The organism is Variovorax flavidus, from assembly GCF_030317145.1.
GTDB lineage: Bacteria > Pseudomonadota > Gammaproteobacteria > Burkholderiales > Burkholderiaceae_C > Variovorax > Variovorax flavidus.
On sequence record NZ_JASZYE010000002.1, the window covers coordinates 169,671 to 281,305 of the forward strand.

Annotated in this window: 107 protein-coding genes and 1 pseudogene (2 of these 108 cut by a window edge); 47 read left to right on the plus strand and 61 right to left on the minus strand. The window is 67.3% G+C overall.

Features of this window, described 5'->3' with window-relative positions; genetic code table 11:
- Both uvrA and atpE read left to right on the plus strand, forming a co-directional pair.
- Positions 1-2,264, plus strand: partial view of an excinuclease ABC subunit UvrA gene (gene uvrA / locus QTH90_RS11430; RefSeq protein WP_286664670.1) — the 3' portion only. The gene continues 790 nt to the left of window position 1, outside the view; only the last 2,264 of its 3,054 coding nucleotides appear in the window; its start codon lies beyond the left edge, outside the window; the stop codon is at positions 2,262-2,264.
- Positions 2,265-2,402: 138 nt separating this feature from the next.
- Positions 2,403-2,648: a F0F1 ATP synthase subunit C gene (gene atpE / locus QTH90_RS11435; protein ID WP_286568941.1), complete on the plus strand. Its 246-nt coding sequence runs from the start codon at positions 2,403-2,405 to the stop codon at positions 2,646-2,648.
- A gap of 12 nt (positions 2,649-2,660) precedes the next feature.
- Here atpE and QTH90_RS11440 read toward each other — a convergent pair whose 3' ends face one another.
- The 8 genes from QTH90_RS11440 to gtdA form a co-directional block, all read right to left on the minus strand.
- On the minus strand, positions 2,661-3,773 hold the full coding sequence (locus QTH90_RS11440; RefSeq protein WP_286664671.1) for an NADH:flavin oxidoreductase/NADH oxidase: 1,113 nt from the start codon (positions 3,771-3,773) through the stop codon (positions 2,661-2,663).
- A gap of 30 nt (positions 3,774-3,803) precedes the next feature.
- Positions 3,804-4,721 (minus strand): acyl-CoA thioesterase, encoded by a 918-nt coding sequence (locus tag QTH90_RS11445; protein WP_286664672.1) that lies wholly within the window; start codon positions 4,719-4,721, stop codon positions 3,804-3,806.
- A gap of 93 nt (positions 4,722-4,814) precedes the next feature.
- Positions 4,815-6,161: an FAD-dependent oxidoreductase gene (locus tag QTH90_RS11450; protein WP_286664673.1), complete on the minus strand. Its 1,347-nt coding sequence runs from the start codon at positions 6,159-6,161 to the stop codon at positions 4,815-4,817.
- A gap of 123 nt (positions 6,162-6,284) precedes the next feature.
- Positions 6,285-7,262, minus strand: coding sequence for a Bug family tripartite tricarboxylate transporter substrate binding protein (locus tag QTH90_RS11455; RefSeq protein WP_286664674.1), 978 nt, complete (start codon positions 7,260-7,262; stop codon positions 6,285-6,287).
- Positions 7,263-7,334: 72 nt separating this feature from the next.
- The gene (locus QTH90_RS11460) at positions 7,335-8,318 is read right to left on the minus strand and encodes a Bug family tripartite tricarboxylate transporter substrate binding protein (protein WP_286664675.1); all 984 of its coding nucleotides are present in this window, start codon (positions 8,316-8,318) and stop codon (positions 7,335-7,337) included.
- A gap of 40 nt (positions 8,319-8,358) precedes the next feature.
- Positions 8,359-9,579: a 3-hydroxybenzoate 6-monooxygenase gene (locus tag QTH90_RS11465; protein WP_286664676.1), complete on the minus strand. Its 1,221-nt coding sequence runs from the start codon at positions 9,577-9,579 to the stop codon at positions 8,359-8,361.
- Between the two features lie 22 nt (positions 9,580-9,601).
- Positions 9,602-10,306 (minus strand): fumarylacetoacetate hydrolase family protein, encoded by a 705-nt coding sequence (locus QTH90_RS11470; RefSeq protein WP_286664677.1) that lies wholly within the window; start codon positions 10,304-10,306, stop codon positions 9,602-9,604.
- A 74-nt stretch (positions 10,307-10,380) separates the two neighbouring features.
- The gene (gene gtdA / locus QTH90_RS11475; protein WP_286664678.1) at positions 10,381-11,451 is read right to left on the minus strand and encodes a gentisate 1,2-dioxygenase; all 1,071 of its coding nucleotides are present in this window, start codon (positions 11,449-11,451) and stop codon (positions 10,381-10,383) included.
- Positions 11,452-11,586: 135 nt separating this feature from the next.
- On the opposite strand from gtdA, the gene QTH90_RS11480 reads away from it, so the two are divergent.
- Complete coding sequence (locus tag QTH90_RS11480; RefSeq protein ID WP_286664679.1) at positions 11,587-12,501, plus strand: LysR family transcriptional regulator; 915 nt, start codon at positions 11,587-11,589, stop codon at positions 12,499-12,501.
- Between the two features lie 43 nt (positions 12,502-12,544).
- Positions 12,545-12,991 (plus strand): acyl-CoA thioesterase, encoded by a 447-nt coding sequence (locus QTH90_RS11485; RefSeq protein WP_286600135.1) that lies wholly within the window; start codon positions 12,545-12,547, stop codon positions 12,989-12,991.
- A 20-nt stretch (positions 12,992-13,011) separates the two neighbouring features.
- Here the strand turns inward: QTH90_RS11485 and QTH90_RS11490 are convergent, their stop codons facing one another.
- Positions 13,012-15,054 (minus strand): S9 family peptidase, encoded by a 2,043-nt coding sequence (locus tag QTH90_RS11490; RefSeq protein WP_286664680.1) that lies wholly within the window; start codon positions 15,052-15,054, stop codon positions 13,012-13,014.
- 92 nt (positions 15,055-15,146) lie between these two features.
- Between QTH90_RS11490 and QTH90_RS11495 the strand changes: the two genes are divergently transcribed.
- Entirely contained in the window at positions 15,147-15,803 is a 657-nt protein-coding gene (locus QTH90_RS11495) for a response regulator (protein ID WP_286665403.1), read from the plus strand.
- 5 nt (positions 15,804-15,808) lie between these two features.
- A complete protein-coding gene (locus QTH90_RS11500) occupies positions 15,809-16,894 on the plus strand; it encodes a GNAT family N-acetyltransferase (protein ID WP_286665404.1) in 1,086 nt (361 codons plus the stop codon).
- On the opposite strand, the gene fahA is transcribed toward QTH90_RS11500, so the two are convergent.
- From fahA to QTH90_RS11525, 5 genes are read right to left on the minus strand one after another with little or no spacing between them, the layout of a single operon-like run.
- On the minus strand, positions 16,866-18,149 hold the full coding sequence (gene fahA / locus QTH90_RS11505; RefSeq protein ID WP_286664681.1) for a fumarylacetoacetase: 1,284 nt from the start codon (positions 18,147-18,149) through the stop codon (positions 16,866-16,868). The genes QTH90_RS11500 and fahA overlap by 29 nt on opposite strands.
- Positions 18,146-19,447, minus strand: a complete 1,302-nt coding sequence (hmgA, locus tag QTH90_RS11510; protein WP_286664682.1) for a homogentisate 1,2-dioxygenase — start codon at positions 19,445-19,447, stop codon at positions 18,146-18,148. Before hmgA ends, fahA begins: the two co-directional genes overlap by 4 nt.
- 20 nt (positions 19,448-19,467) lie before the next feature.
- Positions 19,468-19,659, minus strand: coding sequence for a DUF2783 domain-containing protein (locus QTH90_RS11515; protein WP_286664683.1), 192 nt, complete (start codon positions 19,657-19,659; stop codon positions 19,468-19,470).
- Between the two features lie 4 nt (positions 19,660-19,663).
- Positions 19,664-21,349: an FAD-dependent oxidoreductase gene (locus QTH90_RS11520; RefSeq protein ID WP_286664684.1), complete on the minus strand. Its 1,686-nt coding sequence runs from the start codon at positions 21,347-21,349 to the stop codon at positions 19,664-19,666.
- A 21-nt stretch (positions 21,350-21,370) separates the two neighbouring features.
- The gene (locus QTH90_RS11525; protein WP_286664685.1) at positions 21,371-22,330 is read right to left on the minus strand and encodes an MBL fold metallo-hydrolase; all 960 of its coding nucleotides are present in this window, start codon (positions 22,328-22,330) and stop codon (positions 21,371-21,373) included.
- Positions 22,331-22,449: 119 nt separating this feature from the next.
- Here QTH90_RS11525 and QTH90_RS11530 point away from each other — a divergent pair, with 119 nt between their 5' ends.
- The 4 genes from QTH90_RS11530 to QTH90_RS11545 all read left to right on the plus strand — a co-directional run bounded on the left by QTH90_RS11530 (position 22,450) and on the right by QTH90_RS11545 (position 26,676).
- A complete protein-coding gene (locus QTH90_RS11530; protein ID WP_286664686.1) occupies positions 22,450-23,280 on the plus strand; it encodes an IclR family transcriptional regulator in 831 nt (276 codons plus the stop codon).
- 80 nt (positions 23,281-23,360) lie between these two features.
- Positions 23,361-23,933 (plus strand): DUF3304 domain-containing protein, encoded by a 573-nt coding sequence (locus QTH90_RS11535; protein WP_286664687.1) that lies wholly within the window; start codon positions 23,361-23,363, stop codon positions 23,931-23,933.
- Positions 23,934-24,102: 169 nt separating this feature from the next.
- On the plus strand, positions 24,103-24,714 hold the full coding sequence (locus tag QTH90_RS11540) for a DUF3304 domain-containing protein (RefSeq protein ID WP_286664688.1): 612 nt from the start codon (positions 24,103-24,105) through the stop codon (positions 24,712-24,714).
- A 9-nt stretch (positions 24,715-24,723) separates the two neighbouring features.
- A complete protein-coding gene (locus QTH90_RS11545; protein WP_286664689.1) occupies positions 24,724-26,676 on the plus strand; it encodes a T6SS phospholipase effector Tle1-like catalytic domain-containing protein in 1,953 nt (650 codons plus the stop codon).
- Between the two features lie 24 nt (positions 26,677-26,700).
- Here QTH90_RS11545 and QTH90_RS11550 read toward each other — a convergent pair whose 3' ends face one another.
- The 9 genes from QTH90_RS11550 to QTH90_RS11590 form a co-directional block, all read right to left on the minus strand.
- Positions 26,701-27,186: a GFA family protein gene (locus QTH90_RS11550; RefSeq protein ID WP_286664690.1), complete on the minus strand. Its 486-nt coding sequence runs from the start codon at positions 27,184-27,186 to the stop codon at positions 26,701-26,703.
- A gap of 13 nt (positions 27,187-27,199) precedes the next feature.
- The gene (locus QTH90_RS11555; RefSeq protein WP_286664691.1) at positions 27,200-27,847 is read right to left on the minus strand and encodes a LysE family translocator; all 648 of its coding nucleotides are present in this window, start codon (positions 27,845-27,847) and stop codon (positions 27,200-27,202) included.
- Positions 27,848-27,897: 50 nt separating this feature from the next.
- Positions 27,898-29,376, minus strand: a complete 1,479-nt coding sequence (locus QTH90_RS11560) for a DUF1501 domain-containing protein (protein WP_286664692.1) — start codon at positions 29,374-29,376, stop codon at positions 27,898-27,900.
- An 11-nt stretch (positions 29,377-29,387) separates the two neighbouring features.
- Positions 29,388-31,217 carry a DUF1800 domain-containing protein gene (locus QTH90_RS11565; RefSeq protein WP_286664693.1) on the minus strand — a complete coding sequence of 610 codons (1,830 nt, stop codon included), beginning with the start codon at positions 31,215-31,217 and terminating at the stop codon, positions 29,388-29,390.
- A 176-nt stretch (positions 31,218-31,393) separates the two neighbouring features.
- Positions 31,394-32,218, minus strand: coding sequence for an orotidine-5'-phosphate decarboxylase (pyrF, locus tag QTH90_RS11570; protein ID WP_286664694.1), 825 nt, complete (start codon positions 32,216-32,218; stop codon positions 31,394-31,396).
- Positions 32,219-32,264: 46 nt separating this feature from the next.
- Complete coding sequence (locus tag QTH90_RS11575) at positions 32,265-33,053, minus strand: uracil-DNA glycosylase family protein (RefSeq protein WP_286664695.1); 789 nt, start codon at positions 33,051-33,053, stop codon at positions 32,265-32,267.
- Positions 33,054-33,195: 142 nt separating this feature from the next.
- Complete coding sequence (locus QTH90_RS11580) at positions 33,196-33,777, minus strand: GNAT family N-acetyltransferase (protein WP_286664696.1); 582 nt, start codon at positions 33,775-33,777, stop codon at positions 33,196-33,198.
- Positions 33,774-34,463, minus strand: coding sequence for a tRNA (adenosine(37)-N6)-threonylcarbamoyltransferase complex dimerization subunit type 1 TsaB (gene tsaB, locus QTH90_RS11585; protein ID WP_286664697.1), 690 nt, complete (start codon positions 34,461-34,463; stop codon positions 33,774-33,776). The genes QTH90_RS11580 and tsaB overlap by 4 nt, the downstream gene beginning before the upstream one ends.
- Positions 34,456-35,472: a DMT family transporter gene (locus QTH90_RS11590; protein WP_286664698.1), complete on the minus strand. Its 1,017-nt coding sequence runs from the start codon at positions 35,470-35,472 to the stop codon at positions 34,456-34,458. Before QTH90_RS11590 ends, tsaB begins: the two co-directional genes overlap by 8 nt.
- A gap of 134 nt (positions 35,473-35,606) precedes the next feature.
- Between QTH90_RS11590 and dacB the strand changes: the two genes are divergently transcribed.
- Both dacB and QTH90_RS11600 read left to right on the plus strand, forming a co-directional pair.
- On the plus strand, positions 35,607-37,037 hold the full coding sequence (gene dacB, locus QTH90_RS11595; RefSeq protein WP_286664699.1) for a D-alanyl-D-alanine carboxypeptidase/D-alanyl-D-alanine endopeptidase: 1,431 nt from the start codon (positions 35,607-35,609) through the stop codon (positions 37,035-37,037).
- Between the two features lie 108 nt (positions 37,038-37,145).
- Positions 37,146-38,696, plus strand: coding sequence for an alpha/beta hydrolase family protein (locus tag QTH90_RS11600; RefSeq protein ID WP_286664700.1), 1,551 nt, complete (start codon positions 37,146-37,148; stop codon positions 38,694-38,696).
- A gap of 16 nt (positions 38,697-38,712) precedes the next feature.
- Here QTH90_RS11600 and QTH90_RS11605 read toward each other — a convergent pair whose 3' ends face one another.
- From QTH90_RS11605 to purE, 3 genes are read right to left on the minus strand one after another with little or no spacing between them, the layout of a single operon-like run.
- Positions 38,713-39,714: an L-threonylcarbamoyladenylate synthase gene (locus QTH90_RS11605; protein WP_286664701.1), complete on the minus strand. Its 1,002-nt coding sequence runs from the start codon at positions 39,712-39,714 to the stop codon at positions 38,713-38,715.
- Positions 39,715-39,719: 5 nt separating this feature from the next.
- Positions 39,720-40,886, minus strand: a complete 1,167-nt coding sequence (locus QTH90_RS11610) for a 5-(carboxyamino)imidazole ribonucleotide synthase (protein ID WP_286664702.1) — start codon at positions 40,884-40,886, stop codon at positions 39,720-39,722.
- Positions 40,883-41,425 (minus strand): 5-(carboxyamino)imidazole ribonucleotide mutase, encoded by a 543-nt coding sequence (purE, locus tag QTH90_RS11615; RefSeq protein WP_286664703.1) that lies wholly within the window; start codon positions 41,423-41,425, stop codon positions 40,883-40,885. The genes QTH90_RS11610 and purE overlap by 4 nt, the downstream gene beginning before the upstream one ends.
- A 36-nt stretch (positions 41,426-41,461) precedes the next feature.
- On the opposite strand from purE, the gene QTH90_RS11620 reads away from it, so the two are divergent.
- Both QTH90_RS11620 and QTH90_RS11625 read left to right on the plus strand, forming a co-directional pair.
- Positions 41,462-42,382: a tetratricopeptide repeat protein gene (locus tag QTH90_RS11620; protein WP_286664704.1), complete on the plus strand. Its 921-nt coding sequence runs from the start codon at positions 41,462-41,464 to the stop codon at positions 42,380-42,382.
- Positions 42,383-42,439: 57 nt separating this feature from the next.
- The gene (locus tag QTH90_RS11625; RefSeq protein WP_286664705.1) at positions 42,440-42,901 is read left to right on the plus strand and encodes an META domain-containing protein; all 462 of its coding nucleotides are present in this window, start codon (positions 42,440-42,442) and stop codon (positions 42,899-42,901) included.
- 9 nt (positions 42,902-42,910) lie between these two features.
- Here QTH90_RS11625 and QTH90_RS11630 read toward each other — a convergent pair whose 3' ends face one another.
- The 7 genes from QTH90_RS11630 to QTH90_RS11660 form a co-directional block, all read right to left on the minus strand.
- Complete coding sequence (locus QTH90_RS11630) at positions 42,911-43,561, minus strand: Crp/Fnr family transcriptional regulator (protein ID WP_286664706.1); 651 nt, start codon at positions 43,559-43,561, stop codon at positions 42,911-42,913.
- Positions 43,562-43,610: 49 nt separating this feature from the next.
- The gene (locus tag QTH90_RS11635) at positions 43,611-44,276 is read right to left on the minus strand and encodes a helix-turn-helix transcriptional regulator (protein WP_286664707.1); all 666 of its coding nucleotides are present in this window, start codon (positions 44,274-44,276) and stop codon (positions 43,611-43,613) included.
- A 115-nt stretch (positions 44,277-44,391) separates the two neighbouring features.
- On the minus strand, positions 44,392-45,297 hold the full coding sequence (locus QTH90_RS11640; RefSeq protein WP_286664708.1) for a phosphoribosylaminoimidazolesuccinocarboxamide synthase: 906 nt from the start codon (positions 45,295-45,297) through the stop codon (positions 44,392-44,394).
- 102 nt (positions 45,298-45,399) lie between these two features.
- Positions 45,400-46,464, minus strand: a complete 1,065-nt coding sequence (fba, locus tag QTH90_RS11645) for a class II fructose-bisphosphate aldolase (protein WP_286664709.1) — start codon at positions 46,462-46,464, stop codon at positions 45,400-45,402.
- Positions 46,465-46,664: 200 nt separating this feature from the next.
- Entirely contained in the window at positions 46,665-48,113 is a 1,449-nt protein-coding gene (gene pyk / locus QTH90_RS11650) for a pyruvate kinase (protein WP_286664710.1), read from the minus strand.
- Positions 48,114-48,287: 174 nt separating this feature from the next.
- On the minus strand, positions 48,288-49,478 hold the full coding sequence (locus tag QTH90_RS11655) for a phosphoglycerate kinase (RefSeq protein WP_286664711.1): 1,191 nt from the start codon (positions 49,476-49,478) through the stop codon (positions 48,288-48,290).
- 85 nt (positions 49,479-49,563) lie between these two features.
- Positions 49,564-50,472 (minus strand): LysR family transcriptional regulator, encoded by a 909-nt coding sequence (locus QTH90_RS11660; protein WP_286664712.1) that lies wholly within the window; start codon positions 50,470-50,472, stop codon positions 49,564-49,566.
- 81 nt (positions 50,473-50,553) lie between these two features.
- Between QTH90_RS11660 and QTH90_RS11665 the strand changes: the two genes are divergently transcribed.
- The 6 genes from QTH90_RS11665 (at position 50,554) to QTH90_RS11690 (ending at position 56,211) form a co-directional block, all read left to right on the plus strand.
- Positions 50,554-51,120 carry a VOC family protein gene (locus QTH90_RS11665; RefSeq protein WP_286664713.1) on the plus strand — a complete coding sequence of 189 codons (567 nt, stop codon included), beginning with the start codon at positions 50,554-50,556 and terminating at the stop codon, positions 51,118-51,120.
- Positions 51,113-52,234, plus strand: coding sequence for an alpha/beta fold hydrolase (locus tag QTH90_RS11670; RefSeq protein WP_286664714.1), 1,122 nt, complete (start codon positions 51,113-51,115; stop codon positions 52,232-52,234). Before QTH90_RS11665 ends, QTH90_RS11670 begins: the two co-directional genes overlap by 8 nt.
- A 17-nt stretch (positions 52,235-52,251) precedes the next feature.
- Complete coding sequence (locus QTH90_RS11675; RefSeq protein WP_286664715.1) at positions 52,252-53,892, plus strand: FAD-dependent oxidoreductase; 1,641 nt, start codon at positions 52,252-52,254, stop codon at positions 53,890-53,892.
- 17 nt (positions 53,893-53,909) lie between these two features.
- Positions 53,910-54,128: a DUF2783 domain-containing protein gene (locus tag QTH90_RS11680; RefSeq protein ID WP_286664716.1), complete on the plus strand. Its 219-nt coding sequence runs from the start codon at positions 53,910-53,912 to the stop codon at positions 54,126-54,128.
- The gene (locus tag QTH90_RS11685; RefSeq protein WP_286664717.1) at positions 54,125-55,084 is read left to right on the plus strand and encodes an MBL fold metallo-hydrolase; all 960 of its coding nucleotides are present in this window, start codon (positions 54,125-54,127) and stop codon (positions 55,082-55,084) included. The genes QTH90_RS11680 and QTH90_RS11685 overlap by 4 nt, the downstream gene beginning before the upstream one ends.
- A 155-nt stretch (positions 55,085-55,239) precedes the next feature.
- Positions 55,240-56,211, plus strand: coding sequence for a Bug family tripartite tricarboxylate transporter substrate binding protein (locus QTH90_RS11690; protein ID WP_286664718.1), 972 nt, complete (start codon positions 55,240-55,242; stop codon positions 56,209-56,211).
- Here the strand turns inward: QTH90_RS11690 and QTH90_RS11695 are convergent, their stop codons facing one another.
- The 5 genes from QTH90_RS11695 to def are packed head-to-tail and all read right to left on the minus strand — an operon-like array spanning position 56,212 to position 59,281.
- Complete coding sequence (locus QTH90_RS11695) at positions 56,212-56,556, minus strand: AzlD domain-containing protein (RefSeq protein ID WP_286568880.1); 345 nt, start codon at positions 56,554-56,556, stop codon at positions 56,212-56,214.
- The gene (locus QTH90_RS11700; RefSeq protein WP_286664719.1) at positions 56,553-57,293 is read right to left on the minus strand and encodes an AzlC family ABC transporter permease; all 741 of its coding nucleotides are present in this window, start codon (positions 57,291-57,293) and stop codon (positions 56,553-56,555) included. The genes QTH90_RS11695 and QTH90_RS11700 overlap by 4 nt, the downstream gene beginning before the upstream one ends.
- Positions 57,293-58,243 (minus strand): methionyl-tRNA formyltransferase, encoded by a 951-nt coding sequence (gene fmt / locus QTH90_RS11705; RefSeq protein ID WP_286664720.1) that lies wholly within the window; start codon positions 58,241-58,243, stop codon positions 57,293-57,295. Before fmt ends, QTH90_RS11700 begins: the two co-directional genes overlap by 1 nt.
- Positions 58,244-58,250: 7 nt before the next feature.
- Positions 58,251-58,748, minus strand: coding sequence for a hypothetical protein (locus tag QTH90_RS11710; protein ID WP_286664721.1), 498 nt, complete (start codon positions 58,746-58,748; stop codon positions 58,251-58,253).
- Positions 58,748-59,281, minus strand: coding sequence for a peptide deformylase (gene def, locus QTH90_RS11715; RefSeq protein ID WP_286664722.1), 534 nt, complete (start codon positions 59,279-59,281; stop codon positions 58,748-58,750). The genes QTH90_RS11710 and def overlap by 1 nt, the downstream gene beginning before the upstream one ends.
- 162 nt (positions 59,282-59,443) lie before the next feature.
- On the opposite strand from def, the gene QTH90_RS11720 reads away from it, so the two are divergent.
- From QTH90_RS11720 to QTH90_RS11730, 3 genes are all read left to right on the plus strand, one after another.
- Positions 59,444-60,655, plus strand: a complete 1,212-nt coding sequence (locus QTH90_RS11720) for a LysM peptidoglycan-binding domain-containing protein (RefSeq protein WP_286664723.1) — start codon at positions 59,444-59,446, stop codon at positions 60,653-60,655.
- A 15-nt stretch (positions 60,656-60,670) separates the two neighbouring features.
- Positions 60,671-61,810 (plus strand): DNA-processing protein DprA, encoded by a 1,140-nt coding sequence (dprA, locus tag QTH90_RS11725; RefSeq protein ID WP_286664724.1) that lies wholly within the window; start codon positions 60,671-60,673, stop codon positions 61,808-61,810.
- Between the two features lie 76 nt (positions 61,811-61,886).
- Positions 61,887-62,402, plus strand: a complete 516-nt coding sequence (locus QTH90_RS11730; protein WP_286664725.1) for a Smg family protein — start codon at positions 61,887-61,889, stop codon at positions 62,400-62,402.
- Positions 62,403-62,525: 123 nt separating this feature from the next.
- On the opposite strand, the gene QTH90_RS11735 is transcribed toward QTH90_RS11730, so the two are convergent.
- From QTH90_RS11735 to QTH90_RS11755, 5 genes are all read right to left on the minus strand, one after another.
- Complete coding sequence (locus QTH90_RS11735) at positions 62,526-64,940, minus strand: DUF1631 family protein (RefSeq protein ID WP_286664726.1); 2,415 nt, start codon at positions 64,938-64,940, stop codon at positions 62,526-62,528.
- 215 nt (positions 64,941-65,155) lie between these two features.
- Positions 65,156-66,109, minus strand: coding sequence for a protein translocase subunit SecF (gene secF, locus QTH90_RS11740; protein WP_286664727.1), 954 nt, complete (start codon positions 66,107-66,109; stop codon positions 65,156-65,158).
- Between the two features lie 12 nt (positions 66,110-66,121).
- Entirely contained in the window at positions 66,122-68,002 is a 1,881-nt protein-coding gene (gene secD, locus QTH90_RS11745; RefSeq protein ID WP_286664728.1) for a protein translocase subunit SecD, read from the minus strand.
- A gap of 271 nt (positions 68,003-68,273) precedes the next feature.
- Complete coding sequence (gene yajC, locus QTH90_RS11750; RefSeq protein WP_286664729.1) at positions 68,274-68,606, minus strand: preprotein translocase subunit YajC; 333 nt, start codon at positions 68,604-68,606, stop codon at positions 68,274-68,276.
- A 319-nt stretch (positions 68,607-68,925) separates the two neighbouring features.
- Positions 68,926-72,543, minus strand: a complete 3,618-nt coding sequence (locus tag QTH90_RS11755) for an indolepyruvate ferredoxin oxidoreductase family protein (protein WP_286664730.1) — start codon at positions 72,541-72,543, stop codon at positions 68,926-68,928.
- 173 nt (positions 72,544-72,716) lie between these two features.
- Between QTH90_RS11755 and QTH90_RS11760 the strand changes: the two genes are divergently transcribed.
- On the plus strand, positions 72,717-73,211 hold the full coding sequence (locus QTH90_RS11760) for an Lrp/AsnC family transcriptional regulator (RefSeq protein ID WP_286664731.1): 495 nt from the start codon (positions 72,717-72,719) through the stop codon (positions 73,209-73,211).
- A gap of 6 nt (positions 73,212-73,217) precedes the next feature.
- Positions 73,218-74,843: an MFS transporter gene (locus QTH90_RS11765; protein ID WP_286664732.1), complete on the plus strand. Its 1,626-nt coding sequence runs from the start codon at positions 73,218-73,220 to the stop codon at positions 74,841-74,843.
- A 6-nt stretch (positions 74,844-74,849) separates the two neighbouring features.
- Here the strand turns inward: QTH90_RS11765 and QTH90_RS11770 are convergent, their stop codons facing one another.
- From QTH90_RS11770 to QTH90_RS11805, 8 genes are all read right to left on the minus strand, one after another.
- A complete protein-coding gene (locus tag QTH90_RS11770; RefSeq protein ID WP_286568863.1) occupies positions 74,850-75,164 on the minus strand; it encodes a cytochrome C oxidase subunit IV family protein in 315 nt (104 codons plus the stop codon).
- Positions 75,165-75,172: 8 nt separating this feature from the next.
- On the minus strand, positions 75,173-75,871 hold the full coding sequence (locus QTH90_RS11775) for a heme-copper oxidase subunit III family protein (RefSeq protein WP_286664733.1): 699 nt from the start codon (positions 75,869-75,871) through the stop codon (positions 75,173-75,175).
- A gap of 10 nt (positions 75,872-75,881) precedes the next feature.
- Positions 75,882-76,502: a cytochrome c oxidase subunit 3 family protein gene (locus tag QTH90_RS11780; protein ID WP_286664734.1), complete on the minus strand. Its 621-nt coding sequence runs from the start codon at positions 76,500-76,502 to the stop codon at positions 75,882-75,884.
- Positions 76,499-78,268, minus strand: a complete 1,770-nt coding sequence (locus QTH90_RS11785; protein WP_286665405.1) for a cytochrome c oxidase subunit I — start codon at positions 78,266-78,268, stop codon at positions 76,499-76,501. Before QTH90_RS11785 ends, QTH90_RS11780 begins: the two co-directional genes overlap by 4 nt.
- Positions 78,269-78,294: 26 nt before the next feature.
- Positions 78,295-79,458 carry a cytochrome c oxidase subunit II gene (locus tag QTH90_RS11790; protein WP_286664735.1) on the minus strand — a complete coding sequence of 388 codons (1,164 nt, stop codon included), beginning with the start codon at positions 79,456-79,458 and terminating at the stop codon, positions 78,295-78,297.
- A gap of 58 nt (positions 79,459-79,516) precedes the next feature.
- Entirely contained in the window at positions 79,517-80,032 is a 516-nt protein-coding gene (locus QTH90_RS11795; RefSeq protein ID WP_286664736.1) for a DUF1269 domain-containing protein, read from the minus strand.
- Between the two features lie 96 nt (positions 80,033-80,128).
- Positions 80,129-81,406, minus strand: a complete 1,278-nt coding sequence (locus QTH90_RS11800; RefSeq protein ID WP_286664737.1) for an NAD(P)/FAD-dependent oxidoreductase — start codon at positions 81,404-81,406, stop codon at positions 80,129-80,131.
- Positions 81,354-81,773 (minus strand): VOC family protein, encoded by a 420-nt coding sequence (locus QTH90_RS11805; RefSeq protein WP_286664738.1) that lies wholly within the window; start codon positions 81,771-81,773, stop codon positions 81,354-81,356. The genes QTH90_RS11800 and QTH90_RS11805 overlap by 53 nt, the downstream gene beginning before the upstream one ends.
- Before the next feature lie 271 nt (positions 81,774-82,044).
- Here QTH90_RS11805 and QTH90_RS11810 point away from each other — a divergent pair, with 271 nt between their 5' ends.
- The 7 genes from QTH90_RS11810 to QTH90_RS11840 are packed head-to-tail and all read left to right on the plus strand — an operon-like array spanning position 82,045 to position 88,673.
- The gene (locus QTH90_RS11810) at positions 82,045-82,866 is read left to right on the plus strand and encodes a creatininase family protein (RefSeq protein ID WP_286664739.1); all 822 of its coding nucleotides are present in this window, start codon (positions 82,045-82,047) and stop codon (positions 82,864-82,866) included.
- A gap of 23 nt (positions 82,867-82,889) precedes the next feature.
- Complete coding sequence (locus QTH90_RS11815) at positions 82,890-83,690, plus strand: ABC transporter ATP-binding protein (RefSeq protein WP_286664740.1); 801 nt, start codon at positions 82,890-82,892, stop codon at positions 83,688-83,690.
- Positions 83,668-84,549 (plus strand): ABC transporter permease, encoded by an 882-nt coding sequence (locus QTH90_RS11820; protein ID WP_286664741.1) that lies wholly within the window; start codon positions 83,668-83,670, stop codon positions 84,547-84,549. The genes QTH90_RS11815 and QTH90_RS11820 overlap by 23 nt, the downstream gene beginning before the upstream one ends.
- On the plus strand, positions 84,546-85,943 hold the full coding sequence (locus tag QTH90_RS11825; RefSeq protein ID WP_286664742.1) for an FAD-binding oxidoreductase: 1,398 nt from the start codon (positions 84,546-84,548) through the stop codon (positions 85,941-85,943). The genes QTH90_RS11820 and QTH90_RS11825 overlap by 4 nt, the downstream gene beginning before the upstream one ends.
- A 37-nt stretch (positions 85,944-85,980) precedes the next feature.
- A complete protein-coding gene (locus tag QTH90_RS11830) occupies positions 85,981-86,997 on the plus strand; it encodes an ABC transporter substrate-binding protein (protein WP_286664743.1) in 1,017 nt (338 codons plus the stop codon).
- Positions 86,998-87,010: 13 nt separating this feature from the next.
- A complete protein-coding gene (locus tag QTH90_RS11835) occupies positions 87,011-87,970 on the plus strand; it encodes a PDR/VanB family oxidoreductase (RefSeq protein WP_286664744.1) in 960 nt (319 codons plus the stop codon).
- A 37-nt stretch (positions 87,971-88,007) separates the two neighbouring features.
- Positions 88,008-88,673 (plus strand): TetR family transcriptional regulator C-terminal domain-containing protein, encoded by a 666-nt coding sequence (locus QTH90_RS11840; protein WP_286664745.1) that lies wholly within the window; start codon positions 88,008-88,010, stop codon positions 88,671-88,673.
- Between the two features lie 743 nt (positions 88,674-89,416).
- Here the strand turns inward: QTH90_RS11840 and QTH90_RS11845 are convergent.
- Positions 89,417-89,626 (minus strand): annotated as a pseudogene (locus QTH90_RS11845) (RidA family protein); the annotation flags it as partial.
- On the opposite strand from QTH90_RS11845, the gene QTH90_RS11850 reads away from it, so the two are divergent.
- From QTH90_RS11850 to QTH90_RS11865, 4 genes are all read left to right on the plus strand, one after another.
- Positions 89,618-89,851, plus strand: coding sequence for a hypothetical protein (locus tag QTH90_RS11850; protein ID WP_286665422.1), 234 nt, complete (start codon positions 89,618-89,620; stop codon positions 89,849-89,851). The pseudogene QTH90_RS11845 and the gene QTH90_RS11850 sit on opposite strands and share 9 nt — an antisense overlap.
- 109 nt (positions 89,852-89,960) lie before the next feature.
- A complete protein-coding gene (locus QTH90_RS11855) occupies positions 89,961-90,506 on the plus strand; it encodes a PAAR domain-containing protein (protein ID WP_286664746.1) in 546 nt (181 codons plus the stop codon).
- A complete protein-coding gene (locus tag QTH90_RS11860; RefSeq protein ID WP_286664747.1) occupies positions 90,506-91,192 on the plus strand; it encodes a hypothetical protein in 687 nt (228 codons plus the stop codon). Before QTH90_RS11855 ends, QTH90_RS11860 begins: the two co-directional genes overlap by 1 nt.
- Entirely contained in the window at positions 91,189-91,512 is a 324-nt protein-coding gene (locus QTH90_RS11865; RefSeq protein WP_286664748.1) for a hypothetical protein, read from the plus strand. Before QTH90_RS11860 ends, QTH90_RS11865 begins: the two co-directional genes overlap by 4 nt.
- Before the next feature lie 51 nt (positions 91,513-91,563).
- Here QTH90_RS11865 and QTH90_RS11870 read toward each other — a convergent pair whose 3' ends face one another.
- From QTH90_RS11870 to mdeB, 7 genes are all read right to left on the minus strand, one after another.
- Positions 91,564-92,022 (minus strand): RidA family protein, encoded by a 459-nt coding sequence (locus QTH90_RS11870; RefSeq protein WP_286664749.1) that lies wholly within the window; start codon positions 92,020-92,022, stop codon positions 91,564-91,566.
- Positions 92,019-93,209: an amidohydrolase family protein gene (locus QTH90_RS11875; protein WP_286664750.1), complete on the minus strand. Its 1,191-nt coding sequence runs from the start codon at positions 93,207-93,209 to the stop codon at positions 92,019-92,021. The genes QTH90_RS11870 and QTH90_RS11875 overlap by 4 nt, the downstream gene beginning before the upstream one ends.
- Positions 93,206-94,030: a 2-oxo-tetronate isomerase gene (otnI, locus tag QTH90_RS11880; RefSeq protein ID WP_286664751.1), complete on the minus strand. Its 825-nt coding sequence runs from the start codon at positions 94,028-94,030 to the stop codon at positions 93,206-93,208. Before otnI ends, QTH90_RS11875 begins: the two co-directional genes overlap by 4 nt.
- Before the next feature lie 141 nt (positions 94,031-94,171).
- Positions 94,172-94,846 (minus strand): class II aldolase/adducin family protein, encoded by a 675-nt coding sequence (locus tag QTH90_RS11885; RefSeq protein WP_286664752.1) that lies wholly within the window; start codon positions 94,844-94,846, stop codon positions 94,172-94,174.
- A gap of 85 nt (positions 94,847-94,931) precedes the next feature.
- Positions 94,932-96,197, minus strand: a complete 1,266-nt coding sequence (otnK, locus tag QTH90_RS11890) for a 3-oxo-tetronate kinase (protein ID WP_286664753.1) — start codon at positions 96,195-96,197, stop codon at positions 94,932-94,934.
- Entirely contained in the window at positions 96,194-97,096 is a 903-nt protein-coding gene (gene ltnD, locus QTH90_RS11895; protein WP_286664754.1) for an L-threonate dehydrogenase, read from the minus strand. Before ltnD ends, otnK begins: the two co-directional genes overlap by 4 nt.
- Before the next feature lie 174 nt (positions 97,097-97,270).
- Positions 97,271-99,928, minus strand: coding sequence for an alpha-ketoglutarate dehydrogenase (gene mdeB, locus QTH90_RS11900; RefSeq protein ID WP_286664755.1), 2,658 nt, complete (start codon positions 99,926-99,928; stop codon positions 97,271-97,273).
- Between the two features lie 106 nt (positions 99,929-100,034).
- On the opposite strand from mdeB, the gene QTH90_RS11905 reads away from it, so the two are divergent.
- The 3 genes from QTH90_RS11905 to QTH90_RS11915 all read left to right on the plus strand — a co-directional run bounded on the left by QTH90_RS11905 (position 100,035) and on the right by QTH90_RS11915 (position 103,655).
- Positions 100,035-100,499, plus strand: coding sequence for an Lrp/AsnC family transcriptional regulator (locus tag QTH90_RS11905; protein ID WP_286664756.1), 465 nt, complete (start codon positions 100,035-100,037; stop codon positions 100,497-100,499).
- A 761-nt stretch (positions 100,500-101,260) separates the two neighbouring features.
- Positions 101,261-101,725, plus strand: a complete 465-nt coding sequence (locus tag QTH90_RS11910) for a hypothetical protein (protein WP_286664757.1) — start codon at positions 101,261-101,263, stop codon at positions 101,723-101,725.
- A gap of 247 nt (positions 101,726-101,972) precedes the next feature.
- On the plus strand, positions 101,973-103,655 hold the full coding sequence (locus QTH90_RS11915) for an arylsulfatase (protein ID WP_286664758.1): 1,683 nt from the start codon (positions 101,973-101,975) through the stop codon (positions 103,653-103,655).
- 45 nt (positions 103,656-103,700) lie between these two features.
- On the opposite strand, the gene QTH90_RS11920 is transcribed toward QTH90_RS11915, so the two are convergent.
- A complete protein-coding gene (locus QTH90_RS11920; RefSeq protein WP_286664759.1) occupies positions 103,701-104,519 on the minus strand; it encodes a M15 family metallopeptidase in 819 nt (272 codons plus the stop codon).
- Between the two features lie 146 nt (positions 104,520-104,665).
- Between QTH90_RS11920 and QTH90_RS11925 the strand changes: the two genes are divergently transcribed.
- The 4 genes from QTH90_RS11925 to QTH90_RS11940 all read left to right on the plus strand — a co-directional run bounded on the left by QTH90_RS11925 (position 104,666) and on the right by QTH90_RS11940 (position 108,324).
- Positions 104,666-105,766: a hypothetical protein gene (locus QTH90_RS11925; protein WP_286664760.1), complete on the plus strand. Its 1,101-nt coding sequence runs from the start codon at positions 104,666-104,668 to the stop codon at positions 105,764-105,766.
- 42 nt (positions 105,767-105,808) lie between these two features.
- A complete protein-coding gene (locus tag QTH90_RS11930; RefSeq protein ID WP_286664761.1) occupies positions 105,809-106,774 on the plus strand; it encodes a glycoside hydrolase family 108 protein in 966 nt (321 codons plus the stop codon).
- A gap of 129 nt (positions 106,775-106,903) precedes the next feature.
- On the plus strand, positions 106,904-107,866 hold the full coding sequence (locus QTH90_RS11935; protein ID WP_286664762.1) for a hypothetical protein: 963 nt from the start codon (positions 106,904-106,906) through the stop codon (positions 107,864-107,866).
- Between the two features lie 41 nt (positions 107,867-107,907).
- The gene (locus tag QTH90_RS11940) at positions 107,908-108,324 is read left to right on the plus strand and encodes an MAPEG family protein (protein ID WP_286664763.1); all 417 of its coding nucleotides are present in this window, start codon (positions 107,908-107,910) and stop codon (positions 108,322-108,324) included.
- Here the strand turns inward: QTH90_RS11940 and QTH90_RS11945 are convergent.
- A complete protein-coding gene (locus QTH90_RS11945) occupies positions 108,281-109,294 on the minus strand; it encodes an AraC family transcriptional regulator (RefSeq protein ID WP_286664764.1) in 1,014 nt (337 codons plus the stop codon). The genes QTH90_RS11940 and QTH90_RS11945 overlap by 44 nt on opposite strands.
- Before the next feature lie 205 nt (positions 109,295-109,499).
- Here QTH90_RS11945 and QTH90_RS11950 point away from each other — a divergent pair, with 205 nt between their 5' ends.
- The 4 genes from QTH90_RS11950 to QTH90_RS11965 all read left to right on the plus strand — a co-directional run.
- The gene (locus QTH90_RS11950) at positions 109,500-110,036 is read left to right on the plus strand and encodes a hypothetical protein (RefSeq protein ID WP_286664765.1); all 537 of its coding nucleotides are present in this window, start codon (positions 109,500-109,502) and stop codon (positions 110,034-110,036) included.
- Between the two features lie 181 nt (positions 110,037-110,217).
- Positions 110,218-110,826, plus strand: coding sequence for a hypothetical protein (locus QTH90_RS11955; RefSeq protein ID WP_286664766.1), 609 nt, complete (start codon positions 110,218-110,220; stop codon positions 110,824-110,826).
- 59 nt (positions 110,827-110,885) lie between these two features.
- Positions 110,886-111,587: a hypothetical protein gene (locus QTH90_RS11960; protein WP_286664767.1), complete on the plus strand. Its 702-nt coding sequence runs from the start codon at positions 110,886-110,888 to the stop codon at positions 111,585-111,587.
- A 3-nt stretch (positions 111,588-111,590) separates the two neighbouring features.
- A protein-coding gene (locus QTH90_RS11965; protein ID WP_286664768.1) for a hypothetical protein crosses the window boundary here: on the plus strand, positions 111,591-111,635 show its beginning. 1,218 nt of this gene lie beyond the right edge of the window; the window shows 45 of its 1,263 coding nt (coding positions 1-45); the start codon lies at positions 111,591-111,593; its stop codon lies beyond the right edge, outside the window.

A 111,635-nucleotide genomic window follows, 5' to 3' on the forward strand; every position in this document is an offset into this window, starting at 1 on the left:
CGCCGAAACCGGCGCGCGAGCACCTCTTCAATGCCAAGTTCGCCTGCCCGATCTGCCACTACTCGCTGGCCGAGCTGGAGCCCAGGCTGTTCTCCTTCAACTCGCCCGTGGGCGCATGCCCGAGCTGCGACGGCCTCGGCCACCGCGAGTTCTTCGACCCGGCGCGCGTGGTCGCGTTTCCGTCGCTGAGCCTCGCGAGTGGTGCGGTCAAGGGCTGGGACCGGCGCAACGGCTACTACTTCAGCATGCTGGAGAGCGTGGCGAAGCACTACAAGTTCGACATCGACAAGCCCTTCGAGGAGCTGCCCGCCTCCGTCCAGCAGACCGTGCTGCACGGCTCGGCGTCGGAAGAGATCAAGTTCACCTACGTGATGGACAGCGGCCAGCAGGCGGGCAAGAAGCTGACGCGCAAGCATCCCTTCGAGGGGATCATCCCGAACATGGCGCGGCGCTATCGCGAGACCGACTCGGCGATGGTGCGCGAGGACCTCTCGCGCTTTCGCAACATGCAGCCCTGCCCCGACTGCGAAGGCTCGCGCCTGCGCCGCGAGGCGCGCAACGTGTTCCTGGTCGACGACACCGGACCCGAGCCGCAGCGCATCGCGATCTACGAGATCAGCCGCGCCACGCTGCGCGAGAGCTTCGCCTACTTCCAGAAGCTGCACCTGCGTGGCGCCAAAGCCGAGATCGCCGACAAGGTGGTGCGCGAGATCGGCCTGCGGCTCAAGTTCCTGAACGACGTCGGCCTCAACTACCTGAGCCTGGACCGCAGCGCCGAGACCCTGTCCGGCGGCGAGGCGCAGCGCATTCGCCTCGCCTCGCAGATCGGGTCCGGCCTCACGGGTGTGATGTACGTGCTCGACGAGCCCAGCATCGGCCTGCACCAGCGCGACAACGACCGCCTCATCGGCACGCTCAAGCATCTGCGCGACATCGGCAACAGTGTGATCGTGGTCGAGCACGACGAGGACATGATCCACGCGGCCGACCACGTGATCGACATGGGCCCCGGCGCCGGCGTGCACGGCGGGCGCGTGATGGCGCAGGGCACCTACGAGCAGGTCGCTGCCAGCCCTGAGTCGCTGACGGGCCAATACCTCTCGGGCACCAAGAAGATCGCGGTGCCTCAACGCCGCACGCCATGGCTGCCGGTGGTCGCCAAGCCGGCGTTCAACGAGGGCAAGAAGCCGTCGCGCTTTCCACAAAGCCCCGCGGCGGAGCGGCGTGCCGCGCGCGAAGCTGCACACCTGGCGTCGCAAACGGACCTGCAGGAAATCCGCGTGATCGGCGCGTCGGGCAACAACCTCAAGAACGTGGACGTGGCCTTCCCGGTCGGCTTGCTGACCTGCGTGACCGGCGTCTCGGGATCGGGCAAGTCCACGCTGGTCAACGACACGCTCTACGCCGCGGTGGCGCGCACGCTCTATCGCGCGCACGAAGAGCCCGCCGCACACGAGGCGATCGAAGGCATCGAGTACTTCGACAAGGTCATCAACGTCGACCAGTCGCCAATCGGCCGCACGCCGCGCAGCAACCCCGCGACCTACACCGGCCTCTTCACCCCGATCCGCGAGCTGATGGCCGAGACCAACACGGCCCGCGAGCGCGGCTACGGACCGGGGCGCTTCAGCTTCAACGTCGCGGGCGGGCGCTGCGAGGCCTGCCAGGGCGACGGCGTCGTGAAGGTCGAGATGCACTTCCTGCCCGACGTGTACGTCCCCTGCGAGGTGTGCCACGGCCAGCGCTACAACCGCGAGACGCTGGAGGTGCAATACAAGGGCCGCAACATCGCGCAGATCCTCGACATGACGGTGGAGACCGCGCACGACTTCCTCAAGGCCGTGCCGACCATCGAGCGCAAGCTGCGCACCCTGCTCGACGTCGGCCTCAGCTACATCAAGCTGGGCCAGGCCGCGACCACGCTGTCGGGCGGCGAGGCGCAGCGGGTGAAGCTCGCGCTCGAACTCAGCAAGCGCGACACCGGACGCACGCTCTACATCCTCGACGAGCCGACCACCGGCCTGCACTTCGCGGACATCGAGCTGCTGTTGAAGGTGCTGCACCAGCTGCGAGACGCGGGCAACACCATCGTGGTGATCGAGCACAACCTCGACGTGATCAAGACCGCCGACTGGCTGATCGACATGGGGCCGGAAGGCGGCGCCGGCGGCGGCACGGTGGTGGGCGTCGGCACGCCCGAGGACATCGCGGCAAACGAGGCGAGCCACACCGGGCGCTACCTGAAGCGGCTGCTGCCGGGCTGAGACGGCGGCGCCGCTGCCCGGCCATGACCTGCGAGGTCATCGACGCCGCGCAGGTGCTCGACGACATTGGATGCAAGCCGGAGCCAGGGCGGCGCCGGCAGCCACCAGGCCGAACTTCCCAGGCCACGAAAGAGCACCATGACCTCAGGTTTCGACATCCTCCCCCTCGCCGTCGCGCTTCTCATCGGCATCGCCGCCGTGGGCTCCTGCATCGGCATCGGCATCGTCGGGTCGAAGCTTCTCGAAGGCACGGCACGGCAGCCGGAACTCAAGGACACGCTGCAGACGCTGTTCTTCCTGATCGCGGGCGTGACCGACGGCGCCTTCATCATCGCGACCGGCATCGGCCTGTGGTTTGCCACGGCCAACCCTTTCCGGGGTTGACGCGCGACGCGTTCAGCGCTGCCCGATGCGGGCGTCGCCGAACAGCGCCTTCAGTTCGCGAGGCTGGGAGCGCCAGTATTGCTGCGGCGCCTCGACCTGCGCGCCCAGTTCGGCAGCAGCCCGCCAGGGCCAGTGCGGCTCGAACAGGATGGCGCGGGCCAATGCAACCAGATCGGCCTGGCCGGCCGCGACGATAGCCTCGGCCTGTGCCGGCTCGGTGACGAGCCCCACGGCGATGGTCGGCAGGCCCACCGCCGCCTTGATCCGCTCGGCCAGCGGCACCTGGTAGCCCGGCGACAAGGGAATCTTCTGCAGCGGCGACACGCCGCCCGACGACACGTGAACGAAGCTGCAGCCACGCTGCGAGAGCGCCTTGCCGAACGCGATGCTCTGCTCCGCGTCCCATCCGCCGTCGACCCAGTCGGTGGCCGAGATGCGCACGCCGACGGGCATGCCCGCCGGCACGGCCGCGCGCACGGCGTCGAACACTTCCAGCGGAAAGCGCATGCGGTTCTCGGGCGAGCCGCCATAGGCGTCGTCGCGCTGGTTCGAGATCGGCGAGAGAAACTGATGCAGCAGGTAGCCGTGCGCCGCGTGCAGTTCGATCGCGTCGAGGCCGAGCGCGTCCGCCCGCTGCGCCGCGCGAACGAAGGCGGCCTTGACGCGCGACAGGCCTTCGGCATCGAGGGCGACGGGCGGCGGCTCCCCAGGCGCGTGCGGGAGGGCGGATGGGGCCTCTGTCTGCCACGCACCTTCCTCCGGCGAGAGGCACTGGCCACCTTCCCACGGTGCATGGCTCGAAGCCTTGCGACCGGCATGCGCGAGCTGGATCGCCACCGGGATGCGCGAATAGCGGCGGATGGCCGCCAGCACTCGCGCGAGCGCCGCCTCGTTGTCGTCGGAGTAGAGGCCGAGGTCGCCAGGGGTGATGCGTCCGGTCTCCTCGACGGCCGTCGCCTCGATGATGAGCAACCCGGCGCCGGAAAGCGCAAGCTGCCCCAGATGGATCATGTGCCAGTCGCCGGCGTTGCCGTTCTCGGCGGAGTACTGGCACATCGGCGCGATGACGATGCGGTTGCGAAGCTGCAGCGGGCCGAGGGCGTAGGGCGAGAACAGGACACTCATGGTGGCAGCCGGAAGGGATGGAGCCGTCCCTTATATCGGCGCCGCGCCCCCGGTGCTGGACGAGGGGCTTCCCTCGCGCAGGATGCGCAACATGCCTTCCTGTGCCGTTGAGGCCACGAGCCGGCCGTCGCGCGTGAAGATGCTGCCGCGGCACAGCCCGCGGGCGCCGCTCGCGCTCGGCGAGTCGAGGCTGTAGAGCAGCCAGTCATCCATGCGGAAATCGCGGTGGAACCACATCGCGTGGTCGAGGCTGGCGGGGCGCACCTTGCCGCTCATGAAGCTCAGGCCGTGCGGGAGCATCGCGGCACGCAGCAGGCCGTGGTCCGACGCGTAGGCCAGCAGCGCGCGGTGCACGTTGGGGTCGTCCGGCAGCGGCGCGATGGCGCGCATCCAGATCGCGCTCTCGGAGGGGCGCGGTTCCGGCGTCAGCAGATCGTCGGGGTCGACGCGGCGGTACTCGATGCCGTGCGGCACCAGGCCCTTGACGCGCCAGCGCTCGGGCAGGCGGTCGCCGAGGGAGATGCGCTGGTCCAGTTCGCTCGGCAGGCCGTCAGGGCCGGCCGCTTCGGGCATCGGCAGCTGATGGTCGATGCCGTCGTCCACCGTCTGGAACGATGCCGACATCTCGAAGATGATGCGCTCGCCCTGCCGCGCCACGACGTGCCGTGTGGTGAAGCTGCGGCCGTCGCGCACGCGGTCCACCGCGTATTCGATGGGCGCGTGCTCGCCGGGCAGCAGGAAGTAGGCGTGCATCGAGTGCGCCGGGCGGTCCGTGGCGACAGTCTGGCTGGCCGCCATCAGGGCCTGCCCCAGCACCTGCCCGCCGAACACGGCCGGCGTGCCGATGTCCTCGCTCTGGGCCAGGAAGCGGTCATTGCCCAGCGGTTCAAGGCGCATCAGTTCGACGAGTTCGTCGACGAGGCGGGCGGCGGTGGCGGAATCAGTCATCGGGGGAAAAACGGTCGCAGGCAGCTGGGAGAGCCTGCAACGATAGCAAAGAGACAGCCGCGGCGCTGTCCCGCGGCTGTCACCCGGCCGAAATCAGCGGTCGAGGTCGGCGCCGTCGGCAGCCAGCTTCCGCTGGAGCGTCGGCACGTCGACCGCGGCAAAGCTGCCGCTGCCCAGCGTCGCCGCGGCGGTGCCTGCGGCCTGCCCCATCACGAAGCAGCCACCGCTCGCCCGCGCCGCGGACTGGCCCTCATGCGTCATCGACGCGCAGCGGCCGGCCACCAGCAGGTTGTCGACGCCGCGCGGCACCAGCATGCGCCAGGGCAGCTGGTTGTAGGTGCGCTGGTCGTCGCGCGGGAAAGCCCATTCGATCTTGCCCGCCGCATGCATCTCCATCGGCCAGGCATTGATCCCGATGCTGTCGTCGAAACGGGCGGACGAAAGAATGTCCTCGCCCGTCAGCGCATAGAGGCCTTCGATGCGCCGCGTCTCGCGGATGCCGACCTGCGGCGCGATCTCGACGATCGCCGATTGCTCGAAGCCCGGCACCTCCGCCTTGAGAAAGCGGAAGTACTCGCCGATCTGCCGGCGGCCCTCGATCTCGCCGTCGCTGAGCTGGCGCGCGTCGACGCCGTTCATCGCGCCGCCCTCGGCATTGCGGATCTGCGTGACGTTGGCGCGCCATTCGCGCGGATCGATCTGCGGCCGCAGGATCGCGCCCTCGCGCGGGAAGCGGTAGGCCTCCGGATCGCGCTCACGCGCCTTCGCCATCAGGTCGTTGATGGCCTTGAACTCGCCCACCGCCGCCAGCGCGCGCGGCGCATCGACATGGCCGACGCGGAACATGGTCGACGGAAACAGCCCGCTGCCGTGCCCGTCGCCGACCGCGAAAGGCACGCCCGCAAAGGCCGCGACATCGGCATCGCCGCTGCCGTCGATGAAGGCGTTCGCGCGGATCGCCTGGCGGCCCGACTTCGTCTCCACCACCAGCGCCGCGATGCGGCTGCCATCCATGACGACGGCTGCAGCAAACGCGTGGAACAGCAGGTCCACGCCCGCATCGAGCAGCAACTGGTCGGCCGCGCACTTGTAGACCGAGGTGTCGTAGGAACGCACACGGATGCGCCCTTGCATGCCGTCCTGCGGCTTGTTCAGCCCGCCCAGCGCGTCGATGCGCGCAAGCAGGTCGTCCGCGACGCCATGCACGAGTTGCGTCATCTCGCCATTGCGCTTGCCGTACAGGCCGGCAAAGTTGGTGACACCACCGGCCGTACCCATGCCGCCGAGAAAGCCGTAGCGCTCCACCAGCAGCGTGCGCGCGCCATGGCGCGCCGCGCTCACGCTGGCCGCGATGCCTGCAGGCCCGCCACCAACCACGACGACGTCGTACTCGCCAAAGACCGGCAGATCACGCGCCGGTTCACGAAGGATCGAATTCATATCAACGGTTCCAAGGAACCCTGCCCTTCGGAAAACACCGCGGAACCGGCTCAGCCGGGCCGCCGGTGTTGCCCCCGGCAGGGGGGAGGCGGCTACACGAAGTGAGCAAGCCTGGGGGGCGAGCTACTGCAGTTTGATGCCGTTCGTGGAAATGATCTTGCTCATGATCGCCGACTCTTCCTTGACGCGCGCACGCATCCCGTCCGGCGAAGTCCCCACCGCCTGCCAGCCTTGCTCGAACAGCTTCTGGCGCACTTCCGGCGACTTCATGATGACTGCGAGTTCCTTCGAGATGCGGTCCTGCGCGGTCTTCGAGAGGTTCGCGGGGCCGAGCAGCGCCGTCCACACCTCGAGGCTGAAATCGCGCACACCGGCATCCGACAGCGGCGCGACGTCCGGCGCCAGCGTGCTGCGGCCGCTCGTGAGGCCGACGGCCTTGACCTTGCCTGCCTTGATCTGCGGCAGCGCCACGCCCGGCGGAATGAGCGCCATCTGGATCTGGTTGCCGATCAGGTCGGTCATCACCTGCGGATTGCCCTGGTAGGGCACGTGCTCGGCCTTCAGGCCCGGCACGCGGCTCTTGAGCAGTTCCATGCCCAGGTGGCCGACCGAGCCGACGCCCACGGAGCCGTAGCTCCACTTGTCGCCGCCCTTGCGCGCGGCGTCGAAGAAGGCCGCGCCGGTGGGCAAGCTGCTTTGCGACACCAGCACCAGCGGCGCCGTGGCGATCAGCGACAGGTAGGTGAAGTCCTTCGCCGGGTCGTAGGGCAGCTTGGGGTACAGCATCTTCGACGAGGTCAGGTTGCCGTTGATGACGATCCCGATGGTGTGATCGTCCGTCGCCTTGGCCACCTGATCGGCCGCGATGTTGCCGGACGCGCCCGGCTTGTTGTCGACCACCACCGGCTGGCCGAGGGCCTTGGCCAACGGCTCGGCGATGGTGCGCGCGGCGATGTCGGGCGTCGACCCGCCGGGGAAGCCGACGATGAGCCGCACGGGCTTGGTGGGCCATGCGGCGCCTTGCGCCGAAGCGGCGAGTGGCAACGAGCCCGCGGCCAATCCGCAGGCGGCAATCAGGAGAGCTCTCTTGGAGGCGTGCATAAAAAAGTAATACAGGAAAAGGCAGATAAGGAAACGAAGGATAAGCCCCGCCTGTAACAAGACGTCAAAGGATCAATCCAGACTGATGTTGCCCCGGCGCACCAGCTCGCCATAAATCTTCGACTTGGCCTCGGCATTGCGCTCGATCTCTTCCGGCGACCACGCCAGCGGCTCGAACGCGAAGGTGTCGAAGCGCGCACGGATCTCGGGATCGGCGATGACCTTGGCGACGTCGGCATTGATCCGCGCCTTGATGGCGGGCGACACGCCCTTGGGCGTGAGCAGCGACACGAAGGAGTTGACTTCCAGGCTGGCCGGGCCGCCCGCCTCGGCCATGGTGGGCACGTCCGGCATCTGCGGAATGCGCTTGGGCGCCGCGATGGCGATGTAGCGCAGCTTGCCTGCCTTGTAGATGCCCTGGCTCGACGGAATGCTCGCGAAGCTCCATTGCACCTCGCCCGAACCGACGTTGGCGAACAGCTGCGACACCTCGCGATAGGGCACGTGCTGCATGTGCGTGCCGGTCAGCGCTTCGAGCTGCTGCCCGCCGAGATGGCCCGGGCTGCCGACGCCCCACGAGCCGTAGCTGACCTGGCCCGCCTTCTCCTTCGCCGAGGCGATGAGGTCCGTCATGTTCTTCCACTTCGAGTCCGTCGGCACCGCGACGAAGAAGGGCGTGCGGAAGAGCGACGCCACCGGATCGAAGTGCTGCAAGGTCACGAAGTTCCGCGACTTGTAGAGATGCGGCAGGGCCGCGATGTGCTCGCTGTCGAGCTGCAGCAGCGTGTAGCCATCGGGCGCCGCGCGGCGCACCTGCTCGATGGCGATGAAGCCGCCGCCGCCCGGCTTGTTGTCCACCAGCACGCGCTGATTCCACAGCCGGCCCAGCTTGTCCGAAACCAGGCGCAGCACCGCGTCGGGCCCGCTGCCGGCGGCGAAGGGCGTGACGATGGTGACGGGCTTGCTCGGGAAGTCGGCGGCCGGCGATTGCGCGGAGGCGGTCGCGGCCAGGAGTGCCGCGGCGGTGCCGGCAATCAGCGAAAGGATGGATTTCATGAAGGGCTTGTCTCCAGTGGTTGGATGGGGATGCGAAGTATCAGGCGGTTGGCGGGCGCGCGTCGGCCAGGCACTGCTCGGGGTTCCACGCATAAAGCCACTCGACCGCGTCGTAGAAACGCTCCGGCGAGCGACCGGTCCAGAGGCTGTTGCGGACCAGCCGCTCGACCCCCTTCGCGTGATAGAGGCGGCCCATCTCGCGCACCGACAGCACGACCCGCGCCGTCCGTGGAATGCGGGCCGCGGCATACAGCTGGAAGGCGGCCGGCAGGTCGAAATCGCAGGCCTCGACAGCCTTGCCCAGCGTCACCGCATCCTCCAGCGCCATGCAGGCGCCTTGCGCGAGGTACTGCATCATCGGATGGGCCGCGTCGCCCAGCAGCGTGGCGGGGCCTGCGCTCCAGTTCGCCACCGGGTCGCGGTCGGCGGTGCTCCAGCGGCGCCACGAGGTCGGCCGGTCCAGCAACTGGCGTGGCCGTGCGTGCACGCCCTCGAAGTACGACAGCACCTCCTTCTTGCTGCCGTCGCTCACGCCCCACTCTTCGCGGTCGCGGCTGTGGAAGGTCACGACCAGGTTGTATTGCTCGCCGTGGCGCAGCGGGTAGTGCACGAGGTGGCAGTTGGGGCCGGCCCAGACCACGGGCGCATTCCAGCGCAGGTCCTCCGGCATGTCGGCGGCCGGCACCACGGCGCGGTACACCACGTGGCCCGACACGCGCGGCGCGTCGCCGATCAGCTTCGAGCGGACCACCGACTTGACGCCGTCGCAGCCGACGATGGCATCCGCGCTGAAGCGCCGGCCATCGCGCGTGACGGCGGTCACGCCGCGCGCACCGATATCCAGCGCTTCCACCTGCGCCGAGGTGTGGAAGCGGATCAGCGGATGATCCTTGACCGCCTCGTGGATCGCGCCGTGCAGGTCGGCGCGATGGCTCACCGCATAGGGATTGCGAAAGCGCGCGCGGAAGGCCTCGCCGACGGGCACCGAAGCGACCTCGCTGCAATCGACGGCGTCCATCATCACGAGCCGGTCGGTGAAGACAGACCCGCGCCGCACCGCCTCGCCGACGCCCAGCGCATCCAGCGCCGCGAAGGCATTGGGCCCGAGCTGCAGGCCGGCGCCGATCTCGCCGATGGCGGCGCTCTGCTCCAGTAGGTCGACCGAGATGCCGAGCCGTGCGAGCGCCAGCGCGGCGGCCATGCCGCCGATGCCGCCGCCCACCAGCAGCACGGTGGGTTTTGCGTTGGATGTCGTGCTCATGGTCTTGCCTCCAGGGGAGCTGTCAGTCGACGCGTACGGAAATCGACTCCAGCCCGTCGATGCGCACGCTCATCGTCTGGCCGCTTTTCACCGCGCCGACGCCTTCGGGCGTGCCGGTGAAGATCAGGTCGCCGGGCTGCAGCGCGAACAACGTCGACAGGTTGGCGATGACTTCGCTCACCGACCAGATCAGGTTGCGGATGTTGCTCTTCTGGCGGACTTCGCCGTCGACTTCGAGCACGATCTCGCCATCCTGCATCTCGCCCATCGCCGAGCGCGGACGCACCACGCCGACCGGCGCGGAGAAGTCGAAGGCCTTGCCGATCTCCCACGGACGGCCTTGCTCGCGCATCTTCATCTGCAGGTCGCGGCGGGTCATGTCGAGGCCGACCGCATAGCCGTAGATGTGACTCGCGGCGTCATCGACCGCGATGTCGCGGCCGCCCTTGCCGATCAAGACGACCAGTTCGGCCTCGTAGTGGTAGTTGGCGGTCTGCCCCGGGTAGGGAATGCTCGCGGCCTTGCCCGCAGGCACCGGCACGATCGAGGCGTCGTCGTTCGGCTTGCAGAAGAAGAAGGGCGGCTCGCGGTCGGGATCGAAGCCCATCTCGCGGGCATGTGCCGCATAGTTGCGGCCCACGCAGTAGACGCGGCGAACGGGGAACAGGTCGGCCGAGCCGGCCACGGGCAGGCCGACGACGGCCGGAGGGGAAACGACGAAAGACATGAGGACTCCTGCCGCGGCATGCGGCACATTGATCAAGAAAAACAGGAGGGCGGCCCGCCAGCGGCGGCGACCGTTCAACCCTCGTTGAGAAAGGCTTCGCGCAGCACGCCCATGGCCTGTTGCACCGGGCGGTCCGAGAAACTGAACAGCACCGTCTCTTCGCTCGCCGACAGGCGCAGCGGCGCCCACGACGGGACCACGAAGGTGTCGCGCGGCCCGAAGGCAAAGCGCTTTCCGGCGATCTCCGCGACGCCACGGCCTTCGACCACGCTGTAGATGGCGCCATCGGTCGCACGGTGCGTCTTGCCGGCGAAGCCTGCGGGGAGCAGTTGCAGGTGGGTGCCGATGGTCGGCATCGGCGAGCCGCCCGTCAGCGGGTTGATGTAGCGCAGCTTGTGGCCGAGCCAGGCGTCGGGCGCTTCCTGCTTCTGCAACTGGGTGAGCGCCTCGCGGCTGCGCGCATAGGGGTAGTTGAAGATCGGCGAGGTCGGCGTGCTGTGGTCGTGCCGCACGGGCACCATGTTGTGGCCAAAGCGCGCCAGGCTGTGGCCTTCGGGCCGCGCAACGTGCTGGACCTTCGCGTCGTCGTTCTCGGCGAAGCCGGCATCGAAGAAGCGCAGCATCGGGATGTCGAGGCCATCGAGCCACACCACCGGCTCGCTCACGCCCTCGATGCCCTCGTTGCCATGGTCATGCCAGGCCCAGGACGGCGTGATGATGAAGTCGCCAGGGTACATGGTGGTGCGCTCGCCTGCCACCGTGGTGTAGGCGCCCTTGCCGTCGACGATGAAGCGCAGCGCGGACTGCACGTGGCGGTGCGAGGGCGCGACTTCGCCCGGCATGATGAGCTGCAGCCCGGCGTAGAGCGACTGCGTGATCGACGAGCGGCCCGGGATGGCCGGGTTCTCCAGCACCAGCACGCGGCGCACGGCCTCCTCGGCGGTGATGAGCTCGGCCGACTCCATCAGCAGCGGACGGATCTCGTCGTAGCGCCACAGCGCCGGCACGCAGGGCGTCTGGGGCTCGCGCGGCACCAGGGCGTGGAGCGATTCCCACAGCGGGGTGAGATTCAGCGGGCGAATGCGCTCGTAGTAGGCGCGGCGTTCGGCGGCGTCGGTGCGCGCGGCTTGCGGGGCGGTGCTCATGGGGCTTGTCTCCTGGCGGTGGGCCGCCGATGAGACAGATTGTTGGACGACCCCACTATTTGTTCAAGACCTGCATCCAATACCTGGAATATCGTTTTTCGATAATGGGGTCTGCCGCATTCCCGGGAAGTCTCCATGTCCAAGCTCGATCTCGAATGGCTCGCCGTGTTCGACGAGGTCTACAAGACCGCCAGCGTCTCCAAGGCGGCCGACCGCCTCGGCATGGCGCAGGCGGCGGCCAGCACCATGCTGAACAAGCTGCGCGCGCATTTCGACGACCGGCTGTTCGCCCGCACCGCGCAGGGCATGCAGCCCACGCCCTACGCCCAGCGTCTGGTCGTCCACGTGCGCGAGGTGCTCCTGCAACTCGACCAGGCGCGCGGCAGCCGCGGCGGCTTCGATCCGGGCGAGGCGCGGCGCAACTTCCGCATCTGCATGACCGACATCAGCGAGGTGGTGCTGCTGCCGGGCCTGCTCGACCACCTGCGGCGCGTGGCGCCGGGCGTGCACATCGAGACCGAGATCATCTCGACCGACAGCGGCCGCCGGCTGGAAGACGGCGAGGTCGACCTGGCGGTGGGCTTCATGCCGCAGCTCGACGCGGGCTTCTACCAGCAGACACTCTTCATGCAGAACTTCGTCTGCCTGGTGGCACAGAACCATCCCCGCATCGGCGCCCGGCTCACGCGCAAGCGCTTCGAGGCCGAGGCGCATGCGGTGATCTCGTCCTCGGGCACCGGCCACGCCATCGTCGACAAGACGATCACGCGGCTGGGGATCGAGCGCGACGTGGTGGCTCGGCTGTCGAGCTTCCTGAGCGTGGCGCGCATCGTGGCGCAGACCGAGCTGATCGTGATCGTGCCGCGCATCCTCGGCGAGGTGCTGGCGACGCAGGAGCCGGTCCGGCTGCTGGATACGCCCTTCACGCTGCCGCCCTACGCCGTCAAGCAGCATTGGCACGAGCGCTTCCATGCGGACGCGGGCAATGCCTGGCTGCGGCGCACCGTGGCGCAACTCTTTGGGCCAAAGAGCGCCGCGGCGCTCGCATAATCGGCAAGGGCGCCCTCCGATCAACTCCACGCCCAGGCACCTCATGTCCTCTATCACCTTGCGCTTTCTTGCCGAACCCAGCACCGTCAATTTCGGGGGCAAGGTCCACGGCGGCACCGTCATGAAGTGGATCGACGAAGCCGGCTACGCCTGCGCGACCAGCTGGTCCAAGCGCTACTGCGTGACGGTCTTCATCGGCAGCATCCGCTTCCACCGCCCGATCATGATCGGCGACCTCGTCGAGGTCGAGGCCCGGCTCGCCTACACCGGCAACAGCAGCATGAACATCTCCGTCGAGGTGCGCAGCGGCGACATGAAGGGTGGCGAGATGCAGAAGACCACCGAATGCCTGGTCGTCTTCGTCTCGGTCGATTCGCACGGGCGCTCGCTGCCGGTCGATGCCTTCACGCCCGGCACGCCGGGGGAAATGGCGCTGGCCGAAAGGGCGCGCCAGCACCTGGAAGCCTCGCGGGCGGCAGCAGGAACTTAGCGGCGCGTGCTCCGCCGCCCTCACCGCGGCATCAACTGATAGAAATCAAAGCCGTTGCTGCGCCCGCCCAGGCAGCTCGCCAGCGTGTCTTCCACCTCCCGCCACAGCGCGAGCCGGTTGCGCCACTTGCGCACGTTGTGGCCTTCGTCCGCGAAAGTCATGTACTGCACCGGCCGGCCGAGCCGCCGCAGTTCGGCCACCACGTCGTCGGAATCCTGGCGCAGCACGCGAATGTCGTTGCTGCCGTGGATCACCAGCAGCGGCGCCGTGATGCGGTCGATCTGCGAGATCGGCGAGTTGGCGAGCATCTCCGCCCGCTCGGCGGGGTTGCCGACATCGCCGTAGGTCATCGCGAAGAAGTGCCGGTTGCGCCAGAACGGCGGCCAGTTCTCGATCACGCGCGGCCAGTTGGCGACGCCCACCACATCGATGCCGCAGCGGTAGTCGTGCCGCTTCTGGATCAGCTGCGCCAGCACCGAGAAGCCGCCGAAGCTGACGCCGAAGACTGCCATGCGCTTCGGGTCGGCAATGCCCTGGTCGACGGCCCATTGCGCGGCCTCGGCGATGTCGCCCTGCATGCGCCCGTTGTATTCGTGCGCGCCGGCCAGCATGAAGGCGCGGCCGTAGCCGGCCGAGCCGCGGTAGTTGACGTGCAGCACCGCATAGCCGCGATTGGCGAGCATCTGCGTGTTGGTGAAGCCGGCGGCCTGCCAGCGGTCGCGTCCCCAGGGCCCGCCATGGATGTCGATGACCAGCGGCGCCGGGCCTTTCACCCCGCGCGGTCGCACCACGTAGCCGTGCACCGTGAGGCCGTCCGACGCCTTGAAGGCGAACGGCTCCACCGGCGAGAACAGCCCGGGGTCGGGCCTGCGCGGCGGGGTCAGGCGGGTGAGCTGCTGCGTGTCGCGGTCGAGCAGCATCTCCACCGCTTCGTCCCCGGTCACGGCGCGCAGCACCATTTGCCGTGAATCCTCGGCCACGCTCGACGGCCGCGTGAGCACGGGCTCGCTGTCGAGCCAGCCGCGGCTGCGCGCGGTCCGAACCGCCTGGGCCACCTCGGCGCCGAGCGCGGCATCGAGGTAGATGAAGCGCGGCATCCCGGGCTCCATGGCATAGGCGTAGGGCGCGCCCTGCATCGGCGGGTACTGGGCGTTGTCGAGATCGACCTCGCCGTCCTCGGCCAGCACGCGCTCGCTGCCGCTGGCCAGGTCGACTTCCACCAGCACGGCCTTGTCGCGGCCGATGTTGGTCATGGCCCAGACCTTGCCGTTGGCCAGATCGATGCGCTGCGGCCAGAAGAGGTCGAAAGCCTTCACGGTCCGCAGCACGCGCCAGCTGCCGTCGGCATTCTTCAGCTCGATCGCGACGTCGGAACCGTCGGCGTTGCCGAGCTGGCGGGTGCGGCCGGCGAGCTGGCGGTCGGTGCCGATCAGCCAGGCGAGCACATGGCCCTCGCCCTCGCTGCGCGCAACCTCGCGCACGGTGCGCGTCGCGGCGTCGCCCTCGAACAGACCCATGCTCGCGCGGTCGCGGCGATTGGCGGTGAAGAAGAAGCGCGCGCTGCCCGCCGCACCACGCGCCACGTAGGTCGAGCGCACGCCGGGCCAGGGCGTCACGGCCCAGGGACGGGCGTCCGGCTGTTCGCTGTCGACCACGAAGATCTGCGTGTTCTCGTCGCCGGAGAAGTCCTTGACGTAGGCGACATGGCGGCTGTCGGCCAGCCATGAATACGTGGGGCCTGACCGTGCGAGGGTGCCGGTCGCAAAGGTCCTGACGCCGGCGCCGCCGGTCGAGGCAGCGTCGGCCGCGGGGCGCACCGCCAGCCCGATGTCGGTGCCCACGACCTGCACCCAGAGCAGCTTCCTCGCATCGGGCGACAGCGCATGGCCGTCGACGTAGTCCACGTTCGCGACGAAGCGCCGCAGCGGCACCAGGGGCGGCAGTTCGCCCTGCTGCTGCGCCGCGGCGAGCGCCAGATCGGTGGGGGCAGTGCCGCAGGCGCCGAGCGCCAACACTGCCGACAAGGCCATCCCCACGGCCATCCAACGCGATGCCAAGCCCATGACTGTCTCCCTCTCCAAGTCGGTGTTGTTCCGGAAATTGTGGGGGAGGCAACCTTGGGCAAAGCCAAAGGTTGGCCATGCACAATCGCCGCGTGCACATCCTGCTGATCGAAGACGACCTCGACCTGGGCCGCGCCTTGCAGGCCGCGCTGAAGGTCGACGGCCTCAGCAGCGAGTGGCGCCGGCGGGCCGCCGACGCGCCGCGCGAACTCGACGGCAGCGTCTTCGATTGCGTGCTGCTCGATCTCTCCTTGCCCGACGGCAGCGGGTTCGACCTGCTCAGGCGTTGGCGGCGCGAGGGCTCGCTGCTGCCAGTGATCGTGATCACCGCACGCTCCGCGGTCGAGGACCGTCTGGCCGGGCTCGATGGCGGTGCGGACGATTTCGTCATCAAGCCCTTTGCCACGGTGGAGCTGATCTCGCGCATCCGCGCCGTGCTGCGCCGCTCGGCGCGGCAGGCCAGCGAAGTCTGGAGCCTTGGCGCGCTGGCGATCGAGCCTCGCCGGCATCGCGCCTCGCTGCACGGCGTGCCGCTGGACCTGTCGCCGCGCGAATTCCGGCTGCTCCTGGAGCTGGCGCGCGAGCCGGGCTCGGTGGTCGCCAAGGGCGTTCTCGCGAAGAAGCTCGAACCGCTCGGCGAGCCGCTGGACTTTGCGGCGATCGAGGTCCACGTGTCGAACCTGCGCCGCAAGATCGGCGGCGAGCGGGTGCACACGGTGCGCGGCGTGGGCTACATGCTCGCGTCGTGAACGAGATGCCGCACCAGCCGATCGACATCGTCCCCTTCGACCCCCATCACGCGACGGCGGCGCAATGGGCGGCGTATCACGCATACCGGAGGATCCGCGCCGAGGAGGACATCCCGGGCGAGCCGATCCTGGCCGATGCCGATTTCGAGCACCACCTGCGCCGACGCCGTCCGATGGACGAATCGCGCAGGGTGATCGCACTGCATGACGACCGGGTGGTCGGCAACCTGCTGCTCGACTTCCGCCGCGAAGGGACGCCCGACTACGAAAGCTTCGCGCCCTTCGTCGGCGCAGGTGGCGGCGTGATGCAGCCGTACCGCCGGCAGGGTATCGCCACTGCCTTGCTCGGCGCGTTGCTGGCCTTCATGCAGGCGCATGGCAAGCGCACGGCGACACTCGGCGCCGCCGGCCCTGATGCCCACGCATTCCTGCAGGCGCTGGGCGCCACGGAGAAACACAGCGCGGTCGAGAATCGCCTCCCGTTCGACGGGCTGGACTGGAACGCTCTCGACCGCTGGCAGGCCGACGCGACTTCAGGGCCGGGCGCGCACCTGCGCTGGGAGATCCATGCCGGGCGCGTGCCGCTCGACCGCCTCGCGAGCCTGATGGCGCCGTTCACCGTTCTGATCGGCGACATCCCGTTGGGTGCGCTCGACCTTCCGGCCATTCGCTACGAACTCCCGGCACACGTGAGCTGGTACGAGGAAATGGATCGCAGCGGCGGAGAGCATCTGGTGGTGATGCTGCTCGACGGCGATGAAGTGGCGGCCGTCTGCAATGCCCATTGGGAGCAGCGCTTTCCGGACCGCGTGTTCCAGGCCCTCACCGCCGTGGCGCGCCCCTGGCGTGGCAAGGGGCTCGCCAAGGGCGTGAAGGCGGCGATGCTGAAGCTGGTGCGCCAGCGTCATCCGGAGGTCCGGATGATCGTCACGCACAACGCCGAAGCGAACGCGCCGATCCTGTCGATCAACCGACGGCTCGGCTTCGCGATCCATCGCCAGACCGTCAGCTACCAGATCGACCGCGAGAGCCTGCGAAGGAGGCTCGACGAGCCGGGCCGGATCAGGCTGCCGCCAGCACCGTTCCGCTGACTTCCCCGAGGCCGATGCGCACGGCGCCCGCACGCTCGCAGTAGCCGCGCAGGCTCAGGGTGTCGCCGTCTTCCAGGAAGGTGCGGCGCTCGCCGTTGGGCAGCGTGATCGCGTGCTTGCCGCCCAGCGTCAATTCGAGCAACGAACCCGCTTCGTCAGGCTTCGGGCCCGACAGCGTGCCGGAGCCGAGCAGGTCGCCCGGCTGCAGGTTGCAGCCGTTCACCGTGTGGTGCGCGACCAGCTGCGCGGCAGTCCAGTAGGCGGCCTGCGTGGTGTTGCCGCGCGTGAGGCGCACGGCGCCCTCGCCGGCTTCGCGCATCTTCGCGGTCTGCAGCCACACCTCCAGCGTGATGTCGAGCGCGCCGGCCTCGCGGTTGGCGGGCGAGTCGAGGTAGGGCAAGGGCTGGGGGTCGCCCGCCGGCCGCTCGAACTTCGCGCGGAAGGGCGCGAGTGCTTCCATCGTCACGATCCAGGGCGACAGCGTGGTCGTGAAGCTCTTCGAGAGAAAGGGGCCGAGCGGCTGGTATTCCCAGGCCTGCAGGTCGCGCGCGGACCAGTCGTTGAGCAGCGTCACGCCGAACAGGTGCTGCTCGGCATTGCCGATGGCGATCGGCTCACCGAGCGCATTGCCCTGGCCGACGACGAAGCCCAGCTCCAGCTCGTAGTCGAGCCGCTTCGAGGGACCGAAGGTCGGCGCCTCCGCCGCATCGGAACCCGGCGTCTTGGTCTGGCCCTGCGGGCGCTTGAAGCGCTGGCCGCTCACGCCGATCGACGACGCGCGGCCGTGGTAGCCGATGGGCACCCACTTGTAGTTCGGCATCAGCGGCTGGTCCGGGCGGAACAGCTTGCCGACGGTGGTGGCGTGGTGGATGCCCGTGTAGAAGTCGGTGTAGTCGCCGATGCGGCAGGGCACGGTCAGCTCGACGGCCGACTGCGCGAGCAGGGCCTTGCTCCAGGCGGCCTGCTTCGGGCTGCCTTCGCGCAGGCCCTCGGAGATGGCGGTGCGCAGCGCCTGCCGCTCGGCCGCGCCATGCGCCAGCAGCACGTTCATGTCGTCGGTGTCGACGACGCCCGCCGCCTTCAGGTCGAGCACCTGGTCGCCGATCGCGACGCCGATGCGGAAGCCTTCGCTGCCGCCGGCAGGCCGGAAGCGCCCGAAAGGCAGGTTCTGGATCGGGAAGTCGCAGCCGGCTTCGTTGGCCGAGGCCACCCAGCTGCGGAGCTTCGCGTCGTGCGTTGCGTTCAATGTGTTCATGGCTTGTACTTGTCTTGAAGGCCGGCCCAGCAGTCGGCGTAGTTCTGGTCGAGCGCGGGGCTTTGCATCGCGAACTCGGTGGGGATGAAGCGGTAGCGGCTCTCGAACATGAAAGCCAGCGTGTTGTCGAGCTTCTGCGGCTTCAGGTCGCTGTGGCTCGCCTTCTCGAAGGCTTCCTCGTCGGGGCCGTGCGGCACCATGCAGTTGTGCAGGCTGGCGCCGCCCGGCTTGAAGCCGCCGGGCTTCGCGTCGTACTCGCCGTAGACCAGGCCCATGAACTCGCTCATGAGGTTGCGGTGGTACCACGGCGGACGGAAGGTGTCCTCCATCACCAGCCAGCGCGGCGGGAAGATCACGAAGTCGCAGTTGGCCGTGCCGGGCGTGTCGCTCGGCGAGGTGAGCACGGTGAAGATCGACGGGTCCGGATGGTCGAAGCTGATCGAGCCGATGGTCATGAAGTGCGCCGTGTCGTACTTCACCGGCGCGAGGTTGCCGTGCCACGCAACGACGTTGAAGGGCGATTGCTTCGTCGGCGCCGACCAGAAGCGGCCACCCGATTTCTTGATGAGTTCGTAGCCGACGCTCGCGTCCTCGAAGGCCGCGACCGGCGCCTGGAAATCGCGCGCATTCGCGAGGCCGTTCGAGCCGATCGGGCCCAGCTCCGGCAGACGGAACTGCGCGCCGTAGTTCTCACAGAGGTAGCCACGCGACAGGCCGTCGGGCAACGCCACCTTGAAGACGACGCCACGCGGCACCAGCGCGATCTCGCCGGGCTTGACGTCGAGCACGCCCATCTCGGTGGTGATGACCAGCCGGCCCTGCTGCGGGACGAACAGCATCTCGCCATCGGCGTTGACGACGGCGCGGCGCTCCATCGAGCGGCTCGCAACATAGACGTGCGCAGCCAGGCCCGTCTGCGCCTCGGCGTCGCCATTGGCGGCCAGCGTGTGGACACCGTCGATGAAATCGACGTCCGCGTTCTCCAGCGGAATCGGCGCCCAGCGCAGCGGCTCGGGCGGCAGCGCGATCTCGCGGTTGGCGCCGGTGGTCCACTGCGCCTGCGCGTAGGGCTTGTAGCGGCCGGAGACCACCGAGGGCTGGCGACGGTACATCCAGGTGCGGCGGTTCTCGTGGCGCGGCGCCGTGAAGGCCGTGCCGGAGATCAGCTCCGGATACAGGTCGAAAGGCGCGCGCTGCGGGCTGTTGCGGCCCTGCGGCAGGGCGCCGGGAACGGCCTCCGTGGCGTACTCGTTGCCGAATCCGCTCTGGTAGCGGAGATCGGCGGATGCTTGGGTCATGGTGTCCTCTCTCTTGAAATTCAGCGGGATGGCGCGGCGGCCTCGAAGGCCTGGCGCAGCACGGCGGTCGAGCCGATGTGGTTGGCCAGCACGAGCACGAGGCGCGCATTGAAGGCGTGGCTCTCCTCGGTCGACAAGCCCTGGTGCGCTTCGATCAGCGCCTCGTAGAAGTCATCGGGCGCATCGATATTCGGGGTGGTGATCAGTTCCATCGCTCTATGCCTTTGCGAGCGCACGGTCGCGCGCGGTGCGCACGGCCTCGGGGGTGGGGTTCCGCCAGCGCGCGCACACGTGCTGGTCGGGGCGCAGCAGGTAGACGGTGCCGGGCCGGGCGTCGTAGCGCTGCGCTGCCAGCTCGCCCTCGCCGGTGGCGGCGACGCGCACGATGTGCAGCGGCGCGTCGGCTTGCGCCAGCGCCTGGAGGCTGCGCTCCGCGGCCTCGCCTTCACCGAAGACCACGGCGGTGAAGCGCGTGGGCGTTTCGGAGGACGACTCGGGGCACAACTCGCGCAGCAGCCAGCCGGTGCCGCCACGGGCGCACACGACGGGCGCATCGGCGGCCGGGGCGCCGGGCACCATCGGGCCCGCGAAGGCGTCGACGTCGGCCGTGTTCAGCGGCGAGCCGTGCAGCGTGCTCGGCACCGACAGGCGCCCGCTGTTCACCAGCGCACGCGCGAAGGCATGGCGCTTGGACAGCTCCAGCACCGCATCGCGGAACAGGCGGCTCACATCGCTCTTGGGCGTGATGAAGTCGGTGGCGCGGGTCGAGTTGCGGATGTTCTCGTCGGCCGCGTACTCGCGTTCGCTGGCATAGCTGTCGAGCAGCGCGTCCGGCGCTTCGCGCTGGACCACGGCGGCGAGCTTCCACGCGAGGTTGTCGGCGTCCTGCACGCCGGAGTTCGCACCGCGCGCGCCGAAGGGCGACACGCCGTGCGCCGAGTCGCCCGCGAACAGCACGCGCCCGTGGCGGAAATGCTCCATGCGCTGGCAGGCAAAGGTGTAGACGCTGGCCCAGCCGATCTGGAACTGCACCTTCTCCTGGCCGATGCTGTCGAGCAGCGCGCGCACGCGCGGGATGATGTTCTCGTGCTTGCGCTCTTCCACCGGATCGGCGTCCCAGCCGAGCTGGAAGTCGACGCGCCACATGCCGTCGGCCTGCTTGTGCAGCAGCGCGCTTTGCCTGGGATGGAAAGGCGGGTCGAACCAGAAGCGGCGCTCGGTGGGCAGGTCGGCGTCCATCGTCACGTCGGCGATCAGGAAGCGATCGCGGAACACGCGGCCCTTGGCCTCCTGGCCGAGCAGTTGCCGCATGTTGGAGCGCGAGCCGTCGCAGGCCGCCACGTACTCGCCGGCGAGCTGGTAATTGCCTTCCGGCGTCTCGATGGTGAGCAGCGCGTGGTCCGCGGCCTGCTCGACGCCGACCACCTTGTTGTTCCAGCGCAGGTCGATCAGCGGCAGTTCCGCCGCGCGCTGCGAGAGGTAGCCCTCGACGTAGTACTGCTGCAGGTTGATGAAGGCGGGCCGTTCGTGCCCGGTCTCGGGCAGCAGGTCGAAGCGATAGACCTGCTCGTCCCGGAAGAACACCTTGCCGACGTGCCAGGACACGCCCTTCGCGACCATGCGGTCGGCGCAGCCGAGGCGGTCGAACACCTCCAGCGTGCGCTTGGAGAAGCAGATGGCGCGCGAGCCGGTCGAGAGCGTGCAGTCGTTGTCGAGCAGCACGACGGGGATCTGCCGCTGCGCGAGGTCGATGGCGAGCGCGAGGCCCACGGGGCCCGCGCCGACCACCACGACCGGGTGGCGAACCGGCGATGCGGCGTCCTGGTCCGCGTGGCGGCGGTAGTCGAAGCGCAGCGACTGGTAGTCGATTGGCGCAGCAGTGCCTGATGCGAGTGCGTCCACGGTGCTCGTCTCCAGCCAGGGCTAGCCTTCGAGGGCCTTCCACATCTCGATGTCGCGCTGTGCCGTCCAGATGCGCGGGTCGGCATGGCCCGAGGCTTCGTCGTACGCGCGGCTCACGTCGAAAGGCATGCAGTGGTCGAAGATGACCCACTGGCTGTACTTGGGCTTGAGCCTGGCGTAGGTGTCCTTGTAGACCGCGTTCAGGTCGCGGCCCGCCTTCACGCCTTCCTGCACGCTGCTGTAGACGTCGGCGATGAAGCTGCGCGTGCCGGCCAGGCCCTTGGCGACTTCCTCGGGCGTCGTCAGCGCGGCGCCGCGGCCGGGCACCAGCGCCTTGGGCTGCAGGGCGGCGATGTTGTCCAGCGTTTGCGGCCAGTCCTGGAAGTAGGCGTCGCCGGCATAGGGCGTGGCGTCGAACTCGACCAGGTCGCCCGAGAGCAGCGTGCGCTCCTGCGGCAGCCAGACGACGGTGTCGCCCTTGGTGTGGCCGCGGCCGAGTTGGATCAGCTGCACTTCGAGCTTGCCGAGCCACAGCGTCATCTTGCCGCTGAAGGTCATGGTGGGCCAGGTGAGCCCCGGCGGCACGGTCTCGACGTTCTGGAACAGCCGCGGGAAGCGGCCGATCTCGCTCGCCTTGTCCTGCTCGCCGCGCTCGACGATGAGGTCGCGCGTGTCCTGGCTGGCAATGATGTGCTCCGGCTTGTAGCCAGCGGCGCCCAGCACGCGCACCGCGTGGTAGTGCGTCAGCACCACGTACTTGATGGGCTTGTCGGTCACCTCGCGGATGCGGCGCACCACGTCGGCCGCCATGGCGGGCGTGGCCTGGGTGTCGGCCACCAGCACGCAGTCGTCGCCAATCACGATGCCCGTGTTGGGGTCGCCCTCGGCCGTGTAGGCCCAGGCGTGCTCGGAAATCTGGCTGAAGGTGATCTTCTTTTCTTCCAGGTCGGCCTGGCTGGCGAACTTCTTGGTCTCTGACATCGTGGGTCTCCTTGATTTGTCTAAGGTGAACGAATTCGCATGGAACGAATGGACGGAGTGTAATTCGCGGATTGGATAATGTCTAATGTCTTCTGCATGAACGAACGACGGGCAAGGCCATGAGCACTGACAGCGACCGCGCGCAACGCGGCATCCAGAGCATCGAAGTCGGCGGGCAGCTGCTGCGCGCCCTGGTGCACCACGGCCGGCCGATGGCCCTGAAGGACCTGGCGCGCGAGGCCGAGATGTCCCCCGCCAAGGCGCATCCCTACATGGTCAGCTTCGGCCGCCTCGGGCTGATCGAGCAGGACCGCACCAGCGGCCACTATCTGCTTGGACCGCTTGCCTTGCAACTGGGTTTGATCAGCCTGCAGCAGGCCAATCCGGTGCACGTCGCGACGCCGCTGATCGCGGAACTGGCGCAGCAGATCGGCCAGACGGTGGCCATCGCCGTCTGGGGCGACCGGGGCGCGACCATCGTGCGCATCGCCGAATCGCCGGCGCCGCTGCACGTGAACATGCGGCACGGCACGGTGTTCTCGCTGACCAATACGGCATCCGGGCGGCTCTTCGGCGCCTATCTGGATGCTTCGGTGGTCAGGCAGTTGCTGGAAGAGGAGCGGCAGCGCGAGCAGAAGGGTGCCGCCGCCCTGGCGCCGCAGCGCGGCATGCCGCCGGTGCGGCCGCTACCGGGCTGGAAGGATTTCGAGGCGCAATTGCACGAGGTGCGTGCGCACGGGCTGAGCCGCTCTGAAGGCGAGATCCTGCCGGGCGTGAGCGCGATGTCGGCACCGGCGTTCGATCACACGGGCGCCATCGTGCTGGCCATCACCGCGATCGGGCCGGCCGCGATCTTCGACACGCAATGGGACGGCGAGATTGCGCGCGCGCTCAAGGCTTGCGCGGGTCAGGTGTCGCAGCGGCTGGGGGCCGTGCCTTCAGGGCCTTGAGGTGTCGCCGCGGCCATCCGCGTCGGCTGCCGAACTCGCTCGTGGCGCGTACACACAATAAATACTCAAAAAGGGAGCTCATGAAAAACTCATCATTCCGGCCATTCACTTTGGCCGTCGTTAAACGCTTGCTCTGGGGCTTGCTTCTTGGCTGCCTGCTCGCAAGCTGCGCGGCGCCCGGCGATTTCGGGGACTTCAGCTCCACCAGCAAGTCCGGCGTCAAGAAATCCGGGGTCGCCATCGTCGGCGTCAATCATTCGCAGACTGACATCGCCTACTTCGGACTCGCCACCGGCGGTGGGGGTGGATACGTAGACAAGCGCTGGCCAAGTTCCGGTACGAGTTGTTGCGCGGTCATTCCCGACATCTGGACTCCGGGCCTAGATGTTCGGGTCGATTGGCAGCCAAGCCTTCAGGAAGAGCGCTCGAAGCGCATTGCCATCGAGCGCTACGAAAAGATCGGCACCGTCTACGTCCATTTCTTCGACAACGACGAAATAAAGATCGTGGTCGCCAATGTCGGCGCGGAACATCCCGATCATCCGATTACATGGATTCCGCTGCCCTGCGAACGAAGCTTCAAACCTTCTGACGATGGGCGCCTGCTCTACGAACCCGGCGTCAATTGCCCTCCAAGGGCAACCCGGCAGTGAGAGGTACGTTGGCCTCGGGACAGCCGCGCATGACGCGGGGTTTTCGGCCGTACCGACACCTTCAGAGGACGGGAGGACATCAGCGGAAATAGCGATTCACAACTCCAGAGAGTGAAAGCGCGCGACAAGCCGCGCCCACTCGACATAGCGGCGCACAGCGTTTCGTCGCGTGCTCGCGCTGACAACAAATATTCAAAAAGGGAAGCTCATGAAAAACTCACCATTCCGGCCATTCACCATGGCCGTCGTACGACGCCTGCTCTGGACCTTGCTCCTTGGCTGCCTGCTCGCAAGCTGCGCGGCGCCCGGCGATTTCGGGGACTTCAGTTCCACCAGCAAGTCCGGCGTCAAGAAATCCGGGGTCGCCATCGTCGGCGTCAATCATTCGCAGACTGACATCGCCTACTTCGGGCTCGCCACCGGCGGTGGCGGTGGATACGTGGACAAGCGCTGGCCAAGTTCCGGTACGAGTTGTTGCGCAGTCATTCCCGACATCTGGACCCCAGGCCTGGATGTCCGGGTCGATTGGAAGCCAAGCCTTCAGGAAGAGCGCTCGAAGCGCGTTCCCATCGAGCGCTACGAAAAGATCGGCACCGTCTACGTCCATTTCTTCGACAACAACGAAATAAGGATCGTCGTCGCCAATGTGGGGGCAATCAATGCGGAGCATCCAATTCCATGGGTTCCGCTGCCCTGTGAGGGCACGTTCAGGGCCGGGGACGATGGCCGCGAGATCTTTCAACCCGGGGTCAATTGCCCCCAAAGGGCAACCCGGCAGTGAGAGGTGGACATGAAGAACTCACCGCTCAAAGCCCCCTATCCAGTTGCCGAATTCATGGAGCTTTCGATCGAAGAGACGCTGAGTTGCGCGCTCACGACGAACGCAGACTTCTTCGATGAAGGCGACACGTCCTCACCGGCACCTTGCGACACCACGTTGCGGGTCACCCTGTTCTTTGATGGCACCAACAACAACGAGCGGAGAGACCGCCCACACCGAAGTCACAGCAACATCGTCAAGCTGTTCGACGTGCACAAGGACGATAAGGCCCTGGAAGGCGTCTTCAAGATCTACGTCCCCGGCGTAGGCACCCGCTTCCCCGAGATCGGCGAACTGCGCGAGGAGCCCATGGGCAAGGCCGCCGGCAAGGGCGGTCAGGCGCGCATCCTGTTCGGATTGCTGCAGGTGTACAACGCCGTCCACCGCGCGGTCTACGGTGACGACCGACCCATGCTCGACGGCGACGCGATCAAGGCGCTGCTGCTGCGCTACGTCCGCGAGGTGACCTACGGTGAGAGGGTGGACGGCAGCGCGCCTCCGCTCGTCTCGCGAGCGGAGTGGTTCGACGCGCTGGGCCGCGAGTTGCGCGACAAGCTGCACAAGGCGATACGCTGGAAGCGCCAGCCCAGGATCCGCCAGCTCGTCATCTCGGTGTTCGGCTTCAGCCGCGGTGCGGTGCAGGCGCGGGCCTTTTGCCACTGGTTCGCCGATGCGGCCGCCGGGGGTTACTTCGCAGGCATTCCGGCCGCCATCCGGTTCGTCGGCCTGTTCGACTCGGTGGCCTCGGTGGGGCTGGCCGACTCGGCCCGACTGACCACGCCGCTGTGGTTCGCAGACGGGCATTTCGACTGGGCCGCCGAAGTGCGCAAGCCGCTGCCCTCGATGGTGGGGAAGGTCGTGCACTACGTGGCGGGCCACGAGCAGCGGATGAACTTCCCCTTGACGCTGGTGCGCGGCGGCGAGGAACTGGAAGAAGTGATCTTCCCCGGCGTGCACAGCGATGTCGGCGGAGGCTATGGTCCCGGTGCGCAGGGCCGCAGCCCGCAGCCGGCCGATCTGCTGTCGCAGATTCCGCTGCTGCACATGTACAAGGCAGCCCTTCTCGCTGGCGTGCCGATGCAGGCTTTCTCCGAGATCCAGAAGAGGCCTGAAATCGCCGCCAACTTTCAGGTCAGCCAACGACTCGCCGAGGCCTGGGACAGCTACATGCGCCTCGTCGGCTTCAATGCCGACGGCCAGCACGTCGCGGAAGGAGACTACGGCGCGCTCGTGCGCCTGCACATGGGGCCCTACTACCGTCTGCGCGGCTTGCAACTCAGGCTCAGGTCCTTCGAGCAGGAAGCGGCCTTCCAGGCCGCCAGCGCCCAGGAGCAGGAAGACCTGTCCAGCTACAACCAACTGCTGCTCGGCGACGTGCGAATGGCGGTCTTGCGCAGAAAGCAAGACGCGAGCGGCAAGCCCTCGGGGTGGGACCCGACGTTTGGCGAGGTGGGCAACCAGTTTCCGAAGTTGCTGCTGCGCGGATGGCTGCCGCTGTCGGAATGGGAGCAGTGGGCCCTGAAGTGTGCGGACGAACCGCGCTTCGAGGCAAACCAGGGCGAGTTGCTGGCCGCCTATGTCCACGATTCGCTCGCAGGGTTCTACCTGGCCTACCCCACCACCTGCGCCGACAAAGCAGCGCTGATAAGGCAGGTGCAGGCCAAGCAGGCAGAGGGAAAGGCGCTCAATCCCGTGGAAGCGCGCATTGCGGCTGCAATGGCGCGCGAACCGGAGTTGGCGCAGGAGGTTCGCGAGGGCAGCGACACGGAGGATCTTCCCCCTGCTTCCCGCAACCGCCTGGATGCAGTGTTTCCGGTGCTGAGCGACGCCGATGCACGCTACTTGCGCCAGACCGCGATCCTCACCCAGACGGCAACCGCGCGAGAAGGGGGAGGTTATCTGCGGGCCCGCAAGGTGTTTTGAGCCTTCGGGCGGCGCTTCGCTGTGTCAACTGCGATGTGAGTCGCGTCCGCGCAGCGCCTTGAGCCGCTCGATGCTCTCGGCCGGCCAGTACTCCGACCGGCTGTAGTACTCCTCTACCGCCGGCATGCCCGGCGGTATTACCACCCACGGCTGCTTCGACGCGGTGAAGATGTGGATGTCAGGCGGCAACGCGTCGGGCGCGTCCAGCGTGCCGACGCGGACGAACTTCACCGCTTCGCCGGCACCTGCGTAGTGGCTCCAGAGCGCGACATGGCACCGCGGGCAGCGCGCGATCTTCTGGCCCTTGCCGCTCAGCGACGGCGTATCGACCAGGTCGACCTCGCCTTGCAGCAGCTCCACCCGGTCGCTCTCGATCATTGCGTTGAGCGCGAACGAAGTGCCGCTTTCGCGCTGGCACCAGCGGCAGTGGCAGCAATTCACGAAGAGCGGCTTCGTCGCCATGCGGTAGCGCACGGCGCGGCAGGTGCATCCTCCTTCGATCGGGAACATCGCAGGTCTCCTTTCAGACGCGATGGGCGGACGCCAGGAGTCGAAGCCCCAATGACACCATCACGGCACCGGCCACCCGGTCGGCCCACGCCTTGTATCGGAGGTAGGTCTGCTGCGGCCCCCTGGAGGACAGGGCCAGCGCCACCAGCACGTACCAACTGGTTTCGAGCACGAGGACCACTGCCACGATGCCCAGGCCGAAGGCCAGGGACGGCGAAGCCGGCATGAAGGCCGCGAACACGCTGGCGTAGACGATGGCCGTCTTGGGATTGCTCAGCTGCGTGGCGAGGCCGAGGAGGAACGAGCGGCCCGCCACGCGATGCCCGCCGCGCTCGCCGCCCTCCCCGGACGGCGACGCCATCGACAGCGGCTGGCGCGCGCCCAGCCAGATCCGCACGCCGAGGTAGGCCAGGTAAAGGCCCCCCGCGATCTTGAGGACGATGAAGAGCGTGGGGACAGCCAGCAGCAGCGCCTGCAAGCCGGCCAGCGCCGCGAGCGCGAAGCAGGCGCCGCCCACCCCCATGCCGAAGGCGGCAGCCACGCCTTCCGTGCGCGACAGCGACACCGCCGTGCGCGCGACCATCACGAAGCTCGGGCCGGGACTCACCACGCCGACGGCCAGCGCGCCGGCGATGCCCAGCAGAGGGAGCAACTGGTTCAACTTTCTCTCCTTGCCCCTGGATCGGGGGCTCGGAGATTACTCCACCCGGCTCAGGCCATGAAGCCGACGTTTTTCGGGTAGTCGATGCCGTTGGCGTTGCCGCCGAAGTTCTTCAGGTTCGGCAGGATGCCCGGCAGGTCGGCATCGGGCACGCCGAACCACCTGGCGAGCGTCGCGCCGTACTGGTCGACCGAGGTCGTCGGGATCAGGCGGCCCTGCCCCACGTGGCCCTCGTAGCCGGGGAGCTTGGCGTCGTTGTTGATGCTGACGACCTGCGGCGTGCCGTAGAACTGCTTGCCGTTGACGGCGCCGCCGACGACGAAGTGGTGGCTGCCCCAGCCATGGTCGGAGCCATCGCCGTTGCTGGCCAGCGTGCGGCCGAAATCCGACGCCGTGAAAGCGGTGACCTTGTCGGCAATGCCGAGCGCGGCCGTCTGACGATAGAAGGCGGTCATCGCGTCGCTCAACTGCTGCATCAGCCCGGGCTGGTTGGCGATCAGGTTGTCGTGCAGGTCGAAGCCGCCCATCGACACGAAGAACACCTGCCGCTTGACGCCCAGCGCGGTGCGGCCATGGATGAGCCGGGCCACCATCTTCAGCTGGCGAGAGAGGCCCGTGTTCAGCGCGCCGAAGGAATCGACCGGGAGCGCGCCCGAGAGCGCGCCGGTGACGGTCGTCTCGGCTTCCACCGCACGCTTGGTGACGCGGTTGTATTCGTTCTCCAACACATGGCTGCGTGCTTCCTGCACCAGCTGCGCCATCGCGGACCGGACGGAGGCCGACACGTACCCGCCCGTGCCCTTGACGCTGTTGATGCCGACGGCGCCGTTGGTGCTGACCTGGTACTGCAGCGCCTGGTCGCCCGAGAGGAACACGGCGTTGCCCGCGACGGACATGCAGGTGAAGAGCGAGTTGGCGTTCGCGCCCTGCGACAGCGCCAGGTCGCCAAGGTTGCCGCCCCAGCCCACCGTCGAGCCTTCCGGCGATGACGACTGCCAGGTCGACTGCTGGTCGTTGTGCGAGAACAGCTTGGGCGGCTGCGGGTAGAGCTTCTTGTTGCTGTTGTTGTACTGCGCCCGATTGAGCGGCACCACCAGCGGGCCGACGTTGAGCTGCACCGCGGCCTTGCCGTCGACGTTGAAGAGGTTCGCCAGCTGGGTCATCGACGGGTGCAAGGCGTACTGGCGCCCGTCCGCCAGAGGCGTGGTGGGCGTCAACAGCGTCTTCGCCACGTCCATGTCGTTCTTGGCGATGGCGATGCCGCCCGAGGCCTGCGGGATGCGGATGGCGCTGTAGGCGTTGTAGCTCGGGTCGTCATAGGTGATGACGGTGTTGGCGTAGTCGTTGCCGCCGAACAGGAAGACGCAGACCAGCGCCTTGTAGTCGTCGCCGGGCGCGGCCTGCGCGGCTGCTTCGCCCATCGCGGCCAGGTTGAGCGCGAAGGGCAAGGCGGTGCCGGCCATGGCCAGCTGGCCGGAACGGCGCAGGAAGGCGCGGCGGCTATGGGCTGCAGGATCGATCAGATGCATCGCGCGTTCCCTTATTTCTGGATGAGGTAGGAGGGCGAGGCCATCACCATCAGCACCGCGGCGTACACGCGGTTGAGCTTGGCGGCGTCGGTGCTGGTCGCGTTCACGGCGGGCGTGTTGAGCGCGCTGGCGATCACCGCCTGCGTCGCGGCCGACAGCTGGTTGCCGGCGAGCAGCAGGTTCAGGCGCCGCACCAGCGCCGCGGGGTCCAGCACCAGCGCGAATTCGCTCGCATAGGTCGCGTTCACGTCCTTGGTGTTCCTCGGCAGCGCACCCTGCATGTAGTTGAGGTAGCCGCCGACGCTGGTTTCGTTGACCACCTGGAATTCGGGCGCGACCATCTTCGCGCTGGCGATCGCCGTCGAAGGCGGCACGTAGCCGGGGCGGAAGAAGTTGAAGACCGAGGGCGAACGCAGCGGGCTCTGGCCGAGCTGGCTGTTCGGCTGGGAGAGGTCGCCGATCTTCCAGTTGCCGGTGGTCGACACGGCGCCGAAGGTGCGCGCCCATTGCACGAAGCGCAGCATGGGCTCGCGCAGGCGGCCGAAGGCCGGGTCGCTCAAGCCGGCCGGGCTGCGCGCCTCGTTGTCCAGCACCACGGCAGCGAAGACGCTCTTCATGTCGCCGCGCACGCCGGAACCGTTGTCCGAGAAGACGTCGGACACGCGCTTGACGTAGGCCGCGCTCGGGTTGCTGGTCACCAGGCGCTGGATCAGCTGCTTCCCGATGAAGGGGCCGACGTTCGGATGGTTGAACAGCGTGTCGAGCGCGATCTTCAGCGCGGCCTTGCCCTCGGTGCCCGCCGGCACCGTGGCGCCGAGGAACCTCGCTTCGAGCGTCGAATGCCGCGAAGCCGTGAGCGCCATCGGGCGCGTGGTCCACAGGTTGCTCTCGGAGGTGGACCCATCGGGCCGGATGAAGCCGCCCGCCGTGCCGGCCTTTTCGTCGGTGCGGAGGTCGACGTCGTAGCCGGTGAAGACGCGTGCCAGGTTGGTCACGTCGTCGAGGGTGTAGGTGTCGAGCGGCGTGCCATCGGCGCCGGTCTTGACGGTGCCGTCGGCATTGAGCTGGTAAAGCCCGATGGACATGAGCTGCATGACCTCGCGCGCGTAGTTCTCGTCCGGCTGCCGGCCCTGGGCGTTTTCCTTCTGGTTGCCCTTGGTGTTGAGGTAGTAGCCCATCGCGGGGTTGAGCGTCACGTCCTCCAGCAGCTTGCGGAAGTTGCCGGTGACGCCCGCGACCAGCGTGTCCCAGTACTGGGCCATCACGTAGTTGGACCAGTTGGCGCCGATGTCGTTGGACGACACCACGAAGATCTCGGTCAACGCCAGCGCCATGCGCTTGCGGAAGCCGTCCGGCGCGGTCATGAGCTGGTTCCAGATCATGTCGTCGGTGTTGACGGCGTTGTAGGGCTTGCTCGCGATCCAGTCCCAGCCGGTCTGCGTGGCGGGGCGGTCCACCTGCTCGCCCAGCCAGGCCAGGTAGCCCTTGCTGCGCACGGCGGCGATCTCCGCGTCGGAGGCGGAGAACTGCGATTGCAGGAGAAAGCGCGCGGCCTCGTCGTCGGTCCTGGCTTCGGGATAGACGTAGGTCTGCGCGGTCGGCGTGCTGGCGAGCGCGGTCAGCGAACCGGCTTGGCCGGCGGTGCCCGGCGCGGCGAACCCGCCACCTCCGCCGCTGCCTCCACCGCCTCCACACGCCGCGAGGGCGGCGGCCGCGGCCAGTGCGGCCGCGAGCGGGATCGGGTTGTGCGGCTCGGCCGCGGGGGCGGGCATGGACGTCTGCTCCACGCGCACCAACTCATCGGTCGCCTCGGCGCGACCGGTCGCGATGTCTTCCACCATGGACTCCTCACTCCTCGGCGCTCCGGCGCCGTACCTTTCAGGCAAGTGCCGTGCCCGGCCGTTGCCAGGGCCAAAGCGCTTCAGGAGGGGGTCAACGAGACACTATTTGTTAAGAAGTGTGACTTTTTTCGTCACACAACCACGCGCCGGTGTGGCAGGCGGCGCGGAATGTCGCCTCAGGATTTGGCGGCTTCGAGCCCGTCGCGGGTCCGGGTCGCCTCGCGCCGGGCGGCTTCGGCAAAGTCGTCGCCGGAGGAGGCATAGCAGATGGCACGGGAGGAGTTGACGACGATCGGCGCATCCTGGCGCCAGCCTGCGCGCACGGTGGCGACGGCATCGCCGCCTTGCGCACCCACCCCGGGGATCAGCAGCGGCACCGTGGGCGCCAGCGCCCTGACCCGCTCGATCTCGGCCGGATAGGTGGCCCCGACCACCAGCCCCAGCTGGCCGTTCAGGTTCCACGGACCCTGCGCGAGCCGTGCCACGTGTTCATAGAGGAAGGGCTCTCCTTCCACGCCCGCAAGGCGCTGGCCCTGCAGGTCGGCGCCGCCCGGATTGCTGGTGCGGCACAACAGGAAGGCGCCCTTGCCCTCGTGGCGCAGATAGGGCTCGACCGAATCGAAGCCCATGAAGGGCGACAGGGTGACGGCATCGGCGCCGTAGCGCTCGAAAGCCTCGCGGGCGTACTGCTCGGCCGTCGAGCCGATGTCGCCGCGCTTGGCATCGAGGATCGTGGGCACATGCGGCGCGTTGCGGCGCATGTGCTCCATGAGCTGCTCCAGCTGCCCTTCGGCCCGGTGGGCGGCGAAGTAGGCGATCTGCGGCTTGAAGGCGATCGCGAGATCGGCCGTGGCATCGACGATGCGGGCGCAGAAGTCGTAGATCTTGCTGGCGTCGCCCTTCAGGTGGGCGGGGAATTTCGTCGGTTCGGGGTCGAGGCCGACGCACAGCAGCGAGCCGTTTTGGCGCTCGGCGGCGCGCAGCTTGTCCAGGAAGGTCATGGGACGGAATTTTAGGCGCGCGGGCTCCGGCTGCCCGGCGCGGGCCTCAGCCGGCGCGTGCGAGCTGTTCGGCGGCCAGGCAGAGGTCGGCCCAGGCGCGGCCCTTGTCGGCCGGGTTGCGCAGCAGGTAGGCCGGGTGGTAGGTCGCGACGACGGGCGGCGCGTCCTGCACGCCGGGCAATATCGCCACCGGCAATGCGCGACCACGCAGCTTGCCGAGCGGATCGCCGCTTTGCAGCAGGCTCTGCGCCGCGAGCGGCCCCATGGCGAGCACGAGCCTTGGCGCCAGCGCGGCAGCGTGCTCCGCGAAGACATCGGCGATGGGGCGCGGGCTCTCCGGCTGGCCCGAGGCCACGCCCCGGTGGGTGCGCATCAGGTGGACGGGCGTCTCGCCGTCGTGCAGTTGCAGGGCGCGCAGCATGTTGTCGAACAGCCGTCCCGCATCGCCGGCAAAGGGCTCGCCGTGGCGACCGTCGAGTTCGGGCGGCATGTCCGCGACGATGAGCCAGCCGCCCTGGGGTGCGGCCGCGTCGCCGTAGAGAAGCCGTGGCGCATCGACGAGGATGGAAGCGCCGTGGGTCGCAGGGACCGGCGCGCGGGGCGCCATGGCAGGTGCGGCCGCTGGCTCCACCGCCCGTGCGCGAACAGGCGCAGCGGGCGCGCGTTGCTCCACGGACGCTTCGTCCACAACGGCATCGCCGGCTGCGGGCGCCACCGCCGCGGCGACAGCCGGCGCTTCGACCTGCTCCCCCTTCGGCCACCAGAAGAGCTTGATGCCCATCTCGTCCAGCATCGCGCGCTGCCGCGCATCAAGAGTCACCCCACCCGTAGTCATTTCAAAGAATCCCTGAATCCGAGGCCGGCAAAGCCAGGCCCGTTCGTGAAACACCGCGGAACCGGCTCCGCCGGGCCGCCGGTGTTGCCCCCTGCAAGGGGGTGGGCGAAGCGACACGAAGTGCGCGAAGCCTGGGGGTGCCTCACTTCAAGCCTCCCCAGGCGCTGGTCGATTCGTGCAGGCGAAGGCTCATGACCACCGCATCTTCACGGCGACCGTCGTGCGCGGGGTAGTAGCCCTTGCGCATGCCGACGCGGCGAAAGCCATTGCGCTCGTAGACCGCGAGCGCGCGCGCATTGCTCGCGCGCACTTCGAGCCACAGCCATTGCGCGTTCTGCCCGCGCGACCAGCCGGCCAGCGCCTCCAGCATCAGCGGCGCCCAACCCTGCCTGTGAAAGGCCGGCGCCACCGTGATGTTGAGCAGGTGCACTTCATCCACGCCCTTCATGGCGACGAAATAGCCGATCAGCGTTTCTTCTTCGGCACGGCCCACCGCCCGGCTCCACAAGGCACGCACGCCGCTCGGGGGCGGCGCAGACTGGCCGTCGGTCGCAGGCGCCACGAGGCACTGGCAGTGGTAGCCGGCGAGCAGGGAATCGGTGAAATTGGCCTGCGTCCAGGGGTGCGTGAATGCCGCCTGCTCGATGGCGCAGACGGCGGGGATGCGCTCGGCCGTCATCGGCTCGAGGCGGGCTTCACGCGGCTGTTGCAGGACGGCGCTCATGGTGAGTGGGTGGCCGCCGCCTTGATGGCGGCGCGCTCTTCGGTTGTCTGCGCCACTTTATCGCGAACATAGAGCGGCCACGCGTCGGCCGGCGCGACGGTGCGGCCGGCGGCCAGCAGCGCGGGTGCCAGGCGCAGCATGGCCGCCGCGGTGGGCAGCACCTCGTGCCGCGCCGCCGCGCGCGGGAGGCGCTCGCCGTACGCCGCGAAGGCATTGCCCGCGAGCGCCCAGCCGGCGGGCACGGCGACGCTTTCAGGCGCCAGCAGCTCCGCTTCGCTGGCGGTGACTTCGAGGCCGAGGTCGTAGCACGCCGTGTAGACCTGCTCCATCCGCGCATCGAGCACTGCAACCACCCGCTCGACACCGTGGCGATGGCGCGCTTCCTCGGCGACGGCATGGAGGGTGTCGATCGGCAGGAGCCGCACGCCGGCGCCGAAGCCCAGGCCCTGCGCAACCGAGCAGGCCGTGCGCAATCCGGTGAAGGATCCGGGCCCGCGCCCGAAGGCGATCGCGTCGAGTTCGCGGAGCGTCAGGCCGGCTTCGGCGAGCAGTTGCTGGATCAGCGGGATCAGCGTCGACGACGATTGCGCGCCGCCGACGCCGCTGTGTTCGAGCAGCGTGTCGCCGTGCCGGACGGCGATCGACAGCGCCTCGGTGCTGGTGTCGAAGGCGAGCAGCCTAGGCATCGATGCCTCCCCTCGCCGCGGCGGGCACCACGGGGGCGTTCGACTTCACGACCGCCGCGCGGCTGCGCTGCACGCCGAACAGGATGCCCGCGGTGACCAGCAGCAGGCCTGCGATGAGGTTCCAGTGGAGCGGCTCGTCCAGGAAGATCACCGCGCCGAGCGCCGAGAGCCCCGGCACCAGGGCCGTGATCATGGTGGAACGCACGGGGCCGAAATACTGAATCATCCGCGTGAAGGCGATGCCCGAGATGACGACCGAGCCCACGCCCTGGAACAGCATCTGGAAGGCGATTTCGCCGACAGGTGCGGTGTCGAGCCGGCTCGCTACCGCGCCGAACGCCGCCAGCAGCGCGTAGACCGGCACATAGGTCATGAACGCGAACACGGTGATGGCAATGGTTGCGCGCACGGCTTCGAGCCCGTGCTTGCGCACCACCACGCTGTAGCAGGCCCAGCAGAAGGCCGCGCCCATGAAGAGCAGGTCGCCCTTCCAGATGGCGCCGCCTTCCAGCGCATGCAGCAGGCTGGCGCCGCCGACGAAGAGATCGCCGACGACGATGAAGGCCAAGCCCAGGGCGCGCCCGGGCGTGATGCGGTCGCGCAGCACGATGGCCGCCAACACCGCTGTCCACAGCGGGAGGCTGCCGGGCATGAGCACGGAGGCGTGGGTGGCCGGCGCGAAGACGAAGCCGGTGTAGGCCAGCAGCGCGTAGGCCAGACCGCCGAAGATTCCGGCGATGGCAGTGAGGCGCAGCGGGAGCGGCGACAGGCCGAAGAACGAGCTTTGCGCGGCCGGATCGCTCGCGCGGGAGCGCATCACCAGCCAGGCGCCCCAGGGCATCAGCACCAGGCTGGCGCCGCAGATGCGGGCGAATGTGATGTCGAAGGGGCTGAGCGACCGGCCGGCGGAGGCTCGCGCGATCACGATGAAGGCGGTCCAGACCAGAACGGTGACGATGGCTGCGCCGATGCCGATGGTGCGGGGAGAAAAACGGGGAGCAACGGGCATCGGTGGATTATCAGCTCCCCCCCAGGCTTGCCCACTTCGTGTGGCCGCCTACCCCCTACCGGGGGCAACACCAGCGGCCCGGCGAAGCCGGTTCCGCGGTGTTTCTGGTGTGGGCGGGCGGGATAATCGTTGGGATGTCTTGCTTGTCTCTTGTCTTGCGGCGCTTCGGTCGCGTGCTTCCGGTTGTTTTTGCGCTTTCGCTGGTGCCGTTTCACGTCGGGGCGCAAGCGCTTCCCGGTGAAGTCGATGCTGCGCTGGTCCGCGCCAAGGTGCCGCGCGACGCGGTGACGATGCTGGTGGTCGATGCGGAGGGCATCCGTCCGCCCCGGCTTGCATGGCGCACCCAGACGCAGGTCAATCCGGCGTCGATCATGAAGCTGGTCACCACCTATGCCGCGCTCGACCTGCTGGGGCCGGCCTTCACGTGGACCACGCCGGTGTACGTCGACGGGCCCGTGCGCAACGGCGTGCTCGAAGGCAACCTCTATATAAGAGGGCAGGGCGACCCGAAGCTCGTGCTCGAACGGCTGTGGCTGCTGTTGCGCCGCGTGCAGGGACTGGGCATCCAGAGCATCAACGGCGACATCGTGCTGGACCGCAGCGCATTCGAAGTCGCGGACACCGATCCGTCCGCCTTCGACGGCGAGGGCCTGCGCCCCTACAACGCCGCGCCGGACGCGCTGCTGATCAATTTCAAGTCGGTCGTCATGACCTTCGTGCCCAACCGTGCGACGCAGACGGCGCAGGTGAGCTTCGAGCCCGCGCTGGCCGGCGTGACCTCGCAAGCCACGGTGCCGCTCTCGGCCGGCGAGTGCGGCGACTGGCGCACCACGCTGGCGGCCGACTTCGCTGATCCGGCACGCCTTGGCTTCACGGGCAGCTTCCCGGCCGCGTGCGGCGAGAAGGTCTGGCCCGTGGCCTATGCGGACCCTCGCAGCTATGCGGCGCGCGCGGTCGGCGGGCTCTGGATCGAGATGGGCGGCCGCATCAGGGGCGTGGTGCGCGACGGCCGCGTGCCTGCGGAACTCAAGCCTGCTTTCGAGTTGCCCTCGCCGCCACTGGCCGAGGTGATCCGCGACATCAACAAGTACAGCAACAACGTGATGGCGCAGCAGCTCTTTCTTACGCTGGGCCTGCAGCAGAAGAAGCGCGGCACGCTCGACGGTGCGCGCTCGACCATGCGCCAGTGGTGGAACGATCGCATCGGCACCGGCGAAGGACAGCCGGTGTTCGACAACGGTTCAGGCCTCTCGCGCGAGGAGCGCATCAGCGCCGCCGCGCTCGCGAAGATGCTGCAGGTGGCCTGGCGCTCGCCGGTGATGCCCGAGCTGGTGTCCTCGCTGCCGGCTTCGGGCGTCGACGGCACGCTGCGCAAGCGCGGCCTGCGCTCGGGCGGCTCGGCCCACCTCAAGACCGGCACCCTGCGCGATGCCGCGGGCGTGGCAGGCTTCGTCCATGCCGCGAGCGGGCGGCGCTATGTGGTCATCGCCATCGCGAATCACGGCAACGCCGTGGCGGCGCGGCCGGCCTTCGACGCGCTGGTCGACTGGGCGGCGCAGGACTGACCGGCAGCTGACCGCCACGCCATGTAGGCGAACTCCGCTTGCGCGGCTTGTCGCCCCTGCCCAGAATCAGGCGCAAAACCGATTCCGGCCATTGCAGGAGACAAGCCCATGACCCGTTTGCCCGCCGCCCTCGCCCTGACGGGCATCGCGCTCATCCTCTCCGGCTGCGGAGGCGGCGACAACGGCTTCGCGTTCCAGGTGCCGTCCGTGGTGGATTCGGGGCGCGGCTCGGTCGTGACCTTTCCGCCCGAGCGGACGAAGCAGCTGTCGCTCAACGATTTCACGTCGCTGCTCGCATCGACGCCCCAGGGCGCGCAGATCCAGCAGGTGACCGGGGCCGCCAAGTGCGGTGTCGACATCCGCTATCTGGAGTACCGCACCGTCGGCGGCCAGGGGGAGGAAACCAACGCCACGGCCGCCATCATGGTGCCCACGGGCAGCGACCCCGTCTGCAACGGGCAGCGCCCGACCGTGCTGTACGCCCATGGCACCACGCCGGCGCGCGACTACAACCTCGCCAGGTGGACCGAGGCCAACCAGCCCGCCGGCGGCGAAGGCATGATCGTCGCGGCCATGTTCGCCGCCCAGGGCTACATCGTGGTCGCGCCCAACTACGCGGGCTACGACAAGTCGACGCTGCCCTATCACCCCTATCTCAACGGCGACCAGCAGGGCAAGGACATGGTCGACGCGCTGACGGCAGCGCGCAAGACCTTCTCGGTGATCAGCGCATCCGACTCGGGCACGCTGCTGATCACCGGCTATTCGCAGGGCGGCTACGTGGCCATGGCGGCGCATCGCGAGATGCAGGCGACCGGCAAGACGGTGACCGCCGCCGCGCCGCTGTCCGCGCCTTCGGCCATCAGCCTGCTGACGGACTACAGCTTCAGCGGCTGGCCGGCGCTGGGCTCCACGCTCTTCACGCCCCTGCTCTCGACCAGCTGGCAGAAGCAGTTCGGCAACGTCTACACGTCCACCAGCGACATCTATGAAGCGCAGTTCGCACCGGGCATCGACACCCTGCTGCCGAGCCTGACGCCGATCAACACCCTGTACCAGACCGGCAAGCTGCCGCCGCTCGCGCTTTATCCGGCCAACGCCGTGCCGGGGCCGGTCAGTCCCGCGCTGTCGATCTTCTATGGGCCCAACAACCTGGTCCGGCAAAGCTACCTGACACAGGCGGCCAACGACATCCAGGCCAATCCCTGCGCCGGCAACGCCCTGCCGGCGACGGCCGCATCACTGGGCACCACGACGCCGCTCAACTGCCAGCCGCTGCTCGGTTTCCGGAAGGCCGCAGTCGCCAACGACCTGCGCAACTGGCTGCCGACCCGGCCCGTGATGATGTGCGGGGGCGCCAACGACCCGACCGTGAACTTCCTGAGCACGCGCGCTACCGCAGGCTATTTCCGCGGCCGCGGCATGCCGGCCGCGGCATTGACGGTGGTGGACCTCGAGGACGCCGCCACGACCGATGCCTTCTCGTCCGCGCGGGCCGGGTTTGCCGCCGCCAAGGCCAACCTTGCCGCCAGCACGCCCGGCACGCCTGCGGACCAGGCGCAGGCGGTCACGCTGGCGTATCACGGCACGCTGGTGATGCCGTTCTGCCTGGCATCGGCCCGCGGCTTCTTCCAGGGCGTGCTCGCTTCGGGACTCTGAAGCCGGACTGCGGGCTTCAGGCCGCGGCTGCGCGCTGCAGGCGGTCCCGGACGCCTTCCCATTCGGGCTCCGGAGGCGGGGTCTCGACCCAGATCAGCTTGACGCCTTCGGCGTCGAAGGCGCGCAGCACCGCGAAAAGCTGCTGCGCGGTCGCTGCCGCATCGTCCGGCATGCGACGCTGCAGCACGCGCTGCGACCGGCTCTTGAGTGCGGTACGAGACCACACGGCGATGTGCGCGGCATTCGCGCCGAGCACGTCGAGCCCCGTCTGCAGCGCCTTGGCATCCATCAGTCGCACCTTGGCGCTGGGTGCGTAGTGCGCTTCGAGCGTTCCGGAGGCACGCGGATCGGGCGCGGCGAGGTCTTCCTTGTCGCGCAGTGCTTCGCCGCAGGCCGACTCGATCTGCGCGCGCGTGATGGCGCCGGGGCGCAGCAGCACGGGGGCGCCGCGGCTGCAATCCACGATGGTTGATTCGATGCCGACCTCGCAGGGGCCGCCGTCGATCACGAGCAGCTCGTCGCCGAACTCCTCGTGCACGTGCAGCGCGGTCGTCGGGCTCACACGCCCGAAGCGGTTGGCGCTCGGCCCCGCGACACCGTACACGCCCTGCCGGGCGCAAGCCGCGAGCAGCGTCTGCGCCACCGGATGGGAGGGGCAGCGAAGGCCGATGGTGTCCTGGCCGCCGGCCGCAGCCGCGCCGACGCCCGGCTGGCGGGCGACGATCAGGGTCAGGGGCCCGGGCCAGAAGGCGCGCACCAGCTTCTGTGCGAACAGGGGCAGCGGCTGGGCGAATCGCGCCAGGGCCTCGGTGCCCGTCGCGCCAGCCGGCACATGCACGATCAGCGGGTGATCGCTTGGCCGGCCCTTGGCCGCGAAGATCTTCGCGACGGCGGTGTCGCTGCCCGCATCGGCGCCCAAGCCGTAGACGGTCTCGGTCGGAAAGGCGACGAGCCCGCCGTCGCGCAGGACCGCGGCGGCCTCGTCGATGGCTTCGGGCGTGCGGCCGTCGCGGATCATTCCGCTCACTCCGACAGGGGGATGGGCAGGCCCAGCAGCGCCGCGGCGAAGTCCGCCGTGCTGCGGACCGCTTCGATGTCATCCCCGGTGATGTTCAGGTGGCCCATCTTGCGGCCGCGGCGCGCCTCGGTCTTGCCGTACAGGTGCAGGTGCGTGCCGGGCAGGGCCAGCACATCGGCCCAGCGCGGCTCTTCCTGCACATCGCTGTCGATGAACCACAGGTCGCCGAGCAGGTTGAGCATGACCGCGACGCTGTGCTGGCGCGGCGGATTCAGCGGCAGGCCCGCGAGCGTGCGCACCTGCAGCTCGAACTGCGAGACGTCCGAGGCGTCCATCGACCAGTGGCCGCTGTTGTGCGGGCGCGGCGCCATCTCGTTGACGACCAGCGCGCCATCGGCCAGCACGAAGAATTCGACGCAGAGCACGCCGACGTAGCTCAGGCCCTCGGCGATCGATCGGGCCGCGGCCACGGCGCGGCGCGCGGTCGACTCGGGCATGTTCTGCGCATGGACTTCGGTCACGGCGAGGATGCCGTCGCGATGCAGGTTGCGCTGCACGGGGAAGTCGACCATGTGCCCGTCCGCCCCGCGCGCGACGATCACCGAGCATTCGAAATCGAGCGGCAGCAGTTTTTCGAGCACGCACGGCACGCCGCCGGCATCCTCCCAGGCGGCGGCCAGTTCGGCCTGCGTCGCGACGCGGCGCTGGCCCTTGCCGTCGTAGCCGAGCCGGGCGGTCTTGAGGATGCCGGGGAGGAGATCCGGCTGAACGGCGGCCAGATGGTCGGCGGTCTCGATGACGGCATAGGGGGCGCAATCGACGCCGCAGCGCACGAAGTGGCCCTTTTCGCGGATGCGGTCCTGCGCGATCGCCACCGAGTCGGCGCCGGGCGCGACCGGCCGCGCGGTGGCGAGATGTTCGAGCGAAGGAGCCGGCACGTTCTCGAACTCGGTCGTGATCGCGTCCGCCAGCCCGGCGAGCCGGGCCAGCCCGTCGACGTCGGTGTAGTCGGTATGGATGTGGTGATGGCTCACTCGCCCCGCGGGGCTGTCGGCATCGGGGTCGAGCACCGCGGTGAAGTAGCCCATGCGTTGCGCGGCATGCACGAACATGCGGCCGAGCTGGCCGCCGCCGATCACGCCCAGCGTGGCGCCCGGGAGGATCGTGCTCACAGTGCGCCCCCGCCCTGCGGGGAAAAAGGCGAAACCTCCGCCGACTCGACCGGCGGCAGCGTCATGGACTGGGCGGCCTGGGTCTGCTTCTCGCGGAAAGCGTCGAGCTGCGCGCGCAGCGCCGGATTGCCCACCGCCAGCATCGCGACCGCGAACAGGGCCGCATTGGCCGCGCCCGCGTTGCCGATGGCGAAGGTCGCGACCGGCACGCCCTTGGGCATCTGCACGATGCTGTAGAGCGAATCCACCCCCTGCAGATGCCGGCTGGCCACCGGCACGCCGAGCACCGGCACAGTGGTCTTGGCCGCCAGCATCCCGGGCAGGTGGGCGGCCCCGCCGGCGCCGGCGATGATCGCCGCCAGCCCGCGCGGGGCGGCGCTTTCGGCGTAGGCGAACAGTTCGTCGGGCATTCGATGCGCCGATACGACCCGGGCTTCGTGGGCGATGCCGAATTGCTGGAGAATCTCGACGGCGTTGCGCATCGTCTCCCAATCGGAGTTCGAGCCCATCACCACACCGACCTGAATTGCTTGCTTCATGGTTCGAATTTTACGTTTCACCCCCAACTTGCCGCGATGATCGACATCACCCTCGAAAACTTTCAGACCGAGCTCATCGATGGCTCGATGACCACACCGGTCCTGCTCGACATCTGGGCCGAGTGGTGCGGCCCCTGCAAGCAGCTCGGCCCGGTGCTCGAAAAGCTCGAAGTCGAATACGCCGGCCGCTTCACGCTCGCCAAGCTCGACGCCGACAAGGTGCCGCAGATTTCGCAGCAACTGAGCCAGATGTTCGGCGTGCGCAGCATCCCCTTCTGCGTGATGTTCAAGGACGGGCAGCCGGTCGACGGCTTCGTCGGTGCGATTCCCGCCGACCAGATCCGCACCTTCCTCGACAAGCACGTGCCCGGCGCCGACGAGGCCGAGGCACAGGAACAGGAAGAATCCGCACAGGCGGCGCTGGCCGAGGGCGACACCGAAGGCGCGCTCGAAAAGCTGCAGCATGCGGTCGCGACCGACCCGGCCAATGACGAGGCGCGCTTCGACTACATCAAGCTGCTGCTGCAGGAAGGCCGCGTCGACGACGCCAAGGTGGCCTTCGCACCGGTGATCGCCAAGACCACGCTCGTGCGCCGCTTCGATTCGCTGCAGCGCTGGATGGATGCGATCGATTTCGCGATGCCGGCCACCGGCGCCGCGCCGACGCTGGCCGATGCGGAATCGCGGATCGCAGCCAACAAGCGCGACTTCGACGCCCGGTTCGACCGCGCCCGCCTGCTCATGAGCGGCCAGCGCTGGACCGACGCGATGGACGAGCTGCTCGACATCCTCATGCGCGACAAGAGCTGGAACGAAGACCTCGCACGCAAGACCTACATCGCCATCCTCGACATCATCGAGCCGCCGAAGGTCAAGGTGGCCGACGGCCAGATCCCGCCCGATGATCCGACGGTGGCCAGCTACAGGCGCCGCCTGAGCAGCGTGGTCCTGAGCTAGGGCCGCCTCGCATACGATGCCGGGGTGAAAAATCTGTTGCAGAAGGAAAGACAGACCATGCGTTTTCGCCCCGCTGCCCGACTTGGCGCCATTCCCTTTTCCGTCGCAGCCCTGCTCGCCATCGGACTGCTGGCCGGCTGCGGCAGCGGCATCAGCCTCGACGAGGCGATCGAAGGGCCGGTCTGGCGCCTCGAACAGCTCGGCGGCGAGCCGGTCGCGCCCAGCGATCCCCAACGCGACGCGCAGCTCCGGTTCGACCGGGGCAACGGCCGCCTGAGCGGCTCGGGCGGCTGCAATCGGGTGTCGGGAACCTTCGAGCGCAGCGGCAGCTCGCTCAAGATGAGCCAACTGGCCTCGACGCGCATGGCATGCGCTGATCCGGCACGCAGCGTCAGCGAGACGCAGTTCTTTGCGGCCCTTCAGGCCACGACGAGTTATCGGATGCAGGGGCCTTCGCGTCTCTCGCTGCTGGATGCGAGCGGGCGGACGGTGGCGACGCTGAGCAGCGCTTCGCGCTGAGCGCTTGCGTCACCAGCGCTGCGGCAATGACCGCAGCAGCACGAGGCTCCGTTGCTGCGTCATCAGGTAGCCCCCGGTTTCCAGGTCTTTCAGCAGCCGGCTCACCATCTCGCGCGAACATCCGATCTCGCTCGCGATGGCTTGGTGCGTCAGGCGCTCGACGATACAGCGCGTCCCGTCGGGCTGCGGCTTGGCGCGCTCCTCGAGCAGCAACTTCAGACGGCCGTACACGTCGAGCAAGGCCATGCTGCGCGCGCTTTCGGTCGCCAGGCGTGCCCGGCGGATCAGCCGCACGATCAGCGCCAGCGCGAAATCTCGATCCGCCCCGATGTGCTGCAGCACGGTTTCGCGCGTGACCACCGAGCAGACCGTCGGCTCGACTGCCTGCACGCTGGCGGAACGCGGGCCGCCGTCCAGCGACATCTCGCCGACATACTCGCCGGGACCGTGCAGGGCCAGGGTGACTTCGCGGCCTCGCGCATCGGCAAGAAAAGCCCGCAACCGGCCGGACAGCACGATGTAGACGGAGCCGCCCGTATCGCCCTCCTCGATGAGCATCGCGTGCGTCCGGTAGCGTCGCTGAACGCCGTGCTCCGCCAGCTTCTGCAAAGGTGGCGGCAGCACGACCTCCGGGAGATCGGCAATGGATGCGTGGGGCATCCATTGAATATAAGCGCGCGCCCAGACTGCGCGCGCTTGGGGTAAGTCGCTACTCGACCATCCGCAAGGCGGACACGATCTGCGGCATGCGCGACACGCGATGGACGACCTCGCGGATGCTGCTGCTGCCCGTCTTCTGCCGAACGTTCTTGATGTGCGTGCGAACCGTGGACATCCGGATGCCTTCCAGGCAGGCGATTTCCTCGGCGCCGTGGCCTGCGCACAGCCGGGCCAGCACGTTCTGCTCGGCGCGCGTCAGGTGGCGGGCACGCGCGAACATCTGCATCGTGAGCATCTCGCAGCCAGGACGGCGGCTGCACATGACAAGCACGGTGTCGATGGTGGATGTGCCGTGCACCGCGGCAAGCGGGATGAAGGCCAGCGTCAGCGTCTCGTCGCCGTGGTCGAGTTCGACGATGCCGCGGCAGTCGCGCTCCGCGTCCTTCAAGGCCTGGCGAATCTTCGCCTGGGCGGCGGAATTGCCGGCGCACAGCATGCCGTCCCCATTGCGCAGCACATGGCCCGTGGCCAGTTCGCGGCGGGCCGGGTAGTTGGCGTGCAGGATGCGGCCGGTCAGGTCGATCATCAGCAGCCCATGGTCGATCTCGTCCAGGACCCTGGCGAGCATGCCGGCCTGCAGTGCGTCGGGTGGACTCGCCGTGACGGGGCTCCAGTCCGGAACGTAACGAATCTGAAGGTCGGCTGTTGCTTCCACGTCGCTCTCCTCTTTTGTAGGGATGCGCTTAGTTTGAAAGACAGCCGCAGTTACGTGCGGTGACTATTGCCAACGACTTTGTGACTTATTCACAAAGTCACAGAGGCGCTTGACTTCAATCCGTCAGCCGTTGCAGTGCTTCGCGGTACTTCGCGGCGGTCTTTTCGATCACCTCGGCCGGCAGGCGCGGCGCGGGCGGCGTCTTGTCCCAGGGCTTGCCGTTGATCCGCGTGGCTTCGAGCCAGTCGCGCACGAACTGCTTGTCGTAGCTCGGCGGATTGGTCCCCGCGGCGAGCGCCGCCTCGTAGCCTTCGATGGGCCAGTAGCGCGAGCTGTCGGGGGTGAGCACCTCGTCCATCAGCACCAGCGTGCCGGCTTCGTCCAGGCCGAACTCGAACTTGGTGTCGGCAATGATCATCCCCTTGCCGAGCGCGATCTCGGCAGCTGCCTCGTAGATCGCAATGCTGGTCTCGCGGATCTGCTGCGCGAGCTTGGGGCCGACGATCTCCACCACCTTGTCATAGCTGATGTTCTCGTCGTGCGCACCTGCCTCCGCCTTGGCGGCGGGGGTGAAGATCGGCAGCGGCAGCTTGCTCGCGTTGGTGAGGCCCTCGGGCAGCGGCACGCCGCAGACGGCGCGATTCTCCTGGTATTCCTTCCAGCCGCTGCCGGCGAGGTAGCCGCGAACGACGGCTTCCACCGGGATCGGCTTGAGCCGCTTGACCAGCATCGAGCGGTCCTTGACCTGCGGCACCTCGTCCGGCGTCACCACGCTTTCGGGCGCCTCGCCCGTCAGGTGGTTGGGGCACAGGTGGCCGAGCCGGTCGAACCACCACAGCGCCATCTGCGTGAGGATCACACCTTTGCCCGGAATGGGCTCGCCCATGATCACGTCGAAGGCGGAAAGTCGGTCGCTGGCGACCATCAGGATGCGGTCGTCGCCGACGGCATAGTTGTCGCGCACCTTGCCGCGCGCGAGCAGCGGAAGGCTCTGGATGGAGGAGGTGTGGACGGTGGTCATGGGAGGTCTGTGGAGCGGTGCGGTGGACGTCGCAGATTGTGCGCGCGGCGCCACTCAGAAAAAAGCCACCGCGAAGGTGGCTTCTGCGTCGAGGCGAAAGGCTTAGACGACTTCTTGTGCCAGGTCGCCTGCGGCGTACTTGGCCGCGACGATCTGCAGGTTGTCGCCCTTGATCTTCGGGCCCTGGCCTTCGCAGCCGAACTCGATGTAGCGCTGCTTGCAGATCTGCTTGGCGGCTTCGCGCGCGGGCTTGAGCCATTCGCGGGCATCGAACTTCTCGGGGTTCTCGGCAAGGAACCGGCGCACCGCGGCGGTCATTGCCAGTCGGATGTCGGTGTCGATGTTGATCTTGCGCACGCCGTGCTTGATGGCTTCCTGGATTTCCTCGACCGGCACGCCGTAGGTTTCCTTCATGTTGCCGCCGTACTGGCGAATGATCGCCAGCAGTTCCTGCGGCACGCTCGACGAGCCATGCATCACGAGGTGGGTGTTGGGGATGCGGCGGTGGATTTCCTTGATGCGGTCGATCGCCAGGATGTCGCCGGTGGGCTTGCGGGTGAACTTGTAGGCGCCATGGCTGGTCCCGATGGCGATGGCCAGCGCGTCGATCTGGGTGCGCTTGACGAAATCGGCGGCCTGCTCGGGGTCGGTCAGGAGCTGCTCGCGCGTCATCGTGGCGTCGGTGCCGTGGCCGTCTTCCTTGTCGCCCTTCATGGTTTCGAGCGAACCGAGGCAGCCCAGCTCGCCTTCGACGGTCACGCCGTACTTGTGCGCCATGTCGGCGACCTTCTTGGTCACGTCGACGTTGTAGTCGTAGCTGGCGATGGTCTTGCCGTCGGCCTCGAGCGAGCCGTCCATCATCACCGAGCTGAAGCCGAGGTCGATGGCGCCCTTGCACACGTCAGGGCTCTGGCCGTGGTCCTGGTGCATCACCAGCGGGATGGTCGGATAGGTCTCGATGGCTGCCTGGATCAGGTGCTTGATGAAAGCTTCGCCCGCGTACTTGCGAGCGCCAGCGCTGGCTTGCAGGATGACGGGCGCGCCGGCTTCCTTGGCGGCCTCCATCACGGCCTGCACCTGTTCGAGGTTGTTGACGTTGAACGCCGGGATGCCGTAGCCATTGGCGGCGGCGTGGTCGAGCAGTTCGCGCATCGAAACGAGTGCCATGGAAATACCTCGCGGAATCTAGGGATGAATCAGGAAAAACTCCAACGATTCTACTAACCACCCCCGCCAATCACCCCCACGCCCCAAGAGGCCCCCACCCGAATTCGGGAAACACCGCGGAACCGGCTTCGCCGGGCCGCCGGTGTTGCCCCCGGTCAGGGGGTAGGCGGCTACACGAAGTGAGCAAGCCTGGGGGCGAGTCAAGTGACCCTGCAGATCTTGAGCATGTTGGTGCCACCCGGCGCCCCCATCGGCTCGCCGCAGGTGATCGCGTAGACATCCCCCTTCTGCACGATCCCGCGCTTCTTCAGGTGAGCCTCCGCCTGCTCCAGCGCCGTATCGCGGTCGCTTTCCGAATCCATCAGCAGCGGCCGCACGTTGCGATAGAGCGCCATCTTGCGCTGCGTCGAAAGCCGCGAAGTCAGCGCATACATTGGAATGTGCGCCCGGTGGCGGCTCATCCACAGCGGGGTGGAGCCCGATTCGGTCAGCGCGACGATCGCCTTGGCACCGAGATGGTGGGCGGTGAACAGCGCGCCCATGGCGATCGACTGGTCGATGCGGCTGTACTTCTGGCCAGTGAAGTCGGCGTCGAGTTGCAGGTCCTCGGCCGCTTCGGCCGCCTCGCAGATGCGGCTCATCTCCTGCACGGTCTCGAGCGGGTAGCGCCCGGAGGCGGTCTCGGCCGAAAGCATCACGGCATCCGTGCCGTCGAGCACCGCGTTGGCCACGTCGCTGACCTCGGCGCGCGTGGGCACCGGGTTGGTGATCATCGACTCCATCATCTGCGTGGCGGTGATGACGACCTTGTCCATCTCCCGGGCCATGCGGATCATCTTCTTCTGCAGCGCCGGCACGGCGGCATTGCCGACCTCGACGGCCAGGTCGCCGCGCGCGACCATGATGCCGTCGCTCGCGCGCAGGATTTCCTCCAGCTTGGGGATCGCCTCGGCGCGCTCGATCTTGGCGATGAGCCCGGGCTTGTGGCCGAACTCCGCGGCCGCCACATTGCAGAGCTGCCGCGCCATTTCCATGTCGGTCGCGTTCTTCGGGAAGCTCACGGCCACGTAGTCGGCCTGGAAGCTCATGGCGGTCTTGATGTCCTCCATGTCCTTGGCCGTCAGCGCCGGCGCCGTGAGGCCCCCGCCCTGCTTGTTGATGCCCTTGTTGTTGGACAGCTCGCCGCCCAGCCGGACGGTGGTGTGGACGGCGTCGCCCTTGACGGCATCGACCGTGAGCACGATCAGCCCGTCGTTCAGCAGCAGGCTGTCCCCGGGCTTCACGTCACGCGGAAGATCCTTGTAGTCCAGGCCAACGGCATCGATGTCGCCCGGCTCGGTGCGTGACGCGTCGAGCACGAACTTGGCACCCGGCTCCAGCCAGACCTTGCCCTCGGCAAACTTTCCGACCCGGATCTTCGGCCCCTGCAGGTCGGCCATGATCGCCACCTCGCGCCCGCTGCGCCGGGCCGCTTCGCGCACCATCACCGCCCGATTGATGTGGTCCTGCGCCGTGCCGTGGCTGAAGTTGAGCCGCACCACGCTCACCTTGTGGTTGATCAGCTGCTCCACCAACTCGGGCGAACTCGACGCCGGTCCCAGCGTGGCGACGATCTTGGTGGCATGGCGGGGAAGGCGTGGCGTGCTCATTGAAGTCTCCAGTTTGTATTCCACACTGTATACACTTTATGGACCGCCGACCAGCGGGTTGTCCCCGCTCCTTTCCAGGAAACACCGCGGATCCGGCTCCGCCGGTCCGCCGGTGTTGCCCCCGGCAGGGGGTAGGCGTAGCGACACGAAGTGCGCGCAGCCTGGGGGCGAGCCCTATCCAGCGCGTTTGGCCAGGATCTCGAACGCCGGGAGCGTCTTGCCCTCCAGCACTTCCAGGAAGGCGCCGCCGCCCGTCGAGATGTAGCCGATCTTGTCCTCGATGCCGTACTTGGCGATGGCCGCCAGCGTGTCGCCGCCGCCAGCGATCGAGAAGGCCTTGCTGTCGGCGATGGCGCGCGCGATGGTCTTGGTGCCATTGGCGAAGGCATCGAACTCGAACACGCCCACCGGACCGTTCCACACCACCGTGCCGGCTTCGCGCAGTTGCGCGGCCAGCAGGTCGGCGGTCTTCGGGCCGATGTCGAGGATCAGGTCGTCGTCGGCCACGTCGCTTGCATCCTTCACCGTCGCGGCCGCATCGGCGGCGAAAGTCTTGGCCGTGACGACATCCACCGGGATCGGCACCGCAGCGCCACGCGCGCGCATGGCCTCGATGACGGCCTTGGCCTGGTCGAGCAGGTCGGGCTCGGCCAGCGACTTGCCGATCTTCAGGCCCGCGGCCAGCATGAAGGTGTTTGCGATGCCGCCGCCGACGATCAGCTGGTCGACCTTGTCGGCCAGGCTCTTGAGGATGGTGAGCTTGGTGCTGACCTTGGAACCCGCGACGATCGCGACCAGCGGCCGCTGCGGATGGGCCAGCGCCTTGGTGATAGCGTCGATCTCGGCCGCCAGCAGCGGGCCGGCACATGCGAGCTTGGCGAACTGTGCGATGCCGTAGGTGGTGGCTTCGGCACGGTGGGCGGTGCCAAAGGCGTCGTTCACGTAGATGTCGGTCAGCGCGGCCAGCTTGCGGGCGAGCGCCTCGTCGTTCTTCTTCTCACCCTTGTTGAGACGGCAGTTCTCCAGCAGCACCACCTGCCCGGGCGCCACCTGGACGCCATCGACCCAGTCGGACACCAGCGGCACCTCGCGGCCCAGCAGCTCGCCCAGGCGCGCCGCGACCGGTGCGAGCGAATCCTCGGGCTTGAACTGGCCTTCGGTCGGCCGGCCGAGGTGTGAGGTGACCATGACGGCAGCACCCGCATCGAGCGCCTGCTGGATGCAGGGCACCGACGCACGGATGCGCGTGTCCTCGGTGATGCGGCCCGCGTCGTCCTGCGGCACGTTGAGGTCGGCTCGGATGAACACGCGCTGGCCGGAGACTTTGCCTTGCGCACAGAGGTCGGTGAATCGAAGAACGTTCATGGGGATAAGCAGATTGGATGCGGATGAAAGCGCCTCGACGGGCAGCAGCGGGACATTGTAGGTTTCGCCTGCTTTCAGGCGAATGTCAGCCGCCCAGGCCGGGCTTCTGCACAAAGCCTTCGAGCAGCTCCACGAAGCTCGCCGCCGCCGGCGACAAAGAACGCTTCGACGCGCCGTACACGCACACCTCGCGGTGGAAGTCCGGCTGGTCGAGCCGCACCATCTGCAAGCCGTGAGCACGCACCAGCGACGCGGAGTAGGTCGGGCAGACCGTGATCCCCAGGCCGGAGGCGACCATGCCCAGCGCGGTCGTCATATAGGAAACCTCCTGCGTGGTCGCCCGCAGCATGAATTCGCGCGCATCGGCCTCCAGTTCCGGCAGCACCCGCTGACGGAAGTCCCGCGTCGGCGCGATGAAGGTGTAGGGCCCCAGCTCGCTCCAGCGCACCTTGCGGCGTCGGGCAAAGGGATGGTGGGGCGGACAGATGAGCCAATGGCGATCGCGGAACAGCGTGCGGCGCTCGATCGCGGCATCGACCGCCACGTCCTGCCCCACCGCCAGTTCCACCTCACCCGAGAGCACGCCGTCCAGCAGGTGCTCGGGCAGCGTATCGGCCAGCCGCACGTCGATGTGCGGATGGCGCTCGCGGTAGGCCGCGATCACGCGCGGCATCAGCGTGCAGGCCATGAGCTGCGGCGCGGCCAGCCGCAGCACGCCCCGCTTCTTGTCGCGCAGGTCGGTCACGTCGGCCACGGCGCCCGCGAGGTCGGCCAGCAGCCGCTGGACCGAAGGCTGGAACTCCCGCCCCGCTTCCGACAGCAGCACGCGCCGCGTATGGCGGTCGAAAAGCTGCACGCCCATCTCGCGCTCCAACTCGCGCACCAGCACGCTCAGCGCCGATTGCGTCAGGTGCAGCGTCGCGGCGGCGGCCGTGAAGCTGCCGGTCTCGGCCACCGCCGCGAAGGCGCGCAACTGGCGCAGGGTCAGATTCATGGCCTCAGTTCATCAATCAATGAATTTATTTCGATTGAATCATAAGAGGAACAGCGGCCCAATCCCTCTCCAAGCCCCCTGATGGAGACAACCATGCCCGCCGAGAACGCGCCTGCCGCCTCGCCCCCCGTGCCCGTACAAGGCCTGCACCACTTCGCCTGGCGCTGCCGCGACAGCGAGGAAACCCGCCGCTTCTACGAGGACCTGCTGGGCCTGCCGCTGACGCACGTGATCAAGAGCGACCACGTGCCGAGCACCGGCGAATACTGCCCCTACGTCCACATCTTCTTCCAGATGCGCGACGGCTCGTACATCGCGTTCTTCGACCTCGGCGACGATGTCGCTGCACTGCCTTCGCCCAACACGCCGGCCTGGGTCAACCACATCGCGCTGCGTGTGGATTCGGTGAAAGAGCTGATGGCGGCCAAGGCGCGCCTCGAAGCGGCCGGGGTCGAAGTGCTGGGTCCGACGGACCACCACATCATCGAGTCGATCTACTTCTTCGACCCGAACGGCATCCGGCTGGAACTCACCACGCCCACGGTGCCGAAGGCCGAGATGGACGCCCACGCACGCCGCGCCCGCTCCGAGCTGGACGCCTGGACCGAGCGCAAGGCCGGACTCCGAAAGGCCGCGAACCATGGCTGAGCTGCAACTCGCCGTCATCGACGTCAAGCCCGGCGCCGCGCTGGAGAGCCAGTCGGGCCTGCAGATGCTGCGCCCGCGCATCTACGGCGCGTACCGCGCGCCGGGCGGCCCAAGGAAGGTCGCAGCCATCGTGATGCATCCCACGAGCAACTTCATGGGCCACTACCTGATCGGCCCGCTGGCCGAGCGCGGCATCTGCTGTATGGGCCTGAATTCACGCTACATGGGCAACGACACGGTGCTGCTCATGGAGCGCGCCATCCAGGACTTGGGCGCCGGCGTGCAGTTCCTGCGCGCGGCGGGCTACGAGAAGGTGGTGCTGATCGGCAATTCGGGCGGCGCCGCGCTCGCCAGCTTCTATCAGTCGCAGGCCGAGAACCTGACGGCGCACCACTTCCCCGATGGCGACCCGACGCACCTCCACCCCGGTGACCTGCCGCCGGTGGACGGCATCGCGCTGTGCGCGGCGCACCAGGGCCGCTCGAAGCTGATGCGCGACTGGATCGATCCCTCCGTCATCGACGAACACGATGCGCTGTCGGTCGACCCAGACCTGGACATGTACGACGCTCGCCATGCGATGCCCTACAGCGCCGAGTTCCTCGCCCGCTTCGGCGCGGCGCAGAAGGCGCGGCTCGACCGCATCGAGCTCTGGGCGCTGGAACGGCTTCGCATGCTGCGCAGCACGCCGGGCGCGCCGCGCGACCAGGCTTTCATCGTCTACCGCACGCATGCCGATCCGCGCTGCGTGGACCTGTCGATCGACGCCAACGATCGCCGGCCCGGCAGCGTCTGGGGCGACGCGCGGCAGGTGAACTATTCGGCCAATGCGATGGGCCGCACCACCTCGCTGACGGCCTTCCTCTCGCAGTGGTCCTCGCGCTCGCAGGCCGACGGGCCGTCGAATCTCGCGCGCACGACGGTGCCGAAGCTGCTGCTGACCTACACCGGCGACCAGTCGACCTTTCCGAGCACGCGCGACGCGTGGATGGCCGCAGGCGGGGAGCGCATCCGCAACGTCGACATCGTCGGCGGCAACCACTACCTCGCCGGCCAGCCGGAACTGGTGCTGCGCGCCGCCGATGCGGTCGCCGAGTGGGCGCACGCGCTGTGAGCACCTTGAAGACACCGATGGAAAGCTACACCTTCGCCCCCGAGTACCAGTTGCCGCACTGGCCCTTCGTGCCGCCGCCCGAGCTGGGCAGCGACACCATCGTGCGCCATCCGATCGTGATCGTCGGCGCCGGCCCGGCCGGGCTCACGCTGGCCTGCGACCTCGCGCGCCGCGGCGTACGCGCCGTGCTGCTGGACGAGGACGACACGGTCGGCGTGCGCGGCGCCTCCTCGCGCGGCATCTGCTACGCGCAGAAGAGCCTGGAGATCTTCGCGCGGCTCGGCATCTACGAGCGCATGGCCGACAAGGGCATCACCTGGTCCTTCGGCCGCACCTTCTCCAACGAGCAGGAGGTCTACAACTTCAACCTGAAGACCGACAGCGTCTCGGTGCAGCCGCCCTTCATCAACCTGCAGCAGTTCTATGTCGAGTGGTTCCTTGTCGACCGCATCCTCGAACTCGGCCTGACCGACCTGCGCTGGAAGAACCGCGTGACGCAGGTGACGCCGCTCGCGGACGGCGTTCGTGTCGACGTCGAAACGCCCGCCGGCAGCTACACGATCGAAGCCGATCACCTGATCGACGCCACCGGCGCCAACAGCCCGATCCGCACGCAGCTCGGCATCGACGCGCATCCCTCGCGCAGCACCGACCGCTGGTGCATCAGCGACGTGCGCTTCAAGAAGCCGCTGCCCACCGAGCGCTGGACCTGGGTCGACGCATCCTTCAACGAAGGCCGCGCGGTCTGGCAGCACCTGATGGGCGACGGCGTCTGGCGCATCGACTACCAGATGCCCGAGGACTGCGACACAGCCCATATCAGCAAGCCCGAAGTGGCTGGCGCGCGGCTGCGGGAGCAGCTCGGTCCGGGCGTGGAGTTCGAGTTCGTGTGGATCGGGCCGTATGGCTATCGCGACCACCTGCTCGACAACTTCCGGCATGGGCGCATCCTGTTCATCGGCGATTCGGCGCATGTGGTGAGTCCCTTCGGGGCGCGCGGCGGCAACAGTGGCATCCAGGACGCGGCCAACCTTGGCTGGAAGCTCGCGCTGGTCACGCAAGGCCTGGCCGGCGACGCGCTGCTCGATACCTACGACAAGGAACGCCGGCCTGCGGCGGTCGAGAACCTGCGCGTCACCAGCCGATCCGCGAGATTCCTCGCACCGCGATCGCCGGCCGAGCACACATTGCGACGCGCGGTCGTCGCGCTCGCATCGCGCCATGCGTTCGCCCGCGCTCTGGTCAATACGGGCCGCATGTCGGTCGCCAATGAATATCCTGCGGCGCCGCATCTGCCCGAAGGCGGACGGACCGTGCAGAACCTGCCGCTGCGGAATCTCGACGGAACGACGACCACGCTGATGGAACTGCTGTCGGATGGCACGCAGTGCCTGGGCCTGTGGTTCGCGCCGACTCGCGCGCAAGCCTCGGCAGCGGCAGCGGCCGTTGCATCACTACCGCTGCGACTCGTCGCCGTCGGCGGCGACAGCGGCCTGCCTACGCTGCAGCCCGACGAGGTGCTGGCGCATCACCTCGGCGACGCGACGCCCGGCAGCCTGTGTGTCGTGCGCCCCGACGCCTACCGCGCGGCACTGCTGCGCAATCCGACACCGGCATCGATCTCCGCAGCGGTCCACGCCGCGCTGACACATCGCTGAAGAACGGACACGAAACCATGATCACAGAGCCCCACATCCCAGACCCCGACGGCTTCTACGCAGCCTGGCTCAGCGCCATCGAAGGACTGACCGAGGCCCGCAGCGCCGACTTCAACGCCCGCCTCGTGCTGCTGCTGGCCAACCAGTGCGGCGACCAGGCCGTGCTGCTGGACTGCATCGCCGCCGCGCACGAGAGCGGCGAGCCCTCCCACCCCACGACAAGAAGCCCCGCATGAACGCATCCGTCTCCTTCGCCTCTGCCTCCGACACCCGCGAACAGAAGCCGCAAGTGCGAGAACTCGCGCCCAACGTGTACGGCTACATCAGCGACTTCGACCCCAACTGCGGCTTCATCGTCGGTGACGAGCACGTGGCGCTGATCGACACCCGGCCGACGCCGCGCATGGCGCGCGACTTCCTGGCCGACATCCGCACCGTCACCGACAAGCCGATCAAGTTCATCGTGCTCACGCACTACCACGCGGTCCGCGTGATGGGCGCGAGCGCCTTCGACGATGTGCAGACCATCATCGCCAGCCAGGGCACGCTCGACTGGGTGCGCGAGCGCGGGCAGGCCGATTTCGATTCGGAGGTCGGACGCTTCCCGCGCCTCTTCGCCGGCGTCGAGGAGATCCCCGGCCTCACCGTGCCGACCCTGAGCTTCGAGCGCGAGATGAGCCTGTGGCTCGGCGCGCGCGAAGTGCGGCTGATGTGCCTCGGCCGCGGCCACTCGGGCGGCGACACGGTGGCGTGGCTGCCCGACTGCGGCGTGCTGTTCTCGGGCGACGTGGTCGAGAACCGCTGCGGCGTCTATGCCGGCGATGCCTACATCCAGGACTGGGCGGGCACGCTCGACGCCGTCGCCGCGCTGAAGCCCCAAGTGCTCGTGCCCGGACGCGGCGCGGTGCTGAAGGGCGCGGCGGCATGCGCCGAAGCCATCGAACTCACGAAGGCCTTTCTCTCAACCCTGATCGCCAGCGTGCGCTCGGGCATCGACGCGGGCGACAGCCTGCGTGGTTGCTTCGAGCGCGCCGAGCAGGCGATGAAGCCGCGCTTCGGCGAGTGGCCGGTGTTCCAGCACGTGCTGCCCTTCGACGTGTCGAGGGCCTATGACGAGTTGCGCGGCATCGAGCATCCCGTCGTATGGACCGCCGAGCGCGACCGCGAGCTGTGGCAGGTCCTGCGCGGGTGAGTGGGCTCGCCCCCAGGCTGCGCGCACTTCGTGTCGCTTCGCCTTCCCCCTGACCGGGGGCAATACCTGCGGACCGGCTAAGCCGGTTCCGCGGTATTTCTCGCTTGAATCCCGACGGCTTACTGATATCGACATTTCAAACGGAGACAAACCTCATGCGACGATTTCTGAAACTGCTGGCCGCTGGCCTTGCGATCACCATGGCCAGCCATGTGCCGGCCCAGTCCAGCTACCCCAGCCAGCCCGTGCGCTGGATCGTTCCCTACGTGGCCGGGGGTGGAACCGACAACCTGGCGCGCTCGCTGGCCGAGGCGATGCAGCCTTCGCTCGGCCAGCCCATCGTCATCGACAACCGCCCCGGCGCCTCGACCAACATCGGCGTGTCGGTGTTGATGCAGGCCAAGCCCGACGGCTACACCATCATGCAGGCCGAGAACGCGGCGCTGCTGTTCAACGAGCACATGTTCGCCAAGCTGCCCTACAAGCCGGCGAGCGACTTCACCTACATCGGCACCATCGGCCGCTTCCCGGTGGCGCTGGTGGTGCATCCGGACTTCCCGGCCAAGACGGTCGCGGAGTTCGTGAGCTACGTGAAGGCGAATCCCGACAAGGTGAGCTACGCCTCGCCCGGCAACGGCTCGCCGCACCACATGGCGATGGAACTCTTCAAGCAGAAGGCCGGCGTGAGCATCCAGCACGTGCCGTACAAGGGCGCCGCACCGGCCATGACGGACATCATGGGAGGCCAGGTGCCGACCATGATGCTGGACCTCGCATCGGGCCTGCCGATCATCAAGTCGGGCAAGGTGCGCGTGCTGGCGATCGCGCTGCCGCAGCGGGCCAGCGCGCTGCCGGATGTGCCGACCTTTGCCGAACTGGGCTACAAGGACGTCAACGCCTACGCCTTCCACGGCCTCATCGGCCCGGCCGGCATGCCGCCGGAAGCGGTGAACCGCATCAACGGCGAACTGAAGAAGGCGATGCAGTCGCCGAAGGTGGTGAAGCTGTTCTCGGAATTCGGCTTCGAGGCGCTGCCGGGGACACCGCAGGATTTCTACACGCTGTCGCGGGCGGAGAGTGATCGGTGGGGGAAGATCATCAAGACGGCTGGGGTGCAGCTGGACTAGTCACCAGCCCAGCCCCAGGTGCAACGGCAGGTAGATCGCCATCCCCGCCAGCATCGTCCCCAGGACGCCGCGGCGCCAGAAGTAGTAGGCGGCACCGGCCGCCGCGCCGTAGAGGCGGGCGTCGTGCAGGGTCGAGATCAGGTGCCCCTGCGTCATCACGATCTCGGGAATGATCACCGCCGCCAGCGCCGCGACCGGCGCGTAGTGCAACGCCCGGTGCGCCCACTCCGGCAGGCCCCAGGGCCGGTCGAGGATGAAGAAGAAGCAGCGCGTGAGCACGGTGACGCCGGCCAGGCCGATGATCACGGCCAGGGTCCACAGATCGGTCTCGCCGCCGTGGCTCACTTGTCGTCCTCCGCGTCGGGGTCGAGCCCGAACTGCTTCTCCAACCAGAAGCACAGCAACACGGCCACGCCGATGCCGGCAACGATGTTCAGCTTGAGCGGCAATGCGTATGCGGCCACGGCCGTGACACCCGCGATCAACGCGGCCAGGATGCGCAGGCGCGTCGTCGCCATGGAGCACACGATGGCGACCAGGCTCAGCACGCCCGCAAAGCCCAGCCCCCAGCTCTGCGGAATCATGTTCGCGAGCACGATGCCGATCAGGCTCATGCCCATCCAGGCGCACCACGTCACGAAGTAGTTGCCCGTGAGGTAGGCCTCCTGCGAGCGCATCTCGGCCTCGGTGGTCGGAGGTTGCGGGTATCGGCGGGTGAACAGCGCATAGCTCATGTCGGCCGTGAGGTAGCCGTGCAGCATGCGGCGCCAGCGCGGCATGTGCATGAGGTAGGGGCGCAGGTGCAGGCTGAAGACGACGAAGCGCAGGTTCACGCAGAAGCCCGTCGCCAGCACGACCCACGCCGGCGCGCCCGCGATCAGCAGCGGGATGGCCGCCAGTTGCGAGCTGCCCGCGTAGACCAGCAAGGTCATCGCGATGGCCTCGAACACGCTCATGCCCGACTTGAGCATCGCGACACCGGTCATGAGGCCCCAGGCGCCAATGCCGATGGCGGCGGAGGACATCTCGCGCACGCCCTGGCCGAACTCCGGCTGGCGACGGATCGAGGAGGAAAGGAACATCAGCCGAGGACCTGCCCGGCCTTCACGTCGAAGCCGCGCAGGAAGTCGGCGACCGGCAGGCGCTTGCCGCCTGCGCGCTGCAGTTCGGTGAGTGTGACGATGGAATCCTTCGCGGCCACGTCAATGCCGGAGGGCGTGACGGCGAGCACGGTGCCGGGCGCTTCGGCGGGCGTCCCCGGCCGGGCGTCGGCAGCCCAGAGCTTCACGGTCTCGCCGTCGAGCGCGCTGCTGGCACCGGGGAAGGGGTCGAAGGCGCGGATGCGGCGCACGATCGTGGCGGCGTCCAGCCTCCAGTCGACCTGCGCCTCGCTCTTCTCGACCTTGTGGGCGTAGGTCACGCCTTCGGCGGGCTGGGGCTCGGCATGCAGCGAGCCGGCTTCGGCCTGGCGCAGCGCGTCGACGATCATGCGCCCGCCCAATGCGGCCAGACGGTCGTGCAGGCGGGCGGTGGTGTCGTCGCCGATGGGAAGCGATTCGCGCAGCAGCATGTCGCCGGTGTCCAGGCCGGCATCCATCTGCATGATGGTCACGCCGGTTTCGGCATCGCCGGCTTCGATGGCACGGTGGATGGGCGCCGCACCGCGCCAGCGCGGCAGAAGGCTCGCGTGGATGTTGAGGCAGCCGAGGCGCGGTGCGTCCAGCACCCATTGGGGCAGGATCAGGCCGTAGGCCGCGACGACCATGACGTCGGCCTTCGCGTCGGCGATGGCGTCACGCGCGGCGGCGGCGTCTTCGGGGTACTTGCCGTCCAGGCGCAGGCTGCGCGGCTGCGCGACGGGCCAGCCACGACTGACGGCGAATTGCTTGACGGGCGACGCCTGCAGTTTCATGCCGCGGCCGGCGGGCCGATCGGGCTGGGTCATCACCAGGACGATGTCGAAGCCGGCCTCGGCCATCGCCTCCAGCGCTACGCGCGCGAACTCGGGCGTACCCGCAAACACAACCCTCATGCGCGGCTCACCGGGACGAGTCCATGTCGCGGAACAGCTCGTCCGCGGTGTGATAGTGGTCGACTACGCCTGTCGGATCGACATAGATATAGAGCAACCGGCGGTTGTTGAGCGACTTGTAGTGCCAGGCCCAGACATCGCCGTCGAAGGAAGTCACTCGCGAAATCTCGAAAGGCCGGCCATAGGTGCGAAGCACATCCTCGACGCGCCACTCGCCGGGCTTGATGGTGCTGTCGAACAGGCCGTCGTAGAGCTCCTGGCGAATGGAGAAGACCTTGCCGCTCGCATCGACGTCGACGTTGTTCACCGCGAAACCTGCGGGCGCCCGCGAATACTGCAGCCGCTCTCCGCCGCCGGGCAGGGGATACGTGGAGGTTGGCGTGCCCAGGCGCTGCAGCGTCGTCGCGCGGTCCGTGCCCAACGGCAACCAGGTCGGCTCGCCCGCACAGCCGGCCAGGGTCGTCGCCGCCAGGACGACGACCAGAGGCCACAGGCGTGTGAACATCAACGTCTTCCTTCTCGCTGCTCGAGCTTCTGGTCTTCGCGCTGCTGCTTGAGCAGCTTGCTCTTGATGCGGTTGCGCTTCAACGGAGAAAGGTATTCGACGAACACCTTGCCGAGCAGGTGGTCGAGTTCATGCTGGATGCAGACGGCCAGCAGGCCGTCCGCCTCGATGGTCTGAGGTTCGCCATCCGCATCGAGGGCGGTGACGCGGACCGACGTTGAGCGCTCGACGCCGTCATAGATGCCGGGGACGGAGAGGCAGCCTTCTTCGTTGAGCACCTTCTCGTCGCTGGCCCAGACAATCTCGGGGTTGATCAGGACGATCGGCTTGTCGCGGTCCTCGGAGACGTCGATGACCACCAGGCGCTCGTGCACGTCGATCTGCGTGGCGGCCAGGCCGATGCCATTGGCGTCGTACATGGTCTCCAACATGTCGGCGACCAGCGTCTTGATGCGAGCATCCACACCCTGCACCGGCTTGGCGACGGTATGCAGGCGCGGGTCCGGGTAACTCAAAATGGTTCGTTTGGCCATGAAAGCGAGGAAAAGTTGTCGCTATTTTCGCCATTTCCGCGACGCGCCGACGCGCCGCGAGGTCATAGTCGTTGCCCAATCAAGGGCTTCAGCGCAAAATTCGTAGCAAATTGTGAGGATTCGTACCGAGCTGCTCGGCGCAGTGCGTGCACACCATAAACCATGAACAAACTCCGAATCAACAAAGGCTTGCGTCCGAGCTTCGTCGCCACGGTGGCGGCGATCACCGTAGCGGGCCTGGGTGGCACGGCGGCTTTCGCGCAGAACTATCCGGTCACGCCGCAACAGCGGGCCACGGCCCAGCAGACGGCGCAGGCGGGTGTTCCGGTGAGCGAGCTCGCACCGAACGCGCCTGACGAATACACGGTCAAGCCCGGTGACACGCTTTGGGCGATCTCCCGCCTGTTCCTGCGCAGCCCATGGCGCTGGCCCGAGTTGTGGGGCATGAACATCAGCGAGATCTCGAACCCGCACCGGATCTATCCGGGCCAGGTGCTCTATCTCGACAAGACCGGTGGCCGCGCCCGCCTGAGCACGCGCCGCGGCAGCGGCGCGCCTGATGGGACCATCAAGCTGTCGCCGCGCACCCGCTACGAATCGCTGGCCGGCATGGCCTTGCCCACACTCAACCCGAGCCTGATCGAGCCCTTCCTCGCCGAGCCGATCGTGCTCGACGAAAACTCGCTGCTGACCGCACCGCGCATCGTGGCCGGCAACGACAGCCGCGTGCTGCTCGCCCGCGGCGACCGTGCATACGCCCGCGGCGAAGTCAACTCGCCGCTGGTCGAGACGGTCGGCCCGATCAAGACCTTCCGCATCTTCCGCAATGCCACGCCGTTGAACGATCCCGCCACCGGCGAGATCCTCGGCTACGAGGCCCAGTATCTCGGCAAGGCCACCCTGCAGCGCGGCGAATCGACGCAGAGCGAGATGGTCGAAGGCAAGGAAATCGTCAGCGTCGTGCCGGCGACCATCGACATCGTGGCCGCGCGCGAGGAAATGCGTGCCGGCGATCGCCTGGTGCCCGAACCGGCTCGCCAGCTCCTGAGCTATGCGCCGCGCGCACCGCTGCAGCCGATCAACGGGCGCATCGTGTCGGTCTACGGCAATGCCGTGCAGTTCGCGGCGCAGAACCAGGTGGTCGCGATCAACAAGGGGACGCGCGACGGCATCGAGAGCGGCCACGTGCTTGCCATCCTGAAGAACGGCGAGACCATCGTCGACAGGACCGGCGGGGGCAAGGAAACGCTGAAGCTGCCGAACGAACGCATCGGCCTGCTGATGGTGTTCCGCCCCTTCGAGAAGGTCTCCTACGCGCTGGTGCTTGAAATCAGCGACACACCGAAAGCTGGCGACCTGCTGGTCAATCCCTGACGGCTTTGCTTTCGCGTGGGGCGTGAAGAACTCGCCAGCTGGCTCAGGCTTTCGCTGACGCCAGGCATCGGCAACACCGCGGGCCGCAAGCTGCTCGCGGCTTTCGGCTTGCCTGTGGATGTCTTCCGACAAACACCGGACGCGCTGAGGCAGGTCGCGACCGACGCGCAGGTTCAGGCGCTGCTCCGGGAGCCGGCGGACCTGCCCCGGCTCGTCGATCAGACGCTCGAATGGCTGCAAGGGACAGACAACCATGGCGCGACACGGCGCATCCTGACCTTGGGCGATGCGGGCTACCCGGCACCGCTGCTCGAAACGGCCGATCCGCCGCTGATGCTCTACCTGCTGGGCGCACCGGCATTCGACCTGACGCAGTTGGATCGCAGTATCGCCATCGTCGGCAGCCGCAATCCCACCTCGCAGGGTGTCGAAAACGCACGCGCCTTTGCACGGGCCTTTGGTGAAGCGGGAATCACCGTGGTGTCGGGCCTCGCACTCGGCATCGATGGCGCCGCCCACGAAGGCGCCCTGCAAGCGGCCCAGGGCTCCAGTGGATTTGCGACGGTAGCGGTCGTGGGCACCGGACTGGACCGCGTCTATCCGGCGAAGCACCGCGACCTGGCGCATCGCATCGCGGCCCAGGGACTGATCGTGAGCGAGTACGCGCTCGGCACGCCGCCGCTCAACCAGAACTTCCCGAAGCGCAACCGCATCATCGCGGGGCTCTGCAGCGGAACGCTCGTGGTGGAAGCCGCGCTCAAATCCGGTTCGCTGATCACGGCACGCCTCGCCTCCGAACAGGGCCGGGAAGTGTTCGCGATTCCGGGCTCGATCCATTCACCGCAGGCGCGCGGCTGCCATGCCCTGATTCGCCAGGGCGCGAAGCTGGTCGAATCGGTCAACGACGTGCTCGAGGAGCTGCGCTTCGGCGTGGCAGCGCCCGCCGCGGCGCGCGCGTCTGCCACAGCGACCGACTCGGCGCCCGAACCTGCGCTGCTGCGCGAAATGGGCTTCGACCCGGTGAGTCTCGACGCGCTGTGCGCACGCACGGGCTACAGCGCCGCCGACCTGCAGGCGAAATTGCTGGAGCTCGAACTCGACGGCAGCGTCGCCCGCTTGCCGGGCGGATTGTTCCAGCGCGTCGCGCTCGGCTGACCATCGGGCGAAACGCGCGGCGTCGTGTTCGCGCAACTCGCAGGGCGCGGCGCAGCGAGTGGGCTATATTGGCTCCATGTTCGAAGTGCTCGTGTTTGTCTACGAAAACTACTGGCGCGGCGATGCGTGCCCCGAACCCGAACAACTGGGCCGCAAGCTCAGTGCGCAGGGCTTCGATGCCGACGAGATCCGCGACGCGTTGCATTGGCTGGACGGCCTGAGCCTCGCGACCCAGGGGGTACAGCTCACCAAGCATGCCGACGGCGTTTCCGCCACCGTGAGTCTTCGCAGCGCGGGTGATGCGGCAATCGCTCAGTCGCCGGACTCGATGCGCGTCTATTCGAGCGCCGAGCAGGAGCACATCGGCGCCGAGTGCCTGGGCTTCATCAGCTTTCTCGAATCGTCCGGCGTGCTGCCGGGCGGCATGCGCGAAATCGTGGTCGAGCGCGCGATGGCGACACCGGGCGACCCGTTGGGGCTCGACGAACTCAAGATCATCGTGCTGATGGTGCATTGGAGCACCGGCGTCGAACCCGACGCATTGGTTCTCGACGAGTTGTGCGACGACACCGCTGGCCGAGTCGCGCATTAGCTGTTGCTCGCCCCCAGGCTTCGCGCACTTCGTGTCGCTTCGCCTTCCCCCTGACCGGGGGCAACACCGGCGGCCCGGCAGAGCCGGTTCCGCGGTGTTTCACGAACGCGGCACCGGCGGAAATCAGTTCAAGAGGCGTTCGGGGTTGGCGTCGAGTTTGGCCAGCGCCTCGCGGGTGGCGCGGACGGTGAGGGTCTCTTCTTCTGCGGGCACGAGTAGACCTGCTTGTAGATAGGACGCCAGTCTTCCGACCTGGATCAGGAAGCTGCGGCCGTCGCTGGAGGCGAACAGGTGCAACTGCTTGCGGTCGCTGCGCCAGACGAACTGGACCTGGCTCACACGATCGTTGTGGTCGAGCATGAACCAGGTGCCCACCTGGAGTTCGTGCGCCCAGGCGAGCATGTCTTCGCCGACCTTGGTGCCGGTGTCGGGCACGACTTCGATGGATGCGGCATCGACGCCCAGCAGAAGCTCGATGCTCGCGGCGTCCAGCGGCAGGTCGGTCGCGCCTTCGTCGGAGACGAAGTCCTCGAGGTTCGCCAGGCGCTTTGCCATGGCCTCGATCTTGGCGGGCGGGATGGCCTCGGTCTTCGACAGGAAGGCGTCCGACAAAGTGGCGCCGATGGTCTTGATATGGGCCTCTTGCGGCTCGCCGACGATGCCCAGCAGCGTCATGCCCTGGCGCAGGCGCTGGAGCAGCTTGGGCAGGTCCTGGATCACGCGGGTGCGGTCGTTGCGATTCGGCTTGGCGCTCGCGGCCCACACGAGGTCGGAAGCCGAGCGCTTGAGCGTCACGGTCTGCTCGTCCTGAGGGCCATAGCGCAAGGCCGCAATGGCGAGGACCTCGGCCCAGACCTTGAACAGGAATTCGCGGATCTCCTCGCGCACCGGCATGTCGTTGAGCATCTTGCGCAACTCGATGGTGTACTGGATCGCCATAGTTTCCTTCTGCTCGACCTGCTGCGCCACGCTCATCACCTTCTGGGTGGTGTCGCTTTGCGTGAGGTACTTGTTGAGGAAGGCGACGAATTCGTCGAACACCAGCTTGAAGACGCGCTGCCCGGTTTCGGGGTATTGCTCGATCACCTGCACGACGCGGCGGATCTCGCCTTCGAGGGCACTGCCCGAAATGGCGGCGGCGTCGAAGCCCATCACGCAGGAACCCATGCGGTCGATCAGCATGCGCGCGGGGTGCTGCAGGGTGCCGAAGAATTCCGGCTCGGCAATCGCCACGCGCAGGACGGGCATCTGCAGCCGCGCGAACCACACGCGCGCCGAGAAGGGAATGCGCTCCTCGGCCAGGATGGCCTGGAACATCAGTGCCACGATCTCGACGGTCGCCTTGTCCGCAGTGGTCGGCGCCTTCTTCTTGAGTTCGGTGGTGCGACGGCGCAGTTCGGCCGACGCGTTGTGAATGGCGGTGGCTTCGTCGCCGACCACGTATTGCGACGCGTGCACCTGGTAGGCCACTTCCGCATCGGCGATGGCTGCCGCGAACGCTGGCGCACCACCGGCGACGCCGCCGACGGGAACGCCTGCGCCACCGACCATCTCACCCGGCGCGGCCGGACGATGCTGCGTGATGTCGCCGCCGATGCGCGCGCTCACGAAACGCTTCAGATTGAGCAGCACGCCCTGCGCGCGCTGACGCGCGAGCAGAAGGGGCGAGCCTCCGGTGGCCACCATGGTGTCGCCGCCCGCATACCCGGCGCTGCCCGCCTGACCGCGTCCCACGCCGATGGCCGCGGGAGCAAAGCTCCCTGCCGGCGCGCCAAAGCCACCGCGCATGACCGGCTGCTGGACCGTCATGCCCATGGCCGCGCTGCTGCTGCCGGCATGGCTGCCCGCGAAACTGCCGCCGAGCGCCGCGTTACCGGTGTTGGTCGATCCCGTGCGCCGGACGAAGCTCTTGAGGTCGATCTCGGGCATCACCTCCTTGGCGACCAGGAAGGCATTGGCGTCCTTGTAGGCCTTGACCATGACGTCGACCAAATGGTGCTGCACCTGGTCCTGGACCTTGGTCCAGAGGCCCCGGCTCAGGCCGGTGGCCAGCCACTGGTCGACCAGCACCTTGGCCAGCGCCTCGGGCTTGAGGATGTCCTTGGCGTCGAGTTCGTTCGTCCCTTCGAGATGCTGGATGCGCAGCCGCAGATCATTGAGTTCGAAGTTGGCCTTGTCCTGGATCGCCTGGGCCAGCCGCGACGACAGGATGCTGGTTTCCACCACCTCGTCGCCGATCAGCTCGAGGCGCGAGAGTGAATTGGAGGCCGACCCGGTGGCCGTGCTGGCGGCGAGCGCCTTGCGCCACGCGTTCTGCGACAGCTGCACCCAATTGGAGCCCTGCGCCTGGAAGGCGAGGAAGCCGTCGCGGTTTTCCTGCATGTCCCGCGCGTTGCCGGTCTGCGAGGCCAGCGCGACGAGCCTTTCGCGGATCGCATGGGCAACCGGCGCGATCACCCCCTCAGTGGCGGCGACGAAACGCTCGCGCGTCTCGCGGGACAGTTGGAGGGAAGAGGCATGGGACCGCGTGGGTGGCATGGATGGTCAGGACGGCAATTAAATCGGTTCGGCAAGCACGAGCTTGCATCGGGAAGCGTAACCGCACAAGAGCCCGCAATGCTCGGCAACCCCAACCCCAACCCCGACCCCGGACGCAAGCGCCGGGCCAGGCCGGCGCCGGGCCGCCCCAAGGCGGCCTGCGGCCCCCTCGGGGGGCAGCGAGTACACGCAGTGATCGAGCGTGGGGGCCAGCTTCACACCGTGGCGCCGGCGTTGGGATCGTCCGGGTCGCCCTCGCGCTTGATCGGTCCCTTGACCAGGTCCTCGCGCTTGACGCCCAGCCACATCGCGATGGAGGCGGCCACGAAGGCCGACGAATAGATGCCAAAGCAGATGCCGATGGTCAGGGCCAGCGCAAAGTAGTGCAGGGTCGGCCCGCCGAAGAAGAACATCGACAGCACCACCAGCTGGGTCGACCCGTGGGTGATGATGGTCCGGCTGATGGTCGAGGTGATCGCGCTGTCGATCACCTCGCGGGTGCTCAGCTTGCGATAGCGGCGGAAGTTCTCGCGCACCCGGTCGAAGATCACGACCGACTCGTTGACCGAATAGCCCAGCACCGCCAGCACCGCCGCCAGCACCGCCAGCGAGAACTCCCACTGGAAGAAGGCGAAGAAGCCCAGGATGATCACCACATCGTGCAGGTTGGCCAGCACGGTGGCGAGCGCGAACTTCCATTCGAAGCGGAAGGCCAGGTAGATCATGATGCCGACCACCACCATGCCCAGCGCCTTCAGGCCGTTGGTGGTGAGTTCGTCGCCGACCTGCGGGCCGACGAACTCGGTGCCGCGCAGCGTGGCGGTCGGGTCGACCGCCTGGAGTGCCTGCATGACCTGGGAGCTCTGTTGCGCCGAGGTCTGGCCCTTGTGGACCGGGAGGCGGATCTGCACGTCGCGCGACGTGCCGAAGTTCTGGACCTGCACGTCGGTGTAACCCAGCTTGCCGATGGTCTCGCGCACCTTGCCGATGTCGACCGACTGCTGGTAGGCGACCTCCATCACCGTGCCGCCCGTGAACTCGACCGACAGGTGCAGGCCGCGGTGGAACAGGAAGAACACCGCGAGCAGGAAAGTCACGACGGACACCGCGTTCAGCACCAGCGCGTGGCGCATGAACGGGATGGTCTTGTGGATTCTGAAAAATTCCATTTGGCGTGTCCCTTATTTCGCGGCGACCTCGGCCGAGTCGGCCGGTGGTTTCCATACGGTGCCGATCGACAGGGTCTTGAGCTTCTTCTTGCTGCCGTACCAGAAGTTGACCAGCCCGCGCGAGAAGAACACCGCCGAGAACATCGAGGTGACGATGCCGATGCAGTGCACCACCGCGAAGCCGCGGATCGGGCCGGAGCCGAAGGCCAGCAGCGCGATGCCCGCGATCAGCGTGGTCACGTTGGAGTCCAGGATCGTGCCCCAGGCGCGGTCGTAGCCCGCGTGGATGGCGGCCTGCGGCGAGGCTCCCGCGCGCAGTTCCTCGCGGATGCGCTCGTTGATCAGCACGTTGGAGTCGATGGCGACACCGATCGCGAGCGCCATGGCCGCGATGCCCGGCAAGGTCAGCGTGGCCTGCAGCATGGAGAGGATCGCGACCAGCAGCAGCAGGTTGACGGCCAGCGCGATCGACGAGAACACGCCGAACAGCGCGTAGTACAGGCACATGAACACCATGATGGCGATGAAGCCATACATCACGCTGTCAAAGCCCTTCTTGATGTTGTCGGCGCCCAGGCTCGGGCCGATGGTGCGTTCCTGGATGATCTCCATCGGCGCGGCGAGCGAGCCGGCGCGCAGCAGCAGCGCGAGGTCGTTGGCCTCGACGACGCTCATGGAACCGGAGATCTGGAAGCGGTTGCCCAGTTCGCCGTTGATCGAAGGCGCGGTGAGCACTTCGCCCCTGCCCTTTTCGAAGATCAGCATCGCCATGCGCTTGTGCATGTTCTCGCGGCTGACGTCGCGCATGATGCGGCCGCCCTTGGAGTCCATGGTCAGGTCGACCTTGGGCTGCTGGGTCTGCGAATCGAAGCCCGGCTGGGCGTCGGTGAGGTTCTCGCCCGTCACCAGCACCTGCTTCTTGACGATCACCGGGCGGCCTTGGCGGTCGAGGAATTTCTCGGAGCCGAAGGGCACCGGCCCCGCGCCCTGCTCGGCGGCGCGGGCTTCCGCGCTTTCGTCGACCAGGCGCATTTCGAGCGTGGCGGTGCGGCCCAGGATGTCCTTGGCCTTGGCCGTGTCCTGCACGCCGGGCAACTGCACCACGATGCGGTCCAGACCCTGCTGCTGGATCACGGGCTCGGCCACGCCGAGTTCGTTGATCCGGTTGTGCAGGGTCGTGATGTTCTGCTTGAGCGCTGCGTCCTGCAGCCGGCGCGCCGCTTCGGGCTTGATCGAGACCGTGAGCTTGAAGTCGGTGCCTTCCTGGCTTTCGACCGCGGTGAGGTCCTGGAACTGGTCCTGCAGCAACGCCTTGGCGGCCGTCACGCCCGCGGCGTCGCGGAAACGCATCTCGATGGTCTGGCCGACGCGGTTGACAGCGCTGCCGCGAACGCCCTTGTCGCGCAGGCCGGTGCGAAGGTCGCTCGCGAAGGACTCGGCCTTCTTGTCGATGGCGCCCTTCATGTCGACCTGCAGCAGGAAGTCCACGCCGCCGCGCAGGTCGAGACCCAGGTACATCGGGAACGCATGCAGCGCGGTCAGCCAGGACGGCGAGCGCGACAGCAGATTGAGCGCCACCACATAGGGCGGGTCGCTCGGGTCCGGCACCAGCGCGTGCTGCAGCACGTCGCGCGCCTTGAGCTGGTCATCGGTGCTGGTGAAGCGCGCGCGCACCGAGGTGGCGTCGAGCGTCAACAGGTCGGGCGTGACACCGGCTGCCTTCAGCGCCTCGGCGACGCGGGCCTGCGTCCCTGCATCGACCTTGACGGTCGACTTGGCCGACGACACCTGCACCGCAGGCGCCTCGCCGAAGAAATTGGGCAGGGCATAGATCAGCCCCACGAGCAGCACGATCACGATGATCGCGTACTTCCAAACCGGATATCTGTTCATGCTCGCCCCCAGGCTTCGCGCACTTCGTGTCGCTTCGCCACCCCCCTACCGGGGGCGCTGCCGGTGGCCCGGCAAAGCCGGTTCCACTGCAGCCCACGAACGCAGCGCGCTACGCGCGGCTGCCGGGAAAAAAAGTCATTGCTCATTGATATTCGGCCGGCAAGCCCGGCCCGTTAGTGAAACACCGCGGAACCGGCTTGGCCGGGCCGCTGGTGTTGCCCCCTGCAGGGGGTGCCCGAGCACACGAAGTGAGCGAGGCTGGGGGGGAGCATTACTTAATGGCGCCCTTGGGAAGCACTTGCACGACGGCGCTGCGCTGAACCTGGACTTCGACGCCCTTGGCGATCTCGACGGTCAGGTACTGCTCGCCGATCTGGGTGATCTTGCCGAGCAGGCCGCCGGCAGTCGCCACCTCGTCGCCCTTGGCCAGCGCCTCGATCATGGCGCGGGCTTCCTTCTGACGCTTCATCTGCGGGCGGATCATCACGAAGTAGAGGACCACGAACATCAGCACCAGCGGGAGCATGCTGCCGAGCGAGGACATCATGTCGCCACCTCCGGCAGCAGCGGGCGCGGTCTGGGCGTAAGCAGAGGAAATGAACAAGGGAGTCTCCAGCAGAGGGAAAGAAATAAGTACGCCGGCCTCCCATACAAGACAAGAGGGCCCGCAGATCCGCAGCGGTGCAAAGCCGCCGCGCAGCGCGATTCCTGGCCGCGCACAGCATCGGGCATTGTATTAGTAAGGAATAGTCACGCCCGAGGGTTTCCCGCACTCCGCGTCGGGTCGCTGATCCCTTAGCTCCCCCCCAGGCTTCGCGCACTTCGTGTCGCTTCGCCTACCCCCTGCCGGGGGCAACACCGGCGGCCCGGCCGAGCCGGTTCCGCGGTGTTTCATCGACGGGCCTGGCTGCGCCGGCCGGGCCTTAGGCTGCAGCGCGGGCTGTTTGGGGATTGCGCCACTTGGCCATCAATTCGGCCCAGCGCACACGGGCCGCGGCGAGGTTGCGCTCCTTGACGTGGCCGTAGCCGCGGATCTGCTCGGGCAAGGTGGCGATTTCCAGGGCGGTGGCGTGGTTCCCGGCGTTCAGGGCGGCCAGCACTTCATCGATGCTCGCGCGGTATTCGCCGATCAGGGCGCGCTCGGTCTTGCGTTCCTCGGTGCGGCCGAAGACGTCCAGCGCCGTGCCGCGCAGGCCCTTGAGCTTCGCGAGCACCTTGAAGCCCGTCAGCATCGCGGGGCCGAACTTCTGCTTCTGCAGTTCGCCCTTGGCGTTCTTCTTGGCGATGATGGGCGGCGCGAGGTGGTAGTTGAGCTTGAAGTCCTTGCCCATCTGCCCCTCGAACATGCCTTCGACCCGGTCGAGGAAGCTGCGGTCGGTGTGCAGGCGGGCCACCTCGTATTCGTCCTTGTAAGCCATCAGCTTGAACAGGTAGCGGGCGACGGCCTCGGTCAGGCTGGTCTTGCCCAAGGCCGACTCCGCCTTCTGGACCTTGGCGACGAAGGCCTTGTACTGGTCGGCGTAGGCGGCGTTCTGGTAGCCGGTCAGGAATTCGACGCGGCGCGCCACCAGGCCATCGACCGTGTCGCGCTTCTTGAACTCGATGATCTGGCCGGGCTGGACGCGCTTTTGCAGTTCGACGGGCCGCTGGGCAGCCTGGCGGCCCCACTCGAAGGCAGCCTTGTTGTTGTCGACCGCCACCGCGTTGAGTTCGATCGCACGCATGAGCGACGCATGCTCGAGCGGCAGCCAACCCTTCTGCCATGCGTAGCCGAGGATCATGGGGTTGACGTAGATCGAATCACCCATGAGCGAGGTCGCGGCCGCATCGGCGTCGAAGGCGCCCACGGCATCGGCGCCGACCGCGCGTGCGATCTCGGCGGCGCAAGCGTCCTGCGGGTTCTGCCAATTGGCGTTGCGCACGAAGGACGCCGTCGGGCTGCTGTGGCTGTTGAGCGCCACGTGCGTGCGGCCTTCGCGCATGCGCGCCATCGTCTCGGCATTGACGCTCACCAGCGGATCGCAGGCCAGGATCAGGTCGGCCGCGGCCGTGCCGACGCGCGTGGTGCGGATGTCGTCCTGCGTGTCGCCGATCAGCACGTGGCTCCAGGTCGCGCCGCCCTTCTGGGCCAGGCCCGCCGCGTCCTGCGTGACGATGCCCTTGCCTTCGATGTGCGCCGCCATGCCCAGCAGCTGGCCGATGGTGATGACGCCCGTGCCGCCGACACCGGCGACCACGACACCCCAGACATTGCCCCCCGCGAGCGACGGCAGCGCCGGCTCGTCGAGCGCGCCCAGCTCGGCTGGCGTGGCGCCCTTGCTCTTCGACTTCTTCTTGAGCTGGCTGCCTTCGACGGTCACGAAGCTCGGGCAGAAGCCCTTGAGGCAGCTCATGTCCTTGTTGCAGGTGCTCTGGTTGATGGTGCGCTTGCGGCCGAACTCGGTTTCGAGCGGCTCCACCGACAGGCAATTGCTCTGCACGCTGCAGTCGCCGCAGCCTTCGCACACCAGTTCGTTGATGACCACGCGCTTGGCCGGATCGACGGCCGTGCCCCGCTTGCGGCGGCGGCGCTTCTCGGTTGCGCAGGTCTGGTCGTAGATGATCGCCGTGGTGCCCTTGATCTCGCGGAACTCGCGCTGGATCTCGTCCAGCTCGTCGCGATGGCGCACCTTGACGTTCTCGCCGGGCACGTTCACGCCCTCGTATTTCTCGGGCTCGTCGGTGACGACGACCACTTTCACCGCGCCTTCGGCGTGCAGGCTCTCGGCGATCTGCAACACCGAGTGGCCTTCGGGCCGCTCGCCGACCTGCTGGCCGCCGGTCATGGCGACCGCGTCGTTGTAGAGGATCTTGTAGGTGATGTTCACGCCGGCCGCGATGCTCTGGCGGATCGCCAGCAGGCCGCTGTGGAAGTAGGTGCCGTCGCCGAGGTTGGCGAAGATGTGCTGGTCGGTCGTGAAGGGCTGCTGGCCCACCCACGGCACGCCCTCGCCGCCCATCTGCGTGAAGCCGATGGTCGAGCGGTCCATCCAGGTCGCCATGAAGTGGCAGCCGATCCCACCCATCGCACGCGAGCCTTCGGGCACGACGGTGCTGGTGTTGTGCGGGCAGCCCGAGCAGAACCAGGGCTGGCGGCCCGCGTCCGAAACCCCGGTGGCCTGCGGCGCGGCCATCGCGCGCTCCTTGGCTTCGAGGATGGCAAGCTGGGCATCGATGCGCGCGGCCATGTCGGCGCCGGCGGCGGCCAGCAGGCCCGTTTTCTTCAGGCGCTGCGCGATCGCCTTGGCGATCAGCGCCGGATTCAGGTCCGCGTTGGCGCGCAGCAGGGTGTGCGAGGTCGGGTTGGGCATCGACCATTCGCCGCCGGAGTAGCCCTCGGCCTGGTGCACCTCGCCCTCGTCGAACTTGCCGACCACGTTGGGCCGCACGTCGGGGCGCCAGTTGTAGAGCTCTTCCTTGAGCTGGTATTCGATGACCTGGCGCTTTTCCTCGACCACCAGGATTTCCTGCAGGCCGGTGGCGAATTCGCGCGTGAGCTGCGCTTCGAGCGGCCACACCACCGACACCTTGTGCAGGCGGATGCCGAGCTGGCGGCAGGCCGCGTCGTCCAGGCCCAGGTCGATCAGCGCCTGGCGCGTGTCGTTGAAGGCCTTGCCGCTGGCCATGATGCCGAAGCGGTCGTTCGGCCCTTCGATCACGTTGTGGTTGAGCCGGTTGGCGCGGATGTAGGCGAGCGCGGCGTACCACTTGTAGTGCATGAGCCGGGCTTCCTGCTCCAGCGCGTGGTCGGGCCAGCGGATGTGCAGGCCGCCGGGCGGCATCTGGAAATCGGTGGGTATGACGATCTCGACGCGCTCGGGGTCGATCATCGCGGTGGCGCTGGATTCGACGATCTCCTGGATCGTCTTCATGCCCGACCAGATGCCGGCGAAGCGGCTCATCGCGAAGGCGTGGATGCCGAGGTCGAGGATTTCCTGCACATTGGCCGGGAAGAACACCGGCGTGCCGCAGGCCTTGAAGATGTGGTCGCTCTGGTGCGCTGCGGTCGAGCTCTTGGAGATGTGGTCGTCGCCGGCCACCGCGATCACGCCGCCGAACACGGTGGTGCCGGCCATGTTGGCGTGCTTGAAGACGTCGGAGCAGCGGTCCACGCCCGGGCCCTTGCCATACCAGATGCCGAAGACGCCGTCGAACTTGTTGGTGCCGGCCGGCGAGAAGCCGAGTTGCTGGGTGCCCCAGAGCGCGGTGGCGGCCAGTTCTTCGTTCACGCCCGGCTGGAAGACGATGTTCTGCTCTTTCAGGAACTTGCTGGCCTTCCAGAGCGCCTGGTCGTAACCGCCGAGCGGGGAGCCACGGTAGCCGCTGATGAAACCCGCCGTGTTCCTGCCCTGCTGCTGGTCGCGCAGGCGCTGCAGCATCGGCAGCTTGACCAGCGCTTGCACGCCGCTCATGAAGGCGCGGCCGTAGTCGAGTGAGTATTTGTCGTCGAGCGTGACCGTTTCCAGGGCCTTGCGAATGTGCTCGGGCAGGGGGGCATTCATCGTGTCTGTCTCCAGGTGGGCTGTGCCTTGTGGGCGTGGCTTGCAGGGCATCCGGGTCGGATGCCCCTCGGCCATCATGACGCAAAGTGTATGCCTGCTGTCTCGACAGGTGTTTGCGTTCTTTGCCTGTCGAACCCCCCGTTTTGAAAGAATCTTGCTTAATATCCACGCCCATGGAAAGCATTGACAAGTTTGACCTCGCCATCCTGCAAGAACTGCAGGCCGACGGGCGCCTCACGAACGCCGAGCTTGCGCAGCGCGTGGGCCTGTCGGCCGCACCGTGCTGGCGCCGCGTCCGCGCGCTGGAGGAGGCCGGCTTCATCAAGGGCTATCACGCGGAGATCGACCGCCACAAAATCGGGCTCGGCGTGCTCGCCTTCGTGCGGGTCGACGCCGAACGCGTCACCGGCGACGTCACGCGCAGGCTGGAGGATGCGATCCGCAAGCTGCCGGAAGTCGTTGCCTGCCACTACATCAGCGGCACCGGCACCTTCGAGTTGCAGGTGGTGGCGCAGGACCTCGACAGCTTCTCGCGCTTTGCGCTCCAGCACCTGCTCAACCTGCCGAACGTGAAGGACCTGCACACCAGCTTCTCGCTCGGCGAAGTCAAGGCGAGCCACGCCTTGCCGCTCGGTCACCTGGCGCCCCAGACGACGCGCCGACAATAAGCCTCGATGCCACCGATCTCGCCCCAGGAAACTCCCACCGCGCCACGCGTGCAACCTACCCGCGTCGGCCCCCTCGAACCGCTGAAGCTGCCCGTGTTCCGCATGCTGTGGAGCACCTGGCTGATCGCCAACGTCTGCATGTGGATGAACGACGTGGCGGCGGCCTGGATGATGACCTCGCTGACCACCTCGCCGATCTGGGTCGCGCTGGTGCAGTCGGCCTCCACGCTGCCGGTGTTCCTGCTGGGCCTGCCCAGCGGCGCGCTGGCCGACATCCTGGACCGGCGGCGCTGGCTGGTTGCCACCCAGTTCTGGCTGGCGGGCACCGCCATCGTGCTGTGCGTCGCGGTCGTGATGGACGTGATGAACGCGCCGCTGCTGCTGGCCCTGACCTTCGCCAACGGCATCGGCCTGGCGATGCGCTGGCCGGTGTTCTCGGCCATCGTCCCCGAACTGGTGCCGCGCACGCACCTGCCCGCGGCGCTCGGGCTCAACGGCATCGCCATGAACGCCTCGCGCATCATCGGCCCGCTGCTGGCCGGCACGCTGATCGCGAGCGCGGGGACGGTGTGGGTGTTCGGGCTCAACGCCGTGATGTGCGTGGCCTCGGGCTTCGTCGTGCTGCGCTGGCGGCGCGAGCACACGCCCAATCCGCTGGGCCGCGAAAAGCTGATCAGCGCCATGCGCGTCGGCGTGCAGTTCGTGCGCCAGTCACAGCGCATGCGTGCGGTGCTGACGCGCGTGGCGCTCTTCTTCCTGCATTCGACGGCGCTGCTGGCGTTGCTGCCGCTGCTGGCGCGCAACCTGCGCGGCGGCGGGGCCGGCACCTTCACGCTGCTCCTCGCGGCCATGGGCTCGGGCGCCATCGTGGCCGTGCTGTTCCTGCCGCGCCTGCGCCAGGCGATGGTGCGCGACCAGCTGGTGCTGCGCGGCACCATGCTGCAGTCCGGCGCGACCGCGGTGATGGCCGTGGCGCCCAATGCCTGGGTGGCCGTGCCCGCGATGTTCCTCGGCGGCATGGCCTGGATCACCGTCGCCAATTCGCTGTCGGTGTCGGCGCAGCTGGCGTTGCCCGACTGGGTGCGGGCGCGCGGCATGTCGATGTACCAGATGGCGATCATGGGCGCGAGTGCTTTCGGTGCCGCGCTCTGGGGGCAGGTGGCGGAACTCACCTCGCTCTACATCAGCCTCGGCATCGCCGCGGTGACCGGCACGCTGTGCATGCTCGCCGCGCTGCGCTTCGTGACCGACGGCACCGGCGAAGAGGACGACACCAGCCCCGCCCAGCAGGGCTGGGCCGCCGGCCCGCCGAAAAGCGCGCCCGGCGAAGAAGGCCGGGTCGTGATCACGGTCGAATACCTGATCGACCCCGCCCGCGCGGCCGCCTTCCTGATCGTGATGCACCAGACGCGCCGCGCGCGGCTGAGCCAGGGCGCGATCGGCTGGGAGCTGCTGCATGACATCACCGACCCGAGCCGGTACGTCGAGGAGATCGTCGACGAGTCATGGACCGAGCATCTGCGGCGCTTTCACCGGGCGACGGCGGCGGACATGGCGTTGCGGGAGCGGCGGCTGACGTTTCATCAGGGGGAAACGCTGCCGGTGGTGACGCGATACATCGTCCACCGATAAGGCTCTCTAGTGGAAAAACAGGAGCCGCGTCAGGAACGTATGGCCCGCCTCCGCAAACATCAGCCCCACCAGCACCAATAGGCACAGCGGCGGCAGCAGGATCGCATACACCAGCGACAGCCTCTCCCACGCCATGTGCATGAAGATCGCCACGATCAGCCCGGCCTTCATCAGCATGAAGGTGATGATCAGCCCCCAGCGCAGGTAGCCCTGGAAGTGCAGGTAGTCGACCATGTACGACATCGCGCTGAGCACGAACAGCAGCCCCCAGATCTTGAGGTAGAGGCTGATCGGATGTTGCTGGCCTGTGCCTGGGGTCATGATCGTCCTCACCAGAGATAGAAAAACGCAAAGATGAACACCCACACGAGATCCACGAAGTGCCAGTACAAGCCCGCGATCTCGACGATCTGGTAATTGCCGGTCCGGTCGTAGTCGCCGCGGATCAGCTTGAAGGCCACGATGAACAGCAGGATCACGCCGCCGGTCACGTGCAGGCCGTGGAAGCCGGTGATCATGAAGAAGGTCGAGCCGAACTGTGCCGCGCCCATCGGGTTGCCCCAGGGCCGCACGCCCTCTTCCATGATCAGCTTGGACCACTCGAAGGCCTGCATGCCGACGAAGAGTTCGCCGAAGGTGGCGGTCACGAGCATGAGCGTGGCGGCGTTCACCTTGTCGCGCCGGTAGGCGAAGTTGACGGCCATCGCCATCGTGCCGCTGCTGCTGATGAGCACGAACGTCATGATCGCGATCAGCAGCAGGGGCACGTCGGTGCCGCCCACATGCAGCGCGAACACCTCGCTCGGATTGGGCCACGTGGCCGTCGTCGACACGCGCACCGTCATGTAGCCGGTGAGGAAGCAGCTGAAGATGAAGGTGTCGCTCAGCAGGAAGATCCACATCATCGCCTTGCCCCACGAGACGTGGAAGGCTTGGCGGTCGGAGGACCAGTCGGCGATCAGCCCGCGCCAGCCGTCCGTGGCGATGGCCGGATTCAGGGGAGGTGCCGCGACGGTTGCCGTGTCCATGGATGCCTCCTCAAGCGGTGCCGCAGATGAAGCGCGCCACCTCTGGCGTGACCCACCCCAGCGTGGCGAACAGCACGGCCCACACCGCGAACATGAAATGCCAGTAGCGCGCACACAGCGCGATGCGCCATGCGGCCTCGGCGGGTTCGCGCCGGGCGGCACGCATCGTCCACGCCCAGCCAGCCAGGCCACCGGCCATGTGCAGCCCGTGCATCGCGGTCAGCAGGTAGAAGAAGCTGCCCGCCGGGTTGCCTGCCGGCATGACCTGCGCGCTCCACATGGCTTGCCAGGCCCACAGTTGCGCACAGAGGAACGCCGCCGCGCAGAGTCCGCCCGCACGCAGCAGGCGGCGGGTGCGGATCACGTCGGCGCCGCGCGCGGCCCTGAGCGCCAGTTGCAAGGCCACGCTGCCGGCCACAAGCAGCGACGTGCTGAGCCACAGTTGCCACGGCAGCGCGAGCGTCACTGCGTCGCTGCTGTTCATGCGCATCACGTACGCCGTGATGAAGAGCGAGAACAAGGTGGTGGCCACCCCCATGAACACCCACAGCCCGATGCTCGCCGCACTGGCATGCGCGTCACGCAGCCGGGCGTTGCGGTCGATGCCGTTGACGACGAGCGAAGCGCTCATGCCAGTGCTCCCCTGGCCTCATCCTTGCCCGCGTGCGGCTCGGGCTCCACGCCGCCGGCCTCGGGCGGCGCGTTCTGCGGGATGAAGTCCTCCTTCGCGCCCGGCACGCCATAGGCATAGGCCCACCGGTAGACCACCGGCAGCCGTGGCCCCCAGTTGCCGTGGGCCGGCGGCGTCGCGGGCGTCTGCCATTCGAGCGATGCGGCGCGCCACGGATTGGCACCGGCCGGCCGGCCTCGCCAGGCGCTCCACGCCAGATTCAGGATGAACAGGAACTGCGCCGCGCCGACGATCAGCGCCACATCCGTGATGAAGGTGTTCAGCGTGAACGCCGATTCCGGAATGAACTTGTAGCCGTCGAAGTTGTAGTAGCGCCTCGGCATGCCCAGCACGCCGAGGTAGTGCATCGGGAAATAGATCAGGTAGGTGCCAAGGAAGGTGATCCAGAAGTGCAGGTGGCCGAGGCGGTCGTCGAGCATGCGGCCCGTGACCTTCGGGAACCAGTGGTAGATGCCGCCGAACACCACCAGCAGCGGCGCCACGCCCATCACCATGTGGAAGTGCGCCACCACGAAGTAGGTGCCCGAGAGCGGGATGTCCACGCTCACGTTGCCGAGGAAGAGGCCGGTCAGCCCGCCGATCGCGAAGGTGCAGACGAAGGCCAGCGCGAACAGCATCGGCACCGACAGGTGGATGTCCCCGCGCCACAGCGTCAGCAGCCAGTTGTAGACCTTGATCGCCGTGGGCACCGCGATGATGAGCGTGGTGGTCGCGAAGAAGAAGCCGAAGTACGGATTCATGCCCGCCACGAACATGTGGTGCGCCCACACCACCACGCTGAGCCCACCGATCGCGACGATGGCCCACACCATCATCCGGTAACCGAAGATGCACTTGCGCGCGTGCACGCTGATCAGGTCGGAGACGATGCCGAAGGCCGGCAGCGCCACGATGTAGACCTCCGGATGGCCGAAGAACCAGAACAGGTGCTGGAACAGCAGCGGGCTGCCGCCCTTGTAGTTGGTCACCTGCCCCAACGACACCAGCGCCGGCATGAAGAAGCTGGTGCCCAGCGTGCGGTCGAGCAGCAGCATCACGCCGCTGACGAACAGTGCCGGAAAGCCCAGCAGCGCAAGGATGGTCGCGACGAAGATGCCCCACACGGTCAGCGGCATGCGCATCAGCGTCATGCCCTGGCAGCGCGCCTGGAGCACGGTGGTCACGTAGTTGAGCCCGCCCATGGTGGTCGCGACGATGAAGATGACGAGCGACACCAGCATCAGGACGATGCCGCCTTCGTGCCCCGGCGTGCCGGGCAGGATCGACTGCGGCGGGTACAGCGTCCATCCCGCGCCGGTGGGCCCGCCCGTCACGAAGAAGCTGGCCATCAGCACCACCACCGACAGCAGGTAGACCCAGAAGCTCAGCATGTTGAGGTAGGGGAAGACCATGTCCCGCGCGCCGACCATCAGCGGGATCACGTAGTTGCCGAAGCCGCCGAGGAAGAGCGCGGTCAGCAGGTAGATCACCATGATCATTCCGTGCATGGTCACGAACTGGTAGTAGCGCTCCGGGTTGATGAACTCGAAGTGGCCGGGGTAGCCGAGCTGCAGCCGCATCAGGTTCGACAGCACCAGCCCCACCACCCCCACGGCGATGGCGGTGCAGGCGTATTGCACGGCGATCACCTTGTGGTCCTGGCTCCAGATGTAGCGCGTCAGGAAGCTTTTCGGCGCGTGGTGTTCGGTGTCGTCGTCGTGCGGCAGGGTGTGCCCCGCAGTCGAATCAGGGGTCATCGCTGCACCTTCGGTTCGGTTGCAGCCTGCGCCGGCGGGCTGCCGAGGGACTGGATGTAGGCCACCAGCGCGGCCAGCTCTTCGTCGGTCAGGTCGATCTTCGGCATGACGGGCGGGAAGCCCTTCACATGGCGGGCCTGCGGATCGCGGATGAAGCTGCGCAGATAGGCTTCGTCGACCAGCGCGGTCGAACCGTCCGTCATCGTTTCGGTCTTGCCGTGCAGGCCCTTCCACGTCGGCCCCACGCGCGCAGTGCCGTCGATGGTGTGGCACGCCACGCAACCCTTGGATTCCGAAAGCACACGCCCCTGCTCGACGCGCCCGCCCGGCCCCCCGGCCGCCGCCTCGCCCGAAGGCGGCGGAAGCGTCTTGACCTGCGTCCTGGCGAAGGTCGGCAATGCCGCCTGCCAGGCCTGGAACTGCGCCGGATCTTCCACCACCACGAAGCCGCGCATGTTCGGATGACCCACGCCGCAGAGCTGCGCGCACAGCGCCTCGTAGCGGCCAACGACGGTCGGGGTGAACCAGAAGCGGCTGACCTGTCCCGGCACCGTGTTCATGCGGGCACGGAAGGGCGGCACGTAGAAGTCATGCAGCACGTCGTGGGAGCGCACCAGCACGAGCACCGGCTTGCCGAGCGGCAGATGCACCTCGTCCCCGCCGATCAGGATGTCGTCCTGCCCGGCCGGGTCGGCGGGATCGAGCGCAAAGGGATTGGTGGGGCTGTAGAAGCGCGCGTCGCTTGCGCCCAGCTTGCCGTCCGCGCCGGGAAAGCGGTAACGCCACTGCCATTGCTGGCCCAACACCTCCAGCACGAGCGAGTCGCGCGGCTCCCTCACGTAGTTGGCATAGACCACGAGCCCCGGCGCCAGGAGCGCGATGATGCCGACTGAGGTGCCGCCGATCAGCCAGCGCTCGAGCTTCTTGTTCTCCGGCTCATGCGCCGCACGGCTGCCTTCGCGGTGGCGGAAGCGCACCAGCGTGTAGACGACGAAGAGGTTGATCGCGACGAAGAAGATGCCCGTGATGACCAGCGTGATGGTCAGCGTGTGGTCCATCTCCTGCCAGTTGGAAGCCAGTGGCGTCAGCCACCACGGATTCAGAAAGTGGAACGCCACCGAGGCGACCACGATGATCAGCAGGGCGATGGCCATGATCATGTGCGGTTCCCTGGCTGTGCATCGGCGGTCCGCGACTCATCGGCGATTCGGCGGCGTTTCAGCGGAACGCCGGGACCTGCTGCTCCTCGCCCTCGAAGCGGGCTTCAGGATGCGCGGTCTGCAACATGGACTCGATGGCCTGCACGCGCGATCGCGGCAGGTCCACCATCAGGAGAATCCGGCCTTCGGCCATGGCGCCTTCGAAGCGCCGCAGGCGGATGCTCGGAATGGAGATGCCGATCATGCTGGCGGACCAGGCGCCGACCAGGCCGCCGAGCACGCCGAGCAACACGGCCACTTCCCATTCAGGCTCGTCGCCCATGACCGGAAAAAGCAAGCCGGCCACGAGGCCGGCGACCATCCCGCAGGCGCTGCCGATCACCCACCCGGTCTTTGCCGCGTGCACGACGTCCGAGGTCTGCCACACGTTGGCCGCGTGGAGGCCGGTCAGGTCCATGCCTTCCGGCCCGGCGAAATGAATGCGCGCAACGTCGACCTGCGCCTGCACGAGATCGTGCATCGCCTGCCTGGCGCTCGCCAGATCCGGCATGAGCCAGTAAATGCGTCTCCTCATGGCGCCCTCCTTTCCGTCTTGCGACGAGACAAGGAACCATGGACGACTTATATGCCCATGGGCGTCTGTTATCAAGTCGGCAACCACCGACGCGCTTCAAACGGATGGCAGGAGCAGTCGCAACACGCCTCGGGCCGTCACGAAGGTGTGGGGCGCGTGGATTTCCTCGATCACGCCGCTCAGTCGATTCCTGACGCTCTCGCTGCGGCGCGCCCGCCAGATCAGCAGGTCGGCCAGCCACGGGTGGTTGTTGATGCGGTTGGCCTGCTCGTAGGCGTCGAAGCGCGGCTTCAGCGCGTGCAGCGCCGCCTCGTAGCGATCGCGCACCTGCGCGTCGCCCAGCCGCTGGTCGCGGCCTTCGGCGATCGCCTGCGCGGCGAGCATGCCGGTCTCCAGCGCCTTGCCGATGCCCTCGCCGGTGAAGAGATAGGTGCTGCCCGCCGCCTCGCCCGCCACCAGCATCCCGGACCGCGACCAGTTCGCGCCGTCGAGCGAACAGCGCAGCGGCGCGCCCTTCAACGGACCGAGCGGCTCGCCGCCCGCCATCAGCTCGCGCGCCGGCGCGTACAGGCGGGTGAAGGTGGTGAACAGGTCGCGCAGGTTGACGTCGGGTGCGTCCACACGGCTGTGCGTGATGCCGACGCCGATGTTGAACACGCCGCCGGCGCACGGAAAGATCCAGCCATAGCCGCGGCGCAATGCGCGGTGCCACACCACGTCTAGGCCCTTCACCCGCTCCACCATCGTGTCGTTCCGGATGTAGCCCCGCAGCGCCATGCCGCTCGGCGTGCGGCGCGTGCACATGCCGGCTGCGTTCAGTGGAACCGATGCAGCACCGGTGGCGAGCACGGTCCAGCGCGCGCCCAGCGCCCGGGAGGCGCCGTCGGGCAGCACGAGCCGTGCGCCGATCACCCGTTGCCCGGCGTCGAGCAGCGGCGCGTCGAAACGGGCCGGCGCAAGCCAGCGCACACCCGCATCGAGCGCCGACTGTCGCAGGATCTCGTCCAGCTCGCGGCGCGGCAGCACCGCCAGGTGTGCGGGCAGCTCGACCCGGCCGCCGCTTGGGCCGACACAGCCGACGTGCGTCGCGGAGCGTGCGCGCGCCAGCACCTCCTCGAGCACGCCGAGCCGTTCGAGCGCCCGGTGCGCGTCCGGAATCAACCCGTCGCCGCAGACCTTGTCGCGCGGGAAGGACTGCTGGTCGGCGAGCACCACATCGAAGCCCGCCCTCGCCAGCATCTGGGCACAGGCGCTGCCGGCGGGGCCGGCGCCGACCACCAGCACTTCGCACGCGGCCGGGAGCGGCGCCGGCGCCACCGGATCAGCCGCCACTGCCGCCACTGCCACCGCTGCCACCGCTGCCACCGCTGCCATAGGGCCGGGTGAGGATTTCGAGGACGTGCCCGTCGGGGTCGTCCCAGTAGACGCCCCGGCCGCCGTCGCCATGGTTGATCTCGCCGGGATGGTGGTGGCCGGGGTCGGCCCAAAAGCGAATCCCCCGCGCGCGGATGCGCCCGAAGATGTCGTCGAACTCGCTCTCGCTCACGAGGAAGGCGTAGTGCGCCCAGTCGAACTTGCCATCGACGTGCATGAAATCGAGCGTGACGCCGTTGTCGATCTCCACGCCATGAAACGGCCCGAAGCGCACCGGCGCGCCGCGCCCGAGCAACTCGGCCAGGAGTGCCGCCGATGCCTGCGGATCGCGGGCCTTGACGATCGTGTGGTTCAACTGGATGGACATGGTGACTTGCCCTTCGATGCAAGCCACAAGTATTACGACGGCATCCGGCACGCGCAACGCGTGGAAGGCGAATGACCGACCGCGGCATGGAAATGAGCCGCACCGCCTCTGTATTGACCGATCGATCACGTCTGCATGACGGTTCCAACCCATCCACGGACGCCATTACCCTTCGTTGCAGCTTGCAAAGTGAAATTTCGGGTAAACGATAGCTCTCCTTTTTTGACCGAGTGGATAATTTAGCCATCCCACACGAGAACGAGGTTGCTTCATGACTTCCGCCCGCCCGCGCAGCCGCTACTGGTCCGACCTGACCAGCGAAGAGTTTTCCCGCCTCGATCGCTCCCGGCTGATCGCCGTGCTGCCGGTGGGCGCCACCGAACAGCATGGCCCGCATCTGCCCATGTCCACCGACACGGCCACCATCGACGGCATGGTGCGCGCGACGATTCCGTACCTGCCGGACGACCTGCCCGTGCTCTTCCTGCCCACGGTGGCCTACGGCAAGAGCAACGAGCACTCGCGCTACCCCGGGACGCTCACGGTGTCGGCCTCCACGCTGATCGCGCTGTGGAAGGACATCGGCGCCTGCGTCGCCAAGGCCGGCGTGCGCAAGCTGGTGCTCTACAACAGCCACGGCGGCCAGATGTCGGTGATGGACATCGTCGCCCGCGACCTGCGCGAGGCGCACGACATGATGGTCGTCGCGGCCAACTGGTACACGCTGGGCCTGCCCGAAGGCCTCTTCACCGCGCACGAAGGCAAGCACGGCGTGCACGCGGGCGATCTCGAAAGCTCCGTGATGCTGCACCTCACCCCCGACCACGTGCGGCCCGAGAACTTCCGCAACTTCCACTCGATGACGGAAGACCTGGCGAAAGAAAACAAGTTCCTGTCGATCACGCCCAGCGGCAAGCTCGGCTGGCAGATGCACGACATCAACCCCGCGGGCGCTGCCGGCGATGCCACGCGCGCCACCGCCGCCAAGGGCGAGGCGGTGCTCGATCACGTCGGACGGCGCTTCGTCGAGCTGTTGCAGGAAGTCGATCGCTTCCCGCTCGAACGCCTCGCCAACGTGCCCGCCTGGCAATGAAGGCCGGCCCCACCGGAGCGACCATGGAAAGCCCCACGCCATCCACCCCGCCGCTGGTCAGCCTGCGCCACGTCAGCAAGCGCTTCGCCAACGGCACGCTCGCGCTGCAGGGCATGACGCTCGACTGCGGCGAGCACGACTTCATCAGCTTCCTCGGCCCGTCGGGCTGCGGCAAGAGCACGGCCCTCAGGCTGATCGCCGGCCTCACGCGCATCAGCTCGGGCGAAGTCGCATGGTCGCGCACCAACACCGGCGCATCGACCAGCGACCGCGACCTGGGCTTCGTGTTCCAGGAACCGACGCTCATGCCCTGGGCGAAGGTGTTCGACAACGTCTGGCTGCCGCTCAAGCTGGCCGGCATGGGCCGCGATGCCGCCGCGCCGGTGGTGGCGCAGGCGCTGGAGATGGTCGGCCTCTCGCGCTTCGCCGACGTGTACCCGCGCGAGCTGTCGGGCGGCATGAAGATGCGCGTGTCGATCGCGCGCGCCCTGGTCACGCGCCCGCGCCTGCTGCTGATGGACGAGCCTTTCGCCGCGCTCGACGAGATGACGCGCATCAAGCTCAACAACGACCTGCTCGCCATCTGGCGCGAGCATCGGTTCTCGATCATCTTCGTCACGCACAGCGTCTACGAATCGGTCTACCTGTCCAACCGCATCGTCGTGATGGCGCCGCGTCCGGGCCGCGTGGTCGACGAGATCCGCATCGACGAGCCCTACCCGCGCGGCGAAGCCTTCCGCACCTCCACCCGCTACAACGCGCACTGCACGGCGGTGTCGCAGTCCCTGCACGGAGCCCTCCATGGCATCGACATCGATCACTGACACCCCGGCGCTGGCCGAACTGCAGGACGCGCCCTCGGCCGCCGAGCTGCAGGCGCGCGACGACCGTCTGCGGCGGCGCGAATCGCCGCTGCGCATCGCGGTGCCCACTGCCATCGTGGCGGGCCTGCTCCTGCTGTGGGAAGTGCTGGTGCGGGTGAACAACGTGCCGCACTACATCATCCCGGCGCCCTCGCTGATCTTCACCACGCTGATCGACAACTGGGACACGCTGTCGAGCGCGCTGTGGTTCACCGTCAAGCTCACCTTGCTGGCGCTGGCGGCGGCGATTGTCGGCGGCGTGCTGCTCGCGATCGCCTTCGCGCTGTTCAAGTGGGTGGAGATCGGCCTGTTCCCGATCGCGGTGATCCTGCAGGTCACGCCGATCATCGCGATCGCGCCGCTGATCCTGATCTACGTGTCGAGCACGACGGCGGCCTTGCTGCTGTGCGCGTGGATCGTGGCCTTCTTCCCGATCCTGTCGAACACGGTCATCGGCCTCAAGAGCGCCGACAGCAACCTGCGCGACCTGTTCCATCTCTACAAGGCCTCGCCCTGGCAGATGTTCCGCTACCTGCTGGTGCCGAGCGCGCTGCCCTTCTTCATGGCGGGGCTGAAGATCGCCGGCGGGCTGAGCCTGATCGGCGCGGTGGTCGCCGAGTTCACGGCCGGCACGGCGGGGCGGGAGACGGGGTTGGCATCGCGCATCCTCGAATCGAGCTTCCGCACCGAGATCCCGATGATGTTCGCGGCGCTGCTGCTGGTGTCCTTGCTCGGGATCGTGATCTTCATCGTGTTTGCTGCGCTCTCTCGCATGGTCCTCGGCCACTGGCACGAAAGCGAAATGAGGAGAGAGCGATGAACTCGGCACTGATGGAGCGCGACCGCCCTGTCGCCGAGACGATCGACTGGGACGCGGTAGCCCGCGACCTGCACGGCCTGAACGTGATCGCATCGCCGGGCCAGCGCAAGCAGCTCTCCAAGGACTTCTACTGGTACAGCCCGATCCTGACCGAACAGCTCGCCGGCTGCGTGGCCGACCTCGTCGTCAAGGTCTCGACCGAGGACGACGTGCGCCAGGCGGCAGCCGTGGCCGCGAAGTGGAAGCTGCCGCTCACCGTGCGCGCAGGCGGCACCGGCAACTACGGCCAGTGCGTGCCGCTCGAAGGCGGGCTGGTGCTCGACGTGACCCAGATGAGCCGCGTGCTGGAGATCGGCGACGGCCGCGTGCGCGTGCAGGCCGGCGCGCGCATGCACGACATCGAACTCGCCGTGGCCGAGACCGGGCAGGCGCTGCGCATGTGGCCCTCGACCTGGCACGTGGCCTCGATCGGCGGCTTCATCGCGGGCGGCTTCGGCGGCATCGGCTCGATCCGCCACGGCATCCTGCGCGATCCGGGCAACCTGCTGCGCGCCCGCGTGATGACGGTGGAGCGCGAACCGCGCATCATCGAACTGCAGGGCGACGAGATCCAGCAGGTGCATCACGCCTATGGCACCAACGGCGTCATCACCGAAGTCGAGGTGGCGCTCAGCCCGGCGGTCGAATGGGTGCACTGCATCGCGCTCTTCGACAGCTACCGGCGCGTGATGGACTTCGGCGTCGCGGCGAGCACGCCCGAGCTGGAGCTGTTCCTGCTCTCGGCCGTCGATGCGCGCTTCTCGCCCTACTACGCCACCTTGGGCGAGCACTTTCCTCCAGACCGGCACGCGATGTTCGCCATGGTGGCGCCGGGCTCGATGGCCGCGTTCCGCGCGCTGGTCACCGCGCACGGCGGCACGCTCTCGCTCGAAGGCACGGAAGCCGAGCTGCATGCCGCCGGCCTGCCGCCCGCCTACGAGTGCGCCTACAACCACACGACGCTGCAGGCGCTGAAGGTCGACCGCACGTGGACCTACCTGCAGGTCGCCTATGCGCAGCCCTTCGATCCCGCGGTGGTCGACCGCCACATCGCGATCTTCGGCGACGACGTGCTGCAGCACCACGAGTTCGCACGCGCCGACGGCGAGTACGGCACCTTCTCGATCCTGCTCGTCCGCTGGAAGGGCGAGGCGCACCAGTACGAGGTGATGCGCGAGATCGAGTCGCAAGGCGGCTGCCAGATCTTCAACCCGCACGTCGTGACCATCGAGGACGGCGGCATGAAGACCATCGACACGCAGCAGATCGATTTCAAGAAGCGCAGCGATCCGATGGGCCTGATGAACCCCGGCAAGACGCGCGGCTGGCATGCCGACATGGCCCGTGACGCCTGATCCCCACCCCCACAGAGACACCACCCAAGGAACCACGATGCGACAAGTCCCCTTCCTCGCCCGCACCCTCCTCGCCACGCTGCTCGCGGGCACCGCCTTCGCGGCCATCGCGCAGGACAAGGTCGTGCTCGCCACCAACTGGCGCGCCCAGCCCGGCCACGGCGGCTTCTACCAGGCGCTGGCCGACGGCACCTACAAGAAGTTCGGGCTCGACGTCGACATCCAGCAAGGCGGACCGCAGGTCAACAACCGCCCGATGCTGCCGGCCGGCAAGATCGACTTCCTGATGACCGGCAACATGCTGATGGCCTTCGACAACATCAAGCAGAAGGTGCCGACCGTGGTCGTCGCCGCCTACTTCCAGAAGGACCCGCAGGCCATCATCGCCCACCCGGGCCAGGGCTTCGACAAGTTCGCCGATCTCGCCAAGGCCAAGACGGTGCTGCTCGCCAAGGACGGCCAGATCAGCTACTGGCAGTGGATGAAGAAGGCCTACGGCATGCGCGACGAGCAGGTGCGCCCCTACAACTACAGCCTCTCGCAGTTCCTCGCCGACAAGCAGTCGGTGCAGCAGGCCTACGCGACATCCGAGCCGCTCGCGGTCGAGAAGCAGGCCGGTTTCAAGCCCGTGGTGCTGTCGCTGGCCGACGCGGGCTGGTCGACTTACGGCATGGTGATCGAGACGCGCCAGGATCTGGTGAAGACCAAGCCGGACGTGGTGCGCCGTTTCGTCGAGGCCACCAACATCGGCTACTACAACTACCTGTACGGCGACCGCAAGGCGGCCGATGCGCTGATCCAGAAGATCAACCCGGACATCAGCGACGACTACATCGAGAAGTCGATCCCGATCCTGCGCGCGCACATCGACGTGGGCGACGCGCCGTCCAAGGGCATCGGCGCGATCAGCGACGAGCGCATGAAGGACTTCTACGACAAGACGGTGGCGGCCGGCCTCTACAAGCCGACCGACTTCAACTACCGCGACGCGTACACCACCCAGTTCGTCAACAAGGGCACCGGCCTGGACGTCAAAAAGGGGCTCGCCAAGTAGCGCGCGGACGAACATGGTCGAACGCACCCTCACCGTGCGGGTGGCGCGCATCGCGCGCCAGACGCCGGAGATCCTTTCATTCGAACTCGCGCACCCGGCGGGGCGACCCCTGCCGGGCTACCAGGCCGGCGCGCACATCGACGTGCACATGCCCGGCGGCTTCTCGCGCCAGTACTCGCTGGCGCGCGCCGACGGCGGCGATGCGTCGACCTACCTGATCGGCGTGAAGCGCGAGGCCGCGAGCCGCGGCGGCTCGGCCTCGATGCATGCCCGCGTTCGCGAGGGCGACCTGCTGCCCATCAGCGCGCCGCGCAACACCTTTCCGATCCATGCGGAGGCGAAGCGCCATGTGCTGCTGGCCGGCGGTATCGGCATGACGCCGCTGCTCGCGATGGCGCAGGCGCTGGCGCGCGAGGGCGCCGACTTCGAACTCTGCCTGTTCGTGCGCAGCGAAGAGCACCTGGCCTTTGCGGACGCCCTGCGCGAGCCGCTGCTCGCGCCGCACGTGCGCGTGCACTTCGACGATGGCGACGCTTCGCGCAAGATCAACCTGCGCCAACTGCTCGCCGTGCGCCGGCCCGGCACCCACCTGTACGTGTGCGGCCCTGGCGGCTTCATGCAGGCGGTGCGGAACGCAGCCGCGCACTGGCCCGAGGACGTGGTGCATGCCGAGTACTTCGCTGCGCCGGCGGACGCGGCGGGCGGCACGGGCAAGCCCTTCGTCCTCCGGTTGGCGGAGCGCGGCATCACCGTGCCGGTGGCGGGCGACCAGACCGCCGTCGATGCGCTGCACGCCTTCGGCATCGACATTCCGGTGTCGTGCGAACAGGGCCTGTGCGGCACCTGCGTGGTGGGCTGCGAGGGCGAAGGTGCCGAGCACCGGGATTTCTGCCTCACGCGCAGCGAACGGGCGCACAAGGTCGCGCTGTGTTGTTCGCGCGCCAAAGGCGACGAGCTGGTGATCGCGTTGTGAGCCGCACCGGCATTTGCTCTGGCACCATGCACATTCGATGACGACCACACCGAGCACGACCGCCCTCGAGGAAGGCCCAGACGCACCCGCGACCCGCGGCCGCGCACGCAAGTACACGCAGGTGCTGGCCGTGATCTACCAGGCCGCGATCGAAGTGTTCGCGAGCGAGGGCCTCGCCGGCGCATCGACCCAGGCCATCGCCGACAAGGCGGGCCTGTCGAAGCCCCAGCTGCACTACTACATCGAGAGCAAGGAAGCGCTGTATCGCCAGGTGCTGCAGGACATCGTCAACGACTGGATCGGCGTCTTCGGCTTCAGCGACGAAGCCTTCGGCCCGCGCAAGGTGCTCAGCGACCTGATCCGCCGCAAGATGGTCTTCTCGTTCGAGCACCCGCTGCGCTCGCGGATCTTCACCGCCGAGATGATGCGCGGCGCGCCCGTGCTCAAGGCCCTGATGGGCACGAGCAAGCAGCGCACGGACCAGGCCGCGGCGGTGATCCGGAACTGGATCAACCAGGGGCTGATGGACCCGGTCGATCCGATGCTGTTCCTCTTCCACCTCTGGGCGGTGACGCAGTTCTATGCCGACCACGCAACCCAGGTGGCGTTCTTCCGGAACGTGGCGGAGAGCGACGAGAAGGATCAGCGCTACCTGATCGAGGAAGTGACCGAATTCCTGTTGAAGGGGGCTGGGGTTCGCTAGGCATGCGGATGTCGGCGAGCACTTCCGTGATCGTTGGTAGATCGGTTAGGAATGGTCTGATTGATTCTTGCTGAATCTCTGCGCCAATGGTGAGCTTGCAAGTCACCAAGCAAGGAGAAGCGAAATGTCACGTGAAACGCGATCGGTCCGACCCGACGGAGGTCACCCATGATGCGCGGGTTTGCCGCCGTAGGCGACACGCTCCGAGATGGCGGAAGGATCCTTCCTTATGCCTCAAGGCCATTCACCTTCGGCAACGCCCGGCATCAAGTCGCGTTGATCGGAGGTCAAGCGTACTGCGAGGCATGCGGCATCTTGCTATGGGAGATCGAGTAAGAAACGCCGTATGGTCCGTAGGATATGCAGTGGCTGGGGTCTTTGTGGCGTGGCCATCCGCGCTATTTGCAAGTCGGCTGGCAAGCCGAGTTTCCTGGCCATTGATCGCGCGATGGCACGGATGTTGGGACTTCGAGCGCTGCCCCGTCACTTGGTGGGGCTACTTGGCCGCAGGCCTGTTTCTCTTCGGGCCACCACTTGCGTGGGGAATCGTCGGGTATTGCCACACTCGTGCGTTCAAGTTCGTCCAGTTTTCTTCATCGGTCATTGCATTGATCGTCGGGACGGTACTTTTCTACATGAGCTTCTATGTCCTCATCGGCGCGTAGCACCAGCGGCAGGCTCGTTCGTTGGCCTGTCTCCCTCTTATCCTGCGGCTACCGCTCGGCTAGCCAAGCCCCTGCCGCTCAGTGCCGCGGCAAGTACATCGTTGCTTCCACCTCGACCAGCACCTCGTCCCCCGGCGAGAAGCGCGACGCCTCCACTACCGTGCTGACCGGCGGCTCGCCCGGATAGAGCAGGCCGCGCACGCGGTTGTATGGTGCGTAGTCGGGCAGGCGGCGGAAGTACTGCACGAGCTTCACGACGTCGTCCATCGTGCCGCCGTGATGTCCAGCGCGCGATTCGATTGCTCCTCCTTCTCTCTGTCGGCGGTGACGCAGTTCTATGCCGACCACGCGACGCAAGTGGCGTTCTTCCGGAACGTGGCGGAAAGCGACGAGAAAGATCAGCGCTACCTGATCGAGGAAGTGGCGGAGTTTGAAGGGGGCTGGGGTTCGCTAGGCATGCGGATCTCGGCGAGCACTTCCGTGATCGTTGGTGGATCGTTAGGAATGGTCTGATTTGATTCCTGCTGAATCTCTGCGCCAATGGTGAGCTTGCAAGTCACCAAGCAGGGAGAAGCGAAATGTCACGTGAAACGCGATCGGTCCGACCCGACGGAGGTCAGCCATGATGCGCAGGTTTGCCGCCGTAGGCGACACGCTCCGAGATGGCGGGAGGATCCTTCCTTATGCCTCAAGACCATTTACGTTCGGGGACGCCCGGCATCAAGTTGCGCTGATCGGAGGTCAAGCGTACTGCGAGGCATGCAACAGCATCGGCACGATTGCAAAGACAGGCGGGCCTCGGCGCTTGAAGTTCATGGGCGAAGCTGCCCTCGATGGCGATGTCGTCCTATGCCATTGCCCCAGTCCGCCGCCGATCGTCGCCAAGCTCGCGGGCGAAGCTTGGTATGAGGACATGGGGGGCGGCAACGATGCTGTAGACAGGATCTCGCCGGCTCAAAACATACTTCCGGCTTCAAGCCCTCGATTCGACCAGCAGATCCAAATTCTCAACGAAGGAACAGGCTTGCCGCTAGCGCGGATACGGTATCGATTGACGGGTGCGGACGGAACGTTCGAGGGGCGGACCGACGACCAGGGCATGACTGAACGGGTGTCATGCGACTACGACGCCACTATCACCCTCGAGATATTCGGGGAGGATGCCTGATGCTGCCAATCAGAACGTTGCAAGTACGGTTGACCCCGCTGGAAGACCGGGCGCCCTTGAAAGCATATGTCGCGAGACCGCGCGGCACTGTGTATCGGGGCGGCGCGGGTCTGGACGGTAGCTATATTTCCCTCACCGCGACGGCATTTCAACGCGCCGGAATTTCCGCCTTCAATCTCGGACAGACAAACACCGCGACCAAGACACTTCTGGGTGATGCCGGAATGTTTATCGATGCGCTGCGCGCGGGACTTACCATTCGCTACGAAGATGACGAAGAGTGGGTTATTGCTTCCGGCATGACCAGTGAAGCAGCACAGTTCAATCTCATCGGTTACTCCTATGGATCGCTGCTGGCCGCTCAGACCGCGTACTTTTACGCTAGACGCAAGCACATCGTGGACCACCTTGTACTGATCGGAAGTCCAATCGATGCTTCCTTCTTGTCCAATCTGCGGGCCAATCGATGCATCCGAAAGGTCATTGCTATCGACCTTAAGGAGTATGGCGACCCAATCTATGCAGGGATATCGCAAGTAGATTTGATCGCCGCTGCTCCCATACTAGGTAAACAAATGATGGGGAACGGGGGCGAAGGACACTTTTACTACGCTCACGCGACTCGCGATCTGACAGAAAGGCTGAATCGACTGGCAGCACGTATCGTCGCCGAGGGATTAAGGTGACGATCCCACGCCGGGCACTACTATGGCCTGCGGTCGCGCTTCCCAGTTCGTTGGTTGGCCTGTCACTCTATTACCTGATAGCAAGGCCAACGAAAGATGATTTCTTTGTCGGGCCAGTTGGCCTCTTCACGGGGATTGTGCTGATGATCGACGCGGTGATTGCGTTGATCGGGCTCTTTGGCTTCTGCTATCTGCATTTCGCCAGTCCAACCGATCGCCGGCAACATTGGGCAATCGCGGCGCTAAGCATCACTGCCTCAGCCGCTGCCTATGGGATAGCGATGCACATTCTCAGCCTCTGCTACAAGATGGTGGGATGAATCGCCAGGCAGGCGCCTAGTAAAGAGCCGCGGCCGCCACGCCCCTTTCGTTCAATGCTGCGGCAAATACATCGTCGCCTCCACCTCGACCAGCACCTCGTCCCCCGGCAGGAAGCGTGACACTTCCACCACCGTGCTGACCGGCGGCTCGCCCGGATAGAACAGGCCACGCACGCGGTTGTAGGGCGCGTAGTCGGGCAGGCGGCGGAAGTACTGCACCAGCTTCACGACGTCGTCCATCGTGCCGCCGTGCTCGGCCGCGATCTGGCGAATGCGTTCGAGCACGAACCAGCTCTGCGCCACGATCGCAGCCTCGAAGATGTCGACCGACATCTGGCCCGTCGCGTAGCCCAGCCCCCGCAAGGCCTCGCGCGCCGCTTCGGGGATGTCCTCGTAGCTGGAAACAGCGCGGCGCGTCGACGGATCGACTGCCACCACGCCGCTCATGAAGACGAAGTCGCCCACGCGCCTGGCGGCTGCGTAGTTGGCCATCGGTTTGCCCATGCTCATTCGGTGTGCTCCAGAGTGCGGCCTGCGCGGATGACGGTGCGTCGCCGCCCGCGCGGGTCCAGAAGTTCATATTCGTCGGCCGCGGCCAGCAGCACGAAGTCTGCCGGGCAGCCTGGCGCGATGCGGCCGTCCCACGCCAGTCCCAGCGCCCTGGCAGGACTGACGGTGATGGTGTCGAGCCAGTCGGCGGCTGGCGCCAGGTGGCCCATCTGCACGCCGAGGCCGAAGGTCTCGACGAGGTCGTAACTGCCGTAGGGGTAGAAGGCGTCCTGCACGTTGTCGGTGCCCAGGCTCGCGCGCAGGCCGTGCGCTGCGGCTTCGCGGATGCGCGTGATGCCGCGTTGTACCGGCGTGCGGTTCCATGCGCCCTGCAGGTAGAGATTGGTGGTGGGCAGGGCGATGAGGTGGATGCCCGCCTGCGCGCACAGCGCCAAGGTCGCGTTGGCGGTCGTGTCGTCCTGCACGGAGAGCGAGCACGCGTGGCCGCAAGTCACGCGGCCGTGCAGGCCCCGCGCGATCGCAAGCTGCGCGATGGTGCGCAGCCCGGTCGCCTCCACGTCCAGGCCTTCGTCGACATGGAAGTCGAGCGCCAGCCCGTATTCCTGCGCCAGATCGAACACGCGCCCGAGCTTGTGCACGATGCCGTCGTTGCGATAGACGAAGGCACCGAGCACGCCGCCCGCGCGCTTGACCGTTTGCGCGACGCGCTCGCTGGCCGCGAGGTCGGCAAACACGTCGAGCGGCGTGAGCGCGACGAACTGCAGTTCGACACGGCCACGCAATTCGTCGCGCAGCGCCTCGAAGACCGCGAGCGAGACCGGCGCCTCGGCGCCGCCCCAGTCCAGGTGCGTTCGCAAGGCGCGCGTGCCGGCGAACCACGCTTCGCGCAAGGCGCGCTGCATGCGCGTGCGCAGGCTGTCGGCGGTCCAGTGCGCGCGATGCGCGGCCATGCGTTCGATGGCGGCGAAGAGATTGCCCTCGGCGGCACCGACTTCGCGCACGGTGTAGTTCTTGTCGATGTGGGCGTGCGCGTCCACCAGGCCGCTGAGCAGGGTGCCCCGCGCAGCCTGCGTGCTGGGCTCGATGGCCGCAACGCTGGCGCCGGCGAGCGTGACGTCGAACACATCGCCACCGCCCGCCGCGAAACCTTGCAGGCGCGGCGGGATGCGTACCGCTTCGAGCTTCATGCGCCCGACGTGCGCGGCAGCGACCGCAGCCAAGCGAGCCCGTCGGAGGTGCCACGGGCCACGGCGCCGCGACGCGGCCGGTACTCGCAGCCGACCCAGCCTTCCCAGCCGCATTGCGCGGACACCTCGTCGATCACGTCGAAGAGATAGGGATGGTTCAGCTCCCCGATGTCCGGCTCGTTCCGGTCCGGCACGCCCGCGATCTGGAAATGCCCGACGCGGCCCGTGGGCAGGTACTTGCGGATCTTCATCGCGACGTCGCCCTCGACGATCTGACAGTGGTAGAGGTCCATCTGCACCTGCACGTTCAGCGCGCCCACGGCTTCGACGATCTCGTGCGCGTGGTCCTGCCGGTTCAGGAAGAAACGGGGGATGTCGCGTGTGTTGATCGGCTCGATCAGCAGATCGAGCCCGGCCTTCGCCGCCTCGATTGCAGCCCAGCGCAGGTTGTCGAGATAGGTCGGCTGTACGGCGTCGCGCTCCATGCCCCCCGGCACGAGTCCGGCCATCACGTGGATGCGCGGGCACGACAGCGCGGCGGCATAGTCGATCGCCTTCAGGATGCCTTCGCGAAACTCCGCCTCGCGCCCAGGCAGGCACGCGAGGCCGCGCTCGCCCCGCTCCCAGTCACCCGGCGGCCCGTTGAACAGCACCTGCTGCAACCCATTGGCCGACAGCCGCGCCGCCAGTTCCCGCTGTTCGTAGGCATAAGGAAACAGATACTCGACAGCCCGAAACCCATCCTTGGCGGCAGCTTCAAAGCGATCCAGAAAATCAAGCTCCGGATAGAGCATCGAAAGATTGGCAGCAAATCGAGGCATTCAAAAACTCCACAGATCAAAGGCGCCGCGGCGCCACAAAATTCCAGAAATGCCGCGGACCCGGCTCCGCCGGTCCGCAGGCGTTGCCCCCCAAAGGGGGGTGCCCGAGCCACACGCAGTGGGCGAGGCTGGGGGGGGTATTCACCATCGACTGCCGAAGTTGCGCCGCAGGTCGTTGATCTGGGTCGGGCCCAGGGGTTCGGGCGGGCTCCTGTTCGCCTGGCTGGATAAGAGCCAGACCTTGGCAGTTTCTTCCAGCTCTTCCAGCACGGCCATCGCGGCAGCAGGTGTGTCGTGCCAGACGTTGGGGCCGAGACGGTCGAGCATCACGGCGCGCAGCGGCGTGCCTTGCGCACCGTAGCGCTCGATGGTCTGCGCGACCAGCGCCGCGGCTTCGGGTGCGCCCGGGCGGTGATAGGGAATCACCGGCACGTGGCCGACCTTCATCACGAAATACGGCGTGATCGGCGGGAGCAGCTCCGCGCCCGGCGCGTTCAGCGTGAGCGCGACGCAGTGCGTGCTGTGGGTGTGGATCACGCAGCGCGTGCCCGGATCGAACTGGGTGGCCGCGCCGTAGATGCGGGCGTGCAGGGCAATCGTCTTGCTGGCAAGGTCGCCATGGGTCTGGTGCAGATGAGCGTCGAGCCGCGCGAGCTTTGCGGGATCGAGAAAGCCGAGGCAGGCGTCGGTGGGCGTGATCAGGAAGCCGTGGTCGAGCCGGATGCTGATGTTCCCGGCCGTGGCGTGCACATAGCCGCGCTCGAAGAGACTGCGGCCGATGCGGCAGATTTCCTCTCTTGCGTGGCTCTCGTTCATCAGTGCCCGCCCGGCCGCCCGAAGGGCACTGAGCGCCCCCTCGGGGGGCAGCGATACACGAAATGACGAGCGTGGGGGCAGTGCATCAAAGAAATGTAAAGGCTTTGGTGAAGAAATCGTCGCTGCCGAAATTGCCCGACTTGAGCGTGATGTGAAGGCCCCCGCCGCCGGCCGCATTGCTGTGCGCGTGACACCACGGCACGCCGGGATCGATCTGCGCGCCGATCTGCAGCTGCGCGATGCCGAGCGCTTGCACGACCGCACCCGAGGTTTCGCCGCCCGCCACGACCAGTTGCCGCACGCCGCGATCGACCAGCCCGCGTGCGATGGCGGCAATGGCTTCCTCCACCATTGCGCCGGCCTCCGCGACACCGAGGCGCCCCTGCACCGACTTGACGGCCTCGGGGTCCGCCGTCGAATAGACCAGCACCGGCCCCTGCTCGACCCGTGGCGCCGCCCAGGCCAGCGCCTGCGCGACCACGTCGATGCCGGAAGCGATCTGCATGGGATCGATCGCCAGGGCCGGGCGCCCCGACGCAATGAAATCCGCGACCTGCCGGTTCGTCGCGAGCGAGCAACTGCCCGAAACCACCGCCTGCAAGCCGCCCGCCGCGGGCAGCACGCTGGCAGCCGACGAAGGCGCGATGCCGAAGTTCGCCGGCAGGCCGATCGCCACGCCCGAGCCTGCGGTGACCAGTGGCATATCGGCCAGTGCCGGTCCGAGACGCATCAGGTCATCGTTGGAGACCGCATCGACGATGGCGACACCGACGTTCTCCCGGCGCAGTTGGGCGATCCGCTCCCCGATCGCGGCGGCGCCCTTCGCCACCGCGGCGTAGTCGATCAAGCCGACCTTGCGCCGGGTCTGCGCCTGCATCACGCGCACGAGGTTCGGATCGGTCATCGGCGTGAGCGGGTGGTTCTGCATGCCGCTCTCGTTGAGCAGCACGTCGCCCGCGAACAGGTAGCCCTTGAACACCGTGCGCTTGTTGTCCGGGAAGGCGGGCGTGGCGATGGTGAAGTCGCAACCCAGCGCGTCCATCAGCGCCTCGGTGACCGGCCCGATGTTGCCCTCGGCGGTGCTGTCGAAGGTGGAGCAGTACTTGAAATAGACCTGCCGCGCGCCCTGCGCCTTCAGCCAGCGCAACGCATCGAGCGACTGCGCGACCGCCTCGGCCGGCGCGATGGTGCGCGACTTGAGCGCCACCACCACCGCATCGACCTCCGCTGCCAACGGCGACACCGGCACGCCGATGGTCTGCACCACGCGCATGCCCGCGCGCACCAGGTTGTTCGCGAGATCGGTCGCGCCCGTGAAGTCATCGGCAATGCAGCCGAGCAGGAGCGTCATGGCTTGCCCGCCTTGCCGGAAGCCGGCAGCTCGATGCCCGGGAAGATCTTGATCACGGCGCTGTCGTCCTCCTTGGCGAAGCCCGCGGTCGACGCCTGCATGAACATCTGGTGCGCGGTGGACGCGAGCGGCAGCGGAAACTTGCTGGCCCGCGCGGTGTCGAGCACCAGCCCCAGGTCCTTCACGAAGATGTCCACCGCCGACAGCGGCGTGTAGTCGCCCGCCAGCACGTGGGCCATGCGGTTCTCGAACATCCAGCTGTTGCCGGCGCTGTGCGTGATGACTTCGTAGAGCGCATCGGGCGCGACGCCTTCGCGCAGTCCCAGCGCCATCGCTTCGGCCGCCGCGGCGATGTGCACGCCGGCAAGCAGCTGGTTGATGATCTTCACCTTGCTGCCCGCGCCGGCGCGGTCGCCCAGGCGGTAGACCTTGCCGGCCATGGCGTCGAGCACGGGGTCGGCTTTCGCGTAGGCCTCGGGCCGGGCGGCGCTCATCATGGTCATCTGCCCGCTCGCGGCCTTGGCGGCGCCGCCGGAGATCGGCGCGTCGATGTAATGGATGCCCAAGGCATTCAGGCGCTCTTCGAGCGCGATCGACCAGTTTGGGTCGACGGTCGAACACATCACGAACACGCTACCGGGTTTCATCGCCGCGGTCGCACCGCCTTCGCCGAAGAGCACGTCCTCGGTCTGCTGCGCGTTGACCACCACGGAGATGACCACGTTGCACGCGGCCGCGACCTGCGCCGGCGTGGCCCAGGCGACGCCGCCCTGTTCGGCGAAGCGCAGCGCCGCGCCGGGCCGCACGTCGCACACATGCACTTCATAGCCCTTGCTGCGCAACGTGCCCGCAATGCCTGCGCCCATGGCGCCCAGGCCGATGAGTCCTGCTTTGTTCATGGATGTTCCCGAGGGGTTCGAAGGAAGGCCGGCACGCAAGAAGCGGGCTGGCATCCGCGCCGGCAGCCTGGCTGGCCGCGCGGGGTCAGGGGGCCATCATAGAAATCCGCGCGCCTGCGTCACAACGGGACTAACCCCTCTTGGCGACGCGGCGCCACCGCGGGCCCAGGCGCTTCAGCGTGGCGCCAGCGCGTGCCGCGCGGCCCGCACGATGCTCTGCGCGTCGACGCCGAAGAACTGCCGCAGCGCGGCACGGGTGTCGCTGCGGCCGAAGCCGTCGGTGCCCAGCGTGAGATAGCGGCGGCCTTCGGGCAGGAAGGCACGGACGCTCTCGGGCACGGCGCGCACGTAATCGGTCGCGGCGACCACCGGGCCGCTGCCGCCACCCAATTGCTGCGCGATGAACGGTGTGCCCGGGTTCGCCTCGCCCGCCAGCGCACGCTCTTCACAGGCCCGGCCATCGCGGGCCAGTTCGCTCCAGCTGGTGACGCTGATCACCTCGGCCGCAATGCCCTCTTCGGCCAGCATCTGCGCAGCCTTGATGACTTCGGTGAGGATCGCGCCCGAGCCGAGCAGCGTGATCTTCGCGCCAGCGGACTTCGGCTGTGCGCCCTTCCAGCCGTCGAAGCGATAGCAGCCGCGCAGCACGTCGGCTTCCGCACCTTCCGGCAGGTCCGGCTGCGCGTAGTTCTCGTTCATGAGCGTGACGTAATAGAACACGTCCTTCTGCTCGACCAGCATCTCGCGGATGCCGGCATCGACGATGACCGCCATTTCGCCCGCGAATGCCGGGTCATACGCCCGGCAGTTCGGAATGGTGGCCGCGATGAGATGGCTCGACCCGTCCTGGTGCTGCAGCCCTTCGCCACCCAGCGTGGTGCGGCCGGAGGTCGCGCCCAGCAGGAAGCCGCGCGGCCGCTGGTCGGCGGCGGCCCAGATCTGGTCGCCCACCCGCTGGAAGCCGAACATCGAGTAGTAGATATAGAAGGGCAGCATCGCCAGCCCGTGCACGCTGTAGCTGGTGGCGGCGGCCGTCCAGCTCGCGATGGCGCCGGCCTCGCTGATGCCTTCCTCCAGGATCTGGCCGTCGGTCGCCTCGCGGTACGAGAGCACCGAGCCGATGTCCTCCGGCGCATAGCGCTGGCCCACGCTCGAATAGATGCCGACCTGCTTGAAGAGGTTGGCCATGCCGAAGGTGCGCGCCTCGTCGGCGACGATGGGCACCACGCGCGGCCCGAGCGCCGGATCCTTCATGAGATTGCCCAGCACGCGCACGAAGGCCATGGTGGTGCTCATCTCCTTGCCTGCGGCGGCCACCGCGAATTGCGCATAGGCCGCGATGTCGGGCTTGGCAACCACCTCGCACGCGGTCTCGCGGCGCGGCATGCTGCCGCCGAGCGCGGCGCGACGGCCCAGCAGGTAGTGCATCTCGGCGCTGTCGTCAGCGGGCTTGTAGAAGGCGGCCTTCGTCGCCTGCTCGTCCGTGAGAGGCAGATTGAAGCGGTTGCGGAACTCGATGAGGTCAGTGTCGTCCAGCTTCTTCTGCGAATGCGTGGTCATCTTGCCCTGGCCCGCGCTGCCCATGCCGTAGCCCTTCTTGGTGTGGGCGAGGATCACCGTGGGCTGCCCCTGATGAGCCGCAGCGGCCGCGTAGGCGGCGTGGATCTTCACGAGGTCATGGCCGCCGCGTTTCAGGCGGTCGATCTGCTCGTCGGTCATGCCCTGGGCGAGCCGCACCAGTTCCTCGTCCTGGCCGAAGAAGGTGTCGCGGTTGTAGCGGCCGTCCTTGGCCGCGAAAGTCTGCATCTGCCCGTCGACCGTGTTCGCGAAGGCGCGCACCAGGGCGCCGTTCACGTCGCGTGCGAAGAGACCGTCCCAGTCGCTGCCCCACACGAGCTTGATCACGTTCCATCCGGCACCGGCAAAGAGCTTTTCCAGCTCGTCGATGATGCGGCCGTTGCCGCGCACCGGCCCGTCCAGGCGCTGCAGGTTGCAGTTGACGACCCACACCAGGTTGTCGAGCTTCTCGCGCGCGGCGAGCGTGAGCGCGCTCATCGATTCGGGCTCGTCCATTTCGCCGTCGCCGAAAACGCCCCACACCTTGCGCCCATCGCAGTTCAACAGGTTGCGGTGAGTCAGGTAGCGCATGAAGCGCGCGTGGTAGATCGAGCTGATCGGCCCGATGCCCATCGAGCCGGTCGGGAACTGCCAGAAGTCCGGCATCAGGTACGGATGCGGATAGCTGCTCAGGCCGCGTGCGCCTTTGCCCTCGGTGAAGGCGGGCGCGGTGAGTTCCTGGCGGTAATGCGTCAGGTCGTCCTCGCTGAGCCGGCCTTCGAGGAAGGCGCGCGCATAGACGCCGGGCGCGCTGTGCGGCTGGAAGAACACGAGGTCGCCGCGATGCGCGTCGGTGCGTGCGTGGAAGAAATGATTGAACCCCGTCTCGAACAGATCCGCCGCGCTGGCATAGCTCGCGATGTGGCCGCCGAGTTCGCCATAGGCCTGGTTGGCGCGCACGACCATCGCGAGCGCGTTCCAGCGCATCAGCGACGCGAGCCGCTCCTCGATCGCCAGATCGCCGGGGAACGCCGGCTGGGCATCGGCGGCAATGGTGTTGACATACGGCGTCGACAGCTCGGGCTGCCAGCCGATGCGCTGCGCCCGTGCCATGCGCGCGAGTTCGTCCAGCATCCAGCGCGCCCGCTCCGGGCCGTGTGTCTCGGCCAATGCGACGAAGGCATCGCGCCATTCGGCGGTTTCGACGGGGTCGGAATCGTGGAGGGACATGTCGAGCAATGCGCGCAGGTGATCGGGGGACATCGGGGCGTTCATGAACCGCACTTTAGGCCGCGACTTGCGGAATGGGATGCCGTTTCGACCCATTCCAACGATCGACAGCCACATAGAATGCCGCGATTTGGCTCTTGCACGGCATTTCATGCAACTTGACACGATCGATCTGCGCATCCTGGACGAACTCCAGCGCGACGGCGCGCTGTCGAACGTCGAGCTGGCGCGCCGGGTGCATCTGTCTCCCTCGCCGTGCCTGGCGCGCGTGAAGGCGCTGGAGACCGCCGGCGTCATCCAGCGCTACGTCGCGCTGGCGAGTGCGAGCGCGCTGGGACTCGGCCTCAACGTGTTCATCTCGATCAGCCTCAAGACGCAGAGCAAGCAGTCGCTGGCCGACTTCGAACAGCGCATTGCGGAACACGATGAAGTGATGGAGTGCTACCTGATGACGGGCGACAGCGACTACCTGATCCGGGTCGCCGTGGCCGACATCGGGGCGCTGGAGAAGTTCATCCTCGAACAGCTCACGCCCATCGCCGGGATCGAGAAGATCCGCTCCAGCTTTGCGCTGAAGCAGGTGCGCTACAAGACGGCGCTGCCGCTGCCGCGCTAGGCGCGCGCCGCTCGTGATGTATCAGCGCCTCGGACAGCCAAGCTCAATGGCTGCTTCGGAGGCAGAGCGAATCCGTTTGGCAATTTTCACGTAGACAGGCATCTGCCGGCAGCCTAGACTGTCCGCAACCAGTCACACATTGAACGCATTCATCGTGTCCAAGCATCTGTCGATTTCGAGCTTTCGCACCTTCGTTGCCTTTGAGCAGCGTGGTCGAATTCTGTTGGGCAGTTAGCCCGCTCACTTCGCCAGACGCCCTCTCAAAGGCAACGAGTTCAGCTCGTTGCCTTTTTGCTTTTTTGGACCTGAATCATGTTCAATCTCAAATCCTTGACGTGGTGGCCTGTCGCTTTCCTCTGCTGCGCTTGCGTGGTCGGCTGCGACCTCACGCCAAGCGTCCTCTTCGTAGCGGATGGAAGCCCGGTTCGTCTATTGCAACTGACCGATGCTCAAGGCGATTGCCCTGCGCCGGGTCGAGTCTGTTTCCTGTCGACTTGGGACGGGCACACAGCGCGTGGTTGCTGGATGCGCGAGGAGTCCAACGTCCGCGTCGTCCTTTCAGATGCAGAGCAAACCGTGCCGGTGGGGAGCTTCCGCCCAACTGCATACGCCGAGTATCGACATGCGTCCTTGGACTAGCTTGCGACTCCACAAGCGGATGGGCGCCGCGCAAGGCAATTTGTGGCTACATGGATGAGGCAATTCCAATCTCCCAATCCATCGCATTGGGCTTCGATGAGTACTGCGAACGGAGGTCAGTCATGACACTCGCTGACGTAAAGGATGTGGCGACAATTCTCGGCGTCGTCGTGGGAGCAGGCTCCCTGTTGTTTGCCGCGCTCAATCTTCTCATCACCGCGAGGACGAATCGAGCGAAGTTCTGGCTCGAACTCCGCTCCGCGTTTGCCAGGCACGATGAGGTGCACCGCGCCTTGCGCCCTGGGGGAAAGTGGGCTGGCGGCGCGGTTCCAAGCACTCCAGAAGAGTACTTTCAGATAGAGGCGTACATGGGCCTGTTCGAGCACTGCGAAATCATGATTTCGCAACGGCTGATCGACGAGAAGACGTTCAGAGAAATCTATCGGTATCGTCTGGTGAACCTGCTCGCCAACCGATGGGTACGAGAAGTGAAGGTATGCGGATTTCCTTCCGGATGGAAGCGGTTCATCGAGTTGCTTGAGCGCTTTCAGGTTGAGTACGCGTGTCCGAAGCCAGGCGACGCCTAACGCCCGTCGAGCGGCCCCTCCCGGAACGGCCCCGCCCCATCAGCATCCCGGCGTCCACGTAGACCACGTACGTGAGGCATGTGGCTACCCATGCCGCGCCGAAGCAGACCTCGCCGTGGCCTCGCAGCCTTCAGCAATCCCGGGCGTTTGTCGACGCCGTCGGCACGTACGTGGAGGTAGGTGGCCGCCGGGATGGCAAGCGCGCGCGCTCAAGCCCAACATCCGTCCTTCAGCAGGAGGACCGACCATGAAACTCACGGAAACCTCACTTCTGGCGAGCATGGCGCTTGTCGGCCTGTTCACGTTCACGGCACCGTCGGCGTACGCGCAGACGCCGGCCAGGAAGCCCAACGTCGTCATGCTGATGACCGACGACACCGGATGGGCCGACTTTGGGGCCTATCTCGGTGGCGCCGCCCTCGGACACCCGACGCCCAACATCGATCGCGTGGCCAAGGAGGGCGCGATATTCACCAACTGGTACGGCCAGGCGAGCTGCACGGCGGGACGGGCTTCGTTCATTACCGGCCGCATCCCGATCCGCTCGGCCATGTCGGTCGTCGTCGTTCCCGGCGACCCGAACGGCCTCAGGAAGGAGACGCCGACCATTGCCGAGTTCTACAGGAAGAACGGCTACTCCACGTACTTCTCCGGGAAGTGGCATCTCGGCGACAAACCCGAGTTCTACCCGATCGAACACGGATTCGACGAGATGAAGCAGTTCGCTGCTTACTACCCGGGCGTCTACGGCTACAGCGACCTGTCTCCCAACGCCCACCCATGGTTCCCGAAAGGGAACGAGGAATTCTGGAAGATGTATCAGGGCGTCGTGAATCTCTACGAATGGGAAGGCGTGGCGGGCAAGCCGGCGGTGAAAGGCGACAACGGTGCGGTGATCACGTTGGCAAACCTGGCCGACTTCGACATGCGGCAGACGGATTCCGCGATCGAGTACATCAAGAAGAACGCGAAGTCTGCGAAGCCGTTCTTCATGGATGTCAACTTCATGAAGATGCACCAGCCCACAAGCCCGAACAAGATGTTCGCGGGCAAGTCCCACCTCGGCAACTACTCGGATTCGATGATGGAGCTCGACTACAACATCGGCCGGATCATGGACACCATTCGCGCCGAAGCGCCCGACACCATCGTCATCATCACAGCCGACAACGGCGCGTGGCAGGACGCGTGGCCGGACGCCGGCACGCATCCGTATCGCGGCGAAAAGGGCTCGGCATTCGAGGCGGGCTGGCGCGTCCCCGGCATCATGTGGGCGCCGGGCAGGATTCCGGCCGGGCAGGTCCTGCACGAGATGATGTCGCACATGGACGTGTGGCCGACGACCGCCGCGATGGCCGGGCTCACGCCGCCGGCCAAGGGCGAAATCAAGGACAACAACGGCAAGCCGATCTACTTCGACGGCATCGACAACACGGCCTATGTCACCGGCAAGTCCAGGCACTCGGCGCGTGACGGGTGGATATACATCGACGGCGAGAACTTCGCAGGTGCTCGCGCGGACATCGCGCTCATCCCGGAAGCGCCCGACGTCAAGATGGCCTGGAAGATGCTCTACACCTCGAAGGACACGTGGATGGGCCCGAGCTTGAACATGGGTGCGGTCCCTTCGCTCTACAACCTGACGATGGACCCCTACGAGAAATACGACATGATGTTCAACGGTGCGGTCCCGACTCGCAATCCAAGCTCGTCGCCCGGGCGTTACGCCGGAATGGACAATGGCTGGGCCCTTGCACTGGTGGACATCCCGCTGGTGGAGTTCAACAAGTCGATCGTCAAGTATCCGAACATCGAGCGCTTCCCCGGCGGTGCATCGACTGACATGATCCCCAACCTGCAGAACCCCAAGAACCCGCTGCCCTACGATCCGATCAAGCTGCCGAAGACCGTCGGCTCGAGCGGCGGCTGAGCGCGGCGGCGCGGGCATGAGTCAAGCTGGGCATGACCCGCCGCCTCATTCACTCACCGCCGGAATCTTGTACGTGTGGTTCTGAACCGCCTGCTGAGCGCGCGGGGGATCGTATTCCCAGTGCCACGGCTCGCCGCTGACAGTGCGCACGAACCCGAACCCCGGCGCATTCCTCTTCAGCCAGTCATACACCTCGTTGCCATCCGCGCCCGCGACGGCGATGTCGAACGCGATCCCATTCTGGTGGTTCGAGTTGCCAGGCTTCGCGGCTTTGTTGAAGCCCGGAAGGTGCTTCTCGAACCCATCCGACAGGATCTTCTGCTCGGGATAGGACCGGAACCCGCTGTTGATGGCGACGGTCACGCCCGACAACTTCGCCGCGTCCACCATCTTGAGATAGGCCTCGACGGTATCGACGGCGATGCGTTCGATTTCCGTCCTGGCATCGACGACCTCGACGAGGCCGATCTGGCCAACGTAGGCACCATGCGACCACGCGGCGTTGGGCCCGAACTTTCCACTCCCCGATGGCGGCTCGATCAGTTCGAGCGTCTCGTTGACGAACTTGCCTTGCAGATTGTTCGTCGAGGTCCAGCCATGCGGCGTGCCATCCTCTTTCAGCGCACGCGCAAACAGTGACACCTTGTTGGCGCCAGCCTGCAAACGCTCGACAGCGTCGACGCGGATGACGGTTGACTGCGCGATGGTCTTGATCGTGCCGCCGGATGTCTCGAAAGCCATGAGATTGCCCGCCTGCCGCACGCGCGCGTCGGGATCCGCGACCGTGAAGCTCTTGTCCAGATAGCTACGTTCGAACATTGGACCTCCAGTGATCGCTGCTGCGATCTTGTTGCAGACGTGCACTTTGAACCTGCCAGCGTTCCTGTCGTCCCCCAACAGAAGGAGGCGGGTTGCAGTGGCGTGCCGGTCCTCCGCGTTGAGGATGCGATGAACACTGGCAGTCGCAACACTCCAGGCTTGTGCTTGTGAACGAGCGCAACGGAGGACCCATGAAATTCATGCGCGTTGCCTGGGCGGCCCTGCTCATCCTCGGTGCGGCGGGTTGCGCCGTCACTCCTCAAACCAAGCAGTCTCTGTCGAACTACACGCTGGCCATGACGCAGGTCGAGCAGAGCGCCGACATGTTCCTGACGGATTTCTCCAACGGCCTCAAGGTGCAGGCGGAACTCAGCCGCCTGGGCGGCGCTGCGCCGCCGCCCAAGCCGGACTTCCCTCAGACGCTGCAACTGCCCGACGACGGGTCGACACCGCCAAGCCCGGCCGAGGAGCGTATCCAGCAAACGCGCCAGGCCCTGGCCGTGGTGCACGCGTACAACCAGGCCCTCGTGGCGCTGGCCGAGGGTCGGCCAGAGGGCGAGATCCGCGAAGGTCTGCTCGGGCTGGGCGCCGAGTTGCAGACCCTGGCCAGCGTGGCGGGCGTGGCCTTCCCGCCGTTTGCACCCTTTGTCGGCATCGGCGCCGAGATCATTCAGCTGGCGCAGGATGCAGCCAATCGCAAGCAGTTCGAACAGGCGGTGTTGAAGGGCCGCGATCCGGTGCACGAAATCCTGAAGACGCTGGCGCAGCAGGCGCCGGCCATGTACAGGCTCAGCGTTGTCGGCACCCAGCAGGCCCAGGATCGCATCCGCGATGAAACCCGGCGCACGGCTTCCGCGATGAAGGGTCTGGTGGCGCGTTCCGGCCCGCCGACCGACCCCGCCGTGATATCGAGCGTTGCCGCCGACCAGGCGGTGCTGAGCGCAATCGGCCGCAAGACGAACACGCTGGCCGCCATGCCGGTTCCCTATCCCTACCTCGCCGGCAAGCCGCCCTATGACGCGGCAACCGACCGCCAGACTCAGATATTCATCCGGTCCATCGCGGTGTCGGCGCAAAAGAACGACGAACTGATTGCCAAGCAGAACGCCTATCACGCGATGCTGGTGAAGTATGTGGAGCTGCTCAAGCGCACTGGCGAAGCCCTGGACGAGTTGGCTCGAAGCCTGTCGGCGCCAGTCGATCTGCACGCCGAGATCTCTCAACTTCTGCGAACCGCCTTCGCGCTGCGGGATGCCATGAACGAGTACCGCCATCCCGCCGCCACGTCCTAGGCCCCTCAACGCCCGCAGCCTGCCCATGAAGGAGAAGCAAGCATGTCGAACTATGCCGATGCCCGCGCCAAGCTGGACAATGCCCTGAACTTCGTTGAACCGGATGGGCCGGAGTGGATCAAGACCAAGGCTGCGATCGCGGCTCTGGATGAGGCCGAGGTGGCAGAGATCGCGCGCGATTTCATCAACGCTTCACGTCGGCTGGATGACGCCGTCGCCAAGCTCAAGGCCATCCTCGCTGGCCTGACCCCCAACCCGGCATCGCAGTTCCTTGGCGAGGTGCGCGGCGCGCTGCAACTGATCACGCCGGTGGCCCAGAACGTGGAAGCATTGCTGTCCGGCGAGCCTGCCTCCGCCTTGCCCGGCACGCCGGTGAGCAACACGCCCAGCTTCCCGACGGCGGCGGAACCCAGCGTGCCGCCGGTGCGCGAGTTTTCCCGCGACATCGCCGAGCAGCCCGCGGCCCACACCAGCGGCGTCGACGCGGTGGACGCAATGATCGAAGACATCCTGCGGCGCGAAGGCGGATTCGTCGACCATCCCAACGACCGTGGGGGTCCGACCAACTTCGGCATCACCCTGCGCTCGCTTGCCAGTTGGCGTGGCAGCGAAGTCAGCCGCGACGATGTGCGCCGCATGGCGCAGACCGAAGCACGTGACATCTACAAGGGCCGCTACTTCATCCAGCCGAAGATCAACGACCTCCCCGCGGCGATCCAGCCCCTGATGTTCGACATGTGCGTCCACCACGGCCCCGGCACTGCCATCAAGCTGCTGCAGGAAGTACTGCAGGCTTCGAGCCCGCCGTGCGCGGTGGATGGCGGCATCGGCGACAAGACCATCCAGAGTGCGGCCAATGCCTTGGCCGCGCTAGGCGCCAAGGCCTTGGTGAACCTGCTGGTCGACCGGCGAGTCGAACTGTTCAAGTCCATCGCAGGCAAGGACGCCAGTCAGAAGGTGTTCCTCAAGGGCTGGCTACGGCGCGCCGAGGAGTTCCGCCAGGCATGACGGTCAGGGGCGCAACGCGCGCCCGGGCGCCCGGATTGCCGGGCAAGATTTGCGGACGCGCGGCCCGACCTGATCGGTCCCGCGCTTCGATCATGACGACTCCTTCAACGAACATTGAAAGAGGCCATCATGCAAAGCGCACACTCCGCGAATCCTTACTCGAAGGTCATCGCGAATTCCAGACGCGTCCGCTGGGACATCGACGACGACGTCATCCGTCACCGGCGATTCGATCTCGACAGGATGTTCCTGCCGGCCGGCCTGTCGCTGGTGAACGAGCTGGATTTCCTCACGCACGATGACCGTCGCCTGCTGAGCCAGGTGCAGGGTCGCAGCTACGCGTACATCTTCGGGCTCGTGGAACGCTTCATCGGCGCCAAGGTACTCGACATCAGCCGGCAGCACGCTCTCGGCGACCAGATGGCCCTGGAGGCCCTGGTCCGCATGGCCGACGAGGAACTGAAGCACCAGGAGCTGTTCCGGCGCATGGAGATGATGATGGCTGCCGACATGCCGGCGGGATACATGGCGACGGCCGAACCCAACGCGGTCGCGACCGCCGTGCTGAGCAAGAGCAACTGGTCGGTGCTCGCGCTGACGCTGGACATCGAGCTCTTCACGCTGGCCCACTATCGCGCCAGCATCGAGCCGCGGGACGACCTGTGCGAGCTGTGGAAGGACGTCTTCCTGGCCCACTGGAAAGAGGAGTCGCAGCACGCGGTGCTGGACGAACTCGAGTTCCTTCGCGAAGACGCACGCCTCAGCCCCGCCGAACGCGACGCGGCCGTCGGCGACCTGATCGACCTCGTCGTGGCAGTCGACGGCATTCTCCAGGCGCAGGCGAGCGCGGACGCGGCCTACTTCGAGTCCATTGCAGGCATGCGCTACACCGATGCGCAACGCACCGCCATCGGCGAGGGAATCCTGAAGGCGTATCGCTGGCAGTACATCGTGTCGGGCGTGATCGAGCCGCGCTTCCGGAAAGTCCTCTTCGGCGTACTCGACGACACGCAGGCTGCCCGCATCACGGATGCGCTCCAGCCGCTGCTCTACGCGGTGCCGGCTCCATCGCCCACGGTGCCACTCCAGTAGCGCATCGCCATGCCCACCCGGGCCCACGACAGGAGAACGAGATGCTGCCCGAGTTGATGCTGCTGGGGTTCGCCGCCTGGACCCTGGCTCTCCTGCTCACCACGGTGGGCACCTACCGGCTGAGCCGGGTCTTCAGCGGCCGGGCCGGAATGAGCGAATTCCCGGCCGATCATGTCGAGGGCAAGGGCTGGTACCAGCGCGCGATGCGCGCGCACGTGAACTGCGTCGAGAACCTCCCGGTGTTCGCGGCAGTGGTCTATGCGTTGCGCGCCTTCGGCATCGTCGATCCCGCGGTGGACCCCTTGTGCGTCGTCATCCTGGCGGCGCGGATTCCCCAGTCGCTGGTCCACGTGTGCTTTGCCCAGACGGATCGCGTCGTGTCGGTGCGCTTCGCATTCTTCTTCATCCAGTTCCTCAGCTTCTGTGCGCTGATCGCGTTGATCGTTTTCCGCCGCTGAAGTCGGCCGGGCTCTTGAGGCCGTTTTCACGGCGCCAGGATGCCGGGGGCATGCCGAACTCGCGCTTGAAGGCGCGGCTGAAGGCGGTGTCGGTTTCATAGCCCACTTCCAGCGCGATGTGCATCATGCTCAAGGCGCTGCGCCGCAGCAGGTTCGACGCGAGCGCCATGCGCCACTTGCCGAGATACTGGATGGGCGGTTGCCCGACGTAGAAGGCGAACTTCTCGGCGAGAACCGAGCGCGATGTCCCGGCCTCGCGTGCAAGGCTTTCGAGGGTCCATGGACGCGCCGGGTCCTCGTGCATGAGGGCCAGGCACTTGCCGACCACGCGGTCGCGCAAGCCCGCGAGCCAGCCGGTCTGGCCCTCGGAGATCTGGGAGACGTAGCGACGCAATGTCTCGACCACCAGCACTTCGGACAACTTGGCCAGCACGCCTTCGCCACCGGGTTGCGTGGAAGCGGCCTCCGCCACCGCGTAGACGAAGGAGCGCTCCACCCAGTCGGTCTTTTCGTCGCTCCTGAGGCTGACCGTCAGCACCCTGGGCAGAGTCGCGAGGACCGGCCGGCACAGGATCGGATCGCAGGACAGATAGCCGCAGATGATGCGGGTCGGCTCGCCGCCGCCGCCCAGTTGCAGTTCGTCGGGCCGCTTGCGCAGCAGCGCCTGGACATCGAGCAGCGGCCCGGGTCCGTCCGTCCCGGACGAGGCCATCGTGTGGGCATCGCCATGCGGAAACAGGATGATGTCGCCGGCCTGCAGATGAAGCGCGGGCATGCCGTCGAGCTTCACGGTGCACGAACCGTCCACGAAGAAGTGATAGAAAAGCAGGCGTTCGGATCCCGCGTCGACCTGCCTCGCCACCGCATCCGCCTCCGGGGAAGCAAGGCACCATGGCGCGGTGAATCTGGCGTTGAAGAAGATCGCGCTGTTGAACTGCAGGACCTTCAGGACCTCGGACAAGGCATCCATATCGACTTCGCCTCTGCGGGAGTGTCGTCACCCGACGAGCCGTGCATCCGGCCCAGGGGGCAACGCATCATTTGGCGCCTGGCCGCTGCGCGAATCAAGCGAAGGAACGCGCTCCTCGACCCTCCGCTGCAGATTCATCTGGATTTGCCCGGATGGCCCCTCCACAATGCTGCGCACGGACGCATCAACGCTACAGGGTATCCACATGACCACTCGTCGCACCATCGTGACCTCCGCGACCTTGCTCGCCTCGGCGTCCACACTGAGGTCGGCCCTGGCGCAGAACGCCGACGAGCCCAAGGAAGCCGACTTCCTGTTCGTGCAGACAGCCAGAGGCATGACCTACGACAAGGGCACCGGACTGCTCACACTGAAGGCGGTGAGCCCGGTCACGGTGTTCTTCACCGATCGACCCGAGCGCATCGCCGGGAACATGAAGACGGCCGATTTCGTCCCGTTCTGGAACAAGGGCAAGGGCCGGGACAGCTTTCTCGCGGACCCGCCCAATGCCGACATCTCGATGGTCGAGGACAACCTGCTGCGCCAGGTGGTCGCCGTGCTGCAGTCGCCTGTTCTCAAGGGCGACTCGCTGTCCTACACGATCAGGGTCCTGAAGGGCAAAGTCCCGTCAAGGGCCGCCGAGGTCTCGGTCTTCATCGACGTCATCGGCATGCCGCTGACGCCCTTGTCGTATGCCGGCGTTGCGCGGCGCGCCTACCGCCGCGCGGTCATCTACCGCTAGGGCGCCGGCCCGCCGCACGAAGGCGAACGGCGGCGAAGCGGATTTCGCGTGGTGCGGCGGCTGAGAGGCCGAAGACGAAGCGCGCTTCGCCCTGAACGGCTCCGGCCCCCACTGAAAGCAGCACTTTCCGGCTGGCACGGCCTATGCGGAAGCAAGGCCAGTTCCGCCAGAAAGGCCGACCATGAACCGGATGCTGCTGGGCTACAGCCCTGACTTCGATCTCTTCGAGGACGCCCGCGCCGCAGGCCCCACGCCGGGCCATGCCAGCCGCAAGGCCGTGGTGTTCGACACCGAGTCCGCGGGTCTGGCCGCCGAGCTGCTCAACGCCGCGGACGGGCAGCATCTGTCCGCGACGCTCGGGCGCATGGTGCGCGCCCACGCGCCGCGCGATGGAGTGGCCCCGGCGGCGGCCGAGCTCGTCACGCTGCTGCGCAGCGCGGCCCGGCAGTCGCTGCCGCTGGTGTCCGGCGCGACACCCCGGCTGGCCGGCACGACCTACAAGCGCATGGGCCGCTTCTTCGGAATCGAGCTCGAAGGGCTCTCGCCCGAGGACCAGGAATTCGAGTTGGCGCGCCGCTTCGCGCAGTTGACGCGTGAAGCCGCTCACCAGCTCGCCATGGCGCCCGCCGGCCTGTCGCCCCCCGCCGCCGCGCGCTGGGCGGCCCGGCGCGCCGCGCGCCGCCTCGCACCGGGCTGGACGCAGGTCCTCGATGCGCCCGGCGCGGCGCCGTCCGCATCCGCAGGCCGATGGGTCCGCCACGGCGCGGGCGTGGCTGTGCTGAACCCCTGATCCGCAGGGATCACCGCCGAGGCGCTCGCGCCTCTTCCGCTTCATCCAAGGAGACCGCTATGCATGACATCGATCGCACCCAGCTGGAGTACAACCCCGAGTCCAGCTACGAAGCCGGCGCCTACGAGTTCGGCCAGCAGGAATGGTCGGGCGAGAGCTACGGAGAAAGCTACGGCGAAAGCTTCGAGAGCTACGGCGAGACCGTGCTCAACGAAGCGGAAGAGGCCGAGCTCGCGAGCGAGTTGCTCGAGGTCACGAACGAGGCCGAGCTCGACCGCTTCCTCGGCAACCTGCTCGGCCGTGCTGCGCGCGCGGTCGGCTCGGCGGTGCGTTCTCCCATCGGGCAGGCCGTGGGCGGCGTGCTCAAGGGCGTCGCCAAGAAGGCGCTGCCGCTGGCCGGCGGCGCGGTCGGCGCCTACCTCGGCGGTCCGCTGGGCGCCAAGATCGGCAGCGGCCTCGCATCGGCTGCCGGCAGTGCGCTGGGCCTGGAGGCCGAATCGCTCGAGCAGGAAGACCGCGAGTTCGAAGGCGCCAAGCAGTTCGTGCGGCTCGCCGCCGACACCGTGAAGCAGGCGGCCTCGGCGCCCTCGGGCGCGGACCCGCGCGCAGTCGCGCAGAGCGCCGCGGTCTCGGCCGCGCAGAAGCTGGCGCCCGGCCTGCTCAATGCCGCGCGCAGCGCCGCCAGCGGCTCGTACGGTGCCGGCGGCCGCAGCGGACGCTGGATGCGCCGCGGCAACAAGATCGTGCTGTACGGGGTGTGAGCGATGACCATCAGCCCCTTCGCCGCATGGATGCTCGCCCAGGAGGCG

Excerpts from the sequence above, each read along its gene's own strand:
- QTH90_RS11850 (WP_286665422.1), top strand. The coding sequence starts at position 89,618 with ATGTCCAGCGCGCGATTCGATTGCTCCTCCTTCTCTCTGTCGGCGGTG.
- QTH90_RS11450 (WP_286664673.1), bottom strand. The coding sequence starts at position 6,161 with ATGAATTCGATCCTTCGTGAACCGGCGCGTGATCTGCCGGTCTTTGGC.
- mdeB (WP_286664755.1), bottom strand. The coding sequence starts at position 99,928 with ATGAACGCCCCGATGTCCCCCGATCACCTGCGCGCATTGCTCGACATG.
- pyrF (WP_286664694.1), bottom strand. The coding sequence starts at position 32,218 with ATGACCTTCCTGGACAAGCTGCGCGCCGCCGAGCGCCAAAACGGCTCG.
- fahA (WP_286664681.1), bottom strand. The coding sequence starts at position 18,149 with ATGAACACATTGAACGCAACGCACGACGCGAAGCTCCGCAGCTGGGTG.
- QTH90_RS11580 (WP_286664696.1), bottom strand. The coding sequence starts at position 33,777 with ATGAGCGCCGTCCTGCAACAGCCGCGTGAAGCCCGCCTCGAGCCGATG.
- QTH90_RS11675 (WP_286664715.1), top strand. The coding sequence starts at position 52,252 with ATGGAAAGCTACACCTTCGCCCCCGAGTACCAGTTGCCGCACTGGCCC.
- QTH90_RS11500 (WP_286665404.1), top strand. The coding sequence starts at position 15,809 with ATGCCGCACCAGCCGATCGACATCGTCCCCTTCGACCCCCATCACGCG.
- QTH90_RS11835 (WP_286664744.1), top strand. The coding sequence starts at position 87,011 with ATGGTCGAACGCACCCTCACCGTGCGGGTGGCGCGCATCGCGCGCCAG.
- def (WP_286664722.1), bottom strand. The coding sequence starts at position 59,281 with ATGGCCAAACGAACCATTTTGAGTTACCCGGACCCGCGCCTGCATACC.
- QTH90_RS11655 (WP_286664711.1), bottom strand. The coding sequence starts at position 49,478 with ATGAACGTTCTTCGATTCACCGACCTCTGTGCGCAAGGCAAAGTCTCC.
- QTH90_RS11590 (WP_286664698.1), bottom strand. The coding sequence starts at position 35,472 with ATGCCCGTTGCTCCCCGTTTTTCTCCCCGCACCATCGGCATCGGCGCA.
- QTH90_RS11560 (WP_286664692.1), bottom strand. The coding sequence starts at position 29,376 with ATGCATCTGATCGATCCTGCAGCCCATAGCCGCCGCGCCTTCCTGCGC.
- QTH90_RS11810 (WP_286664739.1), top strand. The coding sequence starts at position 82,045 with ATGACTTCCGCCCGCCCGCGCAGCCGCTACTGGTCCGACCTGACCAGC.
- QTH90_RS11735 (WP_286664726.1), bottom strand. The coding sequence starts at position 64,940 with ATGCCACCCACGCGGTCCCATGCCTCTTCCCTCCAACTGTCCCGCGAG.
- QTH90_RS11685 (WP_286664717.1), top strand. The coding sequence starts at position 54,125 with ATGAACGCATCCGTCTCCTTCGCCTCTGCCTCCGACACCCGCGAACAG.
- QTH90_RS11690 (WP_286664718.1), top strand. The coding sequence starts at position 55,240 with ATGCGACGATTTCTGAAACTGCTGGCCGCTGGCCTTGCGATCACCATG.
- QTH90_RS11680 (WP_286664716.1), top strand. The coding sequence starts at position 53,910 with ATGATCACAGAGCCCCACATCCCAGACCCCGACGGCTTCTACGCAGCC.
- QTH90_RS11460 (WP_286664675.1), bottom strand. The coding sequence starts at position 8,318 with ATGAAATCCATCCTTTCGCTGATTGCCGGCACCGCCGCGGCACTCCTG.
- QTH90_RS11765 (WP_286664732.1), top strand. The coding sequence starts at position 73,218 with ATGCCACCGATCTCGCCCCAGGAAACTCCCACCGCGCCACGCGTGCAA.
- QTH90_RS11455 (WP_286664674.1), bottom strand. The coding sequence starts at position 7,262 with ATGCACGCCTCCAAGAGAGCTCTCCTGATTGCCGCCTGCGGATTGGCC.
- QTH90_RS11470 (WP_286664677.1), bottom strand. The coding sequence starts at position 10,306 with ATGTCTTTCGTCGTTTCCCCTCCGGCCGTCGTCGGCCTGCCCGTGGCC.
- QTH90_RS11815 (WP_286664740.1), top strand. The coding sequence starts at position 82,890 with ATGGAAAGCCCCACGCCATCCACCCCGCCGCTGGTCAGCCTGCGCCAC.
- QTH90_RS11760 (WP_286664731.1), top strand. The coding sequence starts at position 72,717 with ATGGAAAGCATTGACAAGTTTGACCTCGCCATCCTGCAAGAACTGCAG.
- QTH90_RS11605 (WP_286664701.1), bottom strand. The coding sequence starts at position 39,714 with ATGATCCGCGACGGCCGCACGCCCGAAGCCATCGACGAGGCCGCCGCG.
- QTH90_RS11930 (WP_286664761.1), top strand. The coding sequence starts at position 105,809 with ATGTCGAACTATGCCGATGCCCGCGCCAAGCTGGACAATGCCCTGAAC.
- QTH90_RS11925 (WP_286664760.1), top strand. The coding sequence starts at position 104,666 with ATGAAATTCATGCGCGTTGCCTGGGCGGCCCTGCTCATCCTCGGTGCG.
- otnK (WP_286664753.1), bottom strand. The coding sequence starts at position 96,197 with ATGACGCTCCTGCTCGGCTGCATTGCCGATGACTTCACGGGCGCGACC.
- tsaB (WP_286664697.1), bottom strand. The coding sequence starts at position 34,463 with ATGCCTAGGCTGCTCGCCTTCGACACCAGCACCGAGGCGCTGTCGATC.
- QTH90_RS11860 (WP_286664747.1), top strand. The coding sequence starts at position 90,506 with ATGCTGCCAATCAGAACGTTGCAAGTACGGTTGACCCCGCTGGAAGAC.
- QTH90_RS11940 (WP_286664763.1), top strand. The coding sequence starts at position 107,908 with ATGCTGCCCGAGTTGATGCTGCTGGGGTTCGCCGCCTGGACCCTGGCT.
- QTH90_RS11515 (WP_286664683.1), bottom strand. The coding sequence starts at position 19,659 with ATGGAACTGATCACCACCCCGAATATCGATGCGCCCGATGACTTCTAC.
- QTH90_RS11905 (WP_286664756.1), top strand. The coding sequence starts at position 100,035 with ATGCAACTTGACACGATCGATCTGCGCATCCTGGACGAACTCCAGCGC.
- fba (WP_286664709.1), bottom strand. The coding sequence starts at position 46,464 with ATGGCACTCGTTTCGATGCGCGAACTGCTCGACCACGCCGCCGCCAAT.
- QTH90_RS11640 (WP_286664708.1), bottom strand. The coding sequence starts at position 45,297 with ATGACCACCGTCCACACCTCCTCCATCCAGAGCCTTCCGCTGCTCGCG.
- QTH90_RS11910 (WP_286664757.1), top strand. The coding sequence starts at position 101,261 with ATGACACTCGCTGACGTAAAGGATGTGGCGACAATTCTCGGCGTCGTC.
- QTH90_RS11935 (WP_286664762.1), top strand. The coding sequence starts at position 106,904 with ATGCAAAGCGCACACTCCGCGAATCCTTACTCGAAGGTCATCGCGAAT.
- QTH90_RS11485 (WP_286600135.1), top strand. The coding sequence starts at position 12,545 with ATGTCCTCTATCACCTTGCGCTTTCTTGCCGAACCCAGCACCGTCAAT.
- secF (WP_286664727.1), bottom strand. The coding sequence starts at position 66,109 with ATGGAATTTTTCAGAATCCACAAGACCATCCCGTTCATGCGCCACGCG.
- QTH90_RS11465 (WP_286664676.1), bottom strand. The coding sequence starts at position 9,579 with ATGAGCACGACATCCAACGCAAAACCCACCGTGCTGCTGGTGGGCGGC.
- QTH90_RS11875 (WP_286664750.1), bottom strand. The coding sequence starts at position 93,209 with ATGAAGCTCGAAGCGGTACGCATCCCGCCGCGCCTGCAAGGTTTCGCG.
- QTH90_RS11870 (WP_286664749.1), bottom strand. The coding sequence starts at position 92,022 with ATGAGCATGGGCAAACCGATGGCCAACTACGCAGCCGCCAGGCGCGTG.
- QTH90_RS11800 (WP_286664737.1), bottom strand. The coding sequence starts at position 81,406 with ATGGCAGCGGTGGCAGCGGTGGCAGCGGTGGCAGTGGCGGCAGTGGCG.
- QTH90_RS11825 (WP_286664742.1), top strand. The coding sequence starts at position 84,546 with ATGAACTCGGCACTGATGGAGCGCGACCGCCCTGTCGCCGAGACGATC.
- QTH90_RS11915 (WP_286664758.1), top strand. The coding sequence starts at position 101,973 with ATGAAACTCACGGAAACCTCACTTCTGGCGAGCATGGCGCTTGTCGGC.
- QTH90_RS11830 (WP_286664743.1), top strand. The coding sequence starts at position 85,981 with ATGCGACAAGTCCCCTTCCTCGCCCGCACCCTCCTCGCCACGCTGCTC.
- ltnD (WP_286664754.1), bottom strand. The coding sequence starts at position 97,096 with ATGAACAAAGCAGGACTCATCGGCCTGGGCGCCATGGGCGCAGGCATT.
- pyk (WP_286664710.1), bottom strand. The coding sequence starts at position 48,113 with ATGAGCACGCCACGCCTTCCCCGCCATGCCACCAAGATCGTCGCCACG.
- QTH90_RS11440 (WP_286664671.1), bottom strand. The coding sequence starts at position 3,773 with ATGAGTGTCCTGTTCTCGCCCTACGCCCTCGGCCCGCTGCAGCTTCGC.
- QTH90_RS11575 (WP_286664695.1), bottom strand. The coding sequence starts at position 33,053 with ATGACTACGGGTGGGGTGACTCTTGATGCGCGGCAGCGCGCGATGCTG.
- QTH90_RS11720 (WP_286664723.1), top strand. The coding sequence starts at position 59,444 with ATGAACAAACTCCGAATCAACAAAGGCTTGCGTCCGAGCTTCGTCGCC.
- fmt (WP_286664720.1), bottom strand. The coding sequence starts at position 58,243 with ATGAGGGTTGTGTTTGCGGGTACGCCCGAGTTCGCGCGCGTAGCGCTG.
- QTH90_RS11550 (WP_286664690.1), bottom strand. The coding sequence starts at position 27,186 with ATGTTCCCGATCGAAGGAGGATGCACCTGCCGCGCCGTGCGCTACCGC.
- QTH90_RS11855 (WP_286664746.1), top strand. The coding sequence starts at position 89,961 with ATGATGCGCAGGTTTGCCGCCGTAGGCGACACGCTCCGAGATGGCGGG.
- QTH90_RS11530 (WP_286664686.1), top strand. The coding sequence starts at position 22,450 with ATGAGCACTGACAGCGACCGCGCGCAACGCGGCATCCAGAGCATCGAA.
- QTH90_RS11490 (WP_286664680.1), bottom strand. The coding sequence starts at position 15,054 with ATGGGCTTGGCATCGCGTTGGATGGCCGTGGGGATGGCCTTGTCGGCA.
- QTH90_RS11885 (WP_286664752.1), bottom strand. The coding sequence starts at position 94,846 with ATGAACGAGAGCCACGCAAGAGAGGAAATCTGCCGCATCGGCCGCAGT.
- QTH90_RS11780 (WP_286664734.1), bottom strand. The coding sequence starts at position 76,502 with ATGAGCGCTTCGCTCGTCGTCAACGGCATCGACCGCAACGCCCGGCTG.
- atpE (WP_286568941.1), top strand. The coding sequence starts at position 2,403 with ATGACCTCAGGTTTCGACATCCTCCCCCTCGCCGTCGCGCTTCTCATC.
- dacB (WP_286664699.1), top strand. The coding sequence starts at position 35,607 with ATGTCTTGCTTGTCTCTTGTCTTGCGGCGCTTCGGTCGCGTGCTTCCG.
- gtdA (WP_286664678.1), bottom strand. The coding sequence starts at position 11,451 with ATGAGCACCGCCCCGCAAGCCGCGCGCACCGACGCCGCCGAACGCCGC.
- QTH90_RS11525 (WP_286664685.1), bottom strand. The coding sequence starts at position 22,330 with ATGTCAGAGACCAAGAAGTTCGCCAGCCAGGCCGACCTGGAAGAAAAG.
- QTH90_RS11775 (WP_286664733.1), bottom strand. The coding sequence starts at position 75,871 with ATGGACACGGCAACCGTCGCGGCACCTCCCCTGAATCCGGCCATCGCC.
- QTH90_RS11700 (WP_286664719.1), bottom strand. The coding sequence starts at position 57,293 with ATGTTCCTTTCCTCCTCGATCCGTCGCCAGCCGGAGTTCGGCCAGGGC.
- QTH90_RS11565 (WP_286664693.1), bottom strand. The coding sequence starts at position 31,217 with ATGGTGGAAGACATCGCGACCGGTCGCGCCGAGGCGACCGATGAGTTG.
- QTH90_RS11840 (WP_286664745.1), top strand. The coding sequence starts at position 88,008 with ATGACGACCACACCGAGCACGACCGCCCTCGAGGAAGGCCCAGACGCA.
- QTH90_RS11545 (WP_286664689.1), top strand. The coding sequence starts at position 24,724 with ATGAAGAACTCACCGCTCAAAGCCCCCTATCCAGTTGCCGAATTCATG.
- QTH90_RS11600 (WP_286664700.1), top strand. The coding sequence starts at position 37,146 with ATGACCCGTTTGCCCGCCGCCCTCGCCCTGACGGGCATCGCGCTCATC.
- QTH90_RS11710 (WP_286664721.1), bottom strand. The coding sequence starts at position 58,748 with ATGTTCACACGCCTGTGGCCTCTGGTCGTCGTCCTGGCGGCGACGACC.
- QTH90_RS11730 (WP_286664725.1), top strand. The coding sequence starts at position 61,887 with ATGTTCGAAGTGCTCGTGTTTGTCTACGAAAACTACTGGCGCGGCGAT.
- purE (WP_286664703.1), bottom strand. The coding sequence starts at position 41,425 with ATGAAGCAAGCAATTCAGGTCGGTGTGGTGATGGGCTCGAACTCCGAT.
- QTH90_RS11535 (WP_286664687.1), top strand. The coding sequence starts at position 23,361 with ATGAAAAACTCATCATTCCGGCCATTCACTTTGGCCGTCGTTAAACGC.
- QTH90_RS11960 (WP_286664767.1), top strand. The coding sequence starts at position 110,886 with ATGCATGACATCGATCGCACCCAGCTGGAGTACAACCCCGAGTCCAGC.
- QTH90_RS11445 (WP_286664672.1), bottom strand. The coding sequence starts at position 4,721 with ATGACTGATTCCGCCACCGCCGCCCGCCTCGTCGACGAACTCGTCGAA.
- QTH90_RS11955 (WP_286664766.1), top strand. The coding sequence starts at position 110,218 with ATGAACCGGATGCTGCTGGGCTACAGCCCTGACTTCGATCTCTTCGAG.
- QTH90_RS11630 (WP_286664706.1), bottom strand. The coding sequence starts at position 43,561 with ATGCCCCACGCATCCATTGCCGATCTCCCGGAGGTCGTGCTGCCGCCA.
- QTH90_RS11620 (WP_286664704.1), top strand. The coding sequence starts at position 41,462 with ATGATCGACATCACCCTCGAAAACTTTCAGACCGAGCTCATCGATGGC.
- otnI (WP_286664751.1), bottom strand. The coding sequence starts at position 94,030 with ATGCCTCGATTTGCTGCCAATCTTTCGATGCTCTATCCGGAGCTTGAT.
- QTH90_RS11820 (WP_286664741.1), top strand. The coding sequence starts at position 83,668 with ATGGCATCGACATCGATCACTGACACCCCGGCGCTGGCCGAACTGCAG.
- QTH90_RS11480 (WP_286664679.1), top strand. The coding sequence starts at position 11,587 with ATGTCCAAGCTCGATCTCGAATGGCTCGCCGTGTTCGACGAGGTCTAC.
- QTH90_RS11805 (WP_286664738.1), bottom strand. The coding sequence starts at position 81,773 with ATGTCCATCCAGTTGAACCACACGATCGTCAAGGCCCGCGATCCGCAG.
- hmgA (WP_286664682.1), bottom strand. The coding sequence starts at position 19,447 with ATGACCCAAGCATCCGCCGATCTCCGCTACCAGAGCGGATTCGGCAAC.
- QTH90_RS11770 (WP_286568863.1), bottom strand. The coding sequence starts at position 75,164 with ATGACCCCAGGCACAGGCCAGCAACATCCGATCAGCCTCTACCTCAAG.
- QTH90_RS11660 (WP_286664712.1), bottom strand. The coding sequence starts at position 50,472 with ATGAATCTGACCCTGCGCCAGTTGCGCGCCTTCGCGGCGGTGGCCGAG.
- QTH90_RS11950 (WP_286664765.1), top strand. The coding sequence starts at position 109,500 with ATGACCACTCGTCGCACCATCGTGACCTCCGCGACCTTGCTCGCCTCG.
- secD (WP_286664728.1), bottom strand. The coding sequence starts at position 68,002 with ATGAACAGATATCCGGTTTGGAAGTACGCGATCATCGTGATCGTGCTG.
- QTH90_RS11625 (WP_286664705.1), top strand. The coding sequence starts at position 42,440 with ATGCGTTTTCGCCCCGCTGCCCGACTTGGCGCCATTCCCTTTTCCGTC.
- QTH90_RS11665 (WP_286664713.1), top strand. The coding sequence starts at position 50,554 with ATGGAGACAACCATGCCCGCCGAGAACGCGCCTGCCGCCTCGCCCCCC.
- QTH90_RS11795 (WP_286664736.1), bottom strand. The coding sequence starts at position 80,032 with ATGAGGAGACGCATTTACTGGCTCATGCCGGATCTGGCGAGCGCCAGG.
- QTH90_RS11945 (WP_286664764.1), bottom strand. The coding sequence starts at position 109,294 with ATGGATGCCTTGTCCGAGGTCCTGAAGGTCCTGCAGTTCAACAGCGCG.
- QTH90_RS11790 (WP_286664735.1), bottom strand. The coding sequence starts at position 79,458 with ATGATCATGGCCATCGCCCTGCTGATCATCGTGGTCGCCTCGGTGGCG.
- QTH90_RS11670 (WP_286664714.1), top strand. The coding sequence starts at position 51,113 with ATGGCTGAGCTGCAACTCGCCGTCATCGACGTCAAGCCCGGCGCCGCG.
- QTH90_RS11755 (WP_286664730.1), bottom strand. The coding sequence starts at position 72,543 with ATGAATGCCCCCCTGCCCGAGCACATTCGCAAGGCCCTGGAAACGGTC.